The sequence below is a fragment of the Pseudomonas sp. 2FE genome (genome assembly GCF_005503735.1).
Lineage (GTDB): Bacteria > Pseudomonadota > Gammaproteobacteria > Pseudomonadales > Pseudomonadaceae > Aquipseudomonas.
In genome coordinates this window covers 968,439-1,079,895 of the sequence record NZ_SCMO01000001.1, presented here as the reverse complement: position 1 = coordinate 1,079,895, position 111,457 = coordinate 968,439, and the positions used below count along the sequence as shown (strand labels likewise).

Below are 111,457 nucleotides of genomic sequence, written 5' to 3'. Positions count from 1 at the left end.
ACGGGCACTGAGTGGAGATTCCACGGCCCTCTTTTTTCGTCACGCTCTCTGCTCGACGCGCCTCCCGTCCTTCCGCGCTCTCTGCGCCCGCCACTGCGCTCTGCCCATCCTGAAATTCTTAGTCTGGTTAGACGAAGAGTCCGAATCGAGGGTTTGAATACCGTGTTCTCCAGCAGGGCCCGACCACAGGGGATAGGCCCGGCAAGACTGAGGAGATCAGAGATGTTGACTCATTTGCAAAGGCTGGAAGCAGAAAGCATTCACATCATGCGCGAGGTGGTGGGCGAGTGCGAAAACCCGGTGATGCTGTATTCGATCGGCAAGGACAGTGCGGTCATGCTGCACCTGGCACTGAAGGCGTTCGCCCCGGGTCGGCTGCCGTTTCCCTTGCTGCATGTCGACACCACCTGGAAGTTTCGCGAAATGATCGCCTTTCGCGACGAGACCGTCGAACGCCTGGGCCTCGACCTGCGGGTGCATGTGAACCCGGAAGGGCTCGAACGCAATATCAACCCGTTCAGTCACGGCTCGGCGGTGCATACCGACATCTGGAAGACCCAGGGCCTCAAGCAGGCGCTAGACCACTACGGCTTCGATGCGGCCTTCGGCGGCGCCCGGCGCGACGAGGAGAAGTCGCGGGCCAAGGAGCGGATCTTCTCGATCCGTTCCGAGCAGCATCGCTGGGACCCGAAAATGCAGAGGCCCGAGCTGTGGCGCCTGTACAACACGCGCAAACGCAAGGGCGAGAGCCTGCGGGTGTTCCCCATCTCGAACTGGACCGAGCTGGATATCTGGGAATACATCCACCTCAACGATATCCCCATAGTTCCGTTGTACTTCGCCAAGGAGCGCCCCGTGGTGAGTCGTGACGGCACGCTGATCATGGTTGACGACGAACGCATGCCGCTGCTCCCAGGCGAGGTGCCGGAGATGCGCAAGGTGCGCTTCCGCACGCTGGGCTGTTACCCGCTCACCGGGGCGATCGAGAGCACGGCGCAGAGCCTGCCGGAAATCATTCAGGAAATGCTCCTGAGCAGAACTTCGGAACGGCAAGGGCGGCTGATCGACAGCGATTCGGCAGGCTCCATGGAGAAGAAAAAGCAAGAGGGGTATTTCTGATGAGCCAGATCACTGAACTGTGCGCTGCGGATGGTCAGCGCAAGCTACACGCGCAGCAGAGCAAGGGGCTGTTGCGTTTCATCACCTGCGGCAGTGTCGACGACGGCAAGAGCACGCTGATCGGCCGGCTGCTGTATGAGTCGAAGATGCTCTTCGAGGACCAGCTCGGCCAGCTCGAGGCGGACTCGAAGAAGATGGGCACCCAAGGCGGCGAGCTCGACTTCGCGCTGCTGGTGGATGGCCTGTCCGCCGAGCGCGAGCAGGGCATCACCATCGACGTGGCCTACCGTTTCTTCTCGACCGACAAGCGCAAGTTCATCGTCGCCGACACTCCGGGACACGAGCAGTACACCCGCAATATGGTGACTGGCGCTTCCACCGCCGATGTGGCGGTGCTGCTGATCGATGCGCGCAAAGGCCTGCTGACCCAGACCCGCAGGCACAGCTATTTGGTGTCCCTGATCGGCATTCGCCAGGTGGTGGTGGCGGTGAACAAGCTGGACATGGTCGGCTATTCTCAGGAGCTGTTCGCGCGGATCGAAGCCGAGTACCGTGCGTTCGCCGCCCAGATCGGCCTGCACAACATCGTCTGCATCCCGCTGTCGGCCCTGCGTGGCGACAACGTGATCGAGGCCAGCGTGAATACTCCCTGGTATCAGGGGCCTACGCTGCTGGAGCACCTGGAACAGGTTCCCCTGGAAGACGAGAGCCGTGGCCAGTCGCCCTTCCGTCTGCCGGTGCAGTGGGTCAACCGGCCGAACCTGAACTTCCGGGGTTACGCCGGCAGTATCGTCTCCGGTGCCATTCGCCGTGGCGAGCGGATTCGCGTGCTGCCCTCGGGCAAGGAAAGCCGCATCGCCAGCATCATCACCCCGTCCGGCGAGCAGGAAGGCGCGATCTGCGGCCAGGCGGTGACCCTGACCCTGGAGGATGAAATCGACATCAGCCGGGGCGACGTGATGGTCCTGAGCGATGCGCCGATGGCTGTCGCCGATCAATTCGAAGCGACGCTGGTGTGGATGGGTGAGGAGCCGATGTTGCCCGGTCGGCCGTACCTGCTGAAGATCGGTAGCCGCACTTTGGGGATGACCTGTGCAACGCTCAAGCACAAGGTCAACGTCAACACCCTCGACCAGCTGGCGGCCAAGACCCTGGAGCTGAATGAGATCGGCGTCGGCAACCTGAGCCTGGATCAGGCGATTCCTTTCGATGCCTACAGCGACAATCGCGACACCGGCGGCTTCATCGTGATCGACCGCTTGAGCAACAACACGGTCGGTGCCGGCATGCTGCACTTCGCCTTGCGGCGCTCGCAGAACGTGCATTGGCAGGCGATCGACATCAACCGCCAGGCGCACGCGGCGCTCAAAGGGCAGACACCCTGCATCCTGTGGTTCACCGGCCTGTCCGGAGCGGGTAAGTCGACCATCGCCAATCTGGTCGAGCGCAAGCTGCACGCGCTGGGGCGGCACACCTATCTGCTCGACGGCGACAACGTGCGCCACGGTCTGAACAAGGACCTGGGCTTTGCGGACGCCGACCGGGTCGAGAACATCCGCCGGGTGGCGGAGGTGGCGCGGCTGATGCTGGATGCCGGGCTGATCACCCTGGTTTCGTTCATTTCACCGTTCCGTTCGGAGCGCGAGATGGCGCGTAACCTGGTCGGCGATGGCGCCTTCATCGAGATCTTTATCGACACCTCGATCGAGGTCGCCGAACAGCGCGATCCCAAGGGGCTGTACAAGAAGGCTCGGTGCGGAGAACTGATGAACTTCACCGGTATCGATTCGCCTTACGAGCCGCCGGAGCAGCCGGACATCCGCATCGATACCTGCAGCGACAGCGCCGAGGCGGCGGCCGAGCGCATTGTCGAGCACGTGCTGGCCAGGCTGGGGAACTGATGGGGACTGCCGGCGCGGGCGGGTTGTCCGTCCGTGCCGGCAACAGCGCCTGGACATAGGCTGAACGGACGATTTACCCCTGCCGGCCCTGGCGAATACTCAGGGTACAGGTCGCTCAATCCACCATCAGCCCAGGTTCGGAGAAGACCCAGCATGTTCAGTGAAGCCTCACCTGTTAGCCCAACGGCAACGCCGGCCCTGTATGAGCTGGCGGCGCTCGATCCGGCCGGCCTGAGCGAGTTTCTCGGGCGCATCTACCAGGGCCCGCAGGAGCCGATCCCTTGGTCGGGTTTTCTGGAAATGCTCCGCCAGCGCCTGGCCGCCAGCTTCGTCACCCTGGTGTTGCGCAACCCGGCCAGCGATAGGCCCGGGCTGATCGTCAACGCCTCGGCCTTCGGTCCCTTGCTGCCGGGGGAGCCTTCGTACAGCGAGCACTACTATTCGATCTGCCCATTCATCGACTGGCCGGTGGATCGGCTGGCGAGCGCCGACGAGGTGTTCGGTGCGGCGGCCTGGGAGGCGCACGACTTCTACCGCCAGTATCTGCAACCGCTCGACCTGCGCTACGTCCTGGTTGCCAATCTGCGCACCGCGGCGGGGGTGGACTGCGCGTTCTTCGTCTGCCGCAACCATATCGACTGCGATTTCGCTGAGGCCGACAAGGCCCTGGTGTCCGTCCTGCTGCCGCACCTGCAGCGGGCGGTCGATCTGCACGCGAGCCTGGACGAGCTGAATTCGGAGCGCATGCTCTATGCCGCCACCATCGACCGCATGCTGCTCGGCACCGTGATCCTCGACGAAAACGGCAAGGTGATGAGCCGCAACGCGGCGGCCGATCGCCTGTTCGCCGCCAAGGACGGGCTCTATAGCCGCCACGACAGACTCTGCGCGCACTCGGCGAGCGAGAACCGGGCGTTGCAGCAGGCGATCCAGACTGTCCTGCAGCAGCACCTGTGCGGCGCCAGCAACAGCGTCGAGGTCATCGCCTTGTCGCGCCCGACCGGGGAGATGCCGCTGAACCTGCTGCTGCGGCCGATTCCCCTCAACTACCAGGCCCATGACGGCGCCCGGCGTCCGGCGGTCGCGGTGTTCATCCGTGACCCGGCGGATTCGCCGCAGGCCTCGCGGCGGTTGCTGCGCAAACTGTTCCAGCTGACCGCGACCGAAACCGAGGTGGCCTTGCTGATGATGGACGGCCTGACCCTCGATGAAGCGGCCGACAAGCTCGGGGTGATGAAAAATACCGTGCGCGCTCATCTGCGCGGCGTGTTCGCCAAGACCGGCGCCACGCGCCAGGCCTTGCTGGTGAAAACCCTGCTGAACAGCGTGGTGTCGTTGGCCTGAGCCTCTAGCCGGCATGTGCCGCATCCAGCGCGAGTGATCCGAGAACGATAAAAAACGGGCCCCAGGGCCCGTTCTTTATTGCCGCGTCGGCGTTCAATCAGTCGGCCATGGCGGCCTTGAGCAGGTACTGGCTGGTCGGCAGCACATCGATCTTGTCGAAGTCGATGAAGCGCTGGCAGCTCTCCATCATCGCCGCCAGGTTGCGCTGGAATTTTGCCTCGTCGCCGACGGCGTCGAAGAACGCCTGTGGGTCGGTCATCGCCGCTGGCGGGAAGCACTCCTCGACTATGGCGTCGAACTTCGGCGCGTCCGCGTTCAGCGGGCGCAGCACCAGGTTCTGCACATACTGGAAGTTGTCCTGGGTGTCGATCGCCACCTGGGTGTGGTGGTTGTGCCAGATGTCCAACCAGGTCGCCGGATCCTGCCCGGCCGGGCGGGTCAGCAGGGCCAGCTGGGCGAAACCGTGGGTGCGTTCGCCCGGCACGGCCGGGAAGCGGGTGTTGCGGATCGGCACGGACTCGCTGACCAGATAGCCGGCCAGTCGCGCGACCGCCGACGCCAGCACTGCCTCGAACGGTTGGCGGAACTGGGCGATGGCGCTGTCGACCCACAGCGCCACGCTGCCGTCCATCAGCGGCTGGCTGTTGGCCTGGCGCAGACCGGCGGCGGCTTCGACCTGGCGGTCGACGACATTCACTTGCAGGCCGCAGGCGCCGAGGGCCAGGAGCTGGTTGGCGACTTCACCGCGCAGGCGCTGGGCGAAGGTTTCACTGTCGGTCTGGGCGTCGCGCCAGACGAGGTAGATGATCTTTTCCATTTCAGAGAGTCCTCGGTTGCGGGGTGGGGTTTTGCCAGTCTGTGCGCGTGGGACGAGCCTTAGGCTCCGGCCGCGGCCAGTTCGCGCAAGGCATTCTTGGTCACCTTGCCGGCGGCATTCAGCGGCATGGCCTGGAGCAGTTGCACCCGCCGCGGCACCTTGTAATTGGCCATCTGTTCGCGGCACCAGGCGAGCAGGGCCGGCTCCTCGATCAGGCTACCGGGTGTCGGCAGCACAAAGGCCATCGCCACCTCGCCGAGGCGTTCGTCGGGGATGCCGATCACCGCGACCTGGGCTAGCCCCGGATACTTCAGCAGGCATTGCTCGATCTCCGCCGGGTAGACGTTGAAGCCGCCGGTGATGAACATGTCCTTCAGCCGGTCGGTGATGCGCAGATAGCCCTGCGCGTCGAGTACGCCGATATCCCCGGTATGCAGCCAGCCGTCGTTATCGATGGTCTCCAGGCTGGCCTGGGGGTCGTTGAAGTAGCCCTGCATCAGGTTGTAGCCACGCACCAATACCTCGCCGGGTTCGCCTGGCGATAGCAGGTTGCCCTCGGCATCCACGCAGCAAAGTTCGATGCCAGGCATGGCCCGCCCGCTAGTGGTGGCGACCAGCTCGGGGGCGTCTCCGGGGCGGCAGATGGTGGCGAAGCCGCAGACTTCGGTCAGCCCGTAGGCGGTGATGATGGTCTGGAAACCGAGCTCATCACGCATGCGATGGATCATCTGCACCGGAATCGCCGCTGCGCCGGTCACCGCCACCCGCAGCGAGGACAGGTCGTACTGCGCCCGCTGCGGGTGGGCGAGCAACGATTGATAGAGGGTCGGTGGCCCCGGCAGCACGCTGATGCGCTCGCGCGCCACACACTCCAGCACCGCCTGCACATCGAACACCTGTTGCGGCAGGATGGTGCAGCCGCGCATCAGCGCCGCCAGCCAGCCGGCCTTGTAGCCGAAAGAGTGGAAGAACGGATTGACGATCAGGTAGCGGTCGCCCTCACGCAGGCCGACCACCGCGCTCCAGTCGCGCACCACCCGCAGGTTCTGCCCATGCTGGGTCATGACCCCTTTGGGCTTGCCGGTGGTGCCGGAGGTGAACAGCAGATCGGAGAGCGACTGCGGGTTGACCGACTCCTCACGCACCACCAGCTCGGCCGGCGAAACCTCGGCGGCCAGGGCGAGAAAATCCCTCCAGGCCAGAGCGCCGTTGCCGGCGCCGCGCAGGCTGACGATCTGGCGTAGGGCCGGTAAGGCTTCGCCTTCCAGTTGACGCGGATAGTCGACACCGAGGAACTCGCCTATCGAGAACAGCAGGCTGGCACCGCTCTCGCGCAGGACGAAGCCGGCCTCGGTGCCCTTCATCCGCGTGTTCAACGGCACCAGGGCGGCGCCGACGCTTTGCAGCGCCGTGGCCGCGACTATCCATTCCCAGATATTCGGCGCCCAGATCGCCACCCGTTCACCGGTCTGCACACCCAGCGCCAGCAAGGCGCGGGCGGCTTGGCGGCGCAGTTGGTCGAGTTCGCGGTAGCTGATCCGCCGGCCGGCCTCCTCGATGGCCGGGCTGTCGCCGTAGGCCCGTGCGGCGGCGGCCATGAGTTGCGGAATGGTGACGGCGTTTTCAACGGACGGCATGGCGCCTCCTCAGGCAGAGGATGGAAACGGATGAGAACAGCCGGGCAGGGTGCCCGGCCGGGAATCTAGAACTGACTCTTAAAGCGGCGGCGGGGCAAAGCGGCGGCCAGCGGAGAAACCACCATCGACGGCAATCATCTGCCCGCTGACGAAGGAAGCCTCGTCGGAGGCGAGGAACAGTGCAACGTTGGCCACTTCTTCCGGCTGCCCGGCACGCGCCAGCATATGCTGCGAGGCGAAGTAGGCATGGAAGGCCTCGTTCTCGCGGACCATGCTGGTCATCGGCGTCTCGATCAGGCCGGGGCAGAGGCCGTTGACCCGCACGTTGGCGTAGCCGTAGTCGATGGCCATGGAGCGGGTCAGCTGGTTGATGCCGCCCTTGGCCACGTTGTAGGCGACGTTGCCGTCGCAGCCCTGCAGACCGAAGATCGAGCCGAAGGTGATGATCGAGCCGCTGCGCTGGGCGACCATCTGCGGCAGCGCGTACTTGCAGGCGAACATGCAGCCGTTGAGGTGGATGTCGAGCATGCGCTGCCAACTGGCGGTGTCGGTCTGGGTCACGCTGCCCTGGCTGGCGACGCCGGCGGCGGTGACCAGCGCGTCGATACGGCCGAAGCGCGCTATCACCTCGGCCATCACCGCCTGGGTCTGCGCTTCGTCGGTGACGTTCAGGCGCAGGAACAGCGGCGCCGGGTCGAGACCCTGCAGGGCTTCGGCCGGCGGCTCGCCAAGGTCCAGACCGATTACTTGCGCGCCTTCCTCGGCGAAGCGGCGTACACAGGCCAGACCTATACCCGAAGCGGCACCGGTCACGACCGCTACCTTGTTCTGCAAACGTGCCATAACTGAACCTCATTATTGTTGTGGGCCAAGTTCTTCGTTCGGAGTCTAACCACAGCACGGCCGCCGGTGATCGTCCATTGGGACTAGCCGGCGATCAAGCGTCAGCCGACGGGACGCGACGAGCTTTTGTAGGAGCGGATTTATCCGCGATTGGGCCACCACAGCATCGCGGATAAATCCGCTCCTACAGAAACCAACACGGCCCCCATCTCATTCCAGCGGCCCATAAAAAACCCGGCCGAAGCCGGGAACAAAGGAACAGACGCTCAGGACAACTCCTCAATCCGGAAACTGTAACCGCACCCGTGCACTGGTTGGCCGGCTCTGGCAGGCCAGGGTCCAGCCTTCGGCCAACTCCTGGGCGCTGAGCACGTCGTTGCGCGCCAGCAGGGTGTCGCCTTCCTGTACCTTGCACATGCAGGCGCCGCAGAAGCCCTCCTCGCAGGAGGAGGGCACATCCAGGCCGGCGGCCTTGCAGCTTTGCAGCAATGTGTCGCCAGGCCGGCAGGCAATTTCGTGGAGCCGGCCATCCAGCTCCACGGCCAAGACTTCGCAAGCCGAACCGGCAGTTGCCGCACGCGCTTCGGCCTCCTGTGCCAGCAGCTCATCTGGGTCGGGCGGCGAGACGAAGCGTTCGACATGGATGCGCGCAGGCGCCTCACCCAGCGCCAGCAACGCCCGTTCCACCGTGTCCATAAAAGGGCCGGGGCCGCAGATGAAGAATTCGGCGCCGCTATGGCCGCGTACCAGGTGTCGGACTTCCTCCGCCGTCAGGTAACCGTGCAGCGAGTCCAGCACATGCACCACTTCCAGCCGCTCGCCATTGGCCTTGGCCAGCTGGCGCAGTTCATCGCGGAAGATCACCGAGCTGTCGTCGCGGTTGGCGTAGATCAGCTTGATCCGCCGCTGGCTGGTGCGCAGCGCCGACTTGAGGATGGAGAACACCGGAGTAATGCCGGAGCCGCCACCGAACAGGACTAGGTCGTGGTCGCCCGCAGTCAGATGGAAGTGTCCCGCCGGGGGCAGCACCTCCAGCCAGTCGCCGGCCTGTACCCGTTGGTTCATCCAGTTGGACACCCGTCCACCCTCGACCCGCTTCACCGTGACCTTGGGCAGCGCATCGCAATCCGGCGAGCTGGCCATGGAGTAACAGCGGGTTAGCAGCTTGCCGGCAACGGGCACGCGAAAGCTGAGGAACTGTCCTGGCTTGTAGCGGAAGCGCTCGTGCAGCTCGGCTGGCACGTGCAGCACCAGCGAGCGGGCGTCGGCAGTCTCGTCGATCACCTCGGCCACTTGCAGGCGGTAGCCGCCCAGCGTGGTCGCTTCGGCCGGGGTCAGGTTCAGCTGTTGTGTGCCCATGTTCACCTCCGCCTCAGAAGCTGTTTTCAAATTGTCTGCGCTCGGTCATGCTGCGTTAAAAATGGCTTCGGAATGCTCATTTACAGCTCGTAAACTCCGCTTCCTCAGCCATTTTTGCCTTGCCTGACCTTCGCTCGCCGAGTTTGAAAACACCTTCTCAGATCCCGCTGATCAGCTGGGCGTTGTCGACGCGGATCTCGGCGCCGTTGATGAAGCGCGACTCGTTGCTGGCGAGGAACAGCACCACGTTGGCGATGTCCTGCGGCGCGCACATGCGGTTCATCGGATCGGCGTCGAGGGTTTCCTGGGGGATCGGTTGACCACCGGTGAGGGCTTGGGTCATCGGCGTGTTGATGCCGTCCGGGTGCACGCTGTTGCAGCGGATGCGGTAGCCCTGCTGTTTGCAGTGCAGGGCCACGGAACGGGTCATGGCCGCTACCGCACCCTTGGAGGCGGAGTAGGCGCAGAACATCGGCATGCCACCCAGGGCCGCCACCGAGGACATATTGACGATCGAGCCGCCGCCGCTTTCCTTCATCGCCTGCACCGCGTATTTGCAGCCGAGGAAGTAGCCGTCGCCGTTGATCTTCTGCACCTTCTGCCACAGCTCCAGGCTGGTGTCCTCGATGCTGCCGAGGGCCAGGATGGCGGCATTATTGATCAGCACATCGAGGCGGCCGAAGCGTTCCAGGGTGAGCTTGATGACGTTCTGCCAGTCGGCTTCGCTGGCGATGTCGTGGCGGATAAACAGGGCGTTGGCGCCGATCTCGGCGGCGACCTGGCGGCCGGCCTCCTCGTTGAGGTCGGTCAACACTACTTTGGCGCCTTCGCGGGCCAGCAGCAGGGCATCCTCGCGGCCGACGCCACTGGCGGCGCCGGTGATGATGCAGACTTTGCCTTCTACGCGTTTCATTGTTGTTCTCCTGATCAGGCGGTTTCGAGTGAGGTGTGCGTGGCGATATGGGCGCCGGCGCGGCGACCGGAATAAACGCAGTCGGCCAGCGACAGGCCAGACACATAGAGGTTGGAAGCGATACCCACGGCGTTGCGTCCGGCGCTGTACAGCCCGGCAATCGGCGCGTCGGCGTCGTCCAGCACCTGGCCGCTGTGCTCGCAGACCTTGAGTCCGCCGAGGGTGATGGTCGGGCAAGGGAACAGACGGCTGTCGAAGGACAGATCGAGTGCGTACCAAGGCCCTTGTTCCAGGGCGGCGAGCATGGCCGTCGACTTGCCAAAGGCATCGGCTACCTCGCCGCGGGCGGCGCGGTTGTAAGCGGCGAGACTTTGTTCCAGTTCAGCCACCGGCAAGCCGCAGCGTTCGGCCAAGGCCGCCGGGCTGGCGGCGCGTTTGGCGTTGCACAGCAGGTTGAGCAGTACCGGCAAACGCTGGAACTGCCAGACTTTACCGGGCCCGACCTGGCGCAGCGCTTCGCGCACCAGGGCCTTATTGAGGATCAGGATGGCGCGGCCGCCCTGTTCCTCGACCATGGCGTGGCCGAGCGTGGCGCCATACACCTCTTCGTTGCAGTAGCGCTGACCGGCGCCGTTGACGATCAGCCCGCGGGCCCAGGCCAGTGGTGGGTTGATAAAGCGCCAGGCGCTGACCTTGTCCATCCGCTCCAGTGCGCCACCGGCGCTCTGCCCGAGGCGGATGCCGCTACCGTCGCAGCCAGTGGTACCCAGCGGCAGCCCAGCCAAATACTGCGACGCATGCTGGCGAACCAACGCGCGGTTGAAGATAAAGCCGCCCGCGCTCAGCAGCACGCCACGTTCGGCGCGGATCAGCCGGCGTTGGGCGTGTGCTCGTTCGATCCGCCGCAGACGCGTGCGCAAACCATCGGCCAGCGCCGGGGCATACATATGGATCGCCGTGGCCCAGCGGCTCAAGCGTCCGTGCCAGCATGCCGCGCGGCTGCCGGGCGGCAGTTGCCAGGCCTCGACGCCGAGCACTTCATCGCACTCGCTGAGGACCAGGCGGCGCACCTCGCACTGGCTGTGCAGGCGCACACCACGGCTGAGGGCGGCGGTTTTCAGCGCGGCGAACAGGCTGGCGCCGGACATCCCCGGGCCTTTTGTCCGGTGTCCGCGCGGTGCCGGCGGCGCTTGTTCGGCATAGGCCGGCACCGCTTCGTTGCCGGAGTAATAGAGGTAGTACTGGTCGCTCGGGTAGGAGGTTTTTTGCGGCGGCACGCTGGCCTCGAAGGCCACGCCCTGGCGCTCCAGCCAGGCCAGCTGCTCGCGGCTGCGGTCGCAGAAGTCGCGCAAAGTCGCGGCGGATACCGCCTCGCCGACTTCCTGACGCAGGTAGCCGAACATCGCCTCGCTGCTGTCGCTGTAGCCGGCCTGCAGCTGGTAGGGCGTACCGCCGCCGGCATAGACCACGCCGCCGCTGATCGCGGTGGCGCCGCCGCCGACGAAGCGTTCCAGGGCCAGCACGGACAACCCACGGCTGGCCGCCTCGATAGCCGCGCAGGCTCCGGCACCGCCGAAACCGACCACCAGCAGCTCAGCCTGGTCGTCCCAGGTCAGTTGCTCGGCGTTGGTCACCCGCAATGGTGCAAAAGCCTCTATCGCGCTCATACCACGCGCCTCAGCCGGCTGCCGCGAGGGTCGGCGCGGGCGCAGCGGTGGTGGTGTAGGAACCATCCAGATAAACCAGCGGGCTGATCGCCGCGCCGTTGTAAATCTGTTGGATACGGCCGATGAAGATGCTGTGGGTGCCGTAGCTGAACTTGCCGTCCTGGCGGCAGAGGATGGCCGACTGCGCATCGCCCAGATAGGGAATGCCTTCGGCGCTGCTCAGCCAATTGCCCTGTTGGAAGCGCGCCTCGCCCTTGATCGGCCCGCTGCACAGGTGCGAGAGCTGTTCCTGTTCCAGGCCGAGGATGTTCACGCAGAAGTCCGCGCCGGCATCCAGCACCGCGTGCAGGGAGGCGGTCTGGTTGACGCAGATCAGCAGTGACGGTGGCTCGGTGCTCAGCGAGTCGACCGCCGTGGCGGACATGGCGAAACGCTCGCGACCGTTGCTGGTGGTGATGATGGTCACCGACTTGGCCAGGCGGCGCATGGCTTGGAGCATCTCGGCTTTCAGGTTGGCTTCGTTCATCGCACGGCCCTCTGGTTGTGCACGGCTGGTTGTGCATGGAGTGCGATGGATTCTTGCAACGGCTCGCGGCGGCAACATCGTCCGAGGGGACTAGTCGAGCGCGCAATCCCAGTGGTTCGAGCTGCACACCGTAGGAGCGGCCCATGGCCGCGAAACCGCGTTGGTAAACGGTGCCGATTCGACAGGGGAAACCCGCGTTGCTTTTGTGGGAAGTCGGTGGCCGCGATAGCTGTGTTGAATGAGCGGCCCAATCGCGGCCATGGGCCGCTCCTACAGGATGCGTGTCCAGCCTGCGCGATGGCGAAAGAGCATATCCATATGGTCCGTTTGAGGGATGTCCGCCCGTCCAGGCATTGCTTGAATGCCCGCGTAGGCTCGGCCGCCGCTCTTCTGCAGCGCGGCCCGCCACCCGCTGAACGCGCGCCCCGGCGGACGGGGTGAACACAGGAGACCAACAAGATGCTCGACCAAGACCTGATTCGCCAGCGTCTGACCCAGCGTGCCCGCGAGCTGGTGCCGCTGCTGCGCGAGCGCGCGCCGCAGGCCGCGCAGCTCGGCCAACTGCCGGAGGAGACCATCCGCGATTTCCAGGAGGCCGGTTTCTTCCGCATCCTCCAGCCCGCCCGCTGGAAAGGTTACGAGCTGGAACCCAAGGACTTCTTCGAGGTGCAGATGACCCTCGCCGAAGGCTGCATGTCCTCGGCCTGGGTGCTCGGCGTGGTGGCCATCCACAACTGGCAGCTGGCGCTGTTCGATGACCGTGCCGCGCAAGACGTCTGGGGCCAGGACTCCAGCGTGCTGATTTCTTCTTCTTATATGCCGGTGGGCAAGGTCGAGCGGGTCGACGGTGGCTTCCGCCTGAGTGGTCGCTGGGGTTTCTCCTCCGGCAGCAAGCACTGCGACTGGGTGTTCCTCGGCGCCATGGTGCCGCCGGCCGAGGCGGGCGGGGCGCCGGACTATCGGACCTTCCTGCTGCCGCGCGGCGACTACCAGATCCTCGACAACTGGAACGTCATGGGCCTGGAAGCCACCGGCTCCCACGACATCCTGGTGGAGAACGCCTTGGTCCCCGAATACCGCACCCATCGCGCCCTGGACGGTTTCATGCAGAACAGTCCGGGCAACGCGGTGAACACCGCTCCGCTGTTCCGCCTGCCGTTCGGGCAGATCTTCGTCCGCGCCGTGTCGTCCTCGGCGATCGGCGCGCTGCAGGGCGCGGTCGACCAGTTCGTCGAGCACAACCGCGCCCGCGTCGGGGTCAACGACGGGCGCAAGATGGTCCAGGACCCGGCGGCGCAGACCGCCTTGGCCAACGCCATGGTCGTAGTCGACGAATGCAAGACGGTGCTGCTGCGCAACTTCGCCCTGATGCTGCAGCGCGCCCAGAACGGCGAGCCGCTGACGATGACCGAGCGGGTGAAGATGCGTTACGACTCGGCCCTGGTGGGCGATAAATGCGCCAAGGCGGTGTCCGAGCTGATGTTCAACAGCGGCGCCTCGACCATCTTCCGCAGCCACGTGATCAACCGCGCCTTCCGCGACATCCACACCGGCCGCGCCCACGTCGCCAACAGCCCGGCCAAGTACGCCTGGAACCTCGGCGGCGTGAGCATGGGCCAGGACAGCAGCGACTTCTTTCTCTGAAAGTCCTGCCGGCTACAAGGACGTAGGACGCTCCGCCGAGCGTAGGGCGTACTCGCGAAGCAGTACGCCATTTCCAACGGCGGACTGTTCGCTACGCTCCTGAGTCCGCCCTACGTGCTAGTCCGTTTGAGCGATTCCACCGCCGCTGCTATCCCCGAACATGGCTGCAAGGCGCACTCCCTGACCGCCGACCGACCAGCCAATTAAGTACAAGGATCAAACATGAAATTCTCACTGATCTATGAAGCCCAGACGGTGGACTCCAGCCGCGAAGGCGACCGCAAGATTTTCGAAGAAACCGTGGAGCAAGCGGTCCTCGCCGACCAGCTCGGCTTCGACACCTTCTGGTGCGTCGAGCACACCGCGCTGAGCAACTACTCGCATATGTCCGCGCCCGAGACCATGCTGGCCTTCGTCGCCGGCAAGACCGAACGCATCGGCATCGGCCACGGCGTGGTCTGCCTGCCGCCGGCGATGAACCATCCGGTCAAGGTGGCCGAGCGCATCGCCACCCTCGACCTGCTGTCCAAGGGCCGTGTGCACTTCGGCGTCGGCAAGGGCGGCACCCAGCAGGAAGCCGGCACCTTCGGCTACGACCTGGCGACCCTGCAGCCGCAGATCGACGAGGCCATGTACCTGATCCCGAAGATGTTCGTGCAGGACGAGATCGAGCATCACGGCGACTTCGTGCAGATCCCCCTGCGGCCTATCCATCCCAAGCCCTACCAGTATCCGCACCCGCCGATGTACCTGGCCTGCACCAACACCGAATCGCTCAAGCGCGCCGGCGAGCGCGGCATGGGCGCGCTGGTGCTGGGGTTTGGCGGCCCGGAGGAGATCGCCAAGAAGGTCGCCGTCTACCACGAGGCCTGGGACAACCGTGACGAGAAGGACCAGGTCGGCTTCCGTCCCAACCGCCATATCGCCGCCCTGTGCCCGGCCATCGTCCTCGACGACAACGAACAGGCACGCAAGATCGGCATCCGCGGCCAGCGCTACTTCATGGAATCCCTGGCCTATTGGTACGCCGGCGGCGAGCGTCCGGACCCGGAGAAGTGGAAGGACGACACCTTCGTCGACGGCAATGGCCAGAGCGTGATCAAGTCGCGCTTCGCCTCGGAAGAGATCACCGCGGACTTCTCCGACCCGACCATGGCGATGATGAACCCCAACCACGCCTACGGCACGGTCGAAGATTGCATCGGCTACGTGCAGCGTCTGCAGGACGCCGGCGCCGACGAGATCCTGTTCATCTGCCAGATGGGCACCGTGCCGCAGTGGGCGCAGTTGGAGACCCTGAAAAACATCGGCGAGCAGGTGATTCCCTATTTCCGCGGGCAGCCGGCCAAGGCCTGAGATTACCGAGCGTTTAACGGGCCTTAATGGCCCGTTTTTTATGGAGGTGCGGCGCGCGCGGGTATCGGCCCCCACGAGCGAGTGGCGCGGTTTGCTTTTGTCCGCATTTTGGCGGCCCCTCTCGGATAAATCCGCTCCGACAAGAGCGCGAGACCGGGGGCAGGGCGCTTGCCGGCACGGCCGTTGAGCCTGGCCAACGCGACGCTGGAGGTTGCATCTTCAGGTGAGCGATCCGTCGGCACTTCGCTTATTGCCCCAACTGCACGGGTTTGCGGAATTGCAGCGAAGTCCTCAGTGCCAGGCCGAGTGCGCTTCCCAATCGCGGAACTGCTCCGCGGGGATCGGGCGGCTGATGCTGTAGCCCTGGGCGATGTCGCAACCGAGCAGCCCAAGCTGGGTCAAGGTGGCCTGATCCTCGACGCCTTCGGCGACTACCGTGAGGTCCAGGTTATGCGCCAGTTCGATGATGGAGCGCACTATCTTCGCCGAGCTCTCGTCGCTGGTCATGCGGGTGACGAAGGACTGGTCGATCTTCAGCGTGTCCACCGGCAACCGCTGCAGGTAGGCCAGCGATGAATAACCGGTGCCGAAATCGTCGATGGCGAGGCGCGCATCGAGGCTCTTGAGCCGCAGTAGCGTCTCCAGCGCCGCCACCGGGTCCTCCATCAGGGCGCTTTCGGTCAGCTCGAACTCGATCCAGTCCGGTTGCGCGCCCCAGGTGGCGAAGGCGCCGTTGATCCGTTCGAGCAGCTTGGGATCGCGCAGGTCCTGGGCCGAGAGGTTGACCGACACCGGCCGCTCTATGCCTTCCTCGTGCCAGGCGTAGCGCTGGCCCAGCGCCGTGTCCAGCACCCAGTAGGTGAGCGGGGTGATCAGCCCGGTGCTCTCGGCCAGTTTGATGAATTCGTCGGGCGCCAGCAGGCCGTGCTGGGGATGCTGCCAACGCACCAACGCTTCCGAGCCGCACACCTTGTTGGTGGCGATCTGCAGCTTCGGCTGGTAATGCAGCAGGAGCTCGTTGCGTTCGATCGCCCGCCGCAGGTCGCCCATCAGCGCGACGCGCTGCGCGCATTCCAGATCCAGGCCGCCCTTGAACAGCGCATAGCCGCTGCTGGAGCGCTTGGCCTGCTCCCGGGCGATGCTGGCCCGGCGGATCAACGCCTCCGGGTCGGTGCCGTGACCGGGATACAGGGCGATCCCGATGCTCGCCCGGGCATCGAGGAACAGCCCGGAAAGCTCGATCGGCTCATACAGCGCCACCAGGATTCGCTGCGCCAGCTGCGAGGCCTGCTCGGCGCCGCCGCTGGGCATCAGCACCGCGAACTCGCACTCGCCGACCCGGGCCACCGCGTTCGCCGTGCCCACCGTCTGCACCAGGCGAGCCGCGACTTCCTGCTGCAGCCGGTCGGCCTCGCGGTAGCCGAGGATTTCATTGATCTCGCGGTTGCGCCCGACTTCCAACTGCAGCAGGCCGAGCGGCCGCCGCTCCTGCTTGGCGGCGGCTAGCGCTTGCTCCAGCAGCTCGTGCAGGCGAACCCGGTTCGGCAGCCCGGTGAGGGCGTCGGAGTAAGCCATGCGCTTGATGGTGGCCTCCGCCTCGGCGGCCCTGGCGCGAGTGCGCAGGGTGCTGATGCCGAAGCCCAGGTCATTGGCCGTGGCGAGCAGTAGGTCGACTTCCTTGTCGTCGAACGCCTCGGCTTGCGCCGCCATGATGACCAGCGTCCCGATCAGCTCGCCTTCGACGCGCAGGGGCAACACTATGGCAGATGCGAAACCGCGCTCGCGCGCTTCCTCGCGCAGCGGGGCCTCGGGGTCGTTGAGGATGTCGCGCAGCACCACCGGTTGACCGCTCTCGAGCGACGCGTGGATCTTGCGAATAAAGGCCATCCCCTCCGCACTGGATCCCCAGGCGAATCCGACTGCGAGGAAGCCCTCGTCGAACCCCTCGTGGGCCACGGGGCGGTAGGGCTGGTCCTCATCCCCCTGACGGTAGCCGACCCAGGCCAGGCGGTAGCCACAATCCGCCACCAGCACCCGGCAGATCTCCTTGAGCAGGGCCGGCTCGTCCGTGGCATGAATCAGCGCATGGTTGACCGCCACCCGCGTCGACAGGACGCGGTTCAGCCCCTGGATCTCCTGCTCTGCCTGTTTGCGCTTGGCCTTGGTGCGCAGGGCCTGGATGCCGAACGCCAGATCTTCGGCGGCCTCGGTGAGCAGTTCCACTTCCTTCTCGCCAAACGCATCGGGCTCCGGGGCGCCGATGCCGATGGCGCCGAAGATCTCGCCTTCGACCCGCAGCGGCTGCGACAGCACCGAGGCTATCCCGTGCTCGATCGCGCCCTCGCGCCAAGGCGCCGTGTTCGGGTCGGTCTGTACATTGCGGGTCACGCTCAGGTGGCCGGTACGAATCGCGGTGCTGGTGGGACCGTGGCCGCGCTCGGCGTCCGCCCAGGTCATGTTGAGCGAATCCACATAGGCTTGTTCGACCCCGGCATAGGCCACGGGAGTGACCGTCTTCGCCGCGTCGTGCTCGGCGCGGCCGACCCAGGCGAAGCGGTAACCGGCTTCCTCGACCACCACCCGGCAGATCTCCTGGAGCAGCGCGCATTCGTCTTCGGCGCGCAGCAGCGCCCGATTGCACCCGCTCAAGGTCCGTAGCGCCCGGTTGAGGTACTCCAACTCTTCAGTGGTGGCACATTGCGCTTGCATGGATCGCCTTCAGGTCGTGTATGACTCGTGTTGAGTATAGAACTGGCGGCCTTCCGAGGTGGGCGGGCGCTACCCAGCGGTCGCGTTACTTTTACTTGCCAGGTAGAGGGAGTCCCGCCCTGATTCGGCGCAAGGCGACAATCCGCACAGTCGTGCGGATTATCTTTAAATTTCGTCTTGGACAGATAAAATCCTCGTGGCTGTGAGGATTTCACCACCTATAGAAGCGCCTTCTAAGAAATCCTTACAATCATGCGGATTATTGATTCGTGGCTAACTAGTCCTGCAAAATCCTTGCAGGCTTGAGGATTTCACCGATGAAAGTCCAGATCGACACCGCGGACAAGCTCGGCCTGGTCATTCGCGCCAGCCGCAAGGCCATGTCCATACGCCAGGATGACGCCGCTGGCAGCATAGGCGTCAGCGAGAACTTTCTCGGCAAGGTCGAGCGCGGCGGTGAGACCGTGCAGTGGGGCAAGCTCTTCCAGGTGATGCAGGAGCTTGGCCTCAGGCTGACCGTCGAGGTGCCCGATGAGGTTGCCGACCAGGCATCGGCGAATCTCGCGAAGTACATCGGCGATTCGCTGCCCATGAAGCGCAAAGGCAACGCGGACGAGCGTCGATGATGGCTCGCCAGCTGAACGCCTGGATCAACGGCACCCTGGTGGGAACGCTGGCCGAGGAGAATGGCCTGTGGACGTTCACCTACTCGGCGCAGTGGCTCACCGCCCCTGAGCGCTACCCGCTGTGCCCGAGCCTGCCGCTGCAGCCAGACACGCATGTGGACGGTGCCACCGACCGCCCCGTGCAGTGGTACTTCGACAACCTGCTGCCGGAAGAAGGACAGCGCCAACTGATCGCCCGAGCCGCGAAAATTGGCACCGAGGACGCGTTCGGTCTGCTGGCCCATTTCGGTGCCGAATCGGCAGGCTCGATCACGCTGCTGCCGCCGGACCAGCAGCAGATTGCCGGTGAGCTGATCCCGCTCCCCGATGAGGAGCTGTCGAGGCGCATCCGCAACATGCCTCAGGTTCCGCTCGCCCAGGCGGCGCGCAAGCACATGTCGCTCGCCGGCGCGCAGCATAAGGTGGCGATCGTCTTGGACGGTGACCAGCTCATGGAGCCGTCTGGTAGCGCCCCTTCCACTCACATCCTCAAGCCCGACCATCCCGCGGAGGCATACGCGCACTCGGTCATCAACGAATGGTTCGTGATGACCCTCGCCAACAGGGTCGGGCTGAACGTACCCGCAGTCAGCCGGCGCTATGTGCCGGAGCCTGTGTACCTGATCGAGCGGTTCGACCGCCGGCACGGCCCGCACGGCTGGGAAAGACTGCACAGCATCGACGCCTGCCAACTCCTCGGTCTGGACAAGGCCTACAAGTACAGCTCAGGCAGCATCGAGCGACTCGAGGCGCTAAGCAGGCTGTGCAGCATCCCTGCAAAGGCGCGCCTGGCACTGTACCAGTGGCTTGGATTCAACGTGCTGGTGGGCAACACCGACGCCCACCTCAAGAACCTCAGCTTCATGATGAAGCCCAGCGGCGTGGCGCTGGCTCCCTTCTACGACCTGCTGAGCACCGCTGTGTACGATACCCGGTCATTCGACAAGGACCTCTGGCCGCAAGCGGTGGAGCTGGCCTGGCCCATTGGTGACGAATCCCGCATTGCGAACCTGAACCGCCAGCAGTTGCTGGCGGCCGGCGAGGCACTGGGCATCAAGCAGGCCACCGCCGGCAGCCAACTGGCGAAGCTGGTGAAGGGGGTCCGGGAGCACTCTCAAGCGATGCTGGGGGAAGTAGAGCAGGCGAACCGGGCCATCGCGGAGCAGCGTCCGGAGCTCAGGGCAACCCTGGCCGGTGAGATGCGCTGCCTGCGTGCCATAGTGACGATCGTTATTGCCGAGATGAGTGAGCAGCTGTCCTGACGCAGAGGACACCATTTTGCTCCGCGACCGCCACGACATCCTTGTTGATCGCGAGCCGGAGCGAAAGGAGTCTGCCCAGTAACTGTCGCGAAGAGTAAATCAGCGTGCGATCTGAGGACTGTTGCTGGAGAGTTCGCTGGGGTCGAACCCGGCCAGTCAGGATTGGCGACAGTCGATCGATTCTGTTGAAAAACTCCCCTGCAATTCTTGCTGCAAATGATTGCCGTGCGGAGATTGAAAAAAGTGCGCTTTTTAAGGGTGAACAGGGCCGGATTTTTCGTAGCGACGCGTAAATTGTGTGTTTTCTAGCCTCGAAGCGAGCTCCAAAAGGCCCCTGGGGTTTTTCAACAGAATCGACCCATTGCGGTCAGTCGCAGAAGTTGGTGGACAAGAAAGCGTTGTCCACCCTACACAGCTCTCAAGTTCGCGTAGGGTGAAAAACCGCGGAGCGTTTTCCACCAATGGTCATCCGGCTACCTCGCTTGGGTCGAACCCGGCCAGTCACGATCGGCAGCAGTCGACCCCTTGCGGACGGTCGAGGGTGCCCGCTATACGGGGCGATACCGTGTGACTACATCATTGGCTTAGCTATCAAGTTTTTCACGGCTACACCATCACTCAGCCTTGAGTAGCGGTACGGCATATCATGCCTTTTGCGGTGGGTTGAGCCCCTCCATCGTCACTCAGCTTCGGGCTAACGCTCTTTTCACATCCGATCAGCTATGTTCAGCCATCTTTTGCCTGAAGGTACTTGCTTGATGAATCGCTTGACCACGTGGACTCTCACGCTAGCCGTGCTGCTAGCCACGCCTATGGCTTTCTCTGCAACAGCATCCGCGACCGCTCCCAAAGTCTTCGGCTGGGTTGAAGAAGGGCGGATCCAACCGGAAAACATCTCGGTAAAGATCAAACTGGATACCGGTGCGCTGACCTCGTCGATGGATGCCAAGGATCTGGAGCGGTTCGAGAAGGATGGGGAGAAGTGGGTTCGCTTCAACGTCGAGGTCAAAGATAGCGACACGGGCAAAATGGTCAGCGCACCTTTCGAGCGCCGCGTCGTCCGGAACGTGAAGGTTCGCGGTGCCGGCGGAGCGGAACGACGCCCAATCGTTCTGATGAAGATATGCATCGGCAACCGTGTCTATAACGAGCAGTTTTCTCTCAATAACCGAGGCAAAATGAACTACCCGGTGCTCATTGGGCGAAACACCCTTGAGCACCTGGGCCTAGTGGATGTCACCAAGACCTTCACGATGGAGCCTCATTGCGGCAAGGACTCGTCCGCTAAATAGCGGGCGAAGAACCACCAGCCGCATACCAGCGCCACTAGCCAGATCATCACGATCAGCCCCGCGGCCATCCGGCTGACCGGGCGTGGTTCTTGTCGCTGCTCCCATTCAGTCGCCCGAAACCGGCACTCATTGAGTACCTCATCAGGCATCAGTCGCATGACTAATAGAATCCCGAGCGGCAAAAGGATTAAGTCGTCCAGATAACCCAGGACGGGGATGAAGTCAGGTATCAAATCGATGGGACTGAGTGCATACGCAACCACGCAGACAGCTAGGGCTTTCGCGAGCCACGGCGCCTTGGGGTGCCGGCAGCTGAACCAAAGCACCATGATTTGGCGCTTTATGCTCCGCGCCCAGGTTCGCAGGCTGTCGATCACGCGTCGCATTGGAGTCCTCAAAGTGAAGTTTTGGCATGGCAGAGTCGTCAAGCATGACAGAGCGCCGACGCGTCTGTCGGGTTGGCGTGCCTTCAGATCTTTCTCGTGATGCACATCAGAGTCCATCTCAAAATCAGGAAAACTTACCAATGATAAGCGCTGCTGAAAGCTGGGTTATCACCGTAAAAAAGCCCTCAATGAGCCGCAAAACCAAGCTGTGGATTCTAGGTGTGTCGCTCTTCGCCAGCATCGGCTTTGGTGTCTCTGAGTTCCATCATTGGGATGAAAGATTTTACTTCTATCTGAAAAGCCAGCTGAACGCCGCAGCGTGGGAAGGCAAGAGCATCTGGCTGCCGGACTACACGGTTTATATCGACGCCAAGCCAGTCAAAGGCATCGAGAAGAATCTCTCCTCCATCGTCTATGACCATGACCAAGACCGCCTATTGGCCGTTATCAACGGTGGCCCGACAGAACTCGTTTCATTGAATAAAACGGGTGAAGTCACTGGAAGATACCCTCTGGAGGGCTTTGGTGATATCGAAGGTCTCGCCTACATGGGGAGCGGCCGTGTAGTGGTCGTCGACGAGCGTACTCAACAGCTCAGTTTCTTCAAGCTGCCGACAACACCGCAGAGCATTCACCTTCAAGATGCGCAGTACCTGTCCTTGGGCTTCAACCTGAATGGTAATAAAGGCTTCGAGGGGATCACCTACGATGCCGCAAATGATCGGCTGTTCGTGGTGAAAGAAAGGAGTCCAAGGCAGCTCTTCGAGATTTCCGGGGTGGGAGCAAGCCTCGGACAGCGGATGCAAATCAAGATTCGTGACTTGACCTCATGGATTGACGACAAGGTGTTTGCCACGGATCTTTCGGACATCCATTTCGATCCTAAAACCAAGCATCTGGTCATTCTGAGCGATGAGTCGAAACTCCTCATGGAGATGACCGAGGAAGGGGAAATGGTCAGCTTCCGAACCTTTGTCGGGTGGCTGAGTGACCTTGCAAAGTCGGCCCCTCAGCCTGAGGGCGTGACCCTGGACAATGATGGCAATCTCTATGTAGTCAGCGAGCCGAATCTGTTTTACGCCTTCCGCAAGGAGTAAGCGCAAAGCTTCCGGCTTAACCACACCAAGGCAAAGGATATGGAAGTGCTTGCAGCCACATCGACCCGAGTCATCCCCCGTACGGTCTGAGCGAGTCGGACTTCTAGGGATAGCGCTTGTGGAGGTGAAGAATGGCAAAACGTCTCAAGCCATTATCCATTCACCGGCCGCTTCTGGCCGAGGCTGTGTAAAAAAGTAAATTCTGGACGTTTTAGGGAGTGCTTGCCCTTACCCAATAGGCGATCGTGGCGTATACGCGATTACAGGAGGTCGATTTTTGATCGAGTCGATCTCAGTGCACGTTTTTACACAGCCTGGGCCGGTAGCAGCCAGTCCCCCTGGCCGTTTTCGACCCTGTGCGGACTTTCGCTTACTACGAATTCATTAGCGATCATGCGTGTTTCAGGTTCTGTGGGTGATTTCCGTCAGGATTGGCCGGTGTTCTTCCGTTCCATCCAGGGCGATATGAACGGCAATCGAGGAAATCCGCCTATCCATGCGACAACGACATGGCGAGTTCATTCTCGCGATATCAGTTCAGTCTTCGGCAGCTTGTCCGCCGCTCGTAGAAGCGCTGAGTTGCTCCGCGCAAACGTCCCGAACGCATTCGCGCAACCAGCGATGCGCTGGGTCGGCATCCATCCGCGGGTGCCAGAGCATGGAAACCGTGATCTCCGGCGGGGTGACCGGAAGGGGAAAGCTATACATTCCGGCGCGCAGGTTTCCAGTGTGCCGTTCGGGAACAGTGGCGATCAGGTCTGAAGCACGAGCCAGCGCCAGCGCTGCTGAAAAGCCACCGACGATGGTGACGGTCTCTCGCTCCAGTCCCAACGGCTTCAAGGCTTCATCCATCGGCCCCTCGTCGTGGCCCCGTCGCGAGACCAGGACGTGCATGCCGGACGCATAGCGGGAGGGGGTGATCTCGCCCTGGCTCAGCGGGTGCCCCATGCGCACGACGCCAATGAAACGGTCCCGGAACAATGCCCGCGTGCGCACCTCCGGACTAGTCGTGTCCCCGACAACGCCAGTGTCCAGATCGACGCTTCCCTCGCGCAGTGGCGCGCTGTCCTTGTCTAATTTCTGCACGAAGCACAGCCGCACGCCAGGCGCTTCCGCACTGATGCGCGCAATGAGAGCAGGACCGAAGTTTTCCACGAAGCCGTCTCTGATCCGTAGCGTGAAGGTTCGTACGAGCTGCTTGAGGTCGAGCCTCTCGGCGGGGCGTAGAACGGCTTCTGCGTCCTGCACGAGCCGAGCGACCCGCTCGCGGAGTTCGAGCGCTCGGGGCGTAGGAACGAGGCCGCGCCCGGCCCTGACCAACAGCGGATCGCCTGTCGTCTCACGCAATCGCGCCAGTGCCCGGCTCATGGCCGACGGACTCAGCCGCAAGCGTTGAGCAGCACGCGCAACGCTGCCTTCCGCGAGCAGCACATTCAGGGTGATCAGCAAGTTGAGATCGGGCGTCGACATGCATCGACCGTAGCACGGTTCGATTGTCATATGGCGTCAGATGCATGAATAAAGTGCAAATGCTGCGCCTTCCGCCATGCCAACCAGGGAATTACGCTTCTGACAGCCATATCTCAGGAGTCGCCAAACAATGAAGTTCATGTCGAAGCCAATCACTGCCGGAATCGATGAGGCAGTTGCGGACAGTGCGGAACGCATATCCTCAGTGAAGTGGGCGCTGGCCAGCCTTTCGCTATCCATGTTGCTGTCCTCGCTGGGTACCAGCATCGCCAATGTCGGCTTGCCGACCTTGGCGCAGGCGTTCAACGCGTCCTTTCAGGATGTCCAGTGGATCGTCCTCGCCTATCTCCTGGCCATCACCACTCTGATCGTCAGTGTCGGGCGACTCGGTGACCTGACTGGTCGCCGGCGGCTGATGCTGGCCGGGATCGTCCTGTTCACGGCCGCCTCGGCCCTGTGCAGTGTCGCGCCCGTGCTCTGGCTGCTGATCGCCGCCCGCGCGGCGCAGGGGTTCGGAGCCGCCATCATGCTGGCCCTGACCATGGCGTTCGTCGGTGAGACGGTGCCGAAAGAGAAGACCGGGAGCGCCATGGGGCTGCTCGGCACGATGTCGGCGCTCGGCACCGCGCTCGGCCCCTCGCTCGGCGGCGTGCTGATCGCCAGCCTCGGTTGGCGGGCAATTTTTCTCATCAACCTACCGCTGGGGCTCCTGACATTTCTGCTGGCCTATCGCTACCTGCCCGCTGATCGCCAGATGTCGAAGATGGATCGCGCCCGCTTCGATACTCTGGGTACGCTGCTGCTCGCTCTGACGCTCGCGGCTTATGCACTCGCCATGACGATGGGGCACGGCCGTTTCGGCCTGCTCAACCTGGCGCTGCTGTGCACCGCCGTCTGCGGCGTCGGCCTCTTCGCGCTCGCCGAGGCGAAAGCGCCGTCGCCCCTGATCCGCTTGGCGATGTTCCGCAATCCGCTACTGAGCGCGGGCTTCGCGATGAACAGCCTGGTCATGACGGTGATGATGGCGACGCTGGTGGTTGGCCCGTTCTATCTCTCCGGCGCGCTGGCGCTCGACGCCGCCCGTGTCGGACTCGTCATGTCGTCCGGTCCGATTGTCTCCGCGCTGACAGGTGTGCCGGCAGGCCGCCTCGTGGACCGGTTCGGCATACAGCGCATGACCATCGCCGGGCTCATCGCAATGGCGGTCGGCGCCTCCATCCTGCCCATGCTGCCGACGAGGTTCGGCGTTCTGGGTTACATCGCCCCGCTGGTCGTCATCACCGCCGGCTATGCGTTGTTCCAGGCGGCCAACAACACGGCCGTCATGGCGAATGCTCGCCCGGAGCAGCGAGGCGTCATCTCCGGCTTGCTCAACCTGTCGCGCAATCTCGGGCTCATCACCGGCGCATCCGTTATGGGCGCGGTGTTCGCCCTCGGAGCGGCGACGACCAACATCATGACGGCGCATCCTGAGGCTGTTGCGGCCGGCATGCGCATCACGTTCACCGTCGCCGCGGTTCTGATCGTCATCGCCTTCGCCATCGCGCTTGCAAGTCATGCCCTTGCGCGGCGCGCTGTTCCTGCAAATCCTGAACAGGAGGATGGCCGGGGCCCTGAATAAGCGAGGTAGCCTGGATATCTCTCGGTGGAAAACCGCTCCGCGGGTTTTCCACCCTACACGGAGTATCCGGCACCGTAGGGTGGACAACGTTTTACTTGTCCACCAGCTTTTCTGCGGATGCCTGCTTCACGCCCTGAACCGGTTGGGTGGCTCGCGGAAGCTGTCATTCCCTTTGCAAATGCGTGATCAGATTGAGTGCACATGACTGGTCAGTGGCAGCGCAAACAGGAGCACGTGAGGTGCAATTACTCAGGGGCCGCTGGAGCTGCTTGGCGAGGGCAGGGCGGCCGTGGATCGTGCCATTGCGCCAAGCGCTGCGGCCCTGAAAACCAGTCCCGAACATGCTCGTGACATGCCGGGAGTCTGGCGCCTGGTGGGGGAGTGCGGCTTCACCTCGTGAGCGAAGCCGAGCCGGGCGCCCCTTGAATACCTGACCAGTGGCTTGAGCACGGGGCGCCAGAGGCAGCGCCAAGGTAGAAGCCCTGTCAGCTGAGGTCAATTGCGATTATCGAACTTTGGTTCGATAATCGGCCGACACTTCGGCTCCATTGCCTGCAAGGACAAGAACAATGAGCGACGACTCCCGTGTAAGCCTGCCACCACTAGCCCCTCCGATCATCGCCTCGCCGGCCAAGCGGATCGAGGCCCTGAGCGGCGACCCGAACTTCATGACCTCCCTGGCCAGGGGGCTCGCCGTTATCCACGCGTTTCAGGAGCGCAAGCGCCACCTGACCATCGCGCAGATCAGCCACCGTACCGAGATTCCCCGCGCGGCGGTGCGCCGCTGCCTGTATACCTTGATGAAGCTGGGTTACGTCACCACCGACGGGCGCACCTACTCGCTGCTGCCCAAGGTGTTGACCCTGGGCCACGCCTACTTGTCCTCGACCCCGCTGGCGGTCACTGCCCAGCCGATCCTCGACCGCCTCAGCGAGCAACTGCACGAGGCCTGTTCCATCGCCACCCTGGAGGGCGACGAGATTCTCTATCTGGCGCGCTCGGCCACGCCGCAGCGGTTGATCTCGGTCGATCTGAGTGTCGGCAGTCGCCTGCCGGCCTATTGCACGTCCATGGGGCGGATTCTGCTCGCGGCCCTGGATGACGCGGCACTGAGCGACTACCTCGGACATGCCGATCTGCAGGTGAAGACCTCGCGCACCGTACACACCCCCGAAGCACTGCGGGCCAGCATCGAGGAGATCCGCCGGCAGGGCTGGGTGGTGATCGACCAGGAGCTTGAGGTCGGCCTGCGTTCGGTGGCGGTGCCGGTCAGGGATTCGGCCGGGCAGGTGCTGGCAGCCCTCAACGTCGGCACCCATGCCGGTCGAGTGACCCGCAAGGAACTGGAGTCGCGCTTTCTGCCGGCGTTGCTGGAGGCTAGCAAGGAACTCAGTGCGCGGTTATTCCCTTAGTCGGTTAGTCGCTATTTGCCGGTAAAGCCGTTCGATTATCGACTAGTAGGTCGATAATCGAATTGTGCGGGTGGGCAGCACGCCTTACTGTTCAGCTTGCAGCACTCCATCTGGCGTGCGCCCAGATAAAAACAATGAGACGTTGCCGTGACTAAACTTCTGCTATCAGCGCGCAAGCGCACCTCAACCCGAGGCCGGATGGCTGTATTCAGGCGCGGATGCAGCGCGACCCGGATGTAGCCTCGGAATCTGACCAATAGGGTGTGGGGCAGGGCTGACCGCCCATCTGTTGGTCTGTTGTCCGACAATCCGTGGCATAGAATCCGTTGATTAGCCGTAATCTGTGGCGTGGATGCCTGTGCCGCGAGAGTCGAGTAATGACATTAAGAACGTCTTGCGTATGAATAGCCGCCTGCTGAGTGAACGCAGCATGGTGTTTGAGCGTGGCGACCCCTACGAGGTGTCTGGCTACGTCAATCAGCATGTGGGCACCCATTGCATTCGCCTGCCCGCTACCGGCCATCCGCTGTCCAGTCTCAGCCACCGCAAGTTCGCCAGCCTGGATCTTTGCCAGATCAGCTATGGCGGCAAAGTGCGGGTTACTTCCCCGGCCCTGGAGAGCATCTTTCACCTGCAGATCCTGTTGAAGGGGCATTGCCTGTGGAAGGGCCGCGAGCAGGAAAAATTCCTCGCTCCCGGTGAGCTGTTGTTGATCAATCCGGATGATCCGGTCGATCTGACCTACTCGGACGATTGCGAAAAATTCATCCTCAAGCTGCCGGTGTCGCTGCTCGAAACCACCTGCAACGAGCAACGCTGGCTGAAGCCCAGCGAAGGCGTGCGTTTCACTCAGAACCGCTACCGCCTGCAGGAGCTCGAAGGCTTTGTCGGCTTGCTTGGCCTGGTTTGCCAGGAGGCCGAGTCCGACCTGATCCTGCCGAGGATCAGTGAGCACTACTCGCAGATCATCGCCAGCAAGTTGCTGACCCTGCTCAAGACCAACGTCAGCCGCGAGGAGCTGTGTTCGCAGGCGGCTTCGTTCGAGCGGATTGCCCATTACATCGACAGCAATCTCAAGCAGGACATCTGCGTCGAGCAATTGGCCAGCCAGGCGCATATCAGCCTGCGCTCGCTGTATGCCTTGTTCGAGCGGTATGCCGGCAGCACGCCGAAGAGCTACATCCGCGGCAAGAAGCTGGAGCTCATCAATGCCTGCCTGAGCGACCCCAGTTGTAGCGTGCGCAATGTCACCGAGATCGCGCTGGATTACGGCTTCCTGCATCTCGGACGCTTTTCCGAGAGCTACAAGCTCGCCTTCGGCGAGCTGCCTTCGGACACCCTCAAGCGTCGCGGCTGAAAAGCTGCGGCTGAGTACCGTATTGTCGTTTCCCGGTTAAACGCATCTGCGCAACTGCCAGTAAGCCCTGGTGATAGCAGGGGCGAGCTATTCGTCTCTCGGCCTGTCCTGGGCTTCTTGTCTATTCGCTTTCTGCGCTTTGCATAAAACGGATAAAGGTCTGCGCAAAGCGGATATTGCACTCCCTCCCGCGTCCCTAATCTTGGCCTGTCAGTACAAAAACAATGGAGGCCCTGGCCATGTCCCTGGGATTCGACTTTATTAATTCCCTGCTTGAAGAAGATAAGGAGAAGGGCATCTACCGCTGTAAGCGTGAGATGTTCACCGATCCCCGGCTGTTCGAGCTGGAGATGACCCACATCTTCGAGGGTAACTGGTTGTATCTCGCCCATGAGAGCCAGATCCCCGAGAAGAACGACTACTACACCACCACCATGGGGCGTCAGCCGATTTTTATCGCGCGCAACAAGGACGGTGTGCTCAACGCCTTCATCAACGCCTGCAGCCACCGTGGTGCCATGCTTTGCCGTTTCAAGAGCGGCAACAAGGCCACCTACACCTGTCCGTTCCATGGCTGGACCTTCAACAACTCGGGCAAGCTGCTCAAGGTCAAGGATCCAGCTGAAGCCGGCTACCCGGACAGCTTCAACTGCGATGGCTCCCACGACCTGAAGAAGGTCGCGCGCTTCGAGTCCTACCGTGGCTTCCTGTTCGGCAGCCTGAAAGAGGACGTGGCGCCGCTGGAAGACTTCCTCGGCGAGTCGAAGAAGATCATCGACATGATCGTCGACCAGTCCGCCGATGGCCTGGAAGTGCTGCGCGGTGCCTCCACCTATGTCTACGAAGGCAACTGGAAGCTGCAGGCCGAGAATGGTGCCGACGGCTACCACGTCACCGCCGTGCACTGGAACTACGCCGCCACCCAGCAGCAGCGCAAGCTGAAAGAAGCCGGTGACGATATCCGCGCCATGAGCGCCGGCGGCTGGGGCAAGAAGGGCGGTGGTTTTTACTCCTTCGAGAACGGCCACCTGCTGCTGTGGACCCGCTGGGACAACCCGGAAGACCGTCCGCTGTTCGCCCAGCGCGACAAGCTCGCCGGCGAGTTCGGCGAGGCGCGTGCCGACTGGATGATTGGCAACTCGCGCAACCTCTGCCTGTACCCGAACCTGTACCTGATGGATCAGTTCGGCTCGCAGCTGCGCATCGCCCGGCCGCTGTCGGTGGACAAGACCGAAGTCACCATCTATTGCATCGCGCCCAAGGGCGAGAGCGTCGAGGCGCGTACCCGGCGCATTCGTCAGTACGAGGACTTCTTCAACGTCAGCGGCATGGCCACTCCTGACGATCTGGAAGAGTTCCGTGCCTGCCAGCAGGGCTTCGCCGGTCGCGCCATGGAGTGGAACGATATGTCCCGCGGTGCCGAGCACTGGGTGGAAGGTGCTGATGAAGCCGCGCAAGAAATTGATCTCAAACCCAAGCTCAGCGGCGTGCGCACCGAAGACGAAGGCCTGTTCGTGTTGCAGCACCATTACTGGCAGCAGCAGATGATCGAGGCGCTGAAAAAACAGCAGGAACAGCTGATTCATGTGGAGGGCGCGTAAATGAGCATGACTTACGACGCCGTGCGCGACTTCCTCTACCGTGAAGCGCGCTACCTGGACGACAAGCAGTGGGACGAGTGGCTGGAGTTGTATGCCGGCGACGCGACCTTCTGGATGCCGGCCTGGGATGACCGCGACCAGTTGGTGGAAAACCCGCAGACCGAAATCTCGCTGATCTGGTACGGCAACCGCAGCGGTCTGGAAGACCGCGTATTCCGCATCCGTACCGAGCGTTCGAGTGCCACCATCCCGGATACGCGTACTTCGCACAACATCAACAACATCGAGATCCTCGAGCAGGCCGATGGTGTGTGCAAGCTGCGTTTCAACTGGCACACCATGAGCTTTCGCTACAAGGTCGTCGATCACTTCTATGGCACCAGCTTCTACACCCTCGATACCAGCGGCCCGAACCCGCTGATCAAGGCCAAGAAGGTGGTGTTGAAGAACGACTACGTGCGCCAAGTCATCGACGTTTATCACCTCTGAACACGGCCTGAAGCCCCGCGTCGGCTCGGGCCCTATTTGCACCGCCGCCAGCAGCACGCACTCCTTGCGCGTGAGCGCTGCACGGCTGGCTGCAAGGGTCAGAGCGGCGCATGGGCCACCTGCCAGGGTGTAACCACTGCTTAAAGCGAGGTGTGCCATGAGCCACAAGATCGCACTGAATTTCGAAGACGGGGTCACCCGTTTCATTGACGCCAATGTCGGCGAAACCGTCGCCGATGCCGCCTATCGTCAGGGCATCAACATTCCCTTGGATTGCCGTGACGGTGCTTGCGGTACCTGTAAGTGCTTCGCCGAAGCCGGCCAGTACGATCAGGGCCAGGACTACATCGAAGATGCCCTGAGCGAAGACGAAGCCGAGCAGGGCTTCGTGCTGACCTGCCAGATGCGTGCCGAGAGCGATTGCGTGATCCGCGTGCCGGCCTCTTCGGATGTCTGCAAGACCCAGCAGCACAGCTTCGAGGCGGCGATCAGCGCGGTGCGCCAACTGTCCGACAGCACCATTGCCTTGTCGATCAAGGGCGAGTCGCTGAGCAAACTGGCGTTCCTCCCTGGCCAGTACGTCAACCTCAAGGTCCCGGGCAGCGAGCAAACCCGCGCTTACTCGTTCAGCACCCTGCAGAAAGACGGCGAAGTCAGCTTCCTGATTCGCAACGTGCCGGGCGGGCTGATGAGCAGCTTCCTCACCGGGCGGGCCTTGGCCGGCGACAGCATGACCCTGGCCGGGCCTCTAGGCAGCTTCTACCTGCGCGAGATCAAGCGGCCGCTGTTGCTGCTGGCCGGCGGTACTGGCCTGGCACCCTTCACCGCGATGTTGGAAAAGATCGCCGAGCAGGGTAGCGCGCATCCGCTGCACCTGATCTATGGGGTGACCAACGATTTCGACCTGGTCGAGATGGACAAGCTCGAGGCCCTGGCGGCGCGGATTCCCAACTTCACCTTTAGTGCCTGCGTGGCCAGCCCGGACAGCAGCTACCCGCAGAAGGGTTACGTGACCCAGCACATCGCGCCCAGGCACCTCAATGACGGTGATGTCGATGTCTATCTGTGTGGCCCGCCACCCATGGTCGAGGCCGTCAGCCACTACATCCGCGAGCAGGGCATCCAGCCAGCGAACTTCTATTACGAGAAGTTCGCCGCCAGCGCCTAAATGCTCCTTTGGTTCGCTTACTGCGTAAGCGGGCCTGTTTTATTCGGGTAGATGAGTATGAACAAGCGTTTTCAAGACAAGGTTGCAGTGATCACCGGTGCCGCACAGGGCATTGGTCGCCGCGTGGCCGAGCGCATGGCTGCCGAAGGTGCTCGCCTGGTGTTGGTCGACCGCTCCGAGCTGGTGCATGAGCTGGCCGAACAACTGGCTGGTGTTAGCGAGGTGCTGACCCTGACCGCCGACCTTGAGCAGGCTGTCGAGTGTCAGCGGGTGATGGCTGCAGCAGTCGAGCGTTTTGCGCGCCTGGACATCCTGATCAATAACGTCGGCGGCACCATCTGGGCCAAGCCGTTCGAGCACTACCAGGCGAACGAGATCGAGGCCGAAGTGCGTCGCTCGCTGTTCCCCACCCTGTGGTGCTGCCACGCCGCGCTGCCGCAGATGCTCGAGCAGGGCAGTGGTGCCATCGTCAACGTTTCCTCGATCGCCACCCGCGGCGTCAACCGTGTGCCCTACGGCGCGGCCAAGGGCGGTGTTAACGCCCTGACCGCCTGCCTGGCGTTCGAGACCGCCGAGCGTGGCATTCGCGTCAACGCCACTGCGCCGGGCGGCACCGAAGCGCCGCCGCGGCGTATCCCGCGCAACAGTGCCGAGCCGAGCGCGCAGGAGAAGGTCTGGTACCAGCAGATCGTCGACCAGACCCTCGACAGCAGCCTGATGAAACGCTACGGCAGCATCGACGAGCAGGCCGGCGCGATTCTCTTTCTGGCCTCCGACGACGCGGCCTACATCACCGGTGTCACCTTGCCAGTGGGCGGGGGTGACCTGGGTTGAGTCCGTTCGCTCAGCCGCCTCAGGGATAGCCACGCCAGGACGCATCAGCACTACAACAACAAGAGTCCTATGCCATGCGCAAGACCGACGTACACCACATCATCGACAACGCACGCTTCAACCGCTTCCACTGGATGGTGCTGTTCTGGTGTGCCCTGATCATCATCTTCGACGGCTATGACCTGGTCATCTACGGCGTGGTATTGCCGCTGATCATGAAAGAGTGGGGCCTGACCCCGCTGGAAGCCGGTGCCCTGGGCAGCTATGCGCTGTTCGGCATGATGTTCGGCGCGCTGTTCTTCGGCCCGCTGGCCGACAAGATCGGCCGCAAGAAGGCCATCACCCTCTGCGTGGTGCTGTTCAGCGGCTTCACCGTGCTCAACGGCTTCGCCGACAGCCCCACGGAGTTCGGCATCTGCCGCTTTATCGCCGGCCTCGGCATCGGCGGGGTGATGCCCAACGTGGTGGCGCTGATGAACGAATACGCGCCGAAGAAGATTCGCAGCACCCTGGTGGCCATCATGTTCAGCGGCTACTCGGTGGGCGGCATGCTCTCCGCCGGCCTGGGTATGGTGCTGATTCCGCAGTTCGGCTGGCAGGCGGTGTTCTTCGTCGCCGGTATTCCGTTGTTGCTGCTGCCGCTGGTGGTTTATCTGCTGCCGGAATCGGTCGGTTTCATGCTGCGCAAGGGCCGCACCGAAGAGGCCCGTCAGGTACTCAAGCGGGTCGATCCGGCCTATGACCTGCGCGCCGACGACCAACTGCAAATGGCCGCGGTGAAATCGACCGGCACGCCGGTACTGCAACTGTTCAGTGATGGTCGCGCACTGCGCACCCTGATGCTCTGGCTGGCGTTCTTCTGCTGCCTACTGATGGTTTATGCGTTGAGCTCCTGGTTGCCGAAACTGATGGCCAACGCCGGCTACAGTCTGGGTTCCAGCCTGTCGTTCCTGCTGGTACTGAACTTCGGCGCGATCTTCGGCGCCATCGGCGGCGGGGTGATGGGCGACAAGCTCAACCTGCCGCGGGTGCTCGCGGTGTTCTTCGTCATCGCCGCGGTGTCGATCACTCTGCTCGGGATCAAGAGCCCGACCCCGGTGCTGTACCTGCTAATCGCCATCGCCGGCGCCACCACCATCGGCTCGCAGATCCTACTGTACGCCTGCGCCGCGCAGTTCTACTCGATGAATATCCGCTCCACCGGCCTCGGCTGGGCTTCGGGCATCGGCCGTAACGGCGCCATCGTCGGCCCGTTGCTCGGCGGCGCACTGCTGGGGATCAGTCTGCCACTGCAATACAACTTCATGGCCTTCGCCCTGCCGGGTGCGGTTGCCGCCATCGCCATGTCCGTGTTCGCCATCAGCAGCCAGCGCAGCAGCCGTGCCGCGCAGGCGTCTGTGGCCGCGGCTTCCTGACCACAACCTGCGGAATCTGAAATGAGCCACTCCCTGATCGAAAGCATCGAGGCGATCATCGTCGATCTGCCGACCATCCGCCCGCACAAGCTGGCGATGCACACCATGCAGCAGCAGACCCTGGTGGTGATCCGCCTGCGTTGCTCCGACGGCAGCGAAGGCCTGGGCGAGTCGACCACCATCGGTGGCCTGGCCTACGGCAACGAAAGCCCGGAGAGCATCAAGCAGAACATCGACAGCCACCTGGCGCCGCTGCTGCTCGGTCAGGACGCGGCCAATATCAACGCGGCCATGCTGCGCCTGGACAAGGCGGCCAAGGGCAACACCTTCGCCAAGTCCGGCCTGGAAAGCGCGCTGCTCGATGCCCAGGGCAAGCGCCTCGGCCTGCCGGTCAGCGAGTTGCTCGGCGGCCGCGTGCGCGACAGCCTGGAAGTGGCCTGGACCCTGGCCAGCGGCGACACCGCCAAGGACATCGCCGAAGCCGAGCACATGCTCGACATCCGCCGCCACCGCATCTTCAAGCTGAAGATCGGCGCCAACGAGGTCAACCAGGACCTCAAGCACGTCATCGCGATCAAGCGGGCCCTGGGTGACCAGGCCAGCGTGCGCGTCGACGTCAACCAGTACTGGGATGAGTCACAGGCCCTGCGCGCCTGCCAGGTGCTCGGCGAAAACGGCATCGACCTGATCGAGCAACCGATCTCGCGGATCAACCGCAGCGGTCAGGTGCGCCTGAACCAGCGCAGCCCGGCGCCGATCATGGCCGACGAGTCGATCGAGAGCGTCGAGGACGCCTTCAGCCTGGCCGCCGACGGCGCCGCCAGCATCTTCGCCCTGAAGATCGCCAAGAACGGCGGCCCGCGCGCCGTGCTGCGCACTGCGGCAATCGCCGAGGCCGCCGGCATCGCCCTGTATGGCGGGACCATGCTGGAAGGCGCCATCGGCACACTGGCCTCGGCCCACGCCTTCGTCACCCTCAGGCAACTGACCTGGGGCACCGAACTGTTCGGCCCGCTGCTGCTGACCGAGGAAATTGTCACCGAGGCCCCGGTGTACCGCGACTTTCAGCTGCATGTACCGCGGACCCCAGGCCTCGGCCTGACGCTCGACGAAGAGCGCCTGGCGTTCTTCCGCCGTCCATGAGGTTACAAGCAATGGCCTGCCAGCCGAGGAGATGAACCCATGCTGTTCCACGTAAAGATGACCGTAAAGCTGCCGCTGGATATGGACCCGGCCAAGGCCGCCCGGATCAAGGCAGACGAGAAAGAACTGGCCCAGCGCCTGATGCGCGAGGGCAAGTGGCGCCACCTGTGGCGCATCGCCGGGCAGTACGCCAACTACAGCGTATTCGACCTGGAAAGCGTGCAGGAACTGCACGACACCCTGATGCAGCTGCCGCTGTTTCCCTACATGGATATCGAGATCAACGCCCTGTGCCGCCACCCCTCGTCCATCCGTGAAGACGACCGTTGATTTTCAGCCATAACAACAATGCGAGGTAAACCCCAATGACCCTGAACATTTCCCACACTGCCGAGGTACAGCAATTCTTCGAAGAAGCCAGCGGCTTCCTCAACGACCAGGGCAGCCCGCGCCTCAAGGCTGTGGTACGGCGCATCCTGCAAGACACCGCGAAGATCATCGAAGACCTCGAAGTGACGCCCGACGAGTTCTGGAAGGCCGTGGACTACCTCAACCGCCTGGGTGGCCGCAATGAAGCCGGCTTGCTGGTCGCAGGCCTGGGCCTGGAGCACTACCTCGACCTGTTGCAGGATGCCCAGGACGAGCAGGCCGGCCTGACCGGTGGCACCCCGCGCACCATCGAAGGCCCGCTGTACGTGGCCGGCGCACCGATCGCCCAAGGCGAAACGCGGATGGATGACGGCAGCGAAGCGGGCACGGTGATGTTCCTTCAGGGCGTGGTGCGCGACACCGAAGGCAAGCCAGTTGCCAATGCCGTCGTCGACCTGTGGCATGCCAACACCCAGGGCAACTACTCCTACTTCGACAAGAGCCAGTCCGAGTACAACCTGCGCCGGCGCATCATCACCGATGCCGAAGGCCGCTACCGCGCGCGCAGCATCGTACCGTCCGGCTACGGCTGCGCGCCGGATGGCCCGACCCAGGAAGTGCTCGACCAGCTCGGCCGCCACGGCCAGCGTCCGGCGCATATCCACTTCTTCATCTCCGCACCGGGCTACCGCCACCTGACCACCCAGATCAACCTGGCCGGTGACAAGTACCTGTGGGACGACTTCGCCTACGCCACCCGCGAAGGTCTGGTCGGCGATATCCGCTTCGTCGAGGCCGCCGAAGCCGCGCGTGCCCGTGGCGTGGACGGGCGCTTCGCCGAGGTCGACTTCGACTTCCAACTGCAGAACGCACCGGCTCCGGCCGCCGAGCAGCGCAGCAACCGTCCGCGCGCGTTGCAGCAAGCCTGAGTTACCCAGCGCGACGGGAATCCGAGGGTTCCTGTCGCGCTGCATCGCCTGCATCAGCCACAACAAGAGCGATCCGGACCCAGCGTCACGGATGGCCAGATGCGTCTTGCGACGAGGTCTTATGAAAGCCTTGGCCAACGATTTTTCCCTGTCCGCCGTGGTGGCCGGGTTCATTGCCACCGTGATTTCCTACGCCGGTCCCCTGGTGATCATCTTCCAGGCGGCCGAAAGCGCGGGCATGTCCCACGCCGTGCTGTCGTCCTGGGTCTGGGCCATCTCCATCGGCAGCGCCGTGCTCGGCATAGTCCTCAGCCTGCGCTATCGCGTGCCCATCGTCATCGCCTGGTCGGCTCCGGGCTCGGCGTTGCTGGTTTCGCTATTGCCGCAGATCAGCCTTAACGAGGCGGTCGGTGCCTATATGGTCGCCAGCCTGATCATCTTCCTGGTCGGCATCTCCGGCGCCTTCGACCGCATCATCGGCAAACTGCCGGCGGCGATCTCCGCCGGCATGCTGGCCGGCATCCTGTTCGGCTTCGGCACCGGCCTGTTTGTCTCGCTGCAAGCAAAACCCTTCCTGGTGCTGGCGATGTTCGCCACCTACCTGCTGGTCAAGCGCCTGTCGCCGCGTTATGCGGTGATGGCGGTGCTGATTGTTGGCTGCTTGATTGCGCTAGTTAACGGTGAGCTGCGCCAGGAAGCGCTGGTGATCGGCCTGGCCACGCCGGTGTGGATCGGCCCCGAATTTACCCTGTCGGCCAGCCTGAATATCGCCTTGCCGCTGGTGATGGTGGCGCTCACCGGGCAGTTCGTGCCGGGCATGGCGGTGTTGCGCAATGCCGGCTACCAGACGCCAGCCCGCCCGATCATCAGCAGCAGTGCGCTGGGCTCGCTGCTGCTGGCCCCCTTCGGTTGCCATGGTCTCAATTTGGCGGCGATCACCGCGGCCATCTGTACCGGTCGCGAAGCCCACGAAGATCCGTCCAAGCGCTATGTCGCCGGCGTGGTCGGTGGCCTGGCTTACCTGTTGCTGGGCCTGTTTGGCGCCACCCTGGTGTCGCTGTTCGGCGCCTTCCCCAAAGAGTTGATTGCCGCCCTGGCTGGCCTGGCGTTGTTCGCCGCCATCGCCGGTTCGCTGGCCGCTGCCATGGCCGTGCCAGATGACCGTGAGGCGGCACTGATCACCTTTCTGGTGACCGCTTCGGGCATGTCCTTTATGGGGCTGTCGGCGGCCTTTTGGGGGCTGGTGTTCGGCATCGCCGCCCATCTGCTGCTGAGTGCGCGGCGCACACCGGCAATAGCGCAGCCGCCGCTGCAGGCGACGGCCTTGGCCAAGGAGGAGGCGGCGCGCTAAGCGTACCCAGGCCCCCGAGTATTGCCGCCGCGTCTGCTGCGTGCCGGACGAGGCGGTAGTCACACCACCCACTTGCGTTGCCCGGCGTGTGCCCGGCAAGGGTGAAGCAACAGCACTATTTCAATAACAACAAAGAGCTAAACGATGAATCACTATCCGAATGTAAAGCCTGTCCTGCTCTCCGTCGCCGTTGCCCTCAGCTTGCCAGCCCTGGTGCAGGCGGCCGAAGGCGGCTTTATCGAAGACACCAGCGCCACCCTGCAAGCGCGCAATTACTATTTCAGCCGCGACTTTTCCGACATCGTCGGACCCAACCGGCAGTCCAAGGCGGAGGAGTGGGCCCAGGGCTTTATCCTCAACGTCAAGTCCGGCTACACCCCCGGCACCGTCGGCTTCGGCGTGGATGCCATCGGCCTGCTCGGCCTCAAGCTCGACAGCAGCCGCGACCGGGTCAACACCGGTTTGCTACCGACCCTGGAAAGCGGCGAGGCCGCCGATGACTACAGCCGCCTGGGTGCGGCGCTGAAGGTAAAAGTCTCGAAGACTGAGCTGAAGGTCGGCGAGTTGCAGCCCAACCTGCCGGTGTTGACCTTCTCCGATATCCGCCTGCTGCCGCCCAGCTACCAGGGCGCCAGCATCGTCTCCAATGAGATCGCCGGGCTGACCCTGCAGGGCGGGCAACTGCACTCCACCAGCCTGCGTAACGAGGCGGGCGACGACAAGATGATGGCCATGCTCGGCCACTTGCCGCAACGCGCTGGCAGCAGCGACCGCTTCAACTATGCCGGCGCCGATTACGCCTTCAATACCAACCGCACCTCGGTCGGTACCTGGTATGCGCAGCTGGAGGACCTCTACAACCAGCGTTTTGTCAGCCTCAAGCACAGTGAGCCGCTGGGCAACTGGGTGCTGGGTGCCAACCTCGGCTTTTATGACGCCAACGAGGACGGCAAGCAGCTGATCGGCAAGATCGACAACCAGGCGTTCTTCTCCCTGCTGTCGGCCAAGCACGGCGGCCACACCTTCTACCTCGGCTATCAGGCCATGTTCGGCGACAGCGCCTTCCCGCGGGTGTTCGCCAACATCTCGCCGCTGGGCAACGAAGTGCCGACCTTCGAATTCGCCTCGGCCGACGAGCGTTCCTGGCAGGTGCGTTACGACTACGACTTCAGCGCCATGGGCGTACCGGGTCTGATCGCCGGCGTGCGTTACCTCAAGGGCGATAACGTCGATGCACAGGCCACCAATCGCGGTGGTCCGCGCTACGAGGGCAAGGACTTCGAGCGCGATCTGGATATCGGCTACACGGTGCAGAGCGGCCCGCTGAAGAACCTCGGCGTGCGCGTGCGTAACGTCACCGCCCGTTCCAACTACCGCACCGACATCGACGAGAACCGCCTGATCTTCAACTACACCTGGAACCTGCTCTGACCCATAGCTAAGCGTGCAATGACCTACTGGCCGTGACGCCGGTAGGCCGCAGAAGAAACGGCCATTAAAGATGGTTTTCCCTGAATGCTTCGCCGCAGAGCGGAGCTGGAGACAACAATGAACAAGAATAACAAGATGCCTTGCACAACCCGTTTCAGCTTTACCGCCGGCGCCCTGGCGCTGGCGCTCGGTGCGTCCCTGGCCACCGCGGTACAGGCGGCCGAGCCGCTGAAGATCGGCCTGTTGCTGCCCTATACCGGCACCTTCGCCGCCCTCGGCGAAGCCACCACCAATGGCTTGAAACTGGCCATCGAGCAGCACGACAACAGCCTCGGCGGACGCCCGGTCGAGTATGTGGTGGTCGACAGCGAGGCCAATCCGGCCAAGGCCGTGCCGAACATGCAGAAGCTGATCGCCGGCGCCAACGTCGATGTAGTGGTCGGTCCGGTGCATTCTGGGGTCGGCATGGGCGCGGTCAAGGTCGCCCGCGAGACCGGCGTGCCGCTGATCATCCCCAACGCCGGCTTCAACGCGGCCACCGGGGCCCTGTGCGCGCCGAACATCTTCCGTACCTCCTTCACCTCTTGGCAGACCGCCTACCCGATGGGCCAGGTGGCGGCAGACAAGGGTTACAAGAACATCGTCACCCTGGCCTGGCGCTACGGCTTCGGCACCGAGTCGGTGGAGGGCTTCAAGGAGGGTTTCGAGAAGGCCGGTGGCAAGGTCAGCAAGGAAATCTACGTGCCGTTCCCGGACGTGGAGTTCCAGTCGCAGCTGACCGAGATCGCCGCGCTTAAGCCGGACGCGGTGTTCGTCTTCTTCGCCGGCGGCGGCGCGGCCAAGTTCGTGCAGGATTACGCCGCTGCCGGCCTGCAGGGCAAGATCCCGCTGCTCGGCTCGGGCTTCCTCACCGAGGGCACCCTGGCCGCCCAAGGGCAGGCCGCCACCGGCCTGCTGACCACCCTGCATTACGCCGACAGCCTGGATACGCCGGAGAACCTGCGCTTTCGCGAGGACTACCGGCAGAAGTTCGGCAAGGAGGCCGACATCTACGCGGTGCAGGGCTACGACACCGGTCTGCTGCTGGCCCAGTCGCTTAAGACGGTAGCCGGCAATACCCGGGACCGTGCGGCCTGGATCGCCGCCATGGCCCAGGCGCGGATCCCCAGTCCGCGTGGCGAGTGGACCTTCTCCAAGGCCCATAACCCGGTGCAGAACATCTACCTGCGCGAAGTCCGCGACGGCGCCAATGTGGTGGTCAGCACGGCCGCCACCGCCCTGGCCGACCCCGCGCCAGGCTGCAAGATGCAGTAAGCACCGCCGCCCCCGCACCCCGGTTGCCGTCTAGCGGCCGGGGTGCGGGCCCGTGCCATTCTTTGCCTTGGTATGCACGATGGAACTTTCCACTCTTCTCATCCAGACCATGAACGGTCTGCAGTACGGGCTGTTGCTGTTTCTTATCGCCAGCGGCCTGACCCTGATCTTCGGCATCATGCACATCATCAACCTGGCCCATGGCGCGCTCTATATGGTCGGCGCCTACCTGGTGTACTGGTTGACCGGCCTGGTCGGCGATCTGTTTCTCGCCATCCTCCTGGCGCTGCCCTTGGCGGCCGCCATCGGCGTGCTCATCGAGCGCTTCCTGATCCAGGCGCTGTACCAGCGCGACCACCTGGACCAGGTGCTGATGACGTTCGGCCTGATCATGGTGATCGATTCGCTGCGCAGCATCATCTGGGGCAACGACGTGCACAGCGTGGCCATCCCGGCACTGCTCAGCGGCTCGATCCAGCTGACCGAAACCCTCGACTACCCGGTGTATCGCCTGTTCATTTCCGCGGTCTGCGCCCTGATCGCGCTGGCCATGTACCTGATCCTGCAACGCACCCGACTGGGCATGATCATCCGCGGCGGCTCCAGCAACCGCGAAATGGTGCAGGGCTTGGGCATCAATATCCGCGTCATCTACACCCTGGTGTTCGCCGCCGGCGCGGCGCTCACGGCGTTCGCCGGGATGATCGCGGCGCCGGTGTCTTCGGTCTATCCCGGCATGGGCAACCAGATCCTGATCATCGCCTTCGTGGTGGTGGTCATCGGTGGTCTGGGCTCGATCCGCGGAGCTTTCCTCGGTGCCTTGCTGGTGGGCCTGACTGCCACCTGGGGCGCCGTCCTGGTGCCGCAATACGCCGGCATGACCGTGTATGTGCTGATGGCCGTGGTGCTCTTATTCAAGCCACGTGGCCTGTTCGCCTAGCAGGCTGTTGAAAACTGATAATTTTCGGGGACTTTCTTATGCACGCATTACCTCGCCCGATCCAGCTTCTGCTTGTTGTGTTACTGCTGCTGATGGCTGCCTACCCGTTTTTCGGGGCAAGCCTGGCCGGTGAAAAACATGACTTCTTCCTGCAGCAACTGACCAGCATCATGATCCTGGCCATAGTCGCCCTGAGCCTCGACCTGCTGGTCGGTGTCAGCGGCATGGTCAGCCTGGCCCAGGCGGCGTTCTTCGGCCTGGCCGGTTACTTCCTGGTGCTGTTCGCCCCTGAGTACGAAGCTGTGAATATCTGGATCGCCCTGCCGGTCTGCCTTGGCCTGACCGCCCTGGCTGCACTGCTGATGGGCGTTCTGATCATTCGTACCTCCGGCATCTTCTTCATCATGGTGACCATCGCCTTTTCGCAGATGCTGTTCTATCTGCTCCACGATGCCGCCTTCGCCGGCGGCTCGGACGGGGCCTACCTGTTTATGAAGCCCGAGGTCGCCATCGGTGGCCTGCAACTGCTCGATCTGGAAAACCGCACCACGCTGTTCTATGTGGTGCTGGCCTCGTTGGGGCTGCTGTTCATCCTGTTGCGTACCTTTATGCGCGCGCCTTTTGGCCGGGTATTGCTGGGCCTCAAGGAGAACGAGCAGCGGGTGCGCGCCATGGGCTACAACCCGCTGTTCTACAAACTGGTGGCGTTCGTCATCGCCGGCACCATCGCCGGTTATGCCGGCATGTTGTCGGCCACCCAGTATGGTTTCGTCAGCCCCAGCCAGCTGGGCTGGCAGATGTCGGCCCATGTGCTGGTGATGGTGATCCTCGGCGGCATGGGCACCCTGTTCGGGCCGATTCTCGGCGCCTTCGCCTTCGAGGGCTTGCATCACTGGTTCGCCAGCCTGACCCCGCATTGGGAGCTGCCGATGGGCATCGTGGTGATCTGCATGGTGCTGTTGCTGCCGCGCGGTATCGCCGGCCTGCTGTTGCAGCTGACGCAGGGCAAACGTGGCAAGGCAACGCAGACGCCAGCGGCCGGCGCGGTCAACAAGGAGGCCGAACAATGAGCGCGATCATTCTGGAAACCCGTGGCCTGACCAAGACCTTCGGGGGCCTGACAGCGGTCAACGACATCAGCCTGCAGGTGGCCGCGCGTGAGATTCACGCCATCATCGGCCCCAATGGCGCGGGCAAGAGCACCATGGTCAACCTGTTGTCCGGTCACCTGCGCCCCAGCAGCGGGCAGGTCATCTTCAATGGCCAGGACATCACCGGGCTGGCGCCCAACCGGGTCTCGCACCTGGGCGTGGGGCGCAGCTTCCAACGGACCAACATCTTCCCCAGTTTCAGCTGCTTGGAGAACTGCATGCTGGCGGCGCAGTCGCGAATGAAGAACTCGTTCCGCTTCTTCCGCCGCAGCGAGAGCTACCGCGCGGTGTGCGAGCGCGCCGAGAAGGCCCTGGAGCTGTGCGGCCTGAGCCACAGGCGCGAGCGCATCGCCGGTTCCATGAGCTATGGCGAGCAGCGCCAGTTGGAGATCGGCATGGTGCTGGCCACCGAGCCGAGCTTTCTGCTGCTGGACGAGCCGATGGCCGGCATGGGCAAGGAGGAGTCGAGCCGGGTGGTCGAGCTGCTCGCCGAGCTGTCGCGGGAGTACTCCATGGTGCTGGTCGAGCACGACATGGACGCGGTGTTCAGCATCGCCAAGACCCTGACCGTGATGGTCAACGGACAAATGCTGGCAAGCGGCCCGCTGGATCGGGTGCGTAACGATCCGGCGGTACAGGAGGCCTATCTGGGCGACGGCGAGGAGCAATTCTGATGAACACTGCAACCACAGAGCAAACCCCGCTGGTCGAGGTGCGTGGCCTGCACACCTATTACGGCAACAGCCACATCCTGCATGGCGTCGATCTGCACATCGCGCCGGGGGAAACCCTGGCGCTGATGGGGCGCAATGGCATGGGCAAGAGCACCACCATTCGCTCGTTGCTCGGCCTCACTCCGCCGCGCCGTGGCGAGGTGTGGATCAAGGGGGAAAACCTCACCGGCAGCCCGACGCACAAGGTGATCCGCCGTGGCATCGGCTATGTGCCGGAAGGCCGCGGCATGTTCCCCAACCTGAGCGTGCGCGAAAGCCTGGTGATGGCTGCCCGTCCCGGTGTCGACGGCCGCCGCGACTGGACCCTGGAGCGGGTGCTGGAAACCTTCCCGCGTCTGGCCGAACGCTACAGCCACCTCACCGGCAACCTGTCGGGCGGTGAGCAGCAGATGGTGGCCATCGGTCGGGCGCTGATGAGCAACCCCGACCTGATGATTCTCGACGAGGCCACCGAAGGCCTGGCGCCGTTGATTCGGCGGGAAATCTGGCAGGTGATCCGCCTGGTCAAGGCCTCCGGTATCGCCACCCTGGTGGTGGACAAGAACGTCAATGTGCTGCTCGACCTCACCGACCGCAGCATGATCATGGTCAAGGGCCGCGTGGTGTATGACGGCCCCAGCCAGGCGTTGAAGGGCCAGCCGGAAATCCTGCAGACACATATCGGTCTGTGAACGGTCGCGACAACGCCAATAACAGAGATGCCGGCTGGCGCCCTCCGTCTGCACGGAGGAGGGCGCCGCAGTCCCGGCCTTGCACTGCGCCGGATCATCGAAGAGAGCATTGATGAACCTGGATCAACCGGCGGTGCACCCCGCGCGCGGCAGCGAAATCTGGCCGCACACCTGCTGCTCGGCAACCTGCTGGCCGATATCGCCCGGCGCAGCAGTCGGGCGAGAAGGTGCTGTCGAGCGCCGACAGCATCCAGGCGAGCAGCCAATCGATCATCGAACTGGTCGAGGAACTGGGCTGTCTGCTCGAGCAGATTGAATAAGACCGTGTTCGATTATCGAACGATAAGTCGATAATCGGATTGTTTGCCGGCGCCGCCCGGCCTACTGTTGACTCACCCGCCACCTTCACCCGGTGGCATCGTCAACCGAGCGAGAGCAGCACCGATGGCCGAACTCATTTCCCTTGGCGAAGCCGTACAGCGCTTCGTCAACGACGGCGACACCGTCGCCCTCGAAGGTTTCACCCACTTGATCCCGACCGCGGCATCCCACGAGATCATCCGTCAGGGCAAGCAAGACCTGACTCTGGTGCGCATGACCCCCGATCTGGTCTATGACCTGCTGATCGGCGCCGGTTGCGCCAAGAAGCTGATCTTCTCCTGGGGCGGCAACCCCGGTGTCGGCTCGCTGCACCGCCTGCGCGACGCCGTCGAGAAGGACTGGCCGCATGCGCTGGAGATCGAGGAGCACAGCCATGCGGATATGGCCAACTCCTACATCGCCGGTGCCTCCGGCCTGCCGTTCGCGGTGCTGCGCGCCTATGCCGGTTCCGACCTGCCGAAGGTCAACCCGCTGATCAAGTCCGTGACCTGCCCGTTCACCGGCGAAGTGCTGGCCGCCGTGCCGGCGGTACGCCCGGACGTCACCGTGATCCACGCGCAGAAGGCCGACCGCAAGGGCAACGTGCTGCTCTGGGGCATCCTCGGCGTGCAGAAGGAAGCGGCCTTGGCGGCCAAGCGCTGCATCGTCACAGTCGAAGAAATCGTCGACGACCTGAATGCGCCGATGAACGCCTGCGTGCTGCCGACCTGGGCGCTGACGGCGGTTTGCCACGTACCGGGCGGTGCTCACCCGTCCTACGCCCACGGCTACTACGAACGCGATAACCGCTTCTACCAGGCCTGGGATCCGATCGCCCGCGACCGCGAAAGCTTCAGCGCCTGGATCGACGAATATATCCGTGGCACTGCCGACTTCAACGAGTTCAAGGCCAAGCTGGCCGCACAGCAGGAGGCCAAGTGATGAGCGCCTACACCACCAATGAAATGATGACCGTGGCCGCCGCCCGCCGCCTGCAGAACGGCGCGGTCTGCTTCGTCGGCATCGGCCTGCCATCCAAGGCCGCCAACCTGGCGCGCCTGACCTCGTCGCCGGACGTGGTGCTGATCTACGAATCCGGCCCGATTGGTGCCAAACCGAGCGTGCTGCCGCTGTCCATCGGTGACGGCGAACTGGCCGAAACCGCCGACACCGTGGTGCCCACCGGCGAAATCTTCCGCTACTGGTTGCAAGGCGGGCGTATCGACATGGGTTTCCTCGGCGCCGCCCAGGTCGACAAGTACGGCAATATCAACACCACCGTGATCGGCGATTACCACCGGCCGAAAGTGCGCCTGCCGGGCGCCGGTGGTGCCCCGGAGATCGCCGGTTCGGCCAAGCAGGTGCTGATCATCCTCAAGCAGTCGCACCGTACCTTCGTCGACAAGCTGGCGTTCATCACCTCGGTCGGCCATGGCGAGGGCGGCGATTCGCGCAAACGCCTCGGCCTGCCGGGCGCCGGGCCGGTGGGGATTATCACCGACCTGTGCATCATGGAGCCGGAGGAGGGTAGCAACGAGTTCATCGTCACTGCGCTGCACCCGGGCGTGAGCCGCGAGCAGGTGATCGAAGCCACCGGCTGGCAGATCCGCTTCGCCGATGTAGTGGCGGTCAGCGAAGCACCCAGCGAGCTCGAACTGGCTGCGCTGCGTGCGCTGGAAGCCCGTACTGCTGCCGCCCACGGACAACTGGGTGGTGAAGAATGAGCCGCGAGGTCTTTATCTGCGACGCCATCCGCACGCCCATCGGCCGCTTCGGTGGCGGTCTGGCGCCGGTACGCGCCGACGATCTGGCCGCCGTGCCGATCAAGGCGCTGATCGAGCGCAACCCGTCGGTCGACTGGAGCCGGGTCGACGAGGTGTTTATGGGCTGCGCCAACCAGGCCGGCGAGGACAACCGCAACGTGGCGCGCATGGCGCTGCTGCTGGCCGGCCTGCCGGAGAGCATTCCGGGCGTGACCCTCAACCGCCTGTGCGCCTCGGGCATGGATGCGGTCGGTACCGCCTTCCGCGCCATCGCCAGTGGCGAGATGGAGCTGGCCATCGCCGGTGGCGTCGAGTCCATGTCCCGCGCGCCCTATGTGCTGGGCAAGGCCGACAGCGCCTTCGGCCGCAACCAGAAGATCGAGGACACCACCATCGGCTGGCGCTTCATCAACCCGTTGATGAAGGCCGAGTACGGCGTCGATGCCATGCCGCAGACCGCCGACAACGTTGCCGACGACTACAACGTCAGCCGCGAGGACCAGGACGCCTTCGCCCTGCGCAGCCAACAACGCGCCGGTCGTGCCCAGGCGCAAGGCTTCTTCGCCGAAGAGATAGTGCCGGTAGTGATCAAGGGCAAGAAGGGCGACACCGTCATCGAGCAGGACGAACACCTGCGCCCGGACACCACGCTAGAAACCCTGACCAAGCTCAAGCCGGTCAATGGTGCGGACAAGACCGTCACCGCCGGCAACGCCTCGGGCGTCAATGACGGCGCAGTCGCGCTGATCCTGGCCTCGGCCGAAGCGCTGAAGAAACACGGCCTGACCCCGCGCGCCAAGGTGCTGGGCATGGCCAGCGCCGGCGTGGCGCCACGGGTGATGGGCATAGGCCCGGTGCCGGCGGTGCACAAGCTGCTGGAACGCTTGAACCTGGCGATCAGCGACTTCGACACCATCGAACTGAACGAAGCCTTCGCCGCCCAGGGCCTGGCCGTGATGCGGGAACTCGGCCTGGCCGACGACAGCGACAAGGTCAACCCCAACGGCGGCGCCATCGCCCTCGGCCACCCGCTGGGCGCCAGTGGCGCGCGGCTGATCCAGACCGCTCTGCATCAGTTGGAGAAGACTGGCGGCCGCAAAGGTCTGGCGACCATGTGCGTGGGCGTCGGTCAGGGCTTGGCGCTGGCCATCGAGCGAGTCTGACCGGCGTTTATATTCGTAGGGTGGGTTAGCCGCGAAGCGACGTAACCCACCGTTGGCGCAGTTGGCGGGTTACGCCATCGGCTAACCCGCCCTACGAGACTAAGGTTTTTTGCATGGCAGGCTCGTCTGCGATCATCAGGGTCTCGGAAACCCGATCGGCAGGCGAGCTTGCTCCTGCAAACCTGTTCCTGCAAAAAGCAGGGCTGGCCGCACGTGCCATGTTGCATCTATAACAGAACCCACCTTCTTGATTTCTGGAGCACTGGCTTGAACAGGCCAAGCAACCAACTCTTCGATGCTTATTTCACCCAGCCTGCCATGCGCGCGATCTTTTCCGACCATGGCCGGGTGCAGGGCATGCTCGATTTCGAAGCTGCTCTGGCTCGCGCCGAAGCGCGTGTGGGGCTGATTCCGCAGAACGCCGTGCCGGCCATCGAAGCCGCCTGCAAGGCCGAACTGTATGACTTCGCGGCGCTGGCCGGGGCGATCACCAGTGCCGGTAACTCCGCCATTCCGCTGGTCAAGGCGCTGGGCCGGCAGGTCGCCGCTCGCAGTGCCGAGGCCGAGCGCTTCGTGCATCTCGGCGCTACCAGTCAGGACGCCATGGACAGTGGCCTGGTGCTCCAGCTGCGGGCGGCCATCGTGCTGTTGGAAAGCGATCTTGCCAGCCTCGCCGATGCCCTGGCCGCACAGGCTCAGCGCCACGCCGACACGCCCCTGGCCGGACGCACCTGGCTGCAACACGCCACGCCTGTGACCCTCGGCATGAAGATCGCAGGCGTGCTGGGCGCCGTCACCCGTCACCGCCAGCGCCTCATGGAACTCAAGCCGCGCCTGCTGTGTCTGCAGTTCGGCGGTGCCTCCGGCAGCCTTGCTGCGCTCGGCGACCAGGCTTTTCCGGTGGCCGAAGCCCTGGCGCAAGAACTGCAACTGACCCTGCCCGAGCAGCCCTGGCATACCCAGCGCGATCGTCTGGTCGAGTTCGCCCGCCTGCTGGGCATGATCGCCGGCAGCCTGGGCAAGTTGGGTCGCGATCTCAGCCTGCTGATGCAGACCGAGGCCGGCGAAGTGTTCGAACCCGGCGCGCCGGGCAAGGGTGGTTCCTCGACCATGCCGCACAAGCGCAACCCGGTGAGCGCCGCCGTACTGATCGGCGCCGCCACCCGTGCGCCGGGGCTGGTGTCGACCATGTTCAGCGCCATGCCGCAGGAACACGAGCGCAGCCTCGGCCTCTGGCATGCCGAATGGGAAACCCTACCCGAGCTGTGCTGCCTGGTATCCGGTGCCTTGCAGCAGGTGCTGCTGGTGGTGCCAGGGCTGGAGGTGGATGCCGAGCGCATGCGCGCCAACCTCGACCTGACCCAGGGGCTGGTGCTGGCCGAGGCGGTGAGCATCGTGCTGGCCCAGCGTATCGGCCGCGATGCCGCTCACCATCTGCTCGAACAATGCTGCCGCCGGGCGGTGCAGGAGGGCGTCCATTTGCGCCTGGTGCTCGGTGAGGAGCCGCAAGTCAGCGCCGAACTTTCAGCCGCCGAGCTGGATCGTCTGCTCGATCCGGCCCAGTACCTTGGCCAGGCCCGTCGCTGGGTCGAACGCGCTCTGGCCGATCATCAAGCTTTCTCGCGTTAGGAGATTCCCGTGCCCGTCGTACAACTCGCCGATGGCGAACTGAACTACCTGCTCGAAGGCCCGGACGATGCGCCGGTGCTGCTGTTGTCCAACTCCCTGGGCACCGACCTCTATATGTGGGATGAACAGATCCCGACTTTTACCCGGCATTTCCGCGTGCTGCGCTACGACACCCGTGGCCATGGAAAATCGCTGGTGACCGAGGGGCCTTACAGCATCGAACAGTTGGGCCGTGATGTGCTGGCCCTACTGGATGCGCTGGATATCCCGCGTGCCAGCTACTGTGGCCTGTCCATGGGCGGGTTGATCGGCCAGTGGCTGGCGATCAATGCCCCCGAGCGCCTGCAGCGTGTGGTGCTGTGCAACACGGCAGCGAAGATCGCCGGCCCCGAGGTGTGGAACCCGCGGATCGAAACCGTGCTGCGCGACGGCCAGGCGGCCATGCTGGCGCTGCGCGATGCCTCCATTGCGCGCTGGTTCACTGCGGAATTCGCCGTGGCCGAACCGGCCAAGGTCAAGGCGGTCACCGACATGCTGGCGGCCACCTCGCCGCAGGGCTATGCGGCCAACTGCGCGGCGGTGCGTGATGCGGATTTCCGTGAACAACTCGCCGCCATCCAGGTGCCGACCCTGATCGTCTGCGGCACCCAGGATGCGGTGACCACGCCGGTGGATGGCCGTTTCATGCTCGAACGCATTCGTGGCGCCGAACTGGTCGAGTTCCACGCGGCGCACCTGTCCAACGTCGAAGCCGGCGCGGCCTTTACCAAGGCGGTGCTGGCGTTCTTGCAGCAGTGATTGCCTCGGTGCGCACGGCGCACCCTACGAAGCGTCGCGCTTCGCCCGTAGGGTGCGCCGTGCGCACCACCTCTTAATTACCCGGAGCTCGAAATGGACGAGAAACAACGCTACGAAGCCGGCATGCAGGTGCGCCGCGCGGTGCTCGGCGATGCTCATGTCGATCGCAGTCTGGAGCATCTGACGCCGTTCAATAGCGAGTTCCAGGAAATGATCACCCGCCATGCCTGGGGCGATATCTGGACCCGTGCAGGCCTACCGCGGCATACCCGCAGCCTGATCACCATCGCCATGCTGATCGGCATGAACCGCGAAGGCGAGCTGAAGCTGCACCTCAAGGCGGCCAAGAACAACGGCGTGACCCGCGACGAGATCAAGGAAGTGCTGATGCAAAGCGCGATCTACTGCGGCACTCCGGCGGCCAACGCCACCTTCCACCTGGCCGAGGAGGTGTGGGATGAGCTGGGCGTAGAGTCGATCAGGGCAGACAGAGGCTAGCTTCTGGAGTTCCGGGGTGATTCAAAGCCATCAGCCGTGGGCGTGAGATAGGACAAGGTTCACCGTGCACATCCGAGGCGCGACACAGGTGGTGCGCACAGTGAGCCTTGTTTTGGGGACCGCGCCGTCGTTCAGGCTCCGCCGGTCAATTTGCTGCCGAGGTCGGCGTCATTCCATTCGCTGTAGACGCAGGCATCCGCCGCCGCCCAACGCACGCGCACTTCGTGACCCGGTTGCAGCGGTAGCACGCCACCGGAGAGCGCTTTCACCGTCAGCGAAGTCCCGCCGGCGGTGCGCACGCTGTAGGTCAGGCTCTCGCCGAGGAATACCACCTCGGTGACGTTGGCGCGGATCTCGTTCCAACCCGCCGCGAGGGGCGTGTGTGCGGACTGCTCCAGCGTCAGCACCTCGGCTTTTTCCGGGCGGACCATCAGCAACATCTCCTGGCCGGGTCGTACGCCGGCGGTCGGTCGCAGCGCCAGTGACTGGCCTTCGAACTGTGCGGCAGCGTTGCCCTGGGCCTTCACCTTGAGGAAGTTCGAGTTGCCGAGGAAGGCGGCGACAAAGGCGTTCGGCGGGTTCTGGTAGAGGTCATAGCCGCTGCCCAGGCCGACGATCTTGCCGTGGCTGAAGATGGCGATGCGCTGGGACAGGCGCATGGCTTCTTCCTGGTCGTGGGTCACGTAGACGATGGTGATGCCCAGGCGCCGGTGCAGATGCCGCAGTTCGTCCTGCAGGTCCTCGCGCAGCTTCTTGTCCAGTGCCCCGAGCGGTTCGTCCATCAGCAGGATGCGCGGTTCGTAGACCAGCGCCCGGGCGATCGCCACGCGTTGTTGCTGGCCGCCGGATAGCTGTGTGGGGCGGCGTTCGGCGAACTGTTCCAACTGCACCAGCTTGAGCATGTCCTCGACCCTGCGCGCGCGCTCGCCGGCATCGCGTTTGCGGATCGACAGCGGAAAGCCGATGTTGTCGCGCACCGACAGGTGCGGGAACAGCGAGTAGCGCTGGAAGACCATGCCGATATTGCGCTTGTGTGGCGGCACTCGGACCAGCGACTGACCTTCGACCAGAATCTCGCCAGCGCTGGGCGTTTCGAAGCCGGCCAGCATCGACAGGGTGGTGGTCTTGCCCGAGCCGCTGGAGCCTAAGAAGGTCAGGAATTCGCCGTCCTGGATTTCCAGCGAGACATCGTCCACGGCCTTGAAGCCGCCGTAGTGCTTGCTCAGGTTGCGCAGGCTGACCAGGGTGTTGGTTGCGCCTTCGGCGGCTTTTTTAATCACTGCACTCATTTGTCGAGTCTCCTGCGCCTTAGGCGCGAGTTTCGTTGCGGCGCTTGAGGCCGGCGGCAATGCCCATGACCAGTACCGAGAGGGTGATCAGCAGCGTCGAGGCAACGGCGATCACCGGGGTCAGGTCCTGGCGCAGGGTGGTCCACATCTTGACGGGTAGAGTCTGCAGGTTCGGGCTGGCCATCATCACGCTCAGCACCACCTCGTCCCACGACACCAGGAAGGCGAACAGGGCGCCGGCAACCAGGCCGGGGCGGATCGCCGGGAAGGTGACCTTGCACACCGCCTGCAGCCGCGAGGCACCACAGATCACCGCGGCATCCTCGATCGACTGGTCGAACAGCTTCAGCGAGTTGATGATCGAGATGATGGTGAACGGCAGCGCGACAATCACGTGGCTGACCACGAAGGAGAAGAGCGTGCCGGTGTAGCCGAGCTTGAGGAACAGCGCATAGACCGCCACCGCGATGATCACCAGCGGCACGATCATCGGCAGGGTGAAGAACGCATACAGCAAGTCACGCCCGGGGAAGCGACCGCGAACCAGGGCAAAGGCGCATGGCAGGCCGAGAGCCACCGCGCAGATCGTGGTCAGTACCGCGACCTTCAGGCTGGTCAGTGCTGCGCCGATCCATTCCGGGTTGGCGAAGAACTGCTCATACCACTTCAGGGTGTAGCCCGGCGGCGGGAATACCAGCCACTGCGAGGAGCCGAACGAGAGCAGCACGATGAACACTATCGGCAGCAGCAGGAACAGCGCGATCAAGCCGGTGGTCAGGTACAGGCTGCGGCGCAGGTTCGGGCCGAGTGCATTGGGGGTCAGTAACATTGCGGTTACCTCGAGTTGCTGGAGCCGACCGGGGATTCCGGTTGCAGCTTCAAGTAGAGGTAGAACAGCGCCAGTGTGAGCACGATCAGCAGTGCGGCTGCGGCGCTGGCCAGTCCCCAGTTGAGGAAGGACTGCACCTGCTGGACGATGAACTCGGGCAGCATCATGTTCTGCGCCCCGCCCAGCAGGGAGGGCGTCACGTAGTAACCCAGCGACATGACGAAGACCATCAGCCCGCCGGAGAACAGCCCCGGCCGGCACAGCGGCAGGAACACCCGGTAGAAGTTGGTCCACTGGCTGGCGCCGCAGATGGAGCCGGCTTGCAGCACCATCGGGTCGATCGCCGACATGGTCGCCTGCAGCGGCAGGACGATGAACGGGATCATGATGTAGCTCATGCCGATCACCACGCCGCTGAGGTTATGCACCAGCTCCAGCGGCTGATCGATGATGCCTAGCGCCATCAGCAGCTTGTTGATCACCCCGGTGGATTGCAGCAGCACCAACCAGGAGTAGCTGCGTGCCAGCAAGCTGGTCCACATCGACAAGAGTACGATGCTCAGCAACCAGCGGCCCCAGCCACGCGGGGCCAGGGTCACGGCCCAGGCCAGCGGGAAGCCCAGCAGCAGGCTGATCAATGTCACCAGGCCGGCAACGGCGAAGGTGTTGAACAGCACCCGTGCGTAAGCCGAGTTGGCGAACAGCTGTTCGTAGTTACCCAGGCCCGGCGTGGGCTCGAGCACGCCGCGCAGCAGCAGAGCGATCAGCGGCAGCAGGAAGAACAGGCCGAGGAAGATCAGCGCCGGCAAAAGGTTTTGCGCGCCGCGCCAACGCAGAGAGGCTTCGTTGCTTTGCTTCATCGGCACGGCCTGGGTGTTTTTTTGCGTGCCGGCGGCGCGTGCTGCGCCACCTGCAAGCTGAGCTGATTGCTCGGACTGAACGCCGGCCATCTTTATTTGACTAGCCATTCGTTCCACCGCGTCGCGATAGCCGGGCCGTTCTTGGCCCAGTAAGCGAAATCGAGCGTTACTTGATCTTTAGCGTAGGCGGTCGGCAGATTGGGGGCGAGCTCAGGTGTGAGCTGGCTGACGCTGTCGAGGTTGACTGGGGCGTAGGCGGTCAGGTTGGCGAACTCGGCCTGGCCCTTGGCGCTGCTGGCGTTGGCGATGAACTGCATGGCCGCGGCTTTGTTCTTCGCACCCTTGGGGATGACCAGGAAATCGGCCATGACCAGGTTCTGCTTCCAGCTCACGCCGACCGGTGCACCGTCTTTTTGCAGGGCATAGACGCGACCGTTCCAGAACTGCCCGAGTGAGGCTTCACCCGAGGCCAGGAGTTGCTGTGACTGCGCGCCGCCGCCCCACCAGACGATGTCTTGCTTGATGGTGTCGAGTTTCTTGAAGGCGCGATCCAGATCCAGCGGGTAGAGCTTGTCCTGCGCTACGCCATCGGCCAGCAAGGCCAACTCGAGCACGCCGGGGCTCGGCCATTTGTACAGGGCGCGTTTGCCGGGATAGGTCTTGGTGTCGAACAGGGCGTTCCAGTCTTGCGGCTCTTTGCCGCCCAGCTTGCCCTGGTTGTAGCCGAGCACGAAGGAGAAGAAGAACGAGCCGACGCCATGGTCGGAGACGAAGCGTGGGTCGATCTTGTCGCGCTGGATCTGCTTGAAGTCCAGCGGCTCAATCAGGCCTTCGCTGGCGGCGCGCAGGGCGAAGTCGGCTTCGACGTCGACCACATCCCACTGCACGTTGCCGCTTTCGACCATGGCCTTGAGTTTGCCGTAGTCGGTCGGGCCATCCTGCACCACCTGGATGCCGGAAGCCTTGCTGAAGGGCTCGGCCCAGGCCTGCTTCTGCGCATCCTGGGTGGAGCCGCCCCAGCTGACGAAATTCAGGCTGTCGGCGGCCATCGCCATGTTGCTACCCGCCACCAGGGCCAGAGCGGCGAGGGTGGTGGTCACGCTTTTCATGTCCAACATGCTGTATTCCTCGATTTTGTAGTTGTTTTCGAGCCGTAACGCATGGAGCTGAAGCTTGTGAACGTGTGGCTCGGAGCCTGCCAAGCTGTCCAGGTCTTGCCTCGGTGCTACCCGTGTTTCGTGGGCTGAGGAGGCGACTTGCTTCCATTTCGCAGTAGACGGACTGTGATTTAAATCCGCGAACTGTGGAATGTCATATTATGGTATTCCAAGATATGTGCAAGTCCTTCGCGATTCCCTTGATCCTGTCGAGGGTTGCCTTCCGACTGATGGTTGTCGGGGGCAGGTTCAGGGGGCGCGCGCAACCACCGCGATTCCCGGGTACGCAGGGGCAACCCCTGGAGCCCGACTCTGCGCTTAGCTATGGCCTGGATGGCGGGATGGCGGGATGGCGGGATGACAGGATGTTTGGAGATGCATTGGCGCTGAACGCCTCTCCACCGTCATTCCCGCGAAGGCGGGAACCCAGATGAACAGAAGAGGGGTAATCGCCCGGGGTTTGGTCACTCCTCGAAAGGAATGCTTTCCACCACTTCCAGGTCGTAGCCGGTCAAGCCGGCATATTTCAGCGGCGGGCCGAGGTGGCGCAGTTTGCGCACGCCGAGGTCCTGCAGGATCTGCGCGCCGGTGCCGACTTCGGAATAGATCCGCGACTGCGAGCGGCTGAACTGCCGGCGAGCCTGGGTTAGTTGCGGCACCCGCTCGAGCAGGGCCTGGGACGACTCGCTGTTGGCCAGCACCACGACTACGCCATGGCCGTGCTCGGCGACTTTCTGCAGGGCCGCCCACAGCGTCCAGTTTTTCGGCCCGGTGTATTCGGCGCCGACCAGGTCGCGCAGCGGGTCGATCACGTGGACGCGCACCAGGGTTGGGACGTCCGTCGTGATCTCGCCCATCACCAGCGCCATGTGCACGCCGCCTTCGATGCGATCCTCGAAGGTGATCAGGCGGAAGGTGCCATGCACGGTGGGCAACTCGCGTTCGCCGATGCGGGTGACGGTGTGCTCGGTGCTCAGGCGATAGTGGATCAGATCGGCGATGGTGCCGATCTTGATCCCGTGCTGCGCGGCGAACACTTCCAGCTGCGGGCGACGGGCCATGCTGCCGTCATCGTTCATCACCTCGACTATCACCGCCGCCGGGCTGAAGCCGGCCAGGCGCGCCAGGTCACAGCCGGCCTCGGTGTGTCCGGCGCGGGTCAGCACGCCGCCTTCCTTGGCGCGCAGCGGGAAGATGTGCCCGGGCTGCACCAGATCATCGGCTTGCGCGTCGGGGGCCACCGCTGCCTGTACGGTACGTGCGCGGTCGGCCGCCGAGATGCCGGTGGTCACCCCATCGGCCGCCTCGATGGAGACGGTAAAGGCGGTGGCGAAGGCGCTGCCGTTGCTCGGCACCATCTGTTCGAGGCCGAGACGCTGACAGTGTTCGTCGGTCAGGGTCAGGCAGATCAGGCCGCGCGCTTCTCGGGCCATGAAGTTGATGGCGGCCGGCGTGACCGCTTCGGCGGCGAGGAGCAGGTCGCCCTCGTTTTCGCGGTCCTCGTCGTCGACCAGGAGCACCATCTTGCCCTGGCGGAAGTCTTCGATGATTTCTTCGATGCGGTTGAACGACATGGCGGCAGTCTCGCAGATAGCTAGAGGGTGGCTACTCTCTTGAGTAAATTATGGTATACCATAATACGAAATAACCGAGCTAGCGGAGGCATCATGAAGGCGTACTGGATTGCTCATGTGAATGTGACCGAGCCCACTCAGTATGGTGAATACACCGCGCGTGCACCGGCGGCCATTGCGCTGTTCGGCGGAAAACTGCTGGCCCGTGGTGGCCGCAGCGAAGCCTTGGAGGGGCGGGCGACGCCGCAGCGCAGTGTGGTGATCGAGTTTGCGTCTTACGAACAGGCGCTGGCCTGCTACCACTCGGCCGCATACCAGGACGCCTGCAAGCATCGTCAGGGCGTGGCGCAGGCCGAGGTGATTATCGTCGAAGGGTTCGAGCCGTGATCTCTGGCTGTACCTGAGCCTGCAATCGCCAGCAGAGCTGGCTCCTACAAGAGCAGAGGCTCTGTGTGTTGGCCGTTATTTCTGAGTCAGCACGTAGGGCGTACTCGCAAAGCAGTACGCCATTTCGAACGGCGGACTGTTCGCTACGCTCCTGAGTCCGCCCTACGCTCTTGCCGCGCCCGGAAGTGAATGTAGGAGCTGGCCAAGTCTTTCGGCCTCAGCGGATAAAGTGCACCTTACCGCTGTCATCGTTGCCGATGTAGATGCCGTAGACCCCGGCCTGGCGCTCCTCGATATAGCGTTCGAGGATTTGTCGGATGGCCGGGTAGTAGATGCTCTCCCACGGAATCTCTTCGGGGGCGAAGAAACGGTAGTCGAGGGTTTCCGGGCCGTATTGGCCAGTCACTTCCAGCGCGCTGGCGCGGAAGATGATGTACACCTCGCTGATCTGCGGCACGCTGAAGATCGAGTAGGGCGAGAGAATCTCGGCGCGCACGCCGCTTTCTTCCCAGACCTCGCGCAGGGCCGCCTGCTCGGTGGTTTCGCCGTTCTCCATGAATCCGGCCGGCAGTGTCCAGGAGCCTGGGCGGGGGGGGATGGCGCGCTGGCAGAGCAGGTATTTGCCGTCCTGCTCGATGATGCAGCCAGCGATGACCTTGGGGTTCTCGTAGTGGATATAACCGCAGCCTGCGCAGACCAAGCGCTCGTGGGTGTCGCCGGCGGGGAGCTGACGGCTCAGGCCAGCGGCACCACAGTGCGGACAAAAGCGCGGGCTGGGCATGGCATCAGCGTCCTATACGTGGCTCTTTGAGGGCGATCGGGGTGGCGATCTCACGCAACTCGGCGGCTTCCGCCTGCTTGGTGCGCAGGTAGTCGAGCGCCACTTTGGCTGCCGCGCGCACATGATTGACCGAGGCTTGGTGCGCGGCCAGCGGGTCGCCACTCTTGATCGCCTCGACCATCAGTTCCATTTCCTGGTTGCTCGCACCGCGGCGGTTCGCCTGCGACACCGAAGTCGCGCGCAGGTAGCTGATGCGCGCCTGCAACTGGCGCAACTGGGTCGCGGCGACATGGTTGCCGGAGCCTTCCAGCAGCACGTCGTAGAAGCCCTGCACCGAGTCGATCACCTGCTGCAGCTCGCCTTCCTTGAGGGCCTCGCGGTTTTCCGCGAGGGCTCGTTCCAGGGCGCGAATATCCTTGGGTTTGGCATTCAGGGTGAACAGCTGAACGATCAAGCCCTCGAGTACACAGCGCAGCTCATAGATGTCGCGGGCATCTTCCAGGGTGATGATCGCCACCCGGGGGCCCTTGGCATCGGCGAACTCCACCAGCCCTTCGGACTCCAGATGCCGCAGCGCCTCACGCACCGAGGTGCGACTGACGCCGAGGCGATCGCAGAGATCGCGCTCGACCAGGCGATCACCCGGCATCAACTGGAAGTTCATGATCGCGCTGCGCAGTTTTTCCAGCACGATTTCGCGCAGGGTGATGGGGTTGTGATTGACCTTGAAGCTGTCATCGAGAGGCAGGCGTTTCATGGGGTCCGCTCTGGTTATGGCTGTCCGGAGGAAAGTGCCGGAGCCCCTATGGTCATTCGATCATAGGGGCTCTGCGCGTTTCGGAAAACCTGAAGTTAAGGGGCGGTCTCGGCATCGGCCTCGGCGAAGGCCTCGCGGGCGATCCGGAAGCTGTCGACCGCCGCCGGGACGCCGCAGTAGATGCCGACCTGCAGCAGAATCTCGCGAATCTGCTCACGGCTGAGGCCATTACGCAGGGCTCCGCGCACATGCAGCTTGAGTTCATGCGGGCGATTGAGTGCCGAAATCATGGCCAAGTTTATCATGCTGCGTTGTTGCAGCGACAAACCCTCCCGGCCCCAGACATGGCCCCAGCAATACTCGGTGACCAGTTCCTGTAACGGCCGGCTGAAGTCGTCGGCATTCTCGATCGACTTGTTCACATAGGCTTCGCCGAGCACCTGAGTGCGGATCGCCAGGCCTTGTTGGTATTTGTCGTTGCTCATAGCGCTCTCCTGCTGCCTGCTAATTGAGGCCGCCCATCAGCGTGTATTTGATTTCCAGGTAGTCCTCGATGCCGTACTTGGAGCCTTCGCGGCCCAGGCCCGAGGATTTGATCCCGCCGAAGGGCGCCACCTCGGTGGAGATCAGCCCTTCGTTGATGCCGACCATGCCGTACTCCAACGCCTCGCTCATGCGCCAGGCGCGGCCCAGGTCACGGGTGTAGCAGTAGGCGGCGAGGCCGTATTCGGTGTCGTTGGCCAGTCGCACGGCGTCGGCTTCGGTGCTGAAGCGAAACACCGCCGCCAGCGGGCCGAAGGTTTCTTCGCGGGCCACTTTCATCGCGGCGGTCACGCCGGCGAGCACCGTCGGCTGGTAGAAACCATGGCCGAGCGGGTGGCGTTCGCCGCCGCAGAGCAGTTGAGCGCCATGCTCCAGGGCATCCTGTACATGGTCATCGACCTTGGCCACCGCGCGTTCGTTGATCAGCGGCCCCAGGGTCACCCCAGCATCGAGGCCATTGCCAACCTTGAATTCGAGAACCCGTTCGGTAAGCCGTGCGACGAAGGCGTCATGGATGCCGTCCTGCACCAGGAAACGGTTGACGCACACGCAGGTCTGCCCGGCATTGCGGAACTTGGCGATCAGCGCGCCTTCGACCGCGCGTTCCAGGTCGGCGTCATCGAAGACGATAAAGGGCGCGTTACCGCCCAGCTCCAGCGAGACTTTTTTCAGCGTATTGGCGCATTGCGCCATCAACAACTTGCCGATGGGCGTGGAGCCAGTGAAAGACAGCTTGCGCACGCTGGCGCTACTGGTCAGTTCGGCGCCGATGGCTACGGCATCGCCGGTGATCACGTTGAAGACTCCCGGCGGGATGCCGGCCTGCTCCGCCAGCGCGGCCAGGGCCAGGGCGGAGAAGGGCGTTTCCGGCGCCGGCTTGACGATGCACGGGCAGCCGGCGGCCAGTGCCGGGCCAGCCTTGCGGGTGATCATTGCGGTGGGGAAGTTCCACGGGGTGATGGCCGCCACCACGCCGATCGGCTCCTTGCTGACGACGATCCGCGCATCGCCCTTATGGCTGGGGATGGTGTCGCCGTAGATGCGCTTGGCCTCTTCGGCGAACCACTCGATGAAGCTGGCGGCGTAGAGGATTTCGCCTTTGGCCTCGGCCAGTGGCTTGCCCTGTTCGAGGGTGAGGATCTGCGCCAGGGCGTCGGCATGCTCCAGCATCAGCGCATGCCAGCGTTTGAGGATGGCACTGCGCTCCTTGGCCGTACGGGCGCGCCAGGCCGGCCAGGCGGCAGTCGCCGCGCCGATGACCTCCTGGGTCTCTGCTGCGCCCATGTGCGGTACCCGGCCGAGCACTTCGCCATTGGCCGGGTTGAGGATCGCGCGGCTTTCGCCGCTCAGGGCGTCGCGCCATTGGCCGTTGAGATAGGCCTGCTGGCGGAACAGGTGCAAGGCTGCTGGGGTCATGCCGGCTCCATAAAGTAAAAAGGAAGGGCCGCAAGAGTGGGGAGTGCGCGCGGCCCTTCGAAAAAGTCAGGCAATGGCGGGCAGGGCGCCGAGCTTGCCGTGGCAGTAGATCATCGGCGTCAGCTCTTCTTCGGGCAGGATCAGGTTCTTCACCTTGCCGACCAGGATCGCGTGGTCGCCGCCTTCGTACTCGCGCCACAGCTCGCACTCGATGATCGCGGTGGCATGGCTCAGGATCGGGTTGCCCAGTGCGCTGAGGTGCCAATCGATGCCCTCGGCCTTGTCCTTACCCTTGCGCGCAAAAGCGTAGGCCACGTCCTGCTGGTCGGCGCTGAGCACGTGAATGGCGAACTGCTTGCTGTGGCACAGCACCGGGTAGGAGTCCGAGGCGTAGTTGGGGCAGAACAGCACCAATGCCGGGTCTATCGACAGGGCGCTGAAGGCGCTGGCGGTGATGCCGACGATGTCGCCGTTTTCATCCAGTGCGGTGACCACGGTGACGCCGGATGGGAAGGAGCCCATAACCTGTTTGTAGATGCCTGGTTCGATCATTTTCTATACCTCGTGTTCTGGGCCGTGGTGGTGGTTAGCGCATGACAAAGGGGTCGGGCATCGGTGCTTGCGAGAGGTTGATCCACACCGTTTTCAACTCGGTGTAGGCAAGCACCGAATCGATGCCGCTCTCGCGACCGTAGCCGCTGTTCTTGAAACCACCGATCGGCGCCATGGCCGACACGGCGCGATAGGTATTGACCCAGATGATCCCGGAGCGGATATCGCGGGCCAGGCGGTGGGCGCGGCCGAGGTCGCGGGTCCAGATGCCGGCGGCGAGGCCGAACTGCGAGTCGTTGGCGATGGCCAGGGCTTCGGCTTCGTCCTTGAAGCGGATCACCGCGGCGACGGGGCCGAAGACTTCTTCCTGCATGATCTTCAGGCTGTTGCGGTCACACTCGAACAGGGTCGGTTCGTAGTACCAGCCGTTGCTGTCGAGCTGCGCACGCTTGCCGCCCAGGCGCAGGGTGGCGCCTTCGGCGAGGGCATCGGCGACCAGGCCTTCGACCACCGCGAGTTGCTGGGCGGTGGCCAGTGGGCCCATCTCGCTGCTCTCATCCTGCGGGTTGCCGATGCGGATGCGTTGGGCCCGTGCGACCAGGCGTTCGATGAACTCCTCGTAGATTTCCTCCTGCACCAGCAGGCGCGAACCGGCGACGCAGCTCTGCCCGGCGGCGGCGTAGATGCCGGCGACGGCACCGTTGACGGCGCTGTCGAGGTCGGCATCGGCGAAGATGATGTTCGGCGACTTGCCGCCGAGTTCCAGCGACAACTTGGCGAAGTTTTCCGCGCTGCTGCGTACCACATGGCGAGCGGTCGCCGCGCCGCCGGTGAAGGCGATTTTGCGCACCAGCGGATGCCGGGTCAGCGCCGCGCCAGTGCTCGGGCCGTATCCGGTGACCACATTGACCACCCCCGGAGGTATCCCCGCCTCAAGTGCCAACCGGGCCAGTTCGAGGATGGTCGCCGAAGCGTGCTCGGACGGCTTGAGGACGATGGTGTTACCGGCCGCCAGCGCCGGCGCCAGCTTGATCGCGGTCAAGTACAGCGGGCTGTTCCAGGGAATGATCCCGGCCACCACGCCCATCGGTTCATGCACGGTGTAGGCGAACAGATCCGGCTTATCCAGCGGTAGGGTGCCGCCTTCGAGCTTGTCGGCCAGGCCTGCCGTGTAGTGGAAAAACTCCGGCAGGTAGCCGACCTGACCGCGGGTTTCGCGGATCAGTTTGCCGTTGTCGCGGCTTTCCAGTTGGGCCAGGTGTTCCTTGTTCTCGCCGATCAGATCGCCGAGGCGGCGCAGCAGTTTGCCCCGCGCGGTGGCGGTCAGGCCGCGCCAGGCCGGGCTTTCGAAAGCCTTTTGCGCGGCCTGTACGGCACGCTCGACGTCTGCTTCATCGGCATCGGGCAGTTCTGCCCAAGGCTCGGCGAGTGCCGGGTTGAGGCTTTGGAAGGTCTTGCCGGAAAGGGCATCGAGCCACTGGCCGTCGATGCACATGCGAAAGCGTTCGAGGGTCATGCAACGGTCTCCTTCACGTTAGGCGTAGCCGCCAGGGCACGGTTGAGGAAGTCGAGCAGCATCTGGTTGACCAGCCGCGGCGACTCCACCGGCATCATATGCCGCTGCTCTTCGAGTACGACCACTTGCGCAGCGGGAATCCGCTCGGCCAGTTGCCGGGCCATTTCCGGAGTCGAGCCGGGATCCAGCTCGCCGGTGGCGACCAGCGTGGCGACCTGGATGCTGCCGAGGTCGTCGGCGCGGTACATGTCCTGGGTGGCGAACAGCTCATAGGTGGTCAGGTAGCCCAGCGGATCGTTGCTCGCCAGCGTTTGCCGGATGGCGGCGATCTGTGCCGGGTTGGCGGCCTGGTATTCGCGGCTGAACCAGCGCGACAAGGCGGCTTCGGCGTTGGCATCCGGGCCGTGTTCAGCGGCCTGACTGGTGCGCTCGATCACCCCGGCGCGCTGCTCCGGGCTGCGGTTGAACACGCTATTGAGGATCGCCAGGCCGTTCAGGCGCGTGGGGTAGTGCAGGGCGAATGCCCGCGCCACCAAGCCACCCATGGAGAAGCCGACCACCACGGCCTGCGCCAGGCCGAGATGATCGAGCAGCTCGAGCAACTGCTCGGCATAGCCGACCAGCTCAGTGCCTTGCGCCGGGCGCGGGCTGGTGCCGTGGCCGAGCATGTCGTAGGCGATCACGCGAAAATGCGGCGCCAGGCCAACGATCTGGCCGCCCCACATTTCCTTGTTCAGGCCGACGCCGTGGATCAAGACCACGGGCTGGCCTTGGCCGGTCGCCAGGTAACTGGTGCCGGCCGGGGTACGTTCAGCGGTGAGCCGAATCATGAGTTGCTCCTGCTCGCGCCTTTCAATTACTGGGCCTTCTCGGCTGCCAGCTCTTCCAGGTCGATGTAGCGGTTGCCGATACGTGGGTGCACACGGCCGCCGTTGGCGGCGCCCAGGACGATGACGATTTCGTCGGCGCGCGGTGCATCTTCGATCTGCATTTCCAGGGTGATGTAGTGCGAGCGGAAACCTTCGTCATCCTTGTGCATCATCGGAACCTGAATCGAAGTGCCCGGGCCGCCGCGCTTGTTGGTGAAGCTCAGGTAGCTCTTGGCCTGTACCGCTTCGCGATAGTGGTTGCCGAAGCGCAGGGTGTGGATCACTGCCGAAGCGTGCTCGATCTCGCCATCGGCACCGACCACTGCCGCCTTGCCATAGGCCTCGATCTTATCGGCGCCGCCGATGGTGGCGGCCAGACGCTCGACGATCAGCGCGCCCAGTTCTGAGCAATGCGCCTTGATTTCCGGCTTGAGGTCTTCGACGAACCCACGGCCGTGCCAGGGGTTCTTGATCACCGCAGCAACCCCGACCATGGTCACTGGTTGGTCAGTGGCCTTGCCGCCTTCAATAAGGGTCTCTTCGATGTAAGTGACGATTTTGCGAATCTCGAAACTCATGCTGCTCTCCTGGGGCCTGAATCGTATTTGGTATGATGGTATACCATAAGACTAAATGTGCAAGCCCCCACGACACTGCCTAAACAGACGTTGGCGACGAAAGGTCGAAGGGCAGCTTTATGGCTGCTGTTGAAGGTTGAGGTGCTGTGCGCGGCCAGTGGTTTGGGCCTGATGGCCCTAGACCGATGGAGGCGGGCTGGAGTGCGTGCGGGTAAAAAGCTCCGGCATTAGCGTTGCCAGTGGGTGGCGCGGATGGATGCCCAGCTCCTGCAAGCGAAATTGCTCAGGCTCGGACGCAGGTACGTCAGGCTAAGAGTGCCCAATACGGGGTATGCACAACGAGTACTTGAACGGGCTGCCCAGATGTTGTGCTGATCGTCAGCACAACATCTGAGCCCTGCCTGGCCACATGGTAATCCCCTCCATTTTTAGTGCTTGTCAGAAATAGAATTTTCTCCTAATCGAACAGAGGAAGTTTTGTGTGAGGACGTCGCGTTTTTCGGGGGGATTACCCAGGAACACTACGTTCTAGGAGGCGTGGCAGGAGTGCCACCGCGTTGTGAAGGTGATTCGGTCAGCCCCCGCGCGAGTGACGGTTGATGCAGCTTTGGCCGTGGCTAGCATGGCTGGGAGAATCTGCTTTGAGATATTCCATATTATGGTATACCATCGTTAAATCTTCGCTCTCCCTGCCTGGGCGTCTGTTGACGTAGCGAAATCCAAGCCGATGCCGGGCGCGTGCACGGCATCATCCGGTCTGGCTCAAGGGCATGACCGAATACAACAAAGGTCGAGGTAAGCGTCATGAAATTCTCTTTGTTCGTACACATGGAGCGCTACGACGAGCAGGTAAGCCATCAGCAAGTGTTCGCTGACTTGGTCGAGCTGACCGAGATGGCGGAAGCCGGGGGCTTTCGTACCGTGTGGGTCGGTGAGCACCATGCGATGGAATACACCATCTCGCCGAGCCCGATGCCGATCCTGTCTTACCTGGCTGCGCGGACCACGACTATCCGCCTGGGTGCCGGCACCATCATCGCGCCGTTCTGGCACCCGATCCGCGTGGCGGGCGAGTGTGCCTTGCTCGATGTGATCAGCAACGGGCGAATGGAAGTCGGTCTGGCTCGTGGCGCCTACCAGTTCGAGTTCGACCGCATGGCCGGTGGCATGCCCGCGTCGAGTGGTGGTCAGCATCTGCGCGAGATGGTGCCGGTGGTGAAGAAGCTCTGGCAGGGCGACTACGCTCACGACGGTGAAGTGTGGCAATTCCCTACCTCGACCAGTGTGCCGAAGCCAATCCAGCAACCCACTCCGCCGATGTGGATTGCTGCGCGTGACCCGGACTCGCACAACTTCGCGGTGAAGAACGGCTGCAACGTGATGGTGACTCCGTTGATGAAGGGCGACGAGGAAGTGGTCGATCTGGTCAACAAGTTCAACGGTGCCCTGGCCAATAATCCCGAGGTGGCGCGCCCACAACTGATGGTGCTGCGACATACCTTCGTCCACGAAGAGGGGGGTGATTGGGAAGTCGGAGCGCGGGGCATTTCGCGTTTCTATCGGACCTTCGAAGGCTGGTTCCACAACAAGCAGACGCCGGTGAATGGCTTTGTCGAGCCAACCAGCGAGGAAGCGGTCAAAGACCGTCCCGAGTACGACCTGAACAACCTGCGCAAGAACGTCATGATCGGCACACCCGAGCAAGTCATCGCGCGGATCAAGCATTACCAGGAGCTCGGTGTGGATGAGTTCAGCTTTTGGAGCGACAACAGCTTGTCGCATGCGGAGAAGAAGAAGTCCCTGGAGCTGTTTATCAAGCACGTCGTACCAGCCTTCGCCTGATTTGGCCAGCTGCCTGCAGCCAAACCCGGCCCGCCTCGCGCGGGCCGGGTTTTTTGTGCTGTTCAAACATGCGGAGTGACCACCAGTTTCAATCATTCTCTGATTAGGGCGATCCCATAGTCATGAATCATGGTGCCGGCGCAGAAAGTCTTGCAGGGTCTGCAGATCATTCGGCAACACCGAATAGTGTTCGCTTCGCTCAGGCAGGTCCTGCAAATGGGCGGGCAAGCCCTGAGTGTCCGGGATACCGGTCAAGACCAGGGCTTTCGGGAATTTGCACGGATGGGCCGTGCCCAGCACCACCATGGGCAGGTTCAGGCTGCGCCGACAGGCTCGTCCGGCCGCGACGCCGATTGCGGTCTGGGGATCGAGCACTTCTGCGTTCTGCTGGAAAACCGTCGCCAGGGTTGCACAGGTCAATTCGTCGTCTACGGCGAGGGAGTCGAATAGCGTGCGCGCTTTAAGCCCTGGCAACCGTTCGGACTAAAAGAGAGAAAAACCTACTCCGACCCAAGCTCGCTCACGGTCTCGGAACCCGAGGGAAGTACGGTCTGGAGTAGGTAGATTAAAACTTACAAGGGTGGCCTGCAGCGGTTGCCTGGCGAAGCGGTTGCTCTTCATGAAGCGGTGCAGCATGTCGTTGCGGTTGGTCGCCACGATCAATTGATTGATGGGCAAGCCCATCTTGCGGGCGACATAGCCGGCGTAGATATCACCGAAATTACCGGTCGGCACTGAAAACGCTACCGCCCTTGCCGGGGCGCCCAGTTGCAAGGCGGCGTAAAAATAGCAGACCACCTGAGCCATGATCCGCACCCAACTGATGGAGTTGACCGCGACCTTGTGAACGCCTTCGAGAAGCGTGGCGTCGGCGAGGAGTTGATTGGCCAGCGTCTCACAGTCGCCGAAGTCACCCTCGATGGCGATATTGATCAGTCGTGGGTGGTTGACGGTGGTCATTTGTCGACGCTGGATGGCCGATACTTTCCGATAGGGATGCAAAATCACCATGTCCACCCCCTCGCATCGGCGGCAGCCTTCAATGCGGCGTTTTTCAAGGTAGTTGTCGCGTCGGCCAAACACTCTAGGCAGATACCACCACAGTCGGTGGATTCCAGCACGCCGTCGTCGAGCGACCGGGTACAAATATCGCAGATCACCATAGAACCCTCGTAGTTCGAATTACTCGGCCTAACTTTACGGCACCTGCTGGGTTTAGGCGGGAAAACCTGCTATTTCGAACTCAACACGGAGGGAGGGGTTCATGGAGTACACGATAGAAGATCAGATATCTTGGCAAGTGCGTGGGCCTCAGTTTAAGGCTTGGAGATATCTATCAAACTAGGGGCGATTCACATAGCCAAAAATAACTCTGCCCCTTCTTTAAACATTTCTGGAGATCAGAACACTATTTGCTTTTAGCAACATGTCGGTCAAAAATCTGCTTATATGTCCCGTCTCTCCGCATTTCAGCCAATGCCCCCTGCATTTTCTTTTGCAACTCGACTTTATTTTCTAGCGGCGAATTCTTTGATAAAACCAGATAGGCCGGCGTTGGTTTGCGTATCGCTTTAAGCGGAATGATATTTTTCTCTACCCCCAATAATTTCGCATAATAGCGCATCACCCCCAGATCGCCGATGGCCGCATCTACTCTTCCGGCATCTAGCTTCTTGATGTTCATCATACTCATATCATTAACTTCATCCAGTTTTATCCTTCCTGCTTTTGCCGCCCGCTCGAACTCGGCGTTCACAAACACACCACGGTCTTTTCCTATGGTTTTCCCGTAAAGGTCGGCAACACTTGAATAAGAAAACTCATTGCCTTTTCTAACAAAAATATAGAATTCTTCAAAATGCAGAACCCCGACATATAGGCAGAACTCTTTTCGTTCTTCCGTTTCGAAAGCGGCGAAGCCTCCGTCAATCTCTCCTTTGCTGAGGGAGCTTATGACTCTGGCCCAAGGATAGATCTGGATCTTGACGTTTACCCCGATACGTCTTGCCATTTCATCTATCAAATCGATATCAACGCCTGTCAGCTTCCCTTCAGCCCGGTAAGTAAATGGTGGAAAATTGTCGACAGTGGCGAGAAGCAAGGTTGTCGAAGACTCGCCAGCTTGAACACCACTTGCCGAGGCCATAAACAGAAATAGCACTGCCGCAAAGAGAATTTTTTTCATAAATTTTCACCTTTGATGTTCCCTCACCGGATTCAAACCACCGACTTATAGCTAGTTGGTTTTAGGGAAACCTCGATAAGCACTAAGGGGGCGTAGTGATTTATCCGATCAAAAGCAAACCTCGAGTAACCCCTTCCTCCGACCTACAGACCGGAGGAAACCTGATTGAGGATTGTTGTACTCAAACCTATAGACCAGCTGCGGCGGCCTGGCTAACCGCAGCGGCCTTCCGGCATGGGCTATCGTGATAAGTAACGAAGCACCCACGTCCGTCTCGCGCTGCCGATCCCGTGGGCGACGTGCCATCGTCTGCGGCCGGCGGGGGAGCGTGATGAGAAACAGCATCGGTTTCCGTCTCAACGCCCTATTTGTCCTGCTGCTGACTGTGCTGCTGGCCTGCTCGGGGGCCCTCGCCTACTGGAGCATGCGCGCGCAGTTGTTGCAGCAGTACCAGTTCACGCGTTCCGCCGTGCAGCAGCGCCTGCAGACCAATCTGGTCAATCCGCTGTGGAACTTCGATACAGCGACGCTGCAAGAAAACCTGTCAGCCGAAGTGAAACCGCCGGTGCTGGGGATCGCCGTCTACTCGGACGTTGGCGAGCTGCAGGCCTCCGCAGGGGTGCTGCCGGCGGGGCAGGAGCAGGGCGCCGATCTCGACCGGCTGGAGTTCTCGTTGTTCGGCCGGGGACGTGATGAGCATCAGTTGCTTGGGCGTGTGGCGGTGGTGCTGTCGCGGCAGGAGATGGAAAGCACGCTGCGCGAGCAAGTATGGCGGCGCTCGCTGGAAATCCTCGCGCTGGATCTGTTGTTGGTCGCCGCACTGTCGTTCAGCTTGCGCCTGCTGGTGCTCAAGCCCCTGACCGCACTGCGCGATGGGCTACACCATGCGGCGGAACACCGCGGCCCCTCGGAGTCCCTGATGCTGCCAGACGAGCGCAAGGACGAGTTCGGCGATGTGGTGCGCGGCTTCAACCTTATCGCGCAGCGGCTGGCCGACGACTTGGAGGAGGGTCGCCGGGCAGAGGTGGAAATCCGCCTGGCCTATGAACACCTGAAGCAAACCCAGGCCTCCCTGATACAGGCGGAAAAGCTGGCCGCGTTGGGCGGCCTGGTGGCGGGGGTGGCACACGAGATCAATACGCCGCTCGGCATCACCCTGACCGGGGCTAGCGTGCTGGCCGAGGAAACCCGGCGCTTCGGCGCGCAGCTGGACGCCGGCAGCCTGAAGAAGTCGGACGTACAAGGCTATCTGCAGACCGCCAGGGAGAGCGTAGAGCTGATCCTGGCTAACGCCAATCGGGCGGCCCATCTGGTGCACAGCTTCAAGCAGGTGGCGGTCGACCAGACCAGCGAGGCCCGCCGCGAGTTCAACCTCGCCGACTATCTGGACGAGGTGGTCGAGAGCCTGCGTCCCACCTACAAACGGTTGCCGATCCAGGTGCGCAACGTCTGTGCGCCAGACATCCAGTTGGACGGCTACCCAGGCGAGTTGGCCCAGGTGGTGACCAACCTGCTGGTCAATGCGCTGACCCATGCATTCCCCGAGCGTGCGGCGGGGCAGGTCACGCTTCGCGCGCAGGCCGAGGGAGAGTGGGTAACGCTGCAGTTCGAGGATGACGGCAAGGGGATTGCACCTGAGCACCTGCCGCGAATCTTCGATCCTTTTTTCACCACTAACCGTGGCGTCGGCGGCAGCGGTTTGGGCTTGCATGTGGTCTACAACATTGTGACCAAGCGAATGGGCGGCCAGATCGACGTGGATAGCACGCCGGGGCAGGGTACGCGCTTCACCCTGCGGGTGCCCATCGTCGCCCCGCAGCCAGCAGAGGGGTAGGCAGCATGAGTAACGATCTCCCACGCGAAGAGGACGACTGGCTGGTTGACGACAGCGGGGGGCCGGCGCCCGCACCGCCGATCGCGCCCTGGCGGCTGTTGGTGGTCGATGATGAGCCCGATGTGCACCGGGTGACGCAGCTAGCCTCGCGCGGCATCCAGTACAAGGGCCGCGGCCTCGAACTGCTGAGTGCCTATTCGGGGCAGGAGGGCTTCGAGCTGCTGCGCGACCAGCGGGATATCGCCCTGGTGCTGCTCGACGTGGTGATGGAAACCGATGATGCCGGGCTGCGACTGATCAGACGGGTGCGCGAAGAGCTGGGCAACGGGCTGGTGCGCATAGTGCTGCGTACCGGCCAGCCGGGCCAGGCGCCGGAACAGGAGGTGGTCCTCGCCTACGACATCAACGACTACAAGGCCAAGACCGAACTGACCGTACAAAAGCTCTACACCACGGTCATCGCCTCGTTGCGCGCCTACGAGAGCCTGGTGACCATCGAACGCAGCCGCCAGGGCTTGAGCAAGATCCTCGAAGGCTCGGCGAATCTCTATCAATTGCACTCGCTGCGCGAATTCGCCTCGGGCGTGTTGGGGCAGATCAGTGCGCTGCTCGATGTCGGGACGCAGGGCATCCTCTGCGTGCGCGCACTGCCCGGCGCGACGCCACCGGTGCTGCAGGTGCTGGGCGCCACCGGCACCTTCGCCGAGCTGGCGAAACGCGACTGCCTGGACCAGAGCGATCCCGTCTACCTGCCGATGCTGCAGGCCATCAACGCGCAACACAGCCTCTATGAGCATCCGAACGAGGTGCTCTATATCCCGACCCAGGCCAACCACGAATTGGTGCTCTATTTCACCCCGCCCTGGCCGCTGGCGGAGGTGGACAAGGATTTGCTGGAGGTGTTCTGCAGCCGCATCGCGGCCGCCTTCGATAATCTGCACTACCACATGCAAATGGCGCGGGCGCAGGAGGCCACGGTGGTGGCGCTGGCGGACCTGGCCGAGTACCACGACAGCGACACCGGCGAGCACGTGCTGCGCGTGCAGCGCTGGACCTCGCGGATTGCCCGGCGCATGGCGGAGCGCGGGGATTACCCGGAGGAACTGACGCCGCGCTTCCTGGAGTTGGTCGGCACGGCCAGCATCCTGCACGACGTCGGCAAGGTCGCCACGCCGGACGCCGTCCTGTTCAAACCAGGCCAACACGACCCGGCGCAGCAGGAGGTGATGCGCCAGCATGCCGCCATCGGTGCCGCCATCCTGCAGCGGGCGGCGCGGATGGTGGAGGGGCAAAGCTACCTGTCGATCGGCGCCGAGATCGCCGGCGGTCACCACGAGCACTTCGACGGCCACGGTTATCCGCAGGGCCTGAGCGGCGAACAGATCCCTCTGTCGGCGCGCATAGTGACGGTGGTCGATGTGTTCGATGCGTTGGTGAACCGGCGACCCTATAAGGAGCCTTGGCCGCTGCCGACGGCCCTGGCCTATATCCGCGAGCGCATCGGCAAGCAGTTCGACCAGAAAGTGGTGGAGGCCTTCCTCGAGGTGGTCGCCGAGGAGTATCCGGATGCTTAGGTTGAGGTATTGACCGCACCCGCACGACCTGGAGCACGCGCGGTCAAAACTGCAGCATCGCCGCGGCTTCGCTGGCGCCCAGGCGAGTACCCGGACCTGGCTCTGGAAGTTTGGTTTCACGAGAGCGTTTCGACGATCTTGCCTTCGCCCCGGGGTTGAACTTGTGTCTGAAATGTTTCGCCGGGATCAGGATGGCGAGCGTGCCGATCAGGGCCGGCAGGATCCAGGGCAGACAGAGGCGCCGGCAACAGGTCGATGACGAGGCTGCTCGCGCCGAACACCAGAAACGCAGTATGGGCGGCGACTCCGGTCGCAATCAGATGGCACTTTTCCTTGCCCGAGTGACAGGATTACTTCGCAATTTGGGACAAAACTACTTCGGCATACGGCTCTGGGGTGTTATGGGCCAGATCAGCGCAGAGCGTTAGGGGGATTCAGCTCGCCCGCTGACCGCCTCAGTCGCGTATCCAGGGCGTTACCAAGCAGCCGAACTCATTTTCATTTAAAAAAGGCATATAAATCAGAGGAAAATTCCCGAGCGCTCCGCGCGGATGTCTCCTCGCTTCGCTAGTCGCGAGAGGGCATCAGCGAGGGGAGGGGAGCAAGGTGCCTGCGGCTAGATTCCACCTCGTCCAGAAAGCTCAGATTCTGCTCCCGTTGATTTAAAGCTCACTGACTGAGGGCATCGACATGATTAACCAATCCCAGGATGAGGTACGGGTGGAGTTCAAAGGGAAAGAGTATAGAGCCACGTACACAATTGCTAAGGGCAAGGTCGAGGTCGCGTCAATCTACGGCGTAAGGTCAGTGCAGATTGGTGGGTTGACAGCGGCGCTGGCAGCTCATCTGGCATTTTGGGAAATACTCAAAGAAGCCGATGCGAACGGCGTTCTGGACGCCTACTAATGGCTTCGGTTAATTCAACTTCCTTTCGGACCTTTGAAACCACGGATGATCCGGGCAATAGACCACCCGAGTAAGTAAGCCCAGAAACTTGCCCCGCCCCACACAATGAATACGAATATCAATCCTTTGACTTGCAGAACCGGCAGTTGCTCAATTGCGTGATCGTATTCCTTGTATGCTTCAGCTAACCGTTTGGATCTGTCAGTTTCAGGAAAAGGCCTATACCAGAAATCCTTATAGAATTATTTCGAGCTTTCACCTTGCTCAGGTTCTGGCGCAAGAAATTTGAGATTGTAAGTTAGGTTGTTTTCTATGGCGCTTCTGGTAGGCAAGTTATTCACAATTAAAACTGCAACTGCACAACCCCACAGGATACTTGCTACCATCCATAACCGTTGCCTTCCGTTCAACCGCATATCCTTGCCCTCTAGAGCATGGCAAGCACTCTGCCAGCAGTTGAATACCTCGGCAACAAGGGAATGGCTGTAATCAGGAGCGGTTCAGCCAAATAATCAAATCTCAAAACAGAGTGGGGACTATTACCTGGTTAAAGTTTAATCAGTTAACCCTTGTATTTTCTGGCTTTCTGGTAATTACGCTAGTTGGTTTAAGGGCTGGAACAGGAATTTTACTGCCTGTTCCTGATCCTGCTTTTCACTGTTGGCTCTGGATGGATGCCCAGGCTGAATTCGCCTTCGGCTCATACACGTAGCCTGTAGCTTGGAATATGGTTGAGTTACGCGTGCGTGGCTCAGAGAGCAGGACGGACAGTAACCTGACTTTACTGGGGTGCCGATTTTCTTGAGCTGGGCTCATGTAAAAGTGCCTGATCGCAAAGCGGTGCCGAATCCCTTGAGGTCATGCGCATCCGTTCAGGCATAACTATGACCTAGCTGTAATTGAGCACTACCTGAGACATTCTGAAGGCTGCTATCGAACCAAACAAATGGTGGGGTTGGTAAACAGCTCTCGACCTCGATGGGGTTGCACCAAACGCGTGCGCGGATTGGGTTTCGCCATAATCGGATATTACACAGCTCGCGATTTTTTGGATCTTTAGTTCGGAGGACTAGCATTGTAGTGTTTATGAACAGATCAGACATAGCCTATCGTTTAACATAATATACATTATGCGAAGCCTAGAAGGCTGACGCGAGGCCTGAGCCGTTAACAATGAACGCCAGCAGCGACCAGCCAGCAACGAAGAGAACAAAAGCTACAACAAGCAACACCACAGGGTTCTGGCTCATTTTAATATCCTCAATTATGCGAAGCGGTCAGTTAGAACGCCAAGGCCGCGAGGCGTACTCAGAGTCAGCCACGACGGTCAAGCTATCACGCTGCGCAGCGCGCTCCGTCGTACCGGCTCGTCCCTCGCCCGGCCCGACCGATCCCGCCGCTTGCTGTTGCGAAGATGACGGGTCCGGCTTAGCTGGATCAAACGCGCCGTGTTCGACGTAGGCCATGCAGGCGTCAAAGGAGATATCCACCTTGGTGCCTTGCTGGGTGTTGCAGCGGCAGCCATAAAGGCGACTGCCCTGGTAGCCAAGCGTCATCTTGGAACCGGCACGCTCTAGCAGCGATTCATCTTTGCTCGCAACGCAAAAGGTCTTCGGATAGGTCACCGGCTTAGTCAGCTGATCGTAGATAGGCGCCGAGCTGGGCACGTCAGGGACCCGCGGAATCCGCGCATCGATGTACTGCTGCGGCGTGACAACTTCGCCCACGGTCGAAATCATCGACGAGGAAACACCCGTCGGAGCGACCTGGGCGGAATCAACCGGCTCAACCGTTTCCGCCCCTAAAACCGTGGGCGCGATCCGGTGCGTATAGAAGCGATAGCCGAGAACCGCGCCAACGATCAGGCAGCCGATCAACACCAGCAAGGCACGTGGCGGCCTGAATTTGAAGTGATGCCCGGTCCCCTCCTTCACCGACTCGTAACAGCCGAAGTAGGTCTTATCGACCATGATCCGCGTCGACTCGCCGTTATCGAACGCCAGCTTGTTCGCGTTAACGGTCAGTTCCGGCTTCTGAAACTCCCAACGCTTGATGACGCTGCCGCCGTTGCCCCGGTGGTAATGGATATGCCGATTGCACAGCTCGCGCATGTGCGAGTCGATCAGCTTGGGGCTCTGGGTGATCGCGTGCAGCTCGTGGCCGTCCTTACGCATGATCTCCAGGCGGCTGGCGTACTCGGGCACCTTGGAGCCTTGAGGGCGCACCCGGAACCACGTCTGCGCCTCATCGATGACGATGATCGCGTTCGGTGGCAGTTCAAACCACTTTTCCGGCGTATCGAACAGCAGCCAGTTGGCCTTGATCGCCGGATGCCCAGGGTTGAACCCGGTGACGTTGCAGTAATACACCGTGCGGTTTTCGGCGTGCGCCTTCTGATCGACTTCCTTAATGGTATTGAGGGTTTTACCGTTTCCTTGTAAGCCAGTCCTCAAGACAAACATTGCTCAAGCCCTCTACTTGTTAATGCTGCCGAGTTTCTTAATCGTGCCGCTTGCCGCATTCATCCCGGCATATACAGCCCTTGCCGTAACTGCCGATAAGACGATGTTTACGGCAATGTCGACTTTAGCCAGCCCCAGTAAAGCCAACGTATCGGCACCCGCACCGCCGAAACTCGACACCACATAACTTTTCACTTGGTCGAGCAGCATATTAATGCCGACATAACTAACGGCACCGATGCCCAAACTGGTTAGGACCTTGACCACCAGCGGACCAAGAATCGTCGTCAGAAACGTAAATATCGCGGCAAACTGCATATCAAGAACCTCCGAAGGCACGACCGACATAGACGGCAAAGAAGATGCCCGCGAGCGCAACAAACAGCGGGCCTAACGCACTGGCGAAGTTGCAGGCGGGCTCAAACGAGAGCGACGTAGAAACACCTTTGATCGAAATCGGCTTAGGCGCCGGACACGATGCCGGAAGCCACCTGGGCGCATTCAAACCAGCGGAAAAGAGTGATCCGCCACTAACTTCGTTGGTCGTCAGTTGGTAAGCCTCTTTCGCAATCTGAGCCTCAATGAACGGCTTGGCGTCCTTGTATTCGTAATCGCAGGCCATCTTCTTTTGCTTGCGCAAAATGGCGCACTGGATCGCATCGCCGGTGCATTTCAGGATCTCTTTGCACTCCTCGCCGCGCACGGTAGGACCACCACAGCCAGTTCCGTCCGCACGCGGTTTGCAGGCCTCGCCCTCTGTGTCGGGTTTATCTTCTTCGGCTTCCTCTAAATCATCATCAGCACCCGAAGCAGGATCGTTAGCGGAACCGCCGCCGCCCGTGCCGCCACCGCCACCCGTGCCACCATCACCGCCCGTACCGCCACCCGAATCAGGCGGGCAGACCGCGCCCGTCGAAGGGTCACAGGGCTGAGGGGGATTCTTGAAGCAAGTGCCGTTGGAATTCGACCAGCCCGAAGGGCACAGTGGGTCAGCGGGGTCACTCTCCGGCACGTCCGACGTATCGGACGGATTCAGCTGCGGGCCGGAAGTCGCAAGGGTGTAGCTATCCGCCGTGCAATTGGCCCCGGTGCCCTTGAGGATGAAGTTGCACCACCCCTCGCCGCCCGCCGTGCCGTAGCAACTAGACGGGCGAACATCCGGAGGCGCGGAGTAAGAACACTGTCCATAACACGCGGAAACCGGACTACTGGCCACGTAGTTTCGACCGTTGGCACTGGTGACGACGCCACCCACAGAACCCTTGGCCGGAAACAAGGCACCTGACTCACAGGAAGGCGGCGGAGCATCACAAGCGCCCGTCGCAGGGTTAAAAACGGTAGGAGCCGGGCAAGAATCGCCGGAGCGATTCGCAGGGAAAGTAGACCCAGCATTGTTAGATGTGTTGCGCCATTTGCAGTTGAAACTGTAATCATTAAGGCGAACAACCCCATCAAGCACAAAGGTATAGCCACGACTCACGGCCATAGCTATAGCTGACGAACAAGCGGCTGAAGGGGAACTAGCGGTAGCGACACCGCCGTACTGAAATGTAGCCGTCCACAGATAGTCCGCAGCAAAACCAAATTGCACCCACGCAATAAGCGTAAGCGCCACAAACAACCGAGAAAGCATGATCAAATCCGCCCGAAGAATAAAGCCGCGAAAGCCACGGTAATGACGACGAGCAAATAAGAGTTCGGATCGAGCGCCATATATAAACCTCAAAAAAAAGAAACCCCGCAAACGCGGGGTCTCAGGGTGCCCCGGAAGACTTAAATGGCTTTCTTGATGAACTTGAACGCGGCAATCGCGATGATGATCACCAGCACCACGCCCGCGACGTTCAGGGCATCAGCCTTGGCATCGGTGAGCGCGGTAGTGGCTTCAGCCGGAACAGCGGCGAACGCCTGATTGGCCAACAGGCCAGCGGAAACAGCAGAACCAACGAGAACACGGCGAACGATTTGCAGTTTTTTCATGAGACAGACTCCAGTCATTTGAGCGCCTTCCTGATCGCCAGTACGCCGAAGACGACTGCGAACAATCCGACAGCTTGATAAGCCAATTCGACCGAATCGGCGGTATTCATCCCGGCAGGGATTAGGGAGTCTTGCGGGATAGACGTAAGCGTCCCGGTGCAGGTCAGTGCACCATTGGCAGTCACGCCCCACGCTCCATCACACAAGACGAAATTCATAATTAGCTCGCAGCCTGAACAGGCTTAGCGATCTGCATGTTCACCGGGCGACGATCACCGGAAAGCCAGTAATCGAATCCCGCATTACCGGCCTTAGAGGCCCAGGGGCCGACACGAACAGGCGCACTAACGGCCTTGCCCTTGAACTGGTCGTAGACGTGCTGGATGCCCTGCTCTACATCGGACTTGGCCAGCTTGATGCCGACAGTCTTGGTCTCGGGAATGCCAAATTGATTGGTGTCCTGAACTTCGATGAGCAACAGGTGGTCGGTGAATTCGTTGGCACCAACGGTGCGTTTATTGGCTTTGTATCCGTGGCACAGGCCGGTCAGTAGCAACATTTTTAAGTACCTCATGGGGTTAATTGTGGGCAGCTGCCCGGTCGAGTTCGCTGGCTAAACGGCAGCCGACAGACTCAGAAACTGTTGATGCTTCACGCTGGTAAATGGCCAGGGTGTGCTCACTGATAACGCCGGCTTTGTGCAGGCCGTTGAGGTAGCCAGCATGCTCAGCCGATGAAAAAGCCAACTCGTAGTAGTCGGGGGCCTTCTTCATGGCGAGCAGCAGGCGGTGGCGTTCTTGCTGGTGTTCTGACGTGACCATCAGGCAGCCTCCACCGATGGCTCGACGTACCAGTCGGGACGCTGGGCGCTGAAATCGACTTGCAGGAAGCGAAGGATCGGAACCACGTTGTTTTTGTGGTCGTTCTGCTTGAGCTTCTGGAGCGCAGCTTTCGATAGGCCGGCAGCGCAGATGTCGCGGGTATGGTTGTAGAAACTAGCCCGATTCATCGAGTCCATCGTTTCCTGCCAGCCGTAATCCTTAATGCTGCGATAGGTGCGAAACAAGTTGCGGGCGTACGCCTCGGAACGTTCGCCCGGAATGAAGATCGGAGGCACTTTTACGCCCGCCTCGATCCGCTCTTTCGTGTACCGGCCCTTCCCTTCTTTCGTGAACTTCTCAAGCAGTGCGGCCAGCACTTTTTCATCGTTAATTACTCGCATGGAGATACCCTCAAAGGCCGCGAACAGTTCCTTCGTTACAGCGTTCCAACACTCCTGAATCAAACAGCGCCCCTGCCCTTGCAGGTGCTCTTGGTAGTCACACAGCGCCCACAGGTTCGTCGGGATGTTCCGACGCTCCAGCCAGCGGTGCATGACGGTCGCCTCAAGGCGAATCAGGTTCTCGGCCCACGCCAGTAGGCGGGGATCGCTCAGCACTTTGAAGGTGCGGGAGGCCGCGAGGACGTGAAGCTGGCGAGCCGGTCGAAGGCTCAGCTTCCAGGCGCGAACATGCGCATTCATCAGATCTTGCCGAGGCTCGGGATCACGATCAGGCGCACCGCGACGAGCCTTCATGGCTTCTTCAAGCTGCCGCTTGAATTCGGGGCCTTTCAAATAGGCCTTTAGCTTGCGCAGGCGCCCTTCCTTGCTGCCCCAATACGCCGTGGTTTCGTAGTCATCACCACGGTTGCGGGTCTGGCCGTTACTGACGCCACGAAGCGCCTGAATCAGCTGGAGCGCTGTGCGCTCATCAGGCAACCGAGCCGAGTAGGTGCAGTCGATGCCGTAGCACTCGGACTGCGCCCAATCCAGCTGGACCCACAGTTCCGGGTACGAACCGGCCAGCCATTTGCACATCACTTCCGCACCCATGCGGATCGACGATGGCCCGAAGACGTTATGACCCTGCAACAACTTTGCGGGACTGGCTTTCAGTTCAACGCCTGGATTCAAGCGTTTGCCTAAACTCTGGTGAAACACCTTGAAGGCCAACGGCGTGTAGCTGGAAGGAAGCGATTCCCACTTGTGGGAAAGGTGTTCATGAGTAAAGCCGCCCTGCCCGTCCGACAACACACCACCAGCTTGCATAGGCACCCCGAGCGACTTGAGGTCAACGACCAAAGTCGGCTTATCGAGGTTGCCGATTAGCTGAATCGCTTCCTTGCGGAAGGGAATAAACATGTGGATTCGGTCGAGCATGGACGGCTTCCCTGACCATTTGCATGCATGCATGCAAATAACATTTGCGGGAAATGTATACGCGTGCACACGCATACGTCAACACAAGTAACATGCATGCACGTACACTTTTTGAGGAAAGGTGATGAAAGGTGATGGCTCAATGCCCGCAACTCTCAGATTGACGAACGCAGAGCAAGAGCTTTTGCGGAAAAAATGCATAGAAATCAATAAGTTGCTGATAAAGCAAGGCAGGCAACCTATCCGAGACAGTGAGCTAGCTCACTTTATGCTTGAAAAATCAGCAAGTTACGTCGAAGTAAACGACTCCGGCGTGCTTGTGCTTGAGCCAAAATAAGCTGATCAGAAAGCGCGCAAAAATCTAACCGTTAGACAAGAGTCCACCATTAGAGATGGTGGACCCTGCTGCCGCAGGGAAAGCAGAAGCACCCCTTCGGGAGCACTGCACCTTCGCTTCGCTGGGCAGGGGTTCCCCCTCGCCCTTCGGGCTACCCCAATCACCGAAAACGAAGCACCGCACGCTTAGCTGCACCTTCGCTGCCGCCCCTTCGGGCTCTGCTTGGTCAGGGTTCCACCCTGCGCCCTCCGGGCTACCCAAAAGCTCACCCCTGCGGGCTGACGCTGCGACCCAAGGTCTGCGCTGGGGTCGCTGCGCTCAGAGTCAACAGGGATGAGGTGGGTTTAGAGGTCGAGGATTTGCCGGCAGATCTGTTGCAGTTGCTCAAGACGAGCATCGAAGTCGGCACCCTCACGGTCGAGCTGGGCGACCCTGCTGCGCAATTGGCGCGTTTCTGCGACCAATCGAGGGTAATCAGACAAAACGTGGCAAACAGCGTCCAGGGCGTCCCTGGAGGGCGCGTAGAGCTGTGCATCGCGGATGAGGTGGGGCGGGATATCGAGGGGTTGGCATCGCATAATGGGCGTTACATTAAATCGCGCCCGGAGCTGTCGCTAGTATCCGGACACGACTGAACGTAACGCTTCGATTATGCGAAGCCTAGAAGGCTGACGCGAGGCCTGAGCCGTTAACAATGAACGCCAGCAGCGACCAGCCAGCAACGAAGAGAACAAAAGCTACAACAAGCAACACCACAGGGTTCTGGCTCATTTTAATATCCTCAATTATGCGAAGCGGTCAGTTAGAACGCCAAGGCCGCGAGGCGTACTCAGAGTCAGCCACGACGGTCAAGCTATCACGCTGCGCAGCGCGCTCCGTCGTACCGGCTCGTCCCTCGCCCGGCCCGACCGATCCCGCCGCTTGCTGTTGCGAAGATGACGGGTCCGGCTTAGCTGGATCAAACGCGCCGTGTTCGACGTAGGCCATGCAGGCGTCAAAGGAGATATCCACCTTGGTGCCTTGCTGGGTGTTGCAGCGGCAGCCATAAAGGCGACTGCCCTGGTAGCCAAGCGTCATCTTGGAACCGGCACGCTCTAGCAGCGATTCATCTTTGCTCGCAACGCAAAAGGTCTTCGGATAGGTCACCGGCTTAGTCAGCTGATCGTAGATAGGCGCCGAGCTGGGCACGTCAGGGACCCGCGGAATCCGCGCATCGATGTACTGCTGCGGCGTGACAACTTCGCCCACGGTCGAAATCATCGACGAGGAAACACCCGTCGGAGCGGCCTGGGCGGAATCAGCCGGCTCAACCGTTTCCGCCCCTAAAACCGTGGGCGCGATCCGGTGCGTATAGAAGCGATAGCCGAGAACCGCGCCAACGATCAGGCAGCCGATCAACACCAGCAAGGCACGTGGCGGCCTGAATTTGAAGTGATGCCCGGTCCCCTCCTTCACCGACTCGTAACAGCCGAAGTAGGTCTTATCGACCATGATCCGCGTCGACTCGCCGTTATCGAACGCCAGCTTGTTCGCGTTAACGGTCAGTTCCGGCTTCTGAAACTCCCAACGCTTGATGACGCTGCCGCCGTTGCCCCGGTGGTAATGGATATGCCGATTGCACAGCTCGCGCATGTGCGAGTCGATCAGCTTGGGGCTCTGGGTGATCGCGTGCAGCTCGTGGCCGTCCTTACGCATGATCTCCAGGCGGCTGGCGTACTCGGGCACCTTGGAGCCTTGAGGGCGCACCCGGAACCACGTCTGCGCCTCATCGATGACGATGATCGCGTTCGGTGGCAGTTCAAACCACTTTTCCGGCGTATCGAACAGCAGCCAGTTGGCCTTGATCGCCGGATGCCCAGGGTTGAACCCGGTGACGTTGCAGTAATACACCGTGCGGTTTTCGGCGTGCGCCTTCTGATCGACTTCCTTAATGGTATTGAGGGTTTTACCGTTTCCTTGTAAGCCAGTCCTCAAGACAAACATTGCTCAAGCCCTCTACTTGTTAATGCTGCCGAGTTTCTTAATCGTGCCGCTTGCCGCATTCATCCCGGCATATACAGCCCTTGCCGTAACTGCCGATAAGACGATGTTTACGGCAATGTCGACTTTAGCCAGCCCCAGTAAAGCCAACGTATCGGCACCCGCACCGCCGAAACTCGACACCACATAACTTTTCACTTGGTCGAGCAGCATATTAATGCCGACATAACTAACGGCACCGATGCCCAAACTGGTTAGGACCTTGACCACCAGCGGACCAAGAATCGTCGTCAGAAACGTAAATATCGCGGCAAACTGCATATCAAGAACCTCCGAAGGCACGACCGACATAGACGGCAAAGAAGATGCCCGCGAGCGCAACAAACAGCGGGCCTAACGCACTGGCGAAGTTGCAGGCGGGCTCAAACGAGAGCGACGTAGAAACACCTTTGATCGAAATCGGCTTAGGCGCCGGACACGATGCCGGAAGCCACCTGGGCGCATTCAAACCAGCGGAAAAGAGTGATCCGCCACTAACTTCGTTGGTCGTCAGTTGGTAAGCCTCTTTCGCAATCTGAGCCTCAATGAACGGCTTGGCGTCCTTGTATTCGTAATCGCAGGCCATCTTCTTTTGCTTGCGCAAAATGGCGCACTGGATCGCATCGCCGGTGCATTTCAGGATCTCTTTGCACTCCTCGCCGCGCACGGTAGGACCACCACAGCCAGTTCCGTCCGCACGCGGTTTGCAGGCCTCGCCCTCTGTGTCGGGTTTATCTTCTTCGGCTTCCTCTAAATCATCATCAGCACCCGAAGCAGGATCGTTAGCGGAACCGCCGCCGCCCGTGCCGCCACCGCCACCCGTGCCACCATCACCGCCCGTACCGCCACCCGAATCAGGCGGGCAGACCGCGCCCGTCGAAGGGTCACAGGGCTGAGGGGGATTCTTGAAGCAAGTGCCGTTGGAATTCGACCAGCCCGAAGGGCACAGTGGGTCAGCGGGGTCACTCTCCGGCACGTCCGACGTATCGGACGGATTCAGCTGCGGGCCGGAAGTCGCAAGGGTGTAGCTATCCGCCGTGCAATTGGCCCCGGTGCCCTTGAGGATGAAGTTGCACCACCCCTCGCCGCCCGCCGTGCCGTAGCAACTAGACGGGCGAACATCCGGAGGCGCGGAGTAAGAACACTGTCCATAACACGCGGAAACCGGACTACTGGCCACGTAGTTTCGACCGTTGGCACTGGTGACGACGCCACCCACAGAACCCTTGGCCGGAAACAAGGCACCTGACTCACAGGAAGGCGGCGGAGCATCACAAGCGCCCGTCGCAGGGTTAAAAACGGTAGGAGCCGGGCAAGAATCGCCGGAGCGATTCGCAGGGAAAGTAGACCCAGCATTGTTAGATGTGTTGCGCCATTTGCAGTTGAAACTGTAATCATTAAGGCGAACAACCCCATCAAGCACAAAGGTATAGCCACGACTCACGGCCATAGCTATAGCTGACGAACAAGCGGCTGAAGGGGAACTAGCGGTAGCGACACCGCCGTACTGAAATGTAGCCGTCCACAGATAGTCCGCAGCAAAACCAAATTGCACCCACGCAATAAGCGTAAGCGCCACAAACAACCGAGAAAGCATGATCAAATCCGCCCGAAGAATAAAGCCGCGAAAGCCACGGTAATGACGACGAGCAAATAAGAGTTCGGATCGAGCGCCATATATAAACCTCAAAAAAAAGAAACCCCGCAAACGCGGGGTCTCAGGGTGCCCCGGAAGACTTAAATGGCTTTCTTGATGAACTTGAACGCGGCAATCGCGATGATGATCACCAGCACCACGCCCGCGACGTTCAGGGCATCAGCCTTGGCATCGGTGAGCGCGGTAGTGGCTTCAGCCGGAACAGCGGCGAACGCCTGATTGGCCAACAGGCCAGCGGAAACAGCAGAACCAACGAGAACACGGCGAACGATTTGCAGTTTTTTCATGAGACAGACTCCAGTCATTTGAGCGCCTTCCTGATCGCCAGTACGCCGAAGACGACTGCGAACAATCCGACAGCTTGATAAGCCAATTCGACCGAATCGGCGGTATTCATCCCGGCAGGGATTAGGGAGTCTTGCGGGATAGACGTAAGCGTCCCGGTGCAGGTCAGTGCACCATTGGCAGTCACGCCCCACGCTCCATCACACAAGACGAAATTCATAATTAGCTCGCAGCCTGAACAGGCTTAGCGATCTGCATGTTCACCGGGCGACGATCACCGGAAAGCCAGTAATCGAATCCCGCATTACCGGCCTTAGAGGCCCAGGGGCCGACACGAACAGGCGCACTAACGGCCTTGCCCTTGAACTGGTCGTAGACGTGCTGGATGCCCTGCTCTACATCGGACTTGGCCAGCTTGATGCCGACAGTCTTGGTCTCGGGAATGCCAAATTGATTGGTGTCCTGAACTTCGATGAGCAACAGGTGGTCGGTGAATTCGTTGGCACCAACGGTGCGTTTATTGGCTTTGTATCCGTGGCACAGGCCGGTCAGTAGCAACATTTTTAAGTACCTCATGGGGTTAATTGTGGGCAGCTGCCCGGTCGAGTTCGCTGGCTAAACGGCAGCCGACAGACTCAGAAACTGTTGATGCTTCACGCTGGTAAATGGCCAGGGTGTGCTCACTGATAACGCCGGCTTTGTGCAGGCCGTTGAGGTAGCCAGCATGCTCAGCCGATGAAAAAGCCAACTCGTAGTAGTCGGGGGCCTTCTTCATGGCGAGCAGCAGGCGGTGGCGTTCTTGCTGGTGTTCTGACGTGACCATCAGGCAGCCTCCACCGATGGCTCGACGTACCAGTCGGGACGCTGGGCGCTGAAATCGACTTGCAGGAAGCGAAGGATCGGAACCACGTTGTTTTTGTGGTCGTTCTGCTTGAGCTTCTGGAGCGCAGCTTTCGATAGGCCGGCAGCGCAGATGTCGCGGGTATGGTTGTAGAAACTAGCCCGATTCATCGAGTCCATCGTTTCCTGCCAGCCGTAATCCTTAATGCTGCGATAGGTGCGAAACAAGTTGCGGGCGTACGCCTCGGAACGTTCGCCCGGAATGAAGATCGGAGGCACTTTTACGCCCGCCTCGATCCGCTCTTTCGTGTACCGGCCCTTCCCTTCTTTCGTGAACTTCTCAAGCAGTGCGGCCAGCACTTTTTCATCGTTAATTACTCGCATGGAGATACCCTCAAAGGCCGCGAACAGTTCCTTCGTTACAGCGTTCCAACACTCCTGAATCAAACAGCGCCCCTGCCCTTGCAGGTGCTCTTGGTAGTCACACAGCGCCCACAGGTTCGTCGGGATGTTCCGACGCTCCAGCCAGCGGTGCATGACGGTCGCCTCAAGGCGAATCAGGTTCTCGGCCCACGCCAGTAGGCGGGGATCGCTCAGCACTTTGAAGGTGCGGGAGGCCGCGAGGACGTGAAGCTGGCGAGCCGGTCGAAGGCTCAGCTTCCAGGCGCGAACATGCGCATTCATCAGATCTTGCCGAGGCTCGGGATCACGATCAGGCGCACCGCGACGAGCCTTCATGGCTTCTTCAAGCTGCCGCTTGAATTCGGGGCCTTTCAAATAGGCCTTTAGCTTGCGCAGGCGCCCTTCCTTGCTGCCCCAATACGCCGTGGTTTCGTAGTCATCACCACGGTTGCGGGTCTGGCCGTTACTGACGCCACGAAGCGCCTGAATCAGCTGGAGCGCTGTGCGCTCATCAGGCAACCGAGCCGAGTAGGTGCAGTCGATGCCGTAGCACTCGGACTGCGCCCAATCCAGCTGGACCCACAGTTCCGGGTACGAACCGGCCAGCCATTTGCACATCACTTCCGCACCCATGCGGATCGACGATGGCCCGAAGACGTTATGACCCTGCAACAACTTTGCGGGACTGGCTTTCAGTTCAACGCCTGGATTCAAGCGTTTGCCTAAACTCTGGTGAAACACCTTGAAGGCCAACGGCGTGTAGCTGGAAGGAAGCGATTCCCACTTGTGGGAAAGGTGTTCATGAGTAAAGCCGCCCTGCCCGTCCGACAACACACCACCAGCTTGCATAGGCACCCCGAGCGACTTGAGGTCAACGACCAAAGTCGGCTTATCGAGGTTGCCGATTAGCTGAATCGCTTCCTTGCGGAAGGGAATAAACATGTGGATTCGGTCGAGCATGGACGGCTTCCCTGACCATTTGCATGCATGCATGCAAATAACATTTGCGGGAAATGTATACGCGTGCACACGCATACGTCAACACAAGTAACATGCATGCACGTACACTTTTTGAGGAAAGGTGATGAAAGGTGATGGCTCAATGCCCGCAACTCTCAGATTGACGAACGCAGAGCAAGAGCTTTTGCGGAAAAAATGCATAGAAATCAATAAGTTGCTGATAAAGCAAGGCAGGCAACCTATCCGAGACAGTGAGCTAGCTCACTTTATGCTTGAAAAATCAGCAAGTTACGTCGAAGTAAACGACTCCGGCGTGCTTGTGCTTGAGCCAAAATAAGCTGATCAGAAAGCGCGCAAAAATCTAACCGTTAGACAACAGTCCACCATTAGAGATGGTGGACCCTGCTGCCGCAGGGAAAGCAGAAGCACCCCTTCGGGAGCACTGCACCTTCGCTTCGCTGGGCAGGGGTTCCCCCTCGCCCTTCGGGCTACCCCAATCACCGAAAACGAAGCACCGCACGCTTAGCTGCACCTTCGCTGCCGCCCCTTCGGGCTCTGCTTGGTCAGGGTTCCACCCTGCGCCCTCCGGGCTACCCAAAAGCTCACCCCTGCGGGCTGACGCTGCGACACAAGGTCTGCGCTGGGGTCGCTGCGCTCCGAGTCAACAGTGATGAGGGGGGTTTAGAGGTCGAGGATTTGCCGGCAGATCTGTTGCAGTTGCTCAAGACGAGCATCGAAGTCGGCACCCTCACGGTCGAGCTGGGCGACCCTGCTGCGCAATTGGCGCGTTTCTGCGACCAATCGAGGGTAATCAGACAAAACGTGGCAAACAGCGTCCAGGGCGTCCCTGGAGGGCGCGTAGAGCTGTGCATCGCGGATGAGGTGGGGCGGGATATCGAGGGGTTGGCATCGCATAATGGGCGTTACATTAAATCGCGCCCGGAGCTGTCGCTAGTATCCGGACACGACTGAACGTAACGCTTCGATTATGCGAAGCCTAGGATCAGACCAGCCACGACAGCGACAGCCAAAACGAGCCACCAGCTCGGCTCGTAACTACGTTTCTTCAGCGATCGAGATTGAATTACAGGACGGGCTTGCCGTTCTCGCTCAGCTTGTCGCTGCTGGCGGCGTTCCTCGCGATACCAATCCCTGTCATACATGGACATGCCAAACGCTCCGCGTTGGAAAGCACGAAGATTATCAGGAACGCTGAGGGCTACGTAGAGGCTGCCAGCGTGACAAAACGGCAATTGACCAAGGGTTGAATATTGCGACTCGCCCACGCCCTAGGCCGGCTGCGCAAGCGCAGGCGACCTAGGGCGCAGGCTTCATCGCTGCGATAGTTTCCTTGGGGACTTTGCCGAAGTTGTCCAGCGGCCACGCCCGCGCGACGTAGGATTTTCCCTCCTTGGTGAGCACCAGACCAAACGGCTTGCGCTCAATTGCCCAGCCCAATGACGCCACATCGACACGGCGCATGCGTTCTTTGATCCGATAAGCCGGATCTAAAAAGTCGAGGAAGAACTCAAAAGCCGGCTTTCCAGGCTCGGGCTTGTCGCGGTCGATAATGCCTCCCAGGCGGAGCTGGTACTTCGTGGCGAACTCATCCAAGTAATCAATCGGCGGCTCCGCCTTGGCTTCCTCAGCGCCTTCCTGAGAGGCATTGGCAGACTGATAGACGGGTTTGGCTACGGGCTCGGCAGCAGGAGCACTAGCGGCGGGCTGGCTTTGCGTGTGCCCTGCCCCTGCTGGCTTCTTCTCAGCACCCAGCGCGCCACCGTTCCAAAAATCGACCAGATACCAAACAGCGACGAGCAAGGCGCCACCGTAGAGCGCGGCATAGAACTTGTGTTTACCCTGGAAGATGGAAAAGCGCTTGTCTTTGTAATTACCCTTGTTCGAAGTGGCATCGTCGTGGGACTTGTAGAAGCCGAAAAAATCCGCGTTGTAGGGCTTCTTGCCCTCGGCGGTTTTCTTGAATTTGTTCCGCCCGCAGTTGTTATAGGACGCCCAGTGGTATTCGTTTTCTTTGCCCATCATGTCGAGCTTGGTAAAACGCGTGTAGCGCTGGAGACGCCGCCGCCAGGTGGTGTGCAGCTCCTGCAGATCCTGGCCCATGATCAAAATATCAATGCCCAGGTGGCCATGCTCGGTCACGAACTTGGCCCACTCAGCCGCTAATGGCTGCCGATCCACCGGCCAAAACTGGTTGATCTCGTCCCAGATCCACAGGCAGTCATTGACGGCGTTTTTCAGGAACTGCGCTTTTGTCCACTCGACCACCTGATCCTCATCGAGATCCTTGGGCGCTTCCAGGCAGACCAGCAGACGCTGGATGGTCGGCAGCGGGATCGCCAAATACTCAGAGATCGCCTTGTGGTTGATGCCGTGAATATTGGTCACCACCGTGCGGCCGTGACGCATCGAATCAACGATGTGATTCATCGAATCGGCCGACTTACCCGAGCGCGGCAGGCCTTCATTACCAAAGATCATAGAGCCCCCTTACCACTGGCCAAGGGTTAGACCCTTGCGCGTCAGACGAAAGACCACCCCGGCACCGATGATGCCCAGGCCGATATGGATGCCGAAGAAATTGACGAAGTACAAAACGTCAGCCGGCAGACCGTTAAACAACGACTGCAAACCGCCACCGGCCATGAAACCGGGAACCGGAATCATGCTGAGCACATAGATCGCGCCATCAAGAATGCCGTTAAGGATCACCACCGGCAAATCCGTAACGAACTCCATGAAGTCTTTGAACATGCCGGTAAACCACTGAAATATCCGAGCGATCCAGGCAAACAACGCGGAAAACCAATTAGCAATGGTGGCGATCATAGGAGAGCAATCCTAATAGCAATGAACGTGCAGCCGAGAGCCATAACCGCCTGTATCCAAGGGCCCAGGACGATAAACCACGGCAGACAATGAAAATCAAATTCCAGGTCAATCGGCATTGAAGAGGCATAGACCTGTAACTGACCTTGATACGACCAGACAGGACAACTACCACCCGAAACGGACACAGCAAAGAAGTTACCAGCCGCCGACATAATCGGGATATTGGAAAAACGGGATGAATAACTATCTAACTCTTGTTCCTTGGTCTTATCGGTCGGTGTGTACTGATCGACATATGCAGGGCCGTCACAGTTAGCAGAACAGGGTGCTGGCTCTTCTTCGGGGGGCGGCTCCTCGGCAGCGGGCTCCTCACCGGCCGGCTGAGCATCAGTGGTTTCAGTCGTGGTGGTTTGACCGTCCTTTGTGGTCTGCGTGGTGGTCGTGGTGGTGAAGTCGTAGAAGGTGTCACCGTAGGTGTAGTCGTATCTATTCTGCGTCGTGGTCGTAGTACCCGAGGTCATACCATCCGGGCCGGTGGTGGTAGTCGTGGTCGAAGATTTAGGCCCCATCTGCATCGCTGGTCCAAGCTGTTTGCGCTGATCGACCATATCTTCGTAGCAACGACCAGGACTAAGCGACCCCTCACAACTTGCCTTGATCAAATCACGCAGCCATTCGCTATTAGTGACCTGGGCCAACGCACTTTCAAGAGTTTGATAATCGGCATCGGCGAGATCGGTCATTGCAGGTGTAAAGCAATTACCACCATCGAGAACATTAGGTGAGGCACAAGTACCGATCTTCTGAGCCAAGCCATAACCAACAGGGTTCGAAGTTGCACTGGTCTTTCCATAACAGATAGCAAGCGTGGCATTGTTATATATGTAAGTAGACGTATAAGTTAGAGTTGGTTTAGTGCCAAACCAGGCTTGACAAGCTGACTCGGCACTTGGAAATGGCTGAGTAAGAGGGGATGCCTTCCAACAGGAAACCCCGCCAGAAGTACAATCAACGGGAACATTAGCCTTCTTCTGAATCTTATAACCATCGGAATCAAAATCAGGTATCTGATCAACGGCCCATATCACCGCCGCTTGAGCCGCCATAACCGCCATACCGGCAACAGTGGCGCGCATAATCCCGGCAGCAGCTTTCGCGGCCTTTACCGGACTGACCTTAACCGCCGATTTGACCGGGACTTTTTGCGTCTGACTTGACCCGCTACCCGAAGGCGGAGCATCACCGGCCTTAAAACGATTCCCGGCCATATGCTGGTCAATGTATTCCTGCCCAACATAGGCAGCAGCACCGTTCGGAAAATAGGTGTTGCCACTGGAACCGTATTTAATAATGTCGCCGGCAGGCGGTTGCGCCGGGTACTTACGGGTGGCGGCCTCGGCCGCGGCTACTGATAAAACGCATAGCAGCCCACACCACCACAGACGAGCCCGAGAAACGCGGCGAATACGATCCATATCATTTTCCTCACCCCTGAAACGGAAAGAGGCCCGTAGGCCTCTGATAGAGCGTTGAAAACCGGCCTCAGAAGAAGCTGGCGACCTTGTTGATTGCCCAGCGGGCGAAGTTCGGGCCCAGCTTCACGATGCCCATGCCCAGGAACGCGGCGATAACGGCAGCACCGGAAACGGTGGCGATCATGGTGGTCAAGTCGAGGTCAGCAGCACTGGCGCCAGTGGAGAGCGCCAGGGTGCCGAAACCAGCAGCGGCCAGAGTCGAAAAGGAAGGTATAACGCGGCGAACAGCAGCAGTCAGAGCGTTGAGTTTTTGCATGGTCAGAGTTCCTGTATATCGTTTTTGGGATCGAAGAAACCGGCCACAGAGCCGATTGCGTGAGCTACGACGGCGCAGCCAGTGACAACGCCGAAGGAAGCGGTAAACGCAGCCGCAAACGCCAATGGATCAGGGAAGGCGAACAGTTGCGCTACCGTCATGGAGCCAGCCCAATCGGCCGGAGTCATGAGTACATAACCCGTGCATTCGCCAGTGAACTCACCCGCCGCTATGAGCGCGTTGGTGGCTTGGTCGAGGTGAACGCACAGAGGGAGCATTACTGCGCCGCAGCCTTGAGCGGTTGAGCGACAGTGGCATTGCTAATGCGGCGGCCCTGGCGAGGATCGACGTCAAAGTTGATGCGGTCGTCTTTGATGCTGGCCATGACGTCGCACTCGTACAGGCCGACCGGCAAAACCTCGGTCTGAGCGGCCGCGTAGTAACTGAATTTTTGCGGGTAAGGCACGCCCGGCAGGTGCGCGAACGCCTCGCACATGAAGTACGGCTTGCCGGACTTGGCGGCAGTACCCGAACGGAACTGGCCGGTTGTTTCAACTTTGATGGTCATGCTCATGGTGTTGCCCTCTTGCGTTGTGGCAGCTCAGCGCGGCGGCTGGCCGTGGTTTTGCCCTTGTGGGCGGATTCAGTAGCCCATCCATTCGGCGACGCAGGCGGTGCCCGTTTCCTGGCGATCGACAAACCAAATGCGCTCAGGCTTGACGCCCTGCTCTTTCCGGGCCTCCACGGCTGCAATGGTTTGTTCGACCGTTTCGGCCAAGATGGGATTGAGAAAGGCGGCGCGGGTCTGCTGCTGGAAGGCGAGCTGGCGACGCTGACCAGCGCTGAGCTGAGCGCCCTGGAAACTGACGGTTTTCAGCCCCATGACAAAGCCGCCCGCGCAAGAATAAAAAGAGCTGCAATGGACGATGCGACGACGCCAAAAGTACCCTCGAGCGGGTAGATCGTGCAGAACTCGACAACCTGCCGAGCCAGATGACCAAGCAGTAAGGAGAACGCCACGTGAACACAGAGCCAGAACGAGAAAATGGCCATGGACTTCATGCGGCCACCTCGGCACAAGCAGCGTCCAGGCAGTCCGGGCAAACGGCGAATTCAGGAGGGCGAGACTGGTCGGAAATCAGGTCGGGCGATTGCGCAGACTGGGCCATCAACTGACCCATGGGCGTCTCGCACAGGTCGCAAAACACGCGGTCGAGGATGATCATGCCGCCACCTGCTGGAGGTGGTTCGGGCGCTGATACCAGAGCGGCACGAGCAGGGCCGATTTGTTGATTTCACGGCACTGACGGACAAACACCGGAGCAAAACGGCTGGTGTCGCAGGCGTTGCGGATGTTGATACCAATGCGGTTGAGGCGAGCAGCATGGGTGTTCACCTGAGACTTAGAAAAGTCGATTGGAGCGCCCGACATCCAAAGCAGTGCATAGCCCGCCGTGGTCATGGCGGAACGGGTCGTATCACAGACGCCCTCGGCAATTAACTGCCCGCTGATGCTCACGATATCCATCGCTGTCACCTTCAATTTCTCGTCGATTTTTAGAAACTCGTCGTGGAGTTCGGCTAAACGCCTTTCATCAAATAGGCCCCAGTAGCAAAGGGCTTCGCGCTGCAAAAACTCGCTTTTGAGTTCTTGTTCCATGCGCACCACGCCGTGCTCAGCGCAGTAGTTCCGAACGCGCAGGACATACGCGTATTCGGGAGATTCTTCGCCGTAGAGGCGCTTGATTTTGGGGAGAATGTTTTGATCCATCTCAAAGGCTTTGTCGTAAGCCTTGCGGTACTGGAGGCGCCCGCCTTTGCCGTTGCCCTTGGGTGTCCAAGAGACAGTCCGGCCGTTGGGGTAAAGAAAGCCAATCGAGTGACCTATGCGCTGACTGGAAACGCCGCGCAGGTAGGCAAGGACATTGCCCTCACCCATCGCAACGTTTGTGGTCAGGTCGATTCGTTCAATTTTGGCCCCATCGGCGATGCGATCACCTGACTTAGCGCCCGACTCGCCCTGGCGGATATCAACGCGAGTGCAACGGGTGAACGGCGGAAGCCCGTAATCACGCAAAAGCGCGTTATAGACGGATATGCACTGCTCAATTGAGGTGAAACCAAAGAGGTTATCAAGGCGCCCTACTCTGCTCGGATTGCCCTCGACGCGGACTTTGCGGCCCTGGACATGGATTGTGACGGAAGTCGAGTGGCTGGCTTCGTGCTTGAATCTAGGCTGACGAGTGCTCAGGACTTCGTTCGTATTGGCATCAATCGTCAGCGTAAACACGTCGCACACGACAGGGAGGTCGTGATTGTGTTCCTGTGAAACCGTGAGCCAATCTATAAACATGTCAACAAATCACCATGTCAATTTGCAGGCGATTGCGTATTTGTCGACAAATCGCTGTCAATACATTTCGACAGACATGTTTAAAATCAGGAGATCAGACCCATGGACCAAGAGAGCGCCGGTATGCAGCTACGTCTAACCAAGGACGAGCAAGAGTTACTTAGGAAAAAGTCGATAGAAATCAACAACATACTGATGAAGAACGGGCACAGGCCGCTGGATGACCCGAAGCTTTTGCATCGAATACTAGAAAAATCAATACCTTACGCGCGAGTCAGCCATGACGGGACGATCACGATTGATGCGGAGTGATGGCCGGAATTCCGGATAACCATAATAAAGTGGGGGTGTAACAGCACCCCCACCCGTTTTCGCGGAAAACGAGAAAGCAAAAAGCCGGTTAGTCGGGATGGTTACCACCGAGGAGACCAGAGCGATCAAGAGGCACCTTCGCTGCACATTCGTGCGACTTGGTAGGGGTGCCCCCTCGCTGCGCTACCCCAAACAGCGTGATGCCGTATTCGCACGCTTAGAGGCATCCTCGCTGCGCTGGATCAGGGGCGAGCCCCTGCGCCCAAGGGCTACCCCGGGTTGAACAGTGAAGGGGGTGGTCAAAGATCGAGGATTCCCCGGCAGGCGGCATGCAAGGCTTCCAGACGGGAATCGAGGTCGGCGCCCTCTCGATCGAGCTGGGCAACCCTGCTGCGCAATTGGCGCGTTTCTGCAACCAGTCGAGGGTAATCCGACAAAACGTGGCAAACAGCGTCCAGGGCGTCCCTGGAAGGCGCGTAGAGCTGTGCATCACGGATGAGCTGGGGCGGAATATCGAGGGGAGCAAGCTTGCGCATAATGGGCGTTACATTAAATCGCGCCCGGAGCTGTCGCTAGTGTCCGGACACGACTGAACGTAACGCTTCGATTATGCGAAGTGCGTAGACTGTCGGCGTCAAGCCGCAGAGTCGGTTGACACTTCGCATAATTGATCTTATGACAAGTTCAGCGTGCGTTGGCTTCAGCGGTCACACGCTTTCCTGTGGCGGGTTTACCGGCAGATGCATGGTGAAGCAAATTCCTTTGCCACTTCGCTTTGCACGTCGATGCTGTCCGGAACTGCAAAGATGAGATTCCAACCCTTAAAGTCCAGGCCAATTCCGGCTGCCTGTTCGATGCCGACGCCGGCGGCCTGACCCTGTTTCGATCACTACGCAATCGGCCAGAAACAGCCGGTCAACTTGCATGCATTTGCTGAGCGCAACTTTATACTTTCTCATTTGAACGGCCATTACCCGCAACACCCGCGCTGCGCCTGAATTGGCGGGCACTTCACCGAGCCGAACGAACAGAACACGCAGCAGTCACCGCGATTCGGGCGCAGCAGGGCCTTGCAGTTGCTGCACTCGTAGAAGAACTGGCAAGCAACCGTGGGCATGCGTTCCTGCTTGGCGAAGCCGCAATGCGGGCAGGTCAGCACGGATTCAAGAACGATAGCGCTCATCGTGGCGTCACTTCTGCACGGCGGAGGGATAGCCCGCGTTCGTGGTCGCCTTGGTTAGCGCCTCGGGCTGGGCCTGGTCGGGGTCGAAGGTCACAGTGGCGGTTTTCTTGTCGAAATCGACCTCGACGGCGTTCACACCGGGCACCTTTTCCAGTGATTTCTTAACCGTTATCGGACAGAGTTCGCACGTCATGTTCTTTACGTCGAGCGTGACGGTTTTCGGTGGGGCGGCCAGCGCTGCGAAGGGTACGGCAACGAGTGCGGCAATCAGCAATTTGCGCATGGCGATCTCCTTTCAGTAGAACAATGGGGCGAACCACGGTACAGCCAACAGGACGAGCAACAGTGCAGTGACCAGCCAGAACGTGAACCGCAGCCGCTTGAGGGGGCGAGGGTCAGTGCAAGGCGTACCCGCTGCGCAGACTTGCGGAATCAAGTAGAGCTTGCGCCAGGCCAAGCCGAGAAACAGCAGCGTCAGTCCAATGAAGATGGGCCGGTACGGCTCCATCGCCGTCAGGTTGCCGACCCAAACACCGCCGATGCCGAACGCCAACAGGACCAGCGGCCCGACACAACACAGCGACGCACCAATGGCGGCCAGCACGCCCGCGATTAGCGAGCCTTTTGCGGTGAGTTGCGCCATGCCTGTCTCCTTGAACCTGTTTACCAAGTGTTATTCTAAATCCAGTACCTAAGTACGGAATCAAGGAGAATGTGATGGCCGGAGAACTGACCATCGGCAAGCTGGCGGCTGCCGCTGGGGTGAACGTCGAGACCATCCGCTATTACCAGCGGCGCGGCCTGCTGGATGAACCGGCCAAGCCGCCGGGCGGGCAGCGGCGCTACGCGGCGGAACAGGCGAAGCGGCTGCGCTTCATCAAGCGGGCACAGGCGCTTGGCTTCACGCTGTCCGAAGTCGGTGGGTTGCTGCGCTTGGACGCGGGCTGCGCGTGCGCCGAGACGCAGGCATTGGCGGCCCGCAAGCTGGTGCTGATCGAACAGAAGATCGCCGACCTTGCCGCTATGCAGAAAGTGCTGGCCGGTCTGGTGCAGCAATGCGATGCCGGTGCCGGTGCCGGTGCCGGTGCCGGTGCCGGTGCCGGTGCCGGTGATGATGGTGGTGGCGCGAGCTGTCCAATCATCGATGTGCTGATGCAGGATTAATCAATAGCCCCGAGTTTCGTAGACCCTCCAGAAGGACTGCTTCTGGCCCAGGCCGCGAGAGAACTACTGCACTCGATTATCCGGCGTTAGAAACAGGCTCGGAATGTTTACTCACCCAGCCTGGGTCGATTCCAGAAGGCCGAAAGGCTGATAGCGCGGTGCGTTAAACCGAATATTGCCTCGTGGCTGTAGTACGAGTTTTTACAATGCAGGGACTCGTTGGCGTGCTGAGAAACCGCCTTGAAGGCTTTACACTGCTCCTGTCGCGTGACAAGCGCATCCCGCTACTCGATCGCAAGTCCCTGACATACGAGGAATATCGGCGCCGCTATCGCAAGATAATGGCAGCGCAGTAGTAGGCCCGCGTTGCTGTGGCGGGTTTGCTAGAGGACTAAGAGGCGCTACTGCCGTGGAGTTGCAAGCCAGCCGCGGCACTGTGAAACACCCCCCCCCCGCTATCAACAGCTGGGGTTTATTGAGCGGTTACTTTTCATTATGAATGTCGTGTCCCCCCTGGCTGCCTATCAGCAGGCCATTGACCAGGATGGCTTCGAGTCGGATGAGGCTCAATGGCAGGCAGCGAGGTCGCTGCAAAGCTGCCATCAGGCCTTGCATCAGGAAGGCAACCGAGCGAAGCCGGTGACCGGGGTTTATCTCTGGGGACCGGTCGGGCGCGGCAAGACCTGGCTGATGGATCGGTTTCATCAGAGCCTTCGCGTTCCGGCCCGGCGGCAGCATTTTCATCACTTCATGCGCTGGGTGCACATGCGCCTGTTTCAATTGACCGGCACCGCGGATCCCTTGCAGGCACTGGCCCGCGAGCTGAGTAAAGAGGTCAGGGTGCTGTGTTTTGACGAGTTGTTTGTCAGTGACATTGGCGACGCCATCATCCTGGGGCGGCTGCTGCAGGTGATGTTCGAGCAGGGGGTGGTGCTGGTTGCCACGTCCAACCAGCCGCCGGAACACCTGTATGCCGATGGTTTCAATCGGCAGCGTTTTCAGCCGGCCATTGCAGCCATCAATTGTTATATGCAGGTTGTTGGCGTAGATGGCGGACAGGATCACCGCCTGCATCCGGGCGCAGAGCATCAGCGTTATTGGGTCGCCTATCCAGGTCAACCCTGTGTCATGAACGAGGTGTTCCGCCGGTTGATGGCTGGCAAGCCGACCTCTAGCGAACCCATCGTACTGGGGCATCGGCCCATTTCAGTGGTGCAGCACAGCGAAAAAGTGATCTGGTGTCACTATACCGACCTGTGCGAGCAGCCACTCTCTGCCTTGGATTTCATTGCCTTGTGCGATCGCTTCTCGGCCATCTTGCTGAGCGAGGTACCCAATCTGAGTGGCCGGCAAAGAGCGGCCAAGATTGCCCGCGGTACTGAAGATGGCGTAGAGCGGGTGATTGCCGGTGATCGTCAGCTACCCGAACTGTCCGTGCATGACGATAGCGTGCGGCGTTTCATTGCGCTGGTGGATGAATGCTACGACCGCAGGGTTCCGCTCTATCTGGAGGCGCAGGTGCCGCTGGAGGAGCTGTATACCCAGGGCTACCTGTCTTTTCCGTTCCGCCGCACTCTGAGCCGCCTGCGGGAAATGCAGTTGCAACGGTTTTCTGGAGCTTGAATCGCCCCGTGTTTCGTAGACACCTTTGACTGTCCGAAATGGGTCGTTTTGAGCCGCTCAGGTGGCTCGCGGACGTGGTCAGGCTGACCTTGCGGCTGCAAAAAATGCTCACTTCCCCCGTGCTACACGAACACGGCCAGGCCCTGATTCGCGTAATCGTTATAATCCCGCCCACATTCAATCCCGGAGAGCTCCATGACCATTTCCCTGTACGCCGCATCCATTCCAGTGTTCAAGCAGATGCTCAACAGCTTGAGCGGCATTTTGGTTAAGGCCGAAGCTCACGCTACGGCAAAGAGCATCGAACCCAATGCCCTGCTGCAAGCACGCTTGTTCCCAGACATGTTTCCGTTGACCCGCCAAGTGCAGATCGCGGCTGATTTCGCCCGTGGCGTATCGGCCCGTCTGGCGGGTGTAGAGGTGCCCAAGTACGAAGACAACGAGCAAACTTTCGCCGATCTGCAAGCCCTGCTCAGCAAGACCCTGGCTTTTGTCGACGGCTTCAGCCCCGCCCAGATCGACGGCAACGAAGCGCGTGAGATCGTTACCCGCCCGGGTACGCCGAAGGAGAAGAAATTCACTGGGCAGGCCTACTTGTTGAGCTATGGCCTGCCGCAGTTCTTCTTTCACGTCAGCAGCACCTACGCAATCCTGCGTCACAACGGTGTTGAAGTGGGTAAGCGCGACTATATGGGCGCCTACTAACAAGGATTGTGGTGAGGGGAACACAGGACGCCAATCCGCAGCCTCCCTCACCCGATCAGCCTGTGCAACACCTACGAGCCCAGCCTACAAGGCTGGCGTTTAATCGGCCGCGTCGGGTTGCGTGAGTTGCTCGATCTGCCAGCCGCCCCCCAAGGCCGCGATCAACTGCACACTGGCGGTCAGGCGGCTGCCGAACAGGGTCAGGACGCTGCGTTCGTTGGCCAGCGCGGTGGTCTGCACCGTGACCACATTCAGGTAATCGATGGTGCCGGCCTTGTACTGGTTGTTGATCAGCCGCAGCGACTCACGCGCCGAATCCAGGGCCTCCTGCTGTACCCCGCTCTCCTCCGCCAGCACGTCGAGTTGCACCAGGTAGTCTTCGACCTCGCGAAAGCCGCTCAGCACGGTCTGCCGGTAACTGGCGACTGTGGCATCGTAGCTGGCCTCGGCCTGCTCCACGCGCGAGCGGATCAGCCCACCGTCGAACAGGGTCATGGCAAATCCCGGGCCGATCGACCAATAGCGGTTCGGCACCGTGAGCAACTGGTTGAGGCTGTCATTGCGGTAACCACCGGCCGCGGTCAGGGTCAGGTCCGGGTAATAGGCGGCCTTGTTCACGCCGATCAAGGCGTTGGCCGCAATCACCTCGCGCTCGGCGGCGGCAATGTCCGGGCGCCGTTGCAGCAGTTGCGACGGCAGGGTTACGGGGATCTCCGGCAGGCTGGGCAAGCCGTCCAGCGCCGCCAGGCTGAATTCCGCCGGCGGCACGCCCACCAGCACGGCAAGCGCATGTTCCAACTGGGCGCGCTGGTACTTCAGGTCGATGGCCTGGGCCTGGGTGCTTTTCAGCTGGGTGCGTGCCTGGGCGACATCGGCCTTGGTAACTATCCCGGCGCGGTATTGGTTCTCGGTGAGTTTGAGCGAGCGGGCGTAAGCCTCGACAGTGGCATCGAGCAGGCGCTTCTGCGCATCCAGCACGCGCAATTGCAGGTAGCTCTGCGCCAGCTCCGACTGCTGGCTGAGTTTGGTCGCGGCCAGGGTCGCCTTGCTCGCCTGCGCACTGGCGCTGTCGGACTCCAGTTGCCGGCGCAGCTTGCCCCACAGGTCGAGCTCCCAACTCACCCCGAGGCTGCTTTGGTAGCTGGTGGAAACCCCGCCGGCGCTGGCGCTGTTGACGGTCGAGCCATCGGCCAGGCGCACGGTGCTGCCGCCGGCGCCCTGGCCCGAGCGGGTCTTGTCGAAGCTCGCCGACAGACTCGGGAAAAACGCCGCCCGCGCGCCACGCGCCAAGGCCTGCGCCTGCCGGTATTGCGCCTCGGCCTGGGCCAGCGTCTGGTTGGATTGCTGCAGCCGCTGTTGCAGACCGTCCAATACCGGGTCGCCATACAGCGCCCACCAGGCGCCACGCTGCAGCGCATCGCTGGGCTCGGCGATGCGCCAGCCTTCGGCTTGCTTGAAGCTTGCCGGCACTTCGACACTCGGCTGCAGATAGTCCGGGCCGACGGCACAGCCCGCCAGCGCGGCGGCAATCGCCAGCACTAAGGCCGACGCCTGGGAAAGACGGCGGGGATACAGGCTCATAACGGGTTCTCCAACGAGGCATCGGTGCGCACGCCACGCCGGCGGTTGACCCAGTGGCGCAGACGATCGAGGTACAGGTAGACCACGGGCGTGGTGTACAGCGTGAGCAATTGGCTGGCGATCAAACCGCCGACTATGGTGATCCCCAGGGGGCGGCGCAGCCCGGCATCGCCACCGACCCCGAATATCAGCGGCAGCGCGCCCAGCAGCGCCGCCAAGGTGGTCATCATGATGGGCCGGAAGCGTTTGACGCAGGCTTCGAGAATCGCCTCGCGGGGGCTCAGGCCCAGGCGGCGCTCGGCCTCCAGGGCGAAGTCGATCATCAGGATGGCGTTCTTCTTGACGATGCCGATCAGCAGGATGATGCCGATCAGGGCGATCAACGTCAGCTCGCTGCGGCAGATGATCAAGGCCAACAGCGCGCCGACGCCCGCCGACGGCAGCGTCGAGAGGATGGTCAGTGGGTGCACATAGCTCTCATAGAGAATGCCGAGCACGATGTACACCGAGACCAATGCCAGCACGATCAGCCAGGGCATGTTGTCTTGCGTCTGCTGCACGGCGCCGGCGTTGCCTTCGAAGCTGGCCTGGATATCCAGCGGCAGTTGCAAGGGCGCCAACGCCGCCATGATCGCATCCCGCGTCGGGCCGATCAGCGCCTTCGGCGCCAGGTTGAAGGAAAAGGTAATGGCGGCGAACTGCCCTTGGTGGTTGACCGACAGCGGCGCGGTGCTCGGCTCGAAGTGGCTGAACTCGGCCAGCGGCACGCGCTGCCCGGCACTGCCGATGACGTAGACCTGACGGAGGATTTCCGGGCTCTGCTGGTACTGGGCGCCGACTTCCATCACCACGTGGTACTGGTTCAGCGGGTTGTAGATGTTGGCGATCTGCCGCTGGCCGAAGGAGTTGTTCAGCACCTCATCCACCAGCGCCACGTCCACGCCGAGGCTGGCGGCGCGGTCACGGTCGATCACCAGCAGGCTTTGCACGCCCTTGTCCTGGGAGTCGCTATTCAAGTCCTGCACCTGTGGCACGGCGCGCATCGCCGCCTCGACTTTCGGCGCCCATTCACGCAGCAGTTTCAGGTCATCGCTGCGCAGGGTGAACTGGTTGCTGGCGTGGCTATCGCGGCCACCCAGGCGCACATCCTGCCCGGCGTTGAGATAGAGCGCCGCACCGGGAATTTTCGCCAGCTTCACCCGTAGGCGCGCCAACACGCTATTGACCGGGTCACGTTCGCCTATGGGTTTCAAGGTGACGAAGAACGAACCGGTGTTGCTCGATTGCCAGCGCCCACCGCCGACAAAACCTACGACGTTCGCTACCGCCGGATCTTCGCCGAGGATGTGGCGAAAAGCCTCCATCTTCTGCTGCAACGCCTGGAACGAAATGCTCTGGTCGGCCACCGCGAAACCCCGTAGCCGGCCGGAATCCTGCTCCGGCAGGAAGCCCTTGGGCACCACCGCGAACAGGTAGAGATTCAGCGCGATACAGCCGGCCATGATCACCAGCATCAGCCGTGAATGGCTGAGCGCCCACTCCAGGCTGCTCTGATAACGCCGCATGACGCTCTGGAACAAGCGACTCTGCTGGCGCGGCCGAGCCTGCACTGAAGACTTCTTGTGCGACTTCAGCAGGCGCGCGCAGAGCATCGGCGTCAGCGTCAAAGACACCACCAGCGACACCAGGATCGCTGCCGACAGCGTCACCGAGAACTCGCGGAACAAACGGCCCATGATCCCGCCCATCAGCAGGATCGGGATAAACACCGCCACCAGCGATAGGGTCATCGACAGCACCGTGAAGCCGACTTCACGGGCGCCATGGATCGAAGCTTCGAGCGGCGACTCGCCCTCCTCGATCCGCCGGGCGATGTTCTCGACCACCACTATGGCATCGTCGACCACGAAGCCGGTGGCGACTATCAGCGCCATCAGCGACAGGTTGTTCAGCGAGAAGTCGCAGAGGTACATCACCGCGAAGGTGCCGACCAGCGACACCGGCACCGCCAGGGCCGGAATCAGCGTGGCGCGCGGGCTGCGCAGAAACAGGTAGACCACCAGGATCACCAGCATCACGGAGATCAGCAAGGTGATCTCCGCCTCCTCCAGCGAGGCGCGGATGCTCGGGCTGCGGTCGTCCATGACCTTGAGTGTGACCTGCGGCCCGAGCAGCTCCTGCAACTGCGGCAGCAGCGCGTGGATGGCGTCGGTGGCCTCGATGATGTTGGCGCCCGGCTGACGGGTGACGATCAGTAGCACCGCCGGACTCTTCCCGGAAAAACCGGCGTTGCGCACGTCCTCCACCGCATTGCTGACCTGGGCAATATCCCCCAGGCGCACGGCGGCACCGGTTTCGGCGTTGTAGTGAACGATCACCGGCAGGTAGTCGCTGGCTTTGCGCAACTGGTCGTTGGCGTCCACCTGCCACTGCCGCTCATCGCTCTCGATCGCGCCCTTGGGACCGTTCGAGTTGGTATTGGCGATGGCCGTACGCACGCTGTCGAGGGAGATGCCGAACTGGTTCAAGGCATCCGGGTTAAGGTCGACGCGCACCGCCGGCAAGGAGCTGCCGCCGATGCTGACCTGGCCAATGCCCTTCACCTGGGACAGCCGTGGCGATAACAGGGTCGAGGCCAGGTCGTACATTTCACCGCGGCTGTAACTCTCCGACGTCAGCGTCAGCACCATCACCGGCATGTCCGAGGGGTTGGCCTTGCGGTAAGTCGGATTGCTCGGCATGCCGCTCGGCAACAGGCTACTGGCCGCGTTGATCGCCGCCTGGACTTCGCGCGCCGCCCCCTCGATGTTCTTTTCCAGCTCGAACTGAATGACGATGGTGGTCGAGCCCAACGAGCTGGTCGAGGTCATCTCGCTGATACCGGAGATCCGCCCCAGCGCGCGCTCCAGCGGCGTCGCCACCGAAGAGGCCATGGTCTCCGGACTGGCCCCGGGCATCGCCGCGCTGACCATGATGGTCGGGAAATCCACCTGCGGCAGCGGCGCCACCGGCAACAGGCCGAACGACAACCAGCCGGCCAGCAGCAACGCCAGGGTCAGCAGCGTGGTCGCGACCGGGCGGCGAATAAAGGTCGTCGAGAGGTTCATGGCTGTATCAGCACGTTCATGACTGCACCGACAGATCCATGCCGTGGCGCTTACGCCAGGCATTCCAACGTCGCGCCAGGCGGTCGAAGGCCAGGTAGATCACCGGCGTGGTGAACAGCGTCAGCACCTGGCTGAGCAGCAGGCCGCCGACCATGGCGATCCCTAGCGGCCGCCGTAGTTCGGCGCCGGCACCGGCGGCGAACATCAGTGGCAGCGCGGCGAGCAGCGCGGCCAGGGTGGTCATCAGGATTGGCCGGAACCGCAGCAGGCAGGCCTGAAAGATCGCATCCACCGGGCTCATGCCCTGGTGACGCTCCGCATCGAGGGCGAAGTCGATCATCATGATCGCGTTCTTCTTAACGATGCCGATCAACAGGATGATGCCGATGATCGCCACTATGCCGATCTCCTCCCCCGCCAGCATCAAGGCCAGCAGCGCGCCGACCCCGGCCGAGGGCAGCGTCGAGAGGATGGTCACCGGATGGATGAAGCTCTCGTAGAGAATCCCCAGCACGATATACATGGTCACCACCGCCGCCAGAATCAGCAGCAGCGTACTCGACAGCGACGCCTCGAACGCCTGCGCCGCACCGCGGAAACTGGTCTGCAGGCCGACCGGCAGATTCATCTGCTGCTCCACCGCGCGAATCGCCTGCACCGCCTCACTCAAGGCGACCTTTGGCGCGAGGTTGAAGGAGAGGGTCGCCGCCGGGAACTGGCTGATATGGTTGATCGCCAGCAAGGTGTGGCGTTCCTCGATGTGGGCCAATGCCGAGAGCCGCACCTGCACCCCGTCGGTGCCGCTGACATAGAGGTTTTCCAGCGCCTGTGGGCCGAGCTGGAACTGCGGCGCCACCTCCAGCACCACCCGGTACTGAGTGGCCTGGGTGAAGATGGTGGAAATCAGCCGCTGGCCGAAGGCGTTGTACAGCGCGCTGTCGACATCGGCCAGGGACACACCCAGGCGCGAGGCGGCGTCGCGGTCGATATTGACGAAGGCCTGCAGGCCCTTGTCCTGCCAGTCGCTGGCCACGTCGGCGAGTTCCGGCAACTGTTGCAGGCGCTCGACCAGCAGCGGCACCCACTTGGCCAGCACCTCGGGGTTGGAGTCCTGCAGGGTGAACTGGTACTGGGTGCGCGCGACCCGGTCCTCGATGGTCAGGTCCTGCACCGGTTGCAGGTACAGGCGAATCCCGGCGACCTCGGCGAGCTTGGGCTGCAGCCGGCGGATCACCTCGCTGGCGCTGGCATCGCGCTGGCCGTGGGGCTTGAGGTTGATCAGCAGGCGCCCGGTGTTCAGCGTGGCGTTGCTGCCATCCACACCGATAAAGGAAGACAGGCTTGCCACCGCCGGATCGGCCAGCAGCACCTTGGACAAATCCTGCTGTCGCGCCGCCATGGCCTGGAAGGAGATCGACTGTGGCGCCTCGGCAATGCCCTGGATCACCCCGGTGTCCTGCACCGGGAAGAAGCCCTTGGGCATCAAGGCGTAGAGCAGCGCGGTCAGCAGCAGGGTGCCGATGGCGACCAGCAAGGTCAGCGGTTGATGGCGCAGCACCACGCGCAAGGCGCGGCCGTAGCGTTCGATCATGCCCTCGATGACGTGGCCGGCGGCGCGGGCGAAACGCCCCTGCTTGTGCTCGGGGATGTGGCGCAGCAGCTTGGCGCAGAGCATCGGCGTCAAGGTCAGCGAGACGATGCCGGAAATCAGGATCGCCACCGCCAGGGTGATGGCGAACTCGCGGAACAGCCGCCCCGCTACGTCGCCCATGAACAGCAGCGGAATCAGCACGGCGATCAAGGAAAAGGTCAGCGAGATGATGGTGAAGCCGATCTGCTTCGAGCCCTTCAGCGCGGCCTCCAGCGGGCCGTCACCCTGTTCCAGGTAACGGGTGATGTTTTCCACCATGACGATGGCGTCATCGACCACGAAGCCGGTGGCGATGGTCAGCGCCATCAGCGACAGGTTGTTGACCGAGAAACCGGCCAGGTACATGACGCCGAAGGTGCCGATCAGCGACAGCGGCACCGCCAGGCTGGGAATCAGCGTGGCGGAGAAGTTGCGCAGAAACAGGAAGGTCACCATCACCACCAGGCAGACGGCCAGCACCAACTCGAACTGCACATCGGCGACCGATGCCCGGATGGTCGTGGTGCGGTCAGTCAGCACCTGGACCTCCAGGCTGCCCGGCAGGCTGGCTTGCAGCTGCGGCAACAGGGCCTTGATGCGGTCGACCACCTCGATCACATTGGCGCCCGGCTGGCGCTGGATGTTCAGCACCACCGCCGGCGTAGTATTGGCCCAGGCGGCGAGGCGGACGTTTTCCGCAGCGTCGTCGATGCTGGCAACGTCCTGCAGGCGCAGCGGCGCGCCGTTCTTGTACGCCACCACCAGCTCACGGTAAGCCGCGGCGGATTTGAGTTGGTCGTTGGCATCCAGGGTCGAAGCCCGGGTCGGGCCGTCGAAACTGCCTTTCGGGCCGTTGAGGTTGTTGTTCGACACCGTGCTGCGCAGATCATCCAGGCTCAGCCCGGCGGCGGCCAGGGCGATTGGATTGGCGCGAATGCGTACCGCAGGGCGCTGCCCACCGCTGATGCTGACCAGGCCGACGCCGGAAATCTGCGCGATTTTTTGCGCCAGGCGGGTGTCCACCAGATCCTGTACCTGCGGCAGCGTCAGATTGCTCGAGGTCACTGCCAGCGTCAGGATTGGCGCATCGGCCGGGTTCACCTTGCTGTACGAGGGCTGGTACGGCAGGTCATTGGGCAGCAGGCTCTGCGCGGTATTGATCGCCGCCTGGACGCCCTGTTCGACCACATCCAGGTCGCTTTGCAGGGTAAATTGCAGGGTGATCACCGACGCTCCGCCCGAACTGCTCGAAGACATCTCGTTCAGGCCGGGGATCTGCCCGAGCTGGTTTTCCAACGGTGCGGTCACCGAGGACGTCATGATTTCCGGGCTGGCGCCGGGATACAGGGTGACCACCTGGATGGTCGGATAATCCACTTCCGGCAAAGCCGAAATCGGTAAGAAGCGATAGGCGATGATCCCCGACAGCAGGATCGCGACCATCAACAAGGTGGTCGCGACCGGCCGCAGGATGAACGGGCGCGACGGGTTCATTGTGCGGCCCCGGCCTTAGCCTCTTGGCCTTGGGCCGCAGCACCTTGGGATGCGCCAGCGCCCTGGTCTTTCTGCACCTGGTCTTTGTGCACTTGCTCCGATGCGGCGATACGCACCGCCATGCCATCGCGCAGACGGTCGGTACCCTCGACCACGACCTGCTCACCGACTGCCAGGCCCTTTTCCACCACGACCCTTTCGCCTTCGCCGATCCCCAGGGTGATCGCGCGCTGGCTGACCTTGTCGCCTTCGCCGAGCACATACACATAGGTGCCGTCATTACCGCGCTGCACGGCGTTGGCCGGGATCAGCAGCACGTCATGCAGGGTCTCGGCGAGCAGGCGCACGTTGACGAACTGATTGGGGAAAAGCGAGCGGTCGGCGTTGGCGCCGCTATTATTAGCAAATTGGGCCTTGAGCTTGACCGTGCCGGTGGTGGTGTCGATCTGGTTGTCTACGGCAATGAGTTCCCCCTTGGCCAGGGTCAGGTCTTTATTGCGGTCCAGCGCCTCTACCGGCAGCGCCTGCTTGGCGTTGAGCTGGCGCACCACGGTACCGAGCTGCTGTTGCGGCAGGTTGAAGACCACGGCAATCGGCTGTACCTGGGTGATCACCACCAGCGGCGTGGTGTCGCTGGAACTGACCAGGTTACCGACATCGATCTGGCGCAAGCCCAGCCGGCCGCTGATCGGCGCGCGAATTTCGGTGAACGCCAGGTTCAGCTTGGCATCATCCACCTGGCCCTGATTGGTCATCAGGGTGCCCTGATATTGGCTGAGCAAGGCCGCCTGGGTGTCCAGGGTCTGCTTGGCGATGGAGTCTTCGGCATACAGGCCGCGATAGCGTTCGAGGTCGATTTCGGCGTTTTTCAACTGCGCGCGGTTCTGCTGCAAGGTCCCTTCGGCTTGCGCCAACGCGGCGCGATAGGCGCGCGGGTCGACCACCGCGAGCAAGTCGCCGGCCTTCACCTCCTGGCCCTCGGTGAACAGCACCTTGACCAGTTCGCCACTGACCCGCGGCTTGATATTCACGGTATTGAAGGCGGTCACGGTGCCGAGCGCGTGGTAGTGCACGTCAAGATCGGCGCGCACAACCTGGCTGACGCTCACCATCATTCCGGCTACGCCAGCGGGCAACCCCATCCCCGGCCGCCCTCTTACCTTGCCCTCGGCCGGCGAGGCCGAGCCAGTCGGTTCGGATAACCAGATGACCAGCAACACCACGCCGGCAAAAGCGGCGGCGGTGATTAACCAGGGGCGAAGGGTGCGGAACGTGGAGGCTTTACCGGTTTGCGAGCTCATGGTCATCGTCGATTACTGGATTCGAGCGAGAACGATAAGCACTGTGAGGCCCGGCGGAAAGCCTCTTTACCGGCTTTTTACTTAACCCTGACTTTTACTAAGCGCCTGGCGCACAAATAAAAACGGCCTGGAAGCCAGGCCGTTCGAGGTGTCGCCGCTTGTTACTTGAAAGCGTGTTACTTGAGAGCGGCTACGGCAGCCTCGTAGTTGGGCTCTTCGGCGATCTCGCTCACCAACTCGCTGTGCAGCACCTTGTCGTTCTCGTCCAGCACCACCACGGCACGGGCGGCAACGCCGGCCAGCGGGCCGTTGGCGATAGCGACGCCATAGTCCTCGAGGAATTCGGCGCCGCGCATGGTCGACAGGTTGACCACGTTTGCCAGGCCTTCGGCGCCGCAGAAGCGCGCCTGGGCGAACGGCAGGTCGGCGGAGATGCACAGCACCACGGTATTGGCCAGCTTACTGGTTTCGGCGTTGAACTTACGCACGGAGGAGGCGCAGGTCGGGGTGTCGACGCTGGGGAAAATGTTCAGCACTTTGCGCTTGCCGGCCAAGCTGGCCAGGGTCACGTCAGCCAGATCCTTGCCAACTAGGCTGAACGCCGGCGCTTGCTGGCCGACGCGCGGCAGCTCGCCGCTGACCTGGATGGGGTTGCCTTTGAGGGTCACTTGAGCCATGGACTTGTTCCTTATGCTGGGGTTGTTAGGCCGGAAATTTTAGTCGACAGAGTTAAACACGGACGGGCGAAAAAGTCCTGACTTATGAGTCAGTATCACCACCCGCTGCGCGCAGGAATAACCCCGCGCAAAGTACTCCTCATCGCGTTCTAGAGGGGCTCTGCCGCCCCCCGAGGAGCATTCAGGCACTGGCCAACACGGCGGGTTGCGGGTTGGGATGAAAGAACACGTGCTCGATGATCGGCCCAACCGCCACCTCGCCGATCTCCTCGTAACCCTGGCGCTGGTAGAACTCCAGGTAGCGCGGATTGCCGGTATCCAGCACCACCCCTTGCGAGCCGGTATCCTCGGCGCACCAGTTGTGCAGCGCTTCGAGCAACTGTTCACCGAGATGCTGGCCCTGAAACTCCGGGTGCACGCCCAGCAGTGGCAACACGTGATAGGGCCCCGGCGGCAGGCAGGCGAGCACCGCGTGGTGATACTCCAGATAGCGCTTGGTGCAGCGTAAACCGGTGGTCAGCAGCATGCGTAACCGCCAGCCCCAGCTTTCGGTGATATCCAGCCGTCGTTGGGGTGGCGCAATCAGCGCGAGGGCCACCAGCCGATCGTTGATCAACAGACCGATGGCCGGCAGCTCTTCGGCGAAGTGCTGCTGCACCAGTTCGCGCATGGTGGCCCGCACGCGCTGGTCGAAGCCGGGGCGTTCAGATTCGAACAGATAGCCGAAGGTAGGTTCGTGACGGTAGGCGTGGTACAGCAGCGAGCGCGCTTCGTGGACGAAACTGCTATCGAGCAGTCGAACTTCCGCGGGCGCAACGGCAACAGACGATGCAGGCATGCACGTGACCTCTTCTTGTTATGTGGTGCCCCCTTGTTATGTGGGGCCCACCCCCACGTTAGCACCGCCCCGCCAGGGCTGCCAGATGACTGGCCGCGCGGCCAAGCAATCGGCTAGCATCGCTAGCTCTCAAGATAGACAGCCCAGGACTCGCCGCTCATGAAGATCGTCTCCTTCAATATCAACGGCCTGCGCGCCCGCCCGCATCAACTGGCGGCGCTGATCGAGAAGCATCAGCCTGACGTGATCGGCCTGCAGGAAACCAAAGTCTCAGACGAGCAGTTCCCGCTGGCCGACGTCGAGGCCCTCGGCTATCAGGTGCATTACCACGGCCAGAAAGGCCACTACGGCGTCGCCCTGCTCTCGCGCCAAGCCCCGCTGGCGCTGCATAAAGGCTTTCCCGGCGATGCGGAAGACGCGCAACGGCGCTTTATCTGGGGCAGCTTCGCCGACGCCAATGGCCAGCCGGTGACCGTGATGAACGGCTACTTCCCGCAGGGCGAAAACCGCGACCATCCGACCAAGTTCCCGGCCAAACAACGCTTCTACGCCGATTTGCAGGCCCTGCTGGAAAACCAGTTCCAACCCAGCCAGCCGCTGGTGGTGATGGGTGATATCAATATTTCCCCGCAAGACTGCGACATTGGTATCGGCGAGGAGAACCGCAAGCGCTGGCTGAAGACCGGCAAATGCAGCTTCCTGCCGGAAGAGCGTGAGTGGCTGGCCAGCCTGAAAAACTGGGGCCTGGTCGACAGTTTCCGGCAGCTCTACCCGGACGTGGCCGACCGTTTCAGTTGGTTCGACTACCGCAGCCGAGGCTTCGAAGACGAGCCCAAACGCGGCCTGCGCATCGACGTGATCCTGACCTCCAACGCTCTGCAACCGCGGATCAAGGCCGCGGGCGTGGACTACGACCTACGCGCCATGGAAAAACCCTCCGACCATGCGCCGATCTGGCTGGAGCTGAGCTGATCTCTTCTCGATCCAGCTGCCCTCTGCCGTTCATGGGCGAGGGTAGCTGGCCGGTTATTTAGCTCAATACCCCATTGCAGAGCCTCTAAAGCGCCGCCCTGTCATATCCCTGTCACCTCTTCGTCTTAATCTCTCGGCACTTTCCTCCCAGTCATAGAAGGTGCCTGCCGCATGTCGCGCGCAATGCCAAGCGTTGAACACGAAACCTGGAACCGTACCCTCGGCCTGCTGATCCTCGGGTTCGTCTGCTATGCCCTGCCCTGGTCGGTGTTCGCCGCCCTGCCGATTCCGCCAGAGGGCACGCCGGCGCTGCGCATCCAGGGTTCCAACACCATAGGTGCCAAGCTCGGTCCGGCGCTGGTCAAGGGCTTGCTGGAGCAACAAGGCCTGCGCGCCATCCGCCAGGAAGCCACGGGCACTGCAAACGAGCAGCGAGTAATAGGACAAACCAGCGATGGCCGCACCGTCAGCATCGATGTCGCCGCGCATGGTTCGGGGACTGGCTTCGTCGCGTTGAAAGACGGTAGCGCCGAGCTGGCCGCCTCCTCGCGGCCGATTAAAGACAGCGAGGCGCAGGAGCTGGCCGCACTCGGCGATCTGCGAAGTCGCGGTGCCGAGCAAGTGATCGCCATCGATGGCCTGGCGATCATCCTCCACCCGAGCAACCCACTCGCGGCACTGAGCACCGAGCAACTGGCGCAGATCTTCGCGGGCGAGGTGAAGACCTGGGAGGAGCTCGGCGGCCGTGGCGGGCCGATCCAGCTGTATGCCCGCGATGACAAGTCCGGCACCTACGACACCTTCAAGGAGCTGGTGCTCGCCGCCCACGGCAAAAGCCTGGCAACGGGCGCCAAGCGTTATGAGTCCAGCGAACAGCTGTCCGATGCCGTCAGCCAGGATGCGCAGGGCATTGGTTTTATCGGCCTGCCCTACATTCGCCAAGCCAAAGCGCTGGCGATTGCCGATGGTGAGTCGCAAGCGATGCCGCCCTCCACCAGTCTGATCGCCACCGAAGACTATCCGCTGTCGCGCCGGTTGTTCTTCTATAACCAGCCCGACGTCCGGAATCCCTGGGCCCAGGCCCTGGTACAGTTCGCCCACAGCCCGCGTGGCCAGGCCATAGTCGCGCAAAGCGGGTTTATCGCGCAGACGGTGCAGGCCATTAAGGTTGCGCCGACGCCGGAGATGCCGCAGAGCTACCAGCAACTGGCCCGTGATGCGCAGCGGCTGTCGGTGAACTTCCGTTTCCAGGAAGGCAGCGCCACCCTCGACAACAAGGCCCAGCGCGATCTCGAGCGGGTAATGGATTACCTGAAAAGCCAAGACAAGCTGCATCGGCAAGTGGTGCTGATTGGCTTTGGTGACCCTAAAGCCGATGCGGCCCGCGCGGCCTTGCTGTCGAAACTGCGGGCGATGACGGTCCGCCGCGAACTGGCCAAGCAAGGAGTGCTCTTCCGTGACATCAGCGGCTTGGGCGACGAGCTGCCGGTGGCCGCGAATAGCGCGGAGAATGGCCGGATCAAAAACCGTCGGGTAGAAGTCTGGGTGTATTGAGCGAGCCCGGCTGAACTGGCTTGCCGCCGCTAAAGACCACAGAAACGACAAGGCCCGCAGATGCGGGCCTTGTCGTTTTAGCGCGCCTTAGTGGCTGCTTTTAAGCAGTTCTTTGGGCACGTATTTGCCGATCTCGAACTTACCGATCGCGGCCCGGTGCACTTCGTCCGGGCCGTCGGCCAGGCGCAGGGTGCGCTGCATCGCATACATGTAGGCCAGCGGGAAGTCATTGGACACGCCGGCGCCACCGTGGATCTGGATGGCCCGGTCGATCACGCGCAAGGCCACGTTCGGTGCCACGACCTTGATCTGCGCGATCTCACTCTTGGCGACCTTGTTGCCGACGGTATCCATCATGTACGCGGCTTTCAGGGTCAACAGGCGGGCCATGTCGATTTCCATCCGCGAGTCGGCGATCTTGTCGACGTTGCCACCCAGGCGCGCCAGCGGCTTGCCGAAGGCGGTACGGCTGACGGAGCGTTTGCACATCAGTTCCAGCGCGCGCTCGGCCATGCCGATGGAGCGCATGCAGTGGTGGATGCGGCCTGGGCCAAGGCGCCCCTGGGCGATCTCGAAGCCACGGCCTTCGCCGAGCAGCACGCTGTCGTACGGCACGCGAACGTTGTCGAACAGCACTTCGGCGTGGCCGTGGGGCGCATCGTCGTAGCCGAACACCGGCAACGGCCGGACGATCTTCACCCCGGGCGCATCGGTCGGCACCAGAATCATCGAGTGTTGTTGATGCCGCGGCGCATCCGGGTTGGAGAGGCCCATGAAGATCATGATCTTGCAGCGCGGATCACAGGCGCCGGAAGTCCACCATTTGCGGCCGTTGATCACCCACTCGTCACCCTCGCGCACCGCGCGGGCTTCCATGTTGGTGGCATCGGACGAGGCCACGTCCGGCTCGGTCATGGCGAAGGCGGAGCGGATTTCGCCACGCAGCAGCGGCTCCAGCCACTGCTTCTTCTGGGCTTCGTTGGCATAACGCACCAAGACTTCCATATTGCCGGTGTCCGGCGCCGAACAGTTGAACGGCTCCGGGCCGAGCAAGGATCTGCCCATGATTTCCGCCAGCGGAGCGTATTCCAGGTTAGTCAGGCCGGCACCCAACTCGGACTCCGGGAGAAACAGGTTCCACAGGCCTTCGGCCTTAGCCTTGGCTTTCAGCTCTTCCATGATCGCGGTGGGCTGCCAGCGGTCACCTTCGGCTACTTGACGCTCGAAAACCGACTCGGCCGGATAAACATAGGCATCCATAAACGCAGTGACGCGTTCACGCAGTGCTTGAACCTTGGGGGAATAGGCGAAATCCATTAGGAGCTACCTTCTGAACGGCTGATTTTGATGTATCGGGGTGAGGTTGAAAATGATCCTAGATCAGCGATGAAGATTTACCTAACCTATTCTCGGCGTGTATAAACATTCATCACCGATATATGATCAGCTGATCTGGATAACCTCAGGAGAGCGCTCGGAATGAATCTAAACAAGGTCGATCTCAACCTTTTTATCGTCTTCGACGCCATCTACACCGAGGCCAACCTGACCCGCGCGGGGCAGATCGTCGGCATTACCCAGCC

106 protein-coding genes and 2 pseudogenes (2 of these 108 only partly in view) are annotated in these 111,457 nt (G+C 61.7%); 47 read left to right on the top strand and 61 right to left on the bottom strand.

What is annotated here, in order from left to right:
- The 3 genes from cysD to FFS12_RS05035 form a co-directional block, all read left to right on the top strand.
- Positions 1 to 1,119, top strand: the 3' portion of a protein-coding gene (gene cysD / locus FFS12_RS05045; protein ID WP_256657267.1) for a sulfate adenylyltransferase subunit CysD. Its footprint begins 99 nt before the window's first position; the window shows 1,119 of its 1,218 coding nt (coding positions 100-1,218); its start codon lies off the left edge, out of view; the stop codon is at positions 1,117 to 1,119.
- Complete coding sequence (cysN, locus tag FFS12_RS05040) at positions 1,119 to 3,020, top strand: sulfate adenylyltransferase subunit CysN (protein ID WP_137885792.1); 1,902 nt, start codon at positions 1,119 to 1,121, stop codon at positions 3,018 to 3,020. The genes cysD and cysN overlap by 1 nt, the downstream gene beginning before the upstream one ends.
- Positions 3,021 to 3,173: 153 nt before the next feature.
- Positions 3,174 to 4,364, top strand: a complete 1,191-nt coding sequence (locus tag FFS12_RS05035; RefSeq protein WP_137885791.1) for a helix-turn-helix transcriptional regulator — start codon at positions 3,174 to 3,176, stop codon at positions 4,362 to 4,364.
- A 97-nt stretch (positions 4,365 to 4,461) separates the two neighbouring features.
- Here FFS12_RS05035 and FFS12_RS05030 read toward each other — a convergent pair whose 3' ends face one another.
- The 7 genes from FFS12_RS05030 to FFS12_RS05000 all read right to left on the bottom strand — a co-directional run bounded on the left by FFS12_RS05030 (position 4,462) and on the right by FFS12_RS05000 (position 12,126).
- Positions 4,462 to 5,181 carry an EthD domain-containing protein gene (locus FFS12_RS05030; RefSeq protein ID WP_137885790.1) on the bottom strand — a complete coding sequence of 240 codons (720 nt, stop codon included), beginning with the start codon at positions 5,179 to 5,181 and terminating at the stop codon, positions 4,462 to 4,464.
- A gap of 59 nt (positions 5,182 to 5,240) precedes the next feature.
- Complete coding sequence (locus FFS12_RS05025; protein ID WP_137885789.1) at positions 5,241 to 6,818, bottom strand: FadD3 family acyl-CoA ligase; 1,578 nt, start codon at positions 6,816 to 6,818, stop codon at positions 5,241 to 5,243.
- Between the two features lie 78 nt (positions 6,819 to 6,896).
- Positions 6,897 to 7,661: an SDR family NAD(P)-dependent oxidoreductase gene (locus tag FFS12_RS05020; RefSeq protein ID WP_137885788.1), complete on the bottom strand. Its 765-nt coding sequence runs from the start codon at positions 7,659 to 7,661 to the stop codon at positions 6,897 to 6,899.
- Positions 7,662 to 7,940: 279 nt separating this feature from the next.
- The gene (locus FFS12_RS05015) at positions 7,941 to 9,020 is read right to left on the bottom strand and encodes a ferredoxin--NADP reductase (RefSeq protein ID WP_137885787.1); all 1,080 of its coding nucleotides are present in this window, start codon (positions 9,018 to 9,020) and stop codon (positions 7,941 to 7,943) included.
- 157 nt (positions 9,021 to 9,177) lie between these two features.
- Positions 9,178 to 9,933 (bottom strand): glucose 1-dehydrogenase, encoded by a 756-nt coding sequence (locus FFS12_RS05010; protein ID WP_137885786.1) that lies wholly within the window; start codon positions 9,931 to 9,933, stop codon positions 9,178 to 9,180.
- 14 nt (positions 9,934 to 9,947) lie between these two features.
- A complete protein-coding gene (locus FFS12_RS05005) occupies positions 9,948 to 11,600 on the bottom strand; it encodes an FAD-binding protein (protein ID WP_137885785.1) in 1,653 nt (550 codons plus the stop codon).
- 10 nt (positions 11,601 to 11,610) lie between these two features.
- Positions 11,611 to 12,126 carry a flavin reductase family protein gene (locus FFS12_RS05000; protein WP_137885784.1) on the bottom strand — a complete coding sequence of 172 codons (516 nt, stop codon included), beginning with the start codon at positions 12,124 to 12,126 and terminating at the stop codon, positions 11,611 to 11,613.
- 459 nt (positions 12,127 to 12,585) lie between these two features.
- On the opposite strand from FFS12_RS05000, the gene FFS12_RS04995 reads away from it, so the two are divergent.
- Positions 12,586 to 13,770 (top strand): flavin-dependent monooxygenase, encoded by a 1,185-nt coding sequence (locus FFS12_RS04995; RefSeq protein WP_137885783.1) that lies wholly within the window; start codon positions 12,586 to 12,588, stop codon positions 13,768 to 13,770.
- Positions 13,771 to 13,992: 222 nt separating this feature from the next.
- A complete protein-coding gene (locus FFS12_RS04990; RefSeq protein ID WP_137885782.1) occupies positions 13,993 to 15,126 on the top strand; it encodes an LLM class flavin-dependent oxidoreductase in 1,134 nt (377 codons plus the stop codon).
- A 291-nt stretch (positions 15,127 to 15,417) separates the two neighbouring features.
- Here FFS12_RS04990 and FFS12_RS04985 read toward each other — a convergent pair whose 3' ends face one another.
- Entirely contained in the window at positions 15,418 to 17,835 is a 2,418-nt protein-coding gene (locus FFS12_RS04985) for a GGDEF domain-containing protein (RefSeq protein WP_137885781.1), read from the bottom strand.
- A gap of 317 nt (positions 17,836 to 18,152) precedes the next feature.
- On the opposite strand from FFS12_RS04985, the gene FFS12_RS04980 reads away from it, so the two are divergent.
- From FFS12_RS04980 to FFS12_RS04970, 3 genes are all read left to right on the top strand, one after another.
- Positions 18,153 to 18,461 carry a helix-turn-helix domain-containing protein gene (locus FFS12_RS04980; RefSeq protein WP_137885780.1) on the top strand — a complete coding sequence of 103 codons (309 nt, stop codon included), beginning with the start codon at positions 18,153 to 18,155 and terminating at the stop codon, positions 18,459 to 18,461.
- The gene (locus FFS12_RS04975) at positions 18,461 to 19,762 is read left to right on the top strand and encodes a HipA domain-containing protein (protein WP_137885779.1); all 1,302 of its coding nucleotides are present in this window, start codon (positions 18,461 to 18,463) and stop codon (positions 19,760 to 19,762) included. The genes FFS12_RS04980 and FFS12_RS04975 overlap by 1 nt, the downstream gene beginning before the upstream one ends.
- A 758-nt stretch (positions 19,763 to 20,520) precedes the next feature.
- Positions 20,521 to 21,054 (top strand): ATP-dependent zinc protease, encoded by a 534-nt coding sequence (locus tag FFS12_RS04970; protein ID WP_171011810.1) that lies wholly within the window; start codon positions 20,521 to 20,523, stop codon positions 21,052 to 21,054.
- On the opposite strand, the gene FFS12_RS04965 is transcribed toward FFS12_RS04970, so the two are convergent.
- Complete coding sequence (locus tag FFS12_RS04965) at positions 21,024 to 21,440, bottom strand: YkvA family protein (RefSeq protein ID WP_137885778.1); 417 nt, start codon at positions 21,438 to 21,440, stop codon at positions 21,024 to 21,026. The two genes, FFS12_RS04970 and FFS12_RS04965, sit on opposite strands and share 31 nt — an antisense overlap.
- 188 nt (positions 21,441 to 21,628) lie before the next feature.
- Between FFS12_RS04965 and FFS12_RS04960 the strand changes: the two genes are divergently transcribed.
- Entirely contained in the window at positions 21,629 to 22,537 is a 909-nt protein-coding gene (locus tag FFS12_RS04960; RefSeq protein ID WP_137885777.1) for an SdiA-regulated domain-containing protein, read from the top strand.
- Positions 22,538 to 23,074: 537 nt separating this feature from the next.
- Here the strand turns inward: FFS12_RS04960 and FFS12_RS04955 are convergent.
- Complete coding sequence (locus FFS12_RS04955; RefSeq protein WP_137885776.1) at positions 23,075 to 24,007, bottom strand: LysR family transcriptional regulator; 933 nt, start codon at positions 24,005 to 24,007, stop codon at positions 23,075 to 23,077.
- Between the two features lie 130 nt (positions 24,008 to 24,137).
- On the opposite strand from FFS12_RS04955, the gene FFS12_RS04950 reads away from it, so the two are divergent.
- From FFS12_RS04950 to pcaC, 24 genes and pseudogenes are all read left to right on the top strand, one after another.
- Entirely contained in the window at positions 24,138 to 25,628 is a 1,491-nt protein-coding gene (locus FFS12_RS04950; protein ID WP_137885775.1) for an MFS transporter, read from the top strand.
- Positions 25,629 to 26,175: 547 nt separating this feature from the next.
- Positions 26,176 to 27,040 (top strand): annotated as a pseudogene (locus FFS12_RS04945) (IclR family transcriptional regulator C-terminal domain-containing protein).
- 400 nt (positions 27,041 to 27,440) lie between these two features.
- Entirely contained in the window at positions 27,441 to 28,397 is a 957-nt protein-coding gene (locus FFS12_RS04940; protein ID WP_137885773.1) for an AraC family transcriptional regulator, read from the top strand.
- Between the two features lie 239 nt (positions 28,398 to 28,636).
- Positions 28,637 to 29,998: a benzoate 1,2-dioxygenase large subunit gene (gene benA / locus FFS12_RS04935; RefSeq protein ID WP_137885772.1), complete on the top strand. Its 1,362-nt coding sequence runs from the start codon at positions 28,637 to 28,639 to the stop codon at positions 29,996 to 29,998.
- Positions 29,999 to 30,487 carry a benzoate 1,2-dioxygenase small subunit gene (gene benB / locus FFS12_RS04930; protein ID WP_137819668.1) on the top strand — a complete coding sequence of 163 codons (489 nt, stop codon included), beginning with the start codon at positions 29,999 to 30,001 and terminating at the stop codon, positions 30,485 to 30,487.
- Positions 30,488 to 30,644: 157 nt separating this feature from the next.
- Positions 30,645 to 31,655 (top strand): benzoate 1,2-dioxygenase electron transfer component BenC, encoded by a 1,011-nt coding sequence (benC, locus tag FFS12_RS04925; protein WP_137819669.1) that lies wholly within the window; start codon positions 30,645 to 30,647, stop codon positions 31,653 to 31,655.
- A gap of 57 nt (positions 31,656 to 31,712) precedes the next feature.
- Positions 31,713 to 32,489: a 1,6-dihydroxycyclohexa-2,4-diene-1-carboxylate dehydrogenase gene (locus tag FFS12_RS04920; protein WP_137885771.1), complete on the top strand. Its 777-nt coding sequence runs from the start codon at positions 31,713 to 31,715 to the stop codon at positions 32,487 to 32,489.
- Positions 32,490 to 32,563: 74 nt separating this feature from the next.
- Positions 32,564 to 33,904, top strand: a complete 1,341-nt coding sequence (locus tag FFS12_RS04915; RefSeq protein ID WP_137819671.1) for an aromatic acid/H+ symport family MFS transporter — start codon at positions 32,564 to 32,566, stop codon at positions 33,902 to 33,904.
- Positions 33,905 to 33,925: 21 nt separating this feature from the next.
- Positions 33,926 to 35,047, top strand: a complete 1,122-nt coding sequence (locus FFS12_RS04910) for a muconate cycloisomerase family protein (protein WP_137819672.1) — start codon at positions 33,926 to 33,928, stop codon at positions 35,045 to 35,047.
- 39 nt (positions 35,048 to 35,086) lie between these two features.
- Positions 35,087 to 35,377: a muconolactone Delta-isomerase gene (gene catC, locus FFS12_RS04905; RefSeq protein WP_137885770.1), complete on the top strand. Its 291-nt coding sequence runs from the start codon at positions 35,087 to 35,089 to the stop codon at positions 35,375 to 35,377.
- Positions 35,378 to 35,412: 35 nt separating this feature from the next.
- Positions 35,413 to 36,345: a catechol 1,2-dioxygenase gene (gene catA, locus FFS12_RS04900; protein WP_137885769.1), complete on the top strand. Its 933-nt coding sequence runs from the start codon at positions 35,413 to 35,415 to the stop codon at positions 36,343 to 36,345.
- A 121-nt stretch (positions 36,346 to 36,466) separates the two neighbouring features.
- Positions 36,467 to 37,696 carry a benzoate/H(+) symporter BenE family transporter gene (locus FFS12_RS04895; protein ID WP_137885768.1) on the top strand — a complete coding sequence of 410 codons (1,230 nt, stop codon included), beginning with the start codon at positions 36,467 to 36,469 and terminating at the stop codon, positions 37,694 to 37,696.
- A 144-nt stretch (positions 37,697 to 37,840) separates the two neighbouring features.
- The gene (locus tag FFS12_RS04890) at positions 37,841 to 39,127 is read left to right on the top strand and encodes an OprD family porin (RefSeq protein ID WP_137885767.1); all 1,287 of its coding nucleotides are present in this window, start codon (positions 37,841 to 37,843) and stop codon (positions 39,125 to 39,127) included.
- Between the two features lie 117 nt (positions 39,128 to 39,244).
- Positions 39,245 to 40,441, top strand: a complete 1,197-nt coding sequence (locus tag FFS12_RS04885) for an ABC transporter substrate-binding protein (RefSeq protein WP_137885766.1) — start codon at positions 39,245 to 39,247, stop codon at positions 40,439 to 40,441.
- A 79-nt stretch (positions 40,442 to 40,520) separates the two neighbouring features.
- A complete protein-coding gene (locus FFS12_RS04880) occupies positions 40,521 to 41,381 on the top strand; it encodes a branched-chain amino acid ABC transporter permease (RefSeq protein ID WP_137885765.1) in 861 nt (286 codons plus the stop codon).
- Between the two features lie 38 nt (positions 41,382 to 41,419).
- Positions 41,420 to 42,451 carry a branched-chain amino acid ABC transporter permease gene (locus FFS12_RS04875; RefSeq protein WP_137885764.1) on the top strand — a complete coding sequence of 344 codons (1,032 nt, stop codon included), beginning with the start codon at positions 41,420 to 41,422 and terminating at the stop codon, positions 42,449 to 42,451.
- Positions 42,448 to 43,206: an ABC transporter ATP-binding protein gene (locus tag FFS12_RS04870; protein WP_137819680.1), complete on the top strand. Its 759-nt coding sequence runs from the start codon at positions 42,448 to 42,450 to the stop codon at positions 43,204 to 43,206. The genes FFS12_RS04875 and FFS12_RS04870 overlap by 4 nt, the downstream gene beginning before the upstream one ends.
- Positions 43,206 to 43,937 carry an ABC transporter ATP-binding protein gene (locus FFS12_RS04865; RefSeq protein WP_137885763.1) on the top strand — a complete coding sequence of 244 codons (732 nt, stop codon included), beginning with the start codon at positions 43,206 to 43,208 and terminating at the stop codon, positions 43,935 to 43,937. Before FFS12_RS04870 ends, FFS12_RS04865 begins: the two co-directional genes overlap by 1 nt.
- Before the next feature lie 444 nt (positions 43,938 to 44,381).
- The gene (locus FFS12_RS04860; RefSeq protein ID WP_137885762.1) at positions 44,382 to 45,239 is read left to right on the top strand and encodes a CoA transferase subunit A; all 858 of its coding nucleotides are present in this window, start codon (positions 44,382 to 44,384) and stop codon (positions 45,237 to 45,239) included.
- Positions 45,239 to 46,021, top strand: a complete 783-nt coding sequence (locus tag FFS12_RS04855) for a CoA-transferase subunit beta (protein ID WP_137819683.1) — start codon at positions 45,239 to 45,241, stop codon at positions 46,019 to 46,021. Before FFS12_RS04860 ends, FFS12_RS04855 begins: the two co-directional genes overlap by 1 nt.
- The gene (gene pcaF, locus FFS12_RS04850) at positions 46,018 to 47,223 is read left to right on the top strand and encodes a 3-oxoadipyl-CoA thiolase (RefSeq protein WP_137885761.1); all 1,206 of its coding nucleotides are present in this window, start codon (positions 46,018 to 46,020) and stop codon (positions 47,221 to 47,223) included. Before FFS12_RS04855 ends, pcaF begins: the two co-directional genes overlap by 4 nt.
- Positions 47,224 to 47,490: 267 nt before the next feature.
- Complete coding sequence (locus FFS12_RS04845; RefSeq protein WP_137885760.1) at positions 47,491 to 48,852, top strand: 3-carboxy-cis,cis-muconate cycloisomerase; 1,362 nt, start codon at positions 47,491 to 47,493, stop codon at positions 48,850 to 48,852.
- A gap of 9 nt (positions 48,853 to 48,861) precedes the next feature.
- Positions 48,862 to 49,650: a 3-oxoadipate enol-lactonase gene (pcaD, locus tag FFS12_RS04840; RefSeq protein WP_137885759.1), complete on the top strand. Its 789-nt coding sequence runs from the start codon at positions 48,862 to 48,864 to the stop codon at positions 49,648 to 49,650.
- A gap of 93 nt (positions 49,651 to 49,743) precedes the next feature.
- Positions 49,744 to 50,148, top strand: coding sequence for a 4-carboxymuconolactone decarboxylase (gene pcaC, locus FFS12_RS04835; protein WP_137885758.1), 405 nt, complete (start codon positions 49,744 to 49,746; stop codon positions 50,146 to 50,148).
- 131 nt (positions 50,149 to 50,279) lie between these two features.
- Here pcaC and FFS12_RS04830 read toward each other — a convergent pair whose 3' ends face one another.
- The 5 genes from FFS12_RS04830 to ribBA all read right to left on the bottom strand — a co-directional run bounded on the left by FFS12_RS04830 (position 50,280) and on the right by ribBA (position 55,857).
- Positions 50,280 to 51,437, bottom strand: coding sequence for an ABC transporter ATP-binding protein (locus FFS12_RS04830; protein ID WP_137885757.1), 1,158 nt, complete (start codon positions 51,435 to 51,437; stop codon positions 50,280 to 50,282).
- A gap of 19 nt (positions 51,438 to 51,456) precedes the next feature.
- Entirely contained in the window at positions 51,457 to 52,266 is an 810-nt protein-coding gene (locus tag FFS12_RS04825) for an ABC transporter permease (RefSeq protein ID WP_137885756.1), read from the bottom strand.
- Between the two features lie 5 nt (positions 52,267 to 52,271).
- Positions 52,272 to 53,234: an ABC transporter permease gene (locus tag FFS12_RS04820; protein ID WP_137885755.1), complete on the bottom strand. Its 963-nt coding sequence runs from the start codon at positions 53,232 to 53,234 to the stop codon at positions 52,272 to 52,274.
- The gene (locus FFS12_RS04815) at positions 53,219 to 54,235 is read right to left on the bottom strand and encodes a polyamine ABC transporter substrate-binding protein (protein ID WP_372239449.1); all 1,017 of its coding nucleotides are present in this window, start codon (positions 54,233 to 54,235) and stop codon (positions 53,219 to 53,221) included. Before FFS12_RS04815 ends, FFS12_RS04820 begins: the two co-directional genes overlap by 16 nt.
- Before the next feature lie 512 nt (positions 54,236 to 54,747).
- On the bottom strand, positions 54,748 to 55,857 hold the full coding sequence (gene ribBA, locus FFS12_RS04810; RefSeq protein ID WP_137885753.1) for a bifunctional 3,4-dihydroxy-2-butanone-4-phosphate synthase/GTP cyclohydrolase II: 1,110 nt from the start codon (positions 55,855 to 55,857) through the stop codon (positions 54,748 to 54,750).
- Positions 55,858 to 55,950: 93 nt separating this feature from the next.
- Here ribBA and FFS12_RS04805 point away from each other — a divergent pair, with 93 nt between their 5' ends.
- Complete coding sequence (locus tag FFS12_RS04805) at positions 55,951 to 56,244, top strand: DUF1330 domain-containing protein (RefSeq protein ID WP_137885752.1); 294 nt, start codon at positions 55,951 to 55,953, stop codon at positions 56,242 to 56,244.
- A gap of 217 nt (positions 56,245 to 56,461) precedes the next feature.
- On the opposite strand, the gene FFS12_RS04800 is transcribed toward FFS12_RS04805, so the two are convergent.
- From FFS12_RS04800 to FFS12_RS04765, 8 genes are all read right to left on the bottom strand, one after another.
- On the bottom strand, positions 56,462 to 57,025 hold the full coding sequence (locus tag FFS12_RS04800) for an NUDIX hydrolase (RefSeq protein ID WP_137885751.1): 564 nt from the start codon (positions 57,023 to 57,025) through the stop codon (positions 56,462 to 56,464).
- 4 nt (positions 57,026 to 57,029) lie between these two features.
- Positions 57,030 to 57,782: a GntR family transcriptional regulator gene (locus FFS12_RS04795; protein ID WP_137885750.1), complete on the bottom strand. Its 753-nt coding sequence runs from the start codon at positions 57,780 to 57,782 to the stop codon at positions 57,030 to 57,032.
- Between the two features lie 95 nt (positions 57,783 to 57,877).
- Entirely contained in the window at positions 57,878 to 58,267 is a 390-nt protein-coding gene (locus tag FFS12_RS04790) for a carboxymuconolactone decarboxylase family protein (protein WP_137885749.1), read from the bottom strand.
- Between the two features lie 19 nt (positions 58,268 to 58,286).
- Positions 58,287 to 59,741, bottom strand: coding sequence for an NAD-dependent succinate-semialdehyde dehydrogenase (locus FFS12_RS04785; RefSeq protein ID WP_137885748.1), 1,455 nt, complete (start codon positions 59,739 to 59,741; stop codon positions 58,287 to 58,289).
- 66 nt (positions 59,742 to 59,807) lie between these two features.
- Entirely contained in the window at positions 59,808 to 60,293 is a 486-nt protein-coding gene (locus tag FFS12_RS04780) for a flavin reductase family protein (protein WP_137885747.1), read from the bottom strand.
- Positions 60,294 to 60,327: 34 nt separating this feature from the next.
- A complete protein-coding gene (locus tag FFS12_RS04775; RefSeq protein WP_137885746.1) occupies positions 60,328 to 61,809 on the bottom strand; it encodes an aldehyde dehydrogenase in 1,482 nt (493 codons plus the stop codon).
- Entirely contained in the window at positions 61,806 to 62,639 is an 834-nt protein-coding gene (locus FFS12_RS04770) for an alpha/beta fold hydrolase (RefSeq protein ID WP_137885745.1), read from the bottom strand. The genes FFS12_RS04775 and FFS12_RS04770 overlap by 4 nt, the downstream gene beginning before the upstream one ends.
- Positions 62,640 to 62,665: 26 nt before the next feature.
- Positions 62,666 to 63,256, bottom strand: coding sequence for an amino acid synthesis family protein (locus FFS12_RS04765; protein WP_137885744.1), 591 nt, complete (start codon positions 63,254 to 63,256; stop codon positions 62,666 to 62,668).
- Between the two features lie 804 nt (positions 63,257 to 64,060).
- Between FFS12_RS04765 and FFS12_RS04760 the strand changes: the two genes are divergently transcribed.
- Positions 64,061 to 65,098, top strand: a complete 1,038-nt coding sequence (locus tag FFS12_RS04760) for an LLM class flavin-dependent oxidoreductase (protein ID WP_137885743.1) — start codon at positions 64,061 to 64,063, stop codon at positions 65,096 to 65,098.
- Positions 65,099 to 65,218: 120 nt separating this feature from the next.
- On the opposite strand, the pseudogene FFS12_RS20115 reads toward FFS12_RS04760, so the two are convergent.
- Together FFS12_RS20115 and FFS12_RS04745 are read right to left on the bottom strand one after the other, a co-directional pair.
- A pseudogene (locus FFS12_RS20115) lies at positions 65,219 to 66,142 on the bottom strand (threonine synthase); the annotation flags it as partial.
- A 364-nt stretch (positions 66,143 to 66,506) separates the two neighbouring features.
- Positions 66,507 to 67,283: an ABC transporter substrate-binding protein gene (locus FFS12_RS04745; protein WP_137885740.1), complete on the bottom strand. Its 777-nt coding sequence runs from the start codon at positions 67,281 to 67,283 to the stop codon at positions 66,507 to 66,509.
- A gap of 331 nt (positions 67,284 to 67,614) precedes the next feature.
- Between FFS12_RS04745 and FFS12_RS20360 the strand changes: the two genes are divergently transcribed.
- The 3 genes from FFS12_RS20360 (at position 67,615) to FFS12_RS04730 (ending at position 71,597) form a co-directional block, all read left to right on the top strand.
- Entirely contained in the window at positions 67,615 to 69,117 is a 1,503-nt protein-coding gene (locus tag FFS12_RS20360; protein WP_137885739.1) for a sensor histidine kinase, read from the top strand.
- A gap of 5 nt (positions 69,118 to 69,122) precedes the next feature.
- Positions 69,123 to 70,691, top strand: coding sequence for a DUF3369 domain-containing protein (locus FFS12_RS04735; RefSeq protein WP_137885738.1), 1,569 nt, complete (start codon positions 69,123 to 69,125; stop codon positions 70,689 to 70,691).
- A gap of 690 nt (positions 70,692 to 71,381) precedes the next feature.
- The gene (locus FFS12_RS04730; RefSeq protein WP_137885737.1) at positions 71,382 to 71,597 is read left to right on the top strand and encodes a hypothetical protein; all 216 of its coding nucleotides are present in this window, start codon (positions 71,382 to 71,384) and stop codon (positions 71,595 to 71,597) included.
- Positions 71,598 to 72,874: 1,277 nt separating this feature from the next.
- Here the strand turns inward: FFS12_RS04730 and FFS12_RS04725 are convergent.
- Genes FFS12_RS04725 through FFS12_RS04685 form a run of 8 tightly spaced genes read right to left on the bottom strand, consistent with a single transcriptional unit; the run spans position 72,875 to position 78,239 of the window.
- Entirely contained in the window at positions 72,875 to 74,059 is a 1,185-nt protein-coding gene (locus FFS12_RS04725; protein ID WP_137885736.1) for a zonular occludens toxin domain-containing protein, read from the bottom strand.
- 12 nt (positions 74,060 to 74,071) lie between these two features.
- Positions 74,072 to 74,377 (bottom strand): DUF2523 domain-containing protein, encoded by a 306-nt coding sequence (locus tag FFS12_RS04720; protein ID WP_137885734.1) that lies wholly within the window; start codon positions 74,375 to 74,377, stop codon positions 74,072 to 74,074.
- 1 nt (position 74,378) lies between these two features.
- On the bottom strand, positions 74,379 to 75,803 hold the full coding sequence (locus FFS12_RS19850) for a virulence factor TspB C-terminal domain-related protein (protein WP_171011809.1): 1,425 nt from the start codon (positions 75,801 to 75,803) through the stop codon (positions 74,379 to 74,381).
- A gap of 29 nt (positions 75,804 to 75,832) precedes the next feature.
- Positions 75,833 to 76,039 carry a major capsid protein gene (locus FFS12_RS04705; protein WP_137885732.1) on the bottom strand — a complete coding sequence of 69 codons (207 nt, stop codon included), beginning with the start codon at positions 76,037 to 76,039 and terminating at the stop codon, positions 75,833 to 75,835.
- A gap of 14 nt (positions 76,040 to 76,053) precedes the next feature.
- Entirely contained in the window at positions 76,054 to 76,257 is a 204-nt protein-coding gene (locus FFS12_RS04700) for a hypothetical protein (RefSeq protein WP_137885731.1), read from the bottom strand.
- 2 nt (positions 76,258 to 76,259) lie between these two features.
- Positions 76,260 to 76,598, bottom strand: coding sequence for a DNA-binding protein (locus tag FFS12_RS04695; RefSeq protein ID WP_137885730.1), 339 nt, complete (start codon positions 76,596 to 76,598; stop codon positions 76,260 to 76,262).
- A gap of 19 nt (positions 76,599 to 76,617) precedes the next feature.
- Positions 76,618 to 76,860, bottom strand: coding sequence for a hypothetical protein (locus FFS12_RS04690; RefSeq protein ID WP_137885729.1), 243 nt, complete (start codon positions 76,858 to 76,860; stop codon positions 76,618 to 76,620).
- A complete protein-coding gene (locus FFS12_RS04685) occupies positions 76,860 to 78,239 on the bottom strand; it encodes a phage/plasmid replication protein, II/X family (protein ID WP_137885728.1) in 1,380 nt (459 codons plus the stop codon). The genes FFS12_RS04690 and FFS12_RS04685 overlap by 1 nt, the downstream gene beginning before the upstream one ends.
- Before the next feature lie 124 nt (positions 78,240 to 78,363).
- Between FFS12_RS04685 and FFS12_RS04680 the strand changes: the two genes are divergently transcribed.
- Positions 78,364 to 78,576, top strand: coding sequence for a hypothetical protein (locus FFS12_RS04680; RefSeq protein ID WP_256657262.1), 213 nt, complete (start codon positions 78,364 to 78,366; stop codon positions 78,574 to 78,576).
- Between the two features lie 798 nt (positions 78,577 to 79,374).
- Here FFS12_RS04680 and FFS12_RS04670 read toward each other — a convergent pair.
- Genes FFS12_RS04670 through FFS12_RS04630 form a run of 8 tightly spaced genes read right to left on the bottom strand, consistent with a single transcriptional unit; the run spans position 79,375 to position 84,739 of the window.
- Entirely contained in the window at positions 79,375 to 80,559 is a 1,185-nt protein-coding gene (locus FFS12_RS04670; RefSeq protein WP_137885735.1) for a zonular occludens toxin domain-containing protein, read from the bottom strand.
- Positions 80,560 to 80,571: 12 nt separating this feature from the next.
- Positions 80,572 to 80,877 carry a DUF2523 domain-containing protein gene (locus FFS12_RS04665; protein ID WP_137885734.1) on the bottom strand — a complete coding sequence of 102 codons (306 nt, stop codon included), beginning with the start codon at positions 80,875 to 80,877 and terminating at the stop codon, positions 80,572 to 80,574.
- Between the two features lies 1 nt (position 80,878).
- Positions 80,879 to 82,303, bottom strand: a complete 1,425-nt coding sequence (locus FFS12_RS19845) for a virulence factor TspB C-terminal domain-related protein (RefSeq protein WP_171011809.1) — start codon at positions 82,301 to 82,303, stop codon at positions 80,879 to 80,881.
- 29 nt (positions 82,304 to 82,332) lie between these two features.
- Positions 82,333 to 82,539, bottom strand: a complete 207-nt coding sequence (locus FFS12_RS04650) for a major capsid protein (protein ID WP_137885732.1) — start codon at positions 82,537 to 82,539, stop codon at positions 82,333 to 82,335.
- A 14-nt stretch (positions 82,540 to 82,553) separates the two neighbouring features.
- Positions 82,554 to 82,757: a hypothetical protein gene (locus tag FFS12_RS04645; protein WP_137885731.1), complete on the bottom strand. Its 204-nt coding sequence runs from the start codon at positions 82,755 to 82,757 to the stop codon at positions 82,554 to 82,556.
- Positions 82,758 to 82,759: 2 nt separating this feature from the next.
- The gene (locus FFS12_RS04640) at positions 82,760 to 83,098 is read right to left on the bottom strand and encodes a DNA-binding protein (RefSeq protein ID WP_137885730.1); all 339 of its coding nucleotides are present in this window, start codon (positions 83,096 to 83,098) and stop codon (positions 82,760 to 82,762) included.
- A gap of 19 nt (positions 83,099 to 83,117) precedes the next feature.
- On the bottom strand, positions 83,118 to 83,360 hold the full coding sequence (locus tag FFS12_RS04635) for a hypothetical protein (RefSeq protein WP_137885729.1): 243 nt from the start codon (positions 83,358 to 83,360) through the stop codon (positions 83,118 to 83,120).
- Positions 83,360 to 84,739, bottom strand: a complete 1,380-nt coding sequence (locus FFS12_RS04630; protein ID WP_137885728.1) for a phage/plasmid replication protein, II/X family — start codon at positions 84,737 to 84,739, stop codon at positions 83,360 to 83,362. The genes FFS12_RS04635 and FFS12_RS04630 overlap by 1 nt, the downstream gene beginning before the upstream one ends.
- Positions 84,740 to 84,863: 124 nt before the next feature.
- On the opposite strand from FFS12_RS04630, the gene FFS12_RS04625 reads away from it, so the two are divergent.
- The gene (locus FFS12_RS04625; protein WP_256657262.1) at positions 84,864 to 85,076 is read left to right on the top strand and encodes a hypothetical protein; all 213 of its coding nucleotides are present in this window, start codon (positions 84,864 to 84,866) and stop codon (positions 85,074 to 85,076) included.
- 980 nt (positions 85,077 to 86,056) lie between these two features.
- On the opposite strand, the gene FFS12_RS04615 is transcribed toward FFS12_RS04625, so the two are convergent.
- The 9 genes from FFS12_RS04615 to FFS12_RS04580 all read right to left on the bottom strand — a co-directional run bounded on the left by FFS12_RS04615 (position 86,057) and on the right by FFS12_RS04580 (position 91,733).
- Positions 86,057 to 87,238 (bottom strand): zonular occludens toxin domain-containing protein, encoded by a 1,182-nt coding sequence (locus FFS12_RS04615; RefSeq protein WP_137885726.1) that lies wholly within the window; start codon positions 87,236 to 87,238, stop codon positions 86,057 to 86,059.
- Between the two features lie 9 nt (positions 87,239 to 87,247).
- Positions 87,248 to 87,586 carry a DUF2523 family protein gene (locus tag FFS12_RS04610; RefSeq protein WP_218568957.1) on the bottom strand — a complete coding sequence of 113 codons (339 nt, stop codon included), beginning with the start codon at positions 87,584 to 87,586 and terminating at the stop codon, positions 87,248 to 87,250.
- Positions 87,583 to 89,064: a hypothetical protein gene (locus FFS12_RS04605; RefSeq protein WP_137885725.1), complete on the bottom strand. Its 1,482-nt coding sequence runs from the start codon at positions 89,062 to 89,064 to the stop codon at positions 87,583 to 87,585. Before FFS12_RS04605 ends, FFS12_RS04610 begins: the two co-directional genes overlap by 4 nt.
- A gap of 67 nt (positions 89,065 to 89,131) precedes the next feature.
- Positions 89,132 to 89,380: a hypothetical protein gene (locus tag FFS12_RS04600; protein WP_137885724.1), complete on the bottom strand. Its 249-nt coding sequence runs from the start codon at positions 89,378 to 89,380 to the stop codon at positions 89,132 to 89,134.
- Positions 89,381 to 89,657: 277 nt separating this feature from the next.
- A complete protein-coding gene (locus FFS12_RS04595) occupies positions 89,658 to 89,954 on the bottom strand; it encodes a propanediol utilization protein (protein ID WP_137885723.1) in 297 nt (98 codons plus the stop codon).
- 69 nt (positions 89,955 to 90,023) lie between these two features.
- Complete coding sequence (locus FFS12_RS04590; protein ID WP_256657261.1) at positions 90,024 to 90,263, bottom strand: hypothetical protein; 240 nt, start codon at positions 90,261 to 90,263, stop codon at positions 90,024 to 90,026.
- Entirely contained in the window at positions 90,254 to 90,442 is a 189-nt protein-coding gene (locus FFS12_RS04585) for a hypothetical protein (protein ID WP_137885722.1), read from the bottom strand. The genes FFS12_RS04590 and FFS12_RS04585 overlap by 10 nt, the downstream gene beginning before the upstream one ends.
- Positions 90,439 to 90,606 carry a hypothetical protein gene (locus FFS12_RS19840; protein WP_171011808.1) on the bottom strand — a complete coding sequence of 56 codons (168 nt, stop codon included), beginning with the start codon at positions 90,604 to 90,606 and terminating at the stop codon, positions 90,439 to 90,441. Before FFS12_RS19840 ends, FFS12_RS04585 begins: the two co-directional genes overlap by 4 nt.
- The gene (locus FFS12_RS04580; RefSeq protein ID WP_137885721.1) at positions 90,603 to 91,733 is read right to left on the bottom strand and encodes a phage/plasmid replication protein; all 1,131 of its coding nucleotides are present in this window, start codon (positions 91,731 to 91,733) and stop codon (positions 90,603 to 90,605) included. Before FFS12_RS04580 ends, FFS12_RS19840 begins: the two co-directional genes overlap by 4 nt.
- Before the next feature lie 102 nt (positions 91,734 to 91,835).
- On the opposite strand from FFS12_RS04580, the gene FFS12_RS04575 reads away from it, so the two are divergent.
- Complete coding sequence (locus FFS12_RS04575; RefSeq protein WP_137885720.1) at positions 91,836 to 92,045, top strand: hypothetical protein; 210 nt, start codon at positions 91,836 to 91,838, stop codon at positions 92,043 to 92,045.
- A gap of 299 nt (positions 92,046 to 92,344) precedes the next feature.
- Here the strand turns inward: FFS12_RS04575 and FFS12_RS04570 are convergent, their stop codons facing one another.
- The 4 genes from FFS12_RS04570 to FFS12_RS04555 all read right to left on the bottom strand — a co-directional run bounded on the left by FFS12_RS04570 (position 92,345) and on the right by FFS12_RS04555 (position 93,871).
- Positions 92,345 to 92,581 carry a hypothetical protein gene (locus FFS12_RS04570; protein ID WP_137885719.1) on the bottom strand — a complete coding sequence of 79 codons (237 nt, stop codon included), beginning with the start codon at positions 92,579 to 92,581 and terminating at the stop codon, positions 92,345 to 92,347.
- A 434-nt stretch (positions 92,582 to 93,015) separates the two neighbouring features.
- Entirely contained in the window at positions 93,016 to 93,228 is a 213-nt protein-coding gene (locus FFS12_RS04565; protein WP_137885718.1) for a GDCCVxC domain-containing (seleno)protein, read from the bottom strand.
- Positions 93,229 to 93,235: 7 nt separating this feature from the next.
- Entirely contained in the window at positions 93,236 to 93,511 is a 276-nt protein-coding gene (merP, locus tag FFS12_RS04560) for a mercury resistance system periplasmic binding protein MerP (protein ID WP_137885717.1), read from the bottom strand.
- Between the two features lie 12 nt (positions 93,512 to 93,523).
- On the bottom strand, positions 93,524 to 93,871 hold the full coding sequence (locus FFS12_RS04555) for a mercuric transporter MerT family protein (RefSeq protein ID WP_137885716.1): 348 nt from the start codon (positions 93,869 to 93,871) through the stop codon (positions 93,524 to 93,526).
- Between the two features lie 74 nt (positions 93,872 to 93,945).
- On the opposite strand from FFS12_RS04555, the gene FFS12_RS04550 reads away from it, so the two are divergent.
- From FFS12_RS04550 to FFS12_RS04540, 3 genes are all read left to right on the top strand, one after another.
- A complete protein-coding gene (locus FFS12_RS04550; RefSeq protein WP_137885715.1) occupies positions 93,946 to 94,392 on the top strand; it encodes a MerR family transcriptional regulator in 447 nt (148 codons plus the stop codon).
- 495 nt (positions 94,393 to 94,887) lie between these two features.
- Positions 94,888 to 96,015, top strand: a complete 1,128-nt coding sequence (zapE, locus tag FFS12_RS04545; RefSeq protein WP_137885714.1) for a cell division protein ZapE — start codon at positions 94,888 to 94,890, stop codon at positions 96,013 to 96,015.
- A 195-nt stretch (positions 96,016 to 96,210) separates the two neighbouring features.
- Positions 96,211 to 96,720: a DUF1993 family protein gene (locus FFS12_RS04540; protein ID WP_137885713.1), complete on the top strand. Its 510-nt coding sequence runs from the start codon at positions 96,211 to 96,213 to the stop codon at positions 96,718 to 96,720.
- A gap of 99 nt (positions 96,721 to 96,819) precedes the next feature.
- Here FFS12_RS04540 and FFS12_RS04535 read toward each other — a convergent pair whose 3' ends face one another.
- From FFS12_RS04535 to FFS12_RS04510, 6 genes are all read right to left on the bottom strand, one after another.
- Positions 96,820 to 98,301, bottom strand: a complete 1,482-nt coding sequence (locus FFS12_RS04535; RefSeq protein ID WP_137885712.1) for an efflux transporter outer membrane subunit — start codon at positions 98,299 to 98,301, stop codon at positions 96,820 to 96,822.
- Positions 98,298 to 101,408, bottom strand: a complete 3,111-nt coding sequence (locus FFS12_RS04530) for a multidrug efflux RND transporter permease subunit (protein WP_137885711.1) — start codon at positions 101,406 to 101,408, stop codon at positions 98,298 to 98,300. Before FFS12_RS04530 ends, FFS12_RS04535 begins: the two co-directional genes overlap by 4 nt.
- Before the next feature lie 16 nt (positions 101,409 to 101,424).
- Positions 101,425 to 104,532: an MdtB/MuxB family multidrug efflux RND transporter permease subunit gene (locus FFS12_RS04525; protein WP_137885710.1), complete on the bottom strand. Its 3,108-nt coding sequence runs from the start codon at positions 104,530 to 104,532 to the stop codon at positions 101,425 to 101,427.
- A complete protein-coding gene (locus FFS12_RS04520; protein WP_137885709.1) occupies positions 104,529 to 105,833 on the bottom strand; it encodes an MdtA/MuxA family multidrug efflux RND transporter periplasmic adaptor subunit in 1,305 nt (434 codons plus the stop codon). The genes FFS12_RS04525 and FFS12_RS04520 overlap by 4 nt, the downstream gene beginning before the upstream one ends.
- A gap of 176 nt (positions 105,834 to 106,009) precedes the next feature.
- Complete coding sequence (gene tpx, locus FFS12_RS04515) at positions 106,010 to 106,510, bottom strand: thiol peroxidase (RefSeq protein ID WP_137885708.1); 501 nt, start codon at positions 106,508 to 106,510, stop codon at positions 106,010 to 106,012.
- Positions 106,511 to 106,691: 181 nt separating this feature from the next.
- Positions 106,692 to 107,348, bottom strand: coding sequence for an N-acetyltransferase (locus FFS12_RS04510; protein ID WP_137885707.1), 657 nt, complete (start codon positions 107,346 to 107,348; stop codon positions 106,692 to 106,694).
- A gap of 159 nt (positions 107,349 to 107,507) precedes the next feature.
- Between FFS12_RS04510 and xthA the strand changes: the two genes are divergently transcribed.
- Together xthA and FFS12_RS04500 are read left to right on the top strand one after the other, a co-directional pair.
- The gene (gene xthA, locus FFS12_RS04505) at positions 107,508 to 108,320 is read left to right on the top strand and encodes an exodeoxyribonuclease III (RefSeq protein ID WP_137885706.1); all 813 of its coding nucleotides are present in this window, start codon (positions 107,508 to 107,510) and stop codon (positions 108,318 to 108,320) included.
- Between the two features lie 171 nt (positions 108,321 to 108,491).
- Positions 108,492 to 109,874, top strand: a complete 1,383-nt coding sequence (locus FFS12_RS04500; protein ID WP_137885705.1) for a substrate-binding domain-containing protein — start codon at positions 108,492 to 108,494, stop codon at positions 109,872 to 109,874.
- Positions 109,875 to 109,961: 87 nt separating this feature from the next.
- Here FFS12_RS04500 and FFS12_RS04495 read toward each other — a convergent pair whose 3' ends face one another.
- Positions 109,962 to 111,191, bottom strand: coding sequence for an acyl-CoA dehydrogenase (locus FFS12_RS04495; protein WP_137885704.1), 1,230 nt, complete (start codon positions 111,189 to 111,191; stop codon positions 109,962 to 109,964).
- Between the two features lie 162 nt (positions 111,192 to 111,353).
- On the opposite strand from FFS12_RS04495, the gene FFS12_RS04490 reads away from it, so the two are divergent.
- Positions 111,354 to 111,457, top strand: the 5' portion of a protein-coding gene (locus FFS12_RS04490) for a LysR family transcriptional regulator (RefSeq protein ID WP_137885703.1). The gene runs 814 nt beyond the window's last position; only the first 104 of its 918 coding nucleotides appear in the window; its start codon is at positions 111,354 to 111,356; its stop codon lies off the right edge, out of view.

What these genes read in the sequence shown, in the direction of transcription:
- FFS12_RS04860 (WP_137885762.1), top strand. Translation starts at nt 44,382, where the DNA reads ATGGCCGAACTCATTTCCCTTGGCGAAGCCGTACAGCGCTTCGTCAAC.
- FFS12_RS04525 (WP_137885710.1), bottom strand. Translation starts at nt 104,532, where the DNA reads ATGAACCCGTCGCGCCCGTTCATCCTGCGGCCGGTCGCGACCACCTTG.
- FFS12_RS04680 (WP_256657262.1), top strand. Translation starts at nt 78,364, where the DNA reads ATGAAAGGTGATGGCTCAATGCCCGCAACTCTCAGATTGACGAACGCA.
- catC (WP_137885770.1), top strand. Translation starts at nt 35,087, where the DNA reads ATGCTGTTCCACGTAAAGATGACCGTAAAGCTGCCGCTGGATATGGAC.
- FFS12_RS04865 (WP_137885763.1), top strand. Translation starts at nt 43,206, where the DNA reads ATGAACACTGCAACCACAGAGCAAACCCCGCTGGTCGAGGTGCGTGGC.
- FFS12_RS04650 (WP_137885732.1), bottom strand. Translation starts at nt 82,539, where the DNA reads ATGAAAAAACTGCAAATCGTTCGCCGTGTTCTCGTTGGTTCTGCTGTT.
- FFS12_RS04535 (WP_137885712.1), bottom strand. Translation starts at nt 98,301, where the DNA reads ATGAGCCTGTATCCCCGCCGTCTTTCCCAGGCGTCGGCCTTAGTGCTG.
- FFS12_RS04520 (WP_137885709.1), bottom strand. Translation starts at nt 105,833, where the DNA reads ATGAGCTCGCAAACCGGTAAAGCCTCCACGTTCCGCACCCTTCGCCCC.
- FFS12_RS04780 (WP_137885747.1), bottom strand. Translation starts at nt 60,293, where the DNA reads ATGATCGAACCAGGCATCTACAAACAGGTTATGGGCTCCTTCCCATCC.
- FFS12_RS04890 (WP_137885767.1), top strand. Translation starts at nt 37,841, where the DNA reads ATGAATCACTATCCGAATGTAAAGCCTGTCCTGCTCTCCGTCGCCGTT.
- FFS12_RS04705 (WP_137885732.1), bottom strand. Translation starts at nt 76,039, where the DNA reads ATGAAAAAACTGCAAATCGTTCGCCGTGTTCTCGTTGGTTCTGCTGTT.
- FFS12_RS04600 (WP_137885724.1), bottom strand. Translation starts at nt 89,380, where the DNA reads ATGCAAAAACTCAACGCTCTGACTGCTGCTGTTCGCCGCGTTATACCT.
- FFS12_RS04960 (WP_137885777.1), top strand. Translation starts at nt 21,629, where the DNA reads ATGAGCCGCAAAACCAAGCTGTGGATTCTAGGTGTGTCGCTCTTCGCC.
- FFS12_RS05005 (WP_137885785.1), bottom strand. Translation starts at nt 11,600, where the DNA reads ATGAGCGCGATAGAGGCTTTTGCACCATTGCGGGTGACCAACGCCGAG.
- FFS12_RS04885 (WP_137885766.1), top strand. Translation starts at nt 39,245, where the DNA reads ATGAACAAGAATAACAAGATGCCTTGCACAACCCGTTTCAGCTTTACC.
- FFS12_RS04805 (WP_137885752.1), top strand. Translation starts at nt 55,951, where the DNA reads ATGAAGGCGTACTGGATTGCTCATGTGAATGTGACCGAGCCCACTCAG.
- FFS12_RS04990 (WP_137885782.1), top strand. Translation starts at nt 13,993, where the DNA reads ATGAAATTCTCACTGATCTATGAAGCCCAGACGGTGGACTCCAGCCGC.
- FFS12_RS04950 (WP_137885775.1), top strand. Translation starts at nt 24,138, where the DNA reads ATGAAGTTCATGTCGAAGCCAATCACTGCCGGAATCGATGAGGCAGTT.
- benA (WP_137885772.1), top strand. Translation starts at nt 28,637, where the DNA reads ATGTCCCTGGGATTCGACTTTATTAATTCCCTGCTTGAAGAAGATAAG.
- FFS12_RS04970 (WP_171011810.1), top strand. Translation starts at nt 20,521, where the DNA reads ATGAATCGCTTGACCACGTGGACTCTCACGCTAGCCGTGCTGCTAGCC.
- xthA (WP_137885706.1), top strand. Translation starts at nt 107,508, where the DNA reads ATGAAGATCGTCTCCTTCAATATCAACGGCCTGCGCGCCCGCCCGCAT.
- FFS12_RS04555 (WP_137885716.1), bottom strand. Translation starts at nt 93,871, where the DNA reads ATGGCGCAACTCACCGCAAAAGGCTCGCTAATCGCGGGCGTGCTGGCC.
- FFS12_RS04855 (WP_137819683.1), top strand. Translation starts at nt 45,239, where the DNA reads ATGAGCGCCTACACCACCAATGAAATGATGACCGTGGCCGCCGCCCGC.
- FFS12_RS05025 (WP_137885789.1), bottom strand. Translation starts at nt 6,818, where the DNA reads ATGCCGTCCGTTGAAAACGCCGTCACCATTCCGCAACTCATGGCCGCC.
- FFS12_RS04670 (WP_137885735.1), bottom strand. Translation starts at nt 80,559, where the DNA reads ATGTTTGTCTTGAGGACTGGCTTACAAGGAAACGGTAAAACCCTCAAT.
- FFS12_RS05020 (WP_137885788.1), bottom strand. Translation starts at nt 7,661, where the DNA reads ATGGCACGTTTGCAGAACAAGGTAGCGGTCGTGACCGGTGCCGCTTCG.
- FFS12_RS04830 (WP_137885757.1), bottom strand. Translation starts at nt 51,437, where the DNA reads ATGAGTGCAGTGATTAAAAAAGCCGCCGAAGGCGCAACCAACACCCTG.
- FFS12_RS04550 (WP_137885715.1), top strand. Translation starts at nt 93,946, where the DNA reads ATGGCCGGAGAACTGACCATCGGCAAGCTGGCGGCTGCCGCTGGGGTG.
- FFS12_RS04630 (WP_137885728.1), bottom strand. Translation starts at nt 84,739, where the DNA reads ATGCTCGACCGAATCCACATGTTTATTCCCTTCCGCAAGGAAGCGATT.
- FFS12_RS05000 (WP_137885784.1), bottom strand. Translation starts at nt 12,126, where the DNA reads ATGAACGAAGCCAACCTGAAAGCCGAGATGCTCCAAGCCATGCGCCGC.
- FFS12_RS04510 (WP_137885707.1), bottom strand. Translation starts at nt 107,348, where the DNA reads ATGCCTGCATCGTCTGTTGCCGTTGCGCCCGCGGAAGTTCGACTGCTC.
- FFS12_RS04965 (WP_137885778.1), bottom strand. Translation starts at nt 21,440, where the DNA reads ATGCGACGCGTGATCGACAGCCTGCGAACCTGGGCGCGGAGCATAAAG.
- FFS12_RS04595 (WP_137885723.1), bottom strand. Translation starts at nt 89,954, where the DNA reads ATGAGCATGACCATCAAAGTTGAAACAACCGGCCAGTTCCGTTCGGGT.
- cysN (WP_137885792.1), top strand. Translation starts at nt 1,119, where the DNA reads ATGAGCCAGATCACTGAACTGTGCGCTGCGGATGGTCAGCGCAAGCTA.
- FFS12_RS04570 (WP_137885719.1), bottom strand. Translation starts at nt 92,581, where the DNA reads ATGCGCAAGCTTGCTCCCCTCGATATTCCGCCCCAGCTCATCCGTGAT.
- FFS12_RS04590 (WP_256657261.1), bottom strand. Translation starts at nt 90,263, where the DNA reads ATGGGGCTGAAAACCGTCAGTTTCCAGGGCGCTCAGCTCAGCGCTGGT.
- FFS12_RS04725 (WP_137885736.1), bottom strand. Translation starts at nt 74,059, where the DNA reads ATGTTTGTCTTGAGGACTGGCTTACAAGGAAACGGTAAAACCCTCAAT.
- FFS12_RS04985 (WP_137885781.1), bottom strand. Translation starts at nt 17,835, where the DNA reads ATGCAAGCGCAATGTGCCACCACTGAAGAGTTGGAGTACCTCAACCGG.
- FFS12_RS04610 (WP_218568957.1), bottom strand. Translation starts at nt 87,586, where the DNA reads ATGATCGCCACCATTGCTAATTGGTTTTCCGCGTTGTTTGCCTGGATC.
- FFS12_RS04690 (WP_137885729.1), bottom strand. Translation starts at nt 76,860, where the DNA reads ATGGTCACGTCAGAACACCAGCAAGAACGCCACCGCCTGCTGCTCGCC.
- FFS12_RS04760 (WP_137885743.1), top strand. Translation starts at nt 64,061, where the DNA reads ATGAAATTCTCTTTGTTCGTACACATGGAGCGCTACGACGAGCAGGTA.
- FFS12_RS04820 (WP_137885755.1), bottom strand. Translation starts at nt 53,234, where the DNA reads ATGGCTAGTCAAATAAAGATGGCCGGCGTTCAGTCCGAGCAATCAGCT.
- FFS12_RS04585 (WP_137885722.1), bottom strand. Translation starts at nt 90,442, where the DNA reads ATGAAGTCCATGGCCATTTTCTCGTTCTGGCTCTGTGTTCACGTGGCG.
- FFS12_RS04910 (WP_137819672.1), top strand. Translation starts at nt 33,926, where the DNA reads ATGAGCCACTCCCTGATCGAAAGCATCGAGGCGATCATCGTCGATCTG.
- FFS12_RS04765 (WP_137885744.1), bottom strand. Translation starts at nt 63,256, where the DNA reads ATGAGTTTCGAGATTCGCAAAATCGTCACTTACATCGAAGAGACCCTT.
- FFS12_RS04920 (WP_137885771.1), top strand. Translation starts at nt 31,713, where the DNA reads ATGAACAAGCGTTTTCAAGACAAGGTTGCAGTGATCACCGGTGCCGCA.
- tpx (WP_137885708.1), bottom strand. Translation starts at nt 106,510, where the DNA reads ATGGCTCAAGTGACCCTCAAAGGCAACCCCATCCAGGTCAGCGGCGAG.
- FFS12_RS04575 (WP_137885720.1), top strand. Translation starts at nt 91,836, where the DNA reads ATGGACCAAGAGAGCGCCGGTATGCAGCTACGTCTAACCAAGGACGAG.
- FFS12_RS04695 (WP_137885730.1), bottom strand. Translation starts at nt 76,598, where the DNA reads ATGTTGCTACTGACCGGCCTGTGCCACGGATACAAAGCCAATAAACGC.
- FFS12_RS19840 (WP_171011808.1), bottom strand. Translation starts at nt 90,606, where the DNA reads ATGATCATCCTCGACCGCGTGTTTTGCGACCTGTGCGAGACGCCCATG.
- FFS12_RS04980 (WP_137885780.1), top strand. Translation starts at nt 18,153, where the DNA reads ATGAAAGTCCAGATCGACACCGCGGACAAGCTCGGCCTGGTCATTCGC.
- FFS12_RS04800 (WP_137885751.1), bottom strand. Translation starts at nt 57,025, where the DNA reads ATGCCCAGCCCGCGCTTTTGTCCGCACTGTGGTGCCGCTGGCCTGAGC.
- FFS12_RS04895 (WP_137885768.1), top strand. Translation starts at nt 36,467, where the DNA reads ATGAAAGCCTTGGCCAACGATTTTTCCCTGTCCGCCGTGGTGGCCGGG.
- FFS12_RS04685 (WP_137885728.1), bottom strand. Translation starts at nt 78,239, where the DNA reads ATGCTCGACCGAATCCACATGTTTATTCCCTTCCGCAAGGAAGCGATT.
- FFS12_RS04580 (WP_137885721.1), bottom strand. Translation starts at nt 91,733, where the DNA reads ATGTTTATAGATTGGCTCACGGTTTCACAGGAACACAATCACGACCTC.
- FFS12_RS04915 (WP_137819671.1), top strand. Translation starts at nt 32,564, where the DNA reads ATGCGCAAGACCGACGTACACCACATCATCGACAACGCACGCTTCAAC.
- FFS12_RS05010 (WP_137885786.1), bottom strand. Translation starts at nt 9,933, where the DNA reads ATGAAACGCGTAGAAGGCAAAGTCTGCATCATCACCGGCGCCGCCAGT.
- FFS12_RS04730 (WP_137885737.1), top strand. Translation starts at nt 71,382, where the DNA reads ATGATTAACCAATCCCAGGATGAGGTACGGGTGGAGTTCAAAGGGAAA.
- FFS12_RS20360 (WP_137885739.1), top strand. Translation starts at nt 67,615, where the DNA reads ATGAGAAACAGCATCGGTTTCCGTCTCAACGCCCTATTTGTCCTGCTG.
- FFS12_RS04795 (WP_137885750.1), bottom strand. Translation starts at nt 57,782, where the DNA reads ATGAAACGCCTGCCTCTCGATGACAGCTTCAAGGTCAATCACAACCCC.
- FFS12_RS04770 (WP_137885745.1), bottom strand. Translation starts at nt 62,639, where the DNA reads ATGATTCGGCTCACCGCTGAACGTACCCCGGCCGGCACCAGTTACCTG.
- FFS12_RS04565 (WP_137885718.1), bottom strand. Translation starts at nt 93,228, where the DNA reads ATGAGCGCTATCGTTCTTGAATCCGTGCTGACCTGCCCGCATTGCGGC.
- benB (WP_137819668.1), top strand. Translation starts at nt 29,999, where the DNA reads ATGAGCATGACTTACGACGCCGTGCGCGACTTCCTCTACCGTGAAGCG.
- FFS12_RS04500 (WP_137885705.1), top strand. Translation starts at nt 108,492, where the DNA reads ATGTCGCGCGCAATGCCAAGCGTTGAACACGAAACCTGGAACCGTACC.
- FFS12_RS04615 (WP_137885726.1), bottom strand. Translation starts at nt 87,238, where the DNA reads ATGATCTTTGGTAATGAAGGCCTGCCGCGCTCGGGTAAGTCGGCCGAT.
- pcaF (WP_137885761.1), top strand. Translation starts at nt 46,018, where the DNA reads ATGAGCCGCGAGGTCTTTATCTGCGACGCCATCCGCACGCCCATCGGC.
- zapE (WP_137885714.1), top strand. Translation starts at nt 94,888, where the DNA reads ATGAATGTCGTGTCCCCCCTGGCTGCCTATCAGCAGGCCATTGACCAG.
- FFS12_RS04640 (WP_137885730.1), bottom strand. Translation starts at nt 83,098, where the DNA reads ATGTTGCTACTGACCGGCCTGTGCCACGGATACAAAGCCAATAAACGC.
- FFS12_RS04605 (WP_137885725.1), bottom strand. Translation starts at nt 89,064, where the DNA reads ATGGATCGTATTCGCCGCGTTTCTCGGGCTCGTCTGTGGTGGTGTGGG.
- FFS12_RS05030 (WP_137885790.1), bottom strand. Translation starts at nt 5,181, where the DNA reads ATGGAAAAGATCATCTACCTCGTCTGGCGCGACGCCCAGACCGACAGT.
- FFS12_RS04700 (WP_137885731.1), bottom strand. Translation starts at nt 76,257, where the DNA reads ATGAATTTCGTCTTGTGTGATGGAGCGTGGGGCGTGACTGCCAATGGT.
- FFS12_RS04995 (WP_137885783.1), top strand. Translation starts at nt 12,586, where the DNA reads ATGCTCGACCAAGACCTGATTCGCCAGCGTCTGACCCAGCGTGCCCGC.
- FFS12_RS04645 (WP_137885731.1), bottom strand. Translation starts at nt 82,757, where the DNA reads ATGAATTTCGTCTTGTGTGATGGAGCGTGGGGCGTGACTGCCAATGGT.
- FFS12_RS05035 (WP_137885791.1), top strand. Translation starts at nt 3,174, where the DNA reads ATGTTCAGTGAAGCCTCACCTGTTAGCCCAACGGCAACGCCGGCCCTG.
- FFS12_RS04720 (WP_137885734.1), bottom strand. Translation starts at nt 74,377, where the DNA reads ATGCAGTTTGCCGCGATATTTACGTTTCTGACGACGATTCTTGGTCCG.
- FFS12_RS04785 (WP_137885748.1), bottom strand. Translation starts at nt 59,741, where the DNA reads ATGACCCCAGCAGCCTTGCACCTGTTCCGCCAGCAGGCCTATCTCAAC.
- merP (WP_137885717.1), bottom strand. Translation starts at nt 93,511, where the DNA reads ATGCGCAAATTGCTGATTGCCGCACTCGTTGCCGTACCCTTCGCAGCG.
- ribBA (WP_137885753.1), bottom strand. Translation starts at nt 55,857, where the DNA reads ATGTCGTTCAACCGCATCGAAGAAATCATCGAAGACTTCCGCCAGGGC.
- FFS12_RS04665 (WP_137885734.1), bottom strand. Translation starts at nt 80,877, where the DNA reads ATGCAGTTTGCCGCGATATTTACGTTTCTGACGACGATTCTTGGTCCG.
- FFS12_RS04825 (WP_137885756.1), bottom strand. Translation starts at nt 52,266, where the DNA reads ATGTTACTGACCCCCAATGCACTCGGCCCGAACCTGCGCCGCAGCCTG.
- FFS12_RS04745 (WP_137885740.1), bottom strand. Translation starts at nt 67,283, where the DNA reads ATGAAAAAAATTCTCTTTGCGGCAGTGCTATTTCTGTTTATGGCCTCG.
- FFS12_RS04495 (WP_137885704.1), bottom strand. Translation starts at nt 111,191, where the DNA reads ATGGATTTCGCCTATTCCCCCAAGGTTCAAGCACTGCGTGAACGCGTC.
- pcaC (WP_137885758.1), top strand. Translation starts at nt 49,744, where the DNA reads ATGGACGAGAAACAACGCTACGAAGCCGGCATGCAGGTGCGCCGCGCG.
- FFS12_RS05015 (WP_137885787.1), bottom strand. Translation starts at nt 9,020, where the DNA reads ATGGGCACACAACAGCTGAACCTGACCCCGGCCGAAGCGACCACGCTG.
- FFS12_RS04625 (WP_256657262.1), top strand. Translation starts at nt 84,864, where the DNA reads ATGAAAGGTGATGGCTCAATGCCCGCAACTCTCAGATTGACGAACGCA.
- FFS12_RS04880 (WP_137885765.1), top strand. Translation starts at nt 40,521, where the DNA reads ATGGAACTTTCCACTCTTCTCATCCAGACCATGAACGGTCTGCAGTAC.
- FFS12_RS04790 (WP_137885749.1), bottom strand. Translation starts at nt 58,267, where the DNA reads ATGAGCAACGACAAATACCAACAAGGCCTGGCGATCCGCACTCAGGTG.
- FFS12_RS04875 (WP_137885764.1), top strand. Translation starts at nt 41,420, where the DNA reads ATGCACGCATTACCTCGCCCGATCCAGCTTCTGCTTGTTGTGTTACTG.
- benC (WP_137819669.1), top strand. Translation starts at nt 30,645, where the DNA reads ATGAGCCACAAGATCGCACTGAATTTCGAAGACGGGGTCACCCGTTTC.
- FFS12_RS04815 (WP_372239449.1), bottom strand. Translation starts at nt 54,235, where the DNA reads ATGAAAAGCGTGACCACCACCCTCGCCGCTCTGGCCCTGGTGGCGGGT.
- FFS12_RS04870 (WP_137819680.1), top strand. Translation starts at nt 42,448, where the DNA reads ATGAGCGCGATCATTCTGGAAACCCGTGGCCTGACCAAGACCTTCGGG.
- FFS12_RS04975 (WP_137885779.1), top strand. Translation starts at nt 18,461, where the DNA reads ATGGCTCGCCAGCTGAACGCCTGGATCAACGGCACCCTGGTGGGAACG.
- FFS12_RS04635 (WP_137885729.1), bottom strand. Translation starts at nt 83,360, where the DNA reads ATGGTCACGTCAGAACACCAGCAAGAACGCCACCGCCTGCTGCTCGCC.
- FFS12_RS04775 (WP_137885746.1), bottom strand. Translation starts at nt 61,809, where the DNA reads ATGACCCTCGAACGCTTTCGCATGTGCATCGACGGCCAGTGGCTCGAT.
- FFS12_RS04735 (WP_137885738.1), top strand. Translation starts at nt 69,123, where the DNA reads ATGAGTAACGATCTCCCACGCGAAGAGGACGACTGGCTGGTTGACGAC.
- FFS12_RS04540 (WP_137885713.1), top strand. Translation starts at nt 96,211, where the DNA reads ATGACCATTTCCCTGTACGCCGCATCCATTCCAGTGTTCAAGCAGATG.
- FFS12_RS04955 (WP_137885776.1), bottom strand. Translation starts at nt 24,007, where the DNA reads ATGTCGACGCCCGATCTCAACTTGCTGATCACCCTGAATGTGCTGCTC.
- FFS12_RS04940 (WP_137885773.1), top strand. Translation starts at nt 27,441, where the DNA reads ATGAATAGCCGCCTGCTGAGTGAACGCAGCATGGTGTTTGAGCGTGGC.
- FFS12_RS04530 (WP_137885711.1), bottom strand. Translation starts at nt 101,408, where the DNA reads ATGAACCTCTCGACGACCTTTATTCGCCGCCCGGTCGCGACCACGCTG.
- catA (WP_137885769.1), top strand. Translation starts at nt 35,413, where the DNA reads ATGACCCTGAACATTTCCCACACTGCCGAGGTACAGCAATTCTTCGAA.